General features: G+C 56.3%; 97 protein-coding genes, 1 tRNA gene and 1 pseudogene (1 of these 99 running past the window's edge). 59 read left to right on the plus strand and 40 right to left on the minus strand.

Annotated elements, in window-relative coordinates; translation table 11 throughout:
• Positions 1–284 (plus strand): annotated as a pseudogene (locus BLP93_RS17410) (transposase); the annotation flags it as partial.
• A gap of 111 nt (positions 285–395) precedes the next feature.
• Here the strand turns inward: BLP93_RS17410 and BLP93_RS10745 are convergent.
• The gene (locus BLP93_RS10745) at positions 396–3503 is read right to left on the minus strand and encodes a PAS domain S-box protein (RefSeq protein WP_161946292.1); all 3108 of its coding nucleotides are present in this window, start codon (positions 3501–3503) and stop codon (positions 396–398) included.
• A gap of 434 nt (positions 3504–3937) precedes the next feature.
• On the opposite strand from BLP93_RS10745, the gene BLP93_RS16915 reads away from it, so the two are divergent.
• Entirely contained in the window at positions 3938–4090 is a 153-nt protein-coding gene (locus BLP93_RS16915; protein WP_153304285.1) for a hypothetical protein, read from the plus strand.
• A 56-nt stretch (positions 4091–4146) separates the two neighbouring features.
• Here BLP93_RS16915 and BLP93_RS16920 read toward each other — a convergent pair whose 3' ends face one another.
• Positions 4147–4323, minus strand: a complete 177-nt coding sequence (locus BLP93_RS16920) for a hypothetical protein (RefSeq protein WP_153304286.1) — start codon at positions 4321–4323, stop codon at positions 4147–4149.
• Between the two features lie 376 nt (positions 4324–4699).
• On the opposite strand from BLP93_RS16920, the gene BLP93_RS10755 reads away from it, so the two are divergent.
• Complete coding sequence (locus BLP93_RS10755; protein WP_092121267.1) at positions 4700–5818, plus strand: Sfum_1244 family protein; 1119 nt, start codon at positions 4700–4702, stop codon at positions 5816–5818.
• Positions 5819–5836: 18 nt separating this feature from the next.
• On the opposite strand, the gene BLP93_RS10760 is transcribed toward BLP93_RS10755, so the two are convergent.
• From BLP93_RS10760 to BLP93_RS16685, 3 genes are all read right to left on the minus strand, one after another.
• Entirely contained in the window at positions 5837–6712 is an 876-nt protein-coding gene (locus tag BLP93_RS10760) for a deoxyribonuclease IV (RefSeq protein ID WP_092121270.1), read from the minus strand.
• A 221-nt stretch (positions 6713–6933) separates the two neighbouring features.
• The gene (locus BLP93_RS10765) at positions 6934–7713 is read right to left on the minus strand and encodes a YqjF family protein (RefSeq protein ID WP_092121273.1); all 780 of its coding nucleotides are present in this window, start codon (positions 7711–7713) and stop codon (positions 6934–6936) included.
• Between the two features lie 212 nt (positions 7714–7925).
• Positions 7926–8108, minus strand: a complete 183-nt coding sequence (locus BLP93_RS16685; RefSeq protein ID WP_139162982.1) for a hypothetical protein — start codon at positions 8106–8108, stop codon at positions 7926–7928.
• Between BLP93_RS16685 and BLP93_RS10775 the strand changes: the two genes are divergently transcribed.
• Positions 8107–8982: an iron-sulfur cluster-binding protein gene (locus BLP93_RS10775; RefSeq protein WP_092121279.1), complete on the plus strand. Its 876-nt coding sequence runs from the start codon at positions 8107–8109 to the stop codon at positions 8980–8982. The genes BLP93_RS16685 and BLP93_RS10775 overlap by 2 nt on opposite strands.
• Positions 8979–9890, plus strand: a complete 912-nt coding sequence (locus BLP93_RS10780; RefSeq protein ID WP_092121282.1) for a dihydroorotate dehydrogenase — start codon at positions 8979–8981, stop codon at positions 9888–9890. Before BLP93_RS10775 ends, BLP93_RS10780 begins: the two co-directional genes overlap by 4 nt.
• 298 nt (positions 9891–10188) lie before the next feature.
• Here the strand turns inward: BLP93_RS10780 and BLP93_RS10785 are convergent, their stop codons facing one another.
• On the minus strand, positions 10189–12756 hold the full coding sequence (locus BLP93_RS10785) for a PEP/pyruvate-binding domain-containing protein (RefSeq protein ID WP_161946293.1): 2568 nt from the start codon (positions 12754–12756) through the stop codon (positions 10189–10191).
• A gap of 368 nt (positions 12757–13124) precedes the next feature.
• Here BLP93_RS10785 and BLP93_RS10790 point away from each other — a divergent pair, with 368 nt between their 5' ends.
• The 15 genes from BLP93_RS10790 (at position 13125) to flgM (ending at position 32726) form a co-directional block, all read left to right on the plus strand.
• On the plus strand, positions 13125–14102 hold the full coding sequence (locus BLP93_RS10790; RefSeq protein ID WP_092121288.1) for an aspartate carbamoyltransferase catalytic subunit: 978 nt from the start codon (positions 13125–13127) through the stop codon (positions 14100–14102).
• A gap of 1 nt (position 14103) precedes the next feature.
• Positions 14104–15384, plus strand: coding sequence for a dihydroorotase (locus BLP93_RS10795; RefSeq protein ID WP_092121290.1), 1281 nt, complete (start codon positions 14104–14106; stop codon positions 15382–15384).
• Positions 15385–15398: 14 nt separating this feature from the next.
• On the plus strand, positions 15399–16730 hold the full coding sequence (locus tag BLP93_RS10800) for an HD domain-containing protein (protein WP_092121293.1): 1332 nt from the start codon (positions 15399–15401) through the stop codon (positions 16728–16730).
• A 33-nt stretch (positions 16731–16763) separates the two neighbouring features.
• Positions 16764–17813, plus strand: a complete 1050-nt coding sequence (gene rlmN, locus BLP93_RS10805; RefSeq protein WP_092121573.1) for a dual-specificity RNA methyltransferase RlmN — start codon at positions 16764–16766, stop codon at positions 17811–17813.
• A 99-nt stretch (positions 17814–17912) separates the two neighbouring features.
• Positions 17913–18284, plus strand: coding sequence for a phosphoribosyl-AMP cyclohydrolase (gene hisI, locus BLP93_RS10810; RefSeq protein WP_244148724.1), 372 nt, complete (start codon positions 17913–17915; stop codon positions 18282–18284).
• On the plus strand, positions 18285–19169 hold the full coding sequence (gene hisG / locus BLP93_RS10815) for an ATP phosphoribosyltransferase (protein WP_092121297.1): 885 nt from the start codon (positions 18285–18287) through the stop codon (positions 19167–19169).
• Between the two features lie 212 nt (positions 19170–19381).
• Positions 19382–20572, plus strand: coding sequence for an SPOR domain-containing protein (locus tag BLP93_RS10820; protein ID WP_092121299.1), 1191 nt, complete (start codon positions 19382–19384; stop codon positions 20570–20572).
• Positions 20573–20700: 128 nt separating this feature from the next.
• A complete protein-coding gene (locus tag BLP93_RS10825; protein ID WP_244148725.1) occupies positions 20701–21909 on the plus strand; it encodes a B12-binding domain-containing radical SAM protein in 1209 nt (402 codons plus the stop codon).
• A 256-nt stretch (positions 21910–22165) separates the two neighbouring features.
• Positions 22166–25495: a maltose alpha-D-glucosyltransferase gene (gene treS, locus BLP93_RS10830; RefSeq protein ID WP_092121304.1), complete on the plus strand. Its 3330-nt coding sequence runs from the start codon at positions 22166–22168 to the stop codon at positions 25493–25495.
• Complete coding sequence (gene glgB / locus BLP93_RS10835; protein ID WP_092121307.1) at positions 25492–27498, plus strand: 1,4-alpha-glucan branching protein GlgB; 2007 nt, start codon at positions 25492–25494, stop codon at positions 27496–27498. Before treS ends, glgB begins: the two co-directional genes overlap by 4 nt.
• Positions 27499–27609: 111 nt before the next feature.
• The gene (gene malQ / locus BLP93_RS10840) at positions 27610–29127 is read left to right on the plus strand and encodes a 4-alpha-glucanotransferase (protein WP_092121310.1); all 1518 of its coding nucleotides are present in this window, start codon (positions 27610–27612) and stop codon (positions 29125–29127) included.
• Positions 29124–30548, plus strand: coding sequence for a nuclear transport factor 2 family protein (locus BLP93_RS10845; RefSeq protein ID WP_092121312.1), 1425 nt, complete (start codon positions 29124–29126; stop codon positions 30546–30548). Before malQ ends, BLP93_RS10845 begins: the two co-directional genes overlap by 4 nt.
• Positions 30549–30593: 45 nt before the next feature.
• Positions 30594–31856: a L,D-transpeptidase family protein gene (locus tag BLP93_RS10850; protein WP_092121315.1), complete on the plus strand. Its 1263-nt coding sequence runs from the start codon at positions 30594–30596 to the stop codon at positions 31854–31856.
• Between the two features lie 133 nt (positions 31857–31989).
• Positions 31990–32406, plus strand: a complete 417-nt coding sequence (locus BLP93_RS10855) for a DVU0524 family FlgM-associated protein (RefSeq protein ID WP_092121317.1) — start codon at positions 31990–31992, stop codon at positions 32404–32406.
• Positions 32407–32420: 14 nt separating this feature from the next.
• Entirely contained in the window at positions 32421–32726 is a 306-nt protein-coding gene (gene flgM, locus BLP93_RS10860; protein WP_092121319.1) for a flagellar biosynthesis anti-sigma factor FlgM, read from the plus strand.
• A gap of 38 nt (positions 32727–32764) precedes the next feature.
• On the opposite strand, the gene fliW is transcribed toward flgM, so the two are convergent.
• The 11 genes from fliW to flgF form a co-directional block, all read right to left on the minus strand.
• Entirely contained in the window at positions 32765–33250 is a 486-nt protein-coding gene (gene fliW, locus BLP93_RS10865; RefSeq protein ID WP_092121321.1) for a flagellar assembly protein FliW, read from the minus strand.
• A complete protein-coding gene (csrA, locus tag BLP93_RS10870; RefSeq protein WP_092121324.1) occupies positions 33226–33465 on the minus strand; it encodes a carbon storage regulator CsrA in 240 nt (79 codons plus the stop codon). The genes fliW and csrA overlap by 25 nt, the downstream gene beginning before the upstream one ends.
• 25 nt (positions 33466–33490) lie before the next feature.
• The gene (gene flgL / locus BLP93_RS10875; RefSeq protein WP_092121332.1) at positions 33491–34993 is read right to left on the minus strand and encodes a flagellar hook-associated protein FlgL; all 1503 of its coding nucleotides are present in this window, start codon (positions 34991–34993) and stop codon (positions 33491–33493) included.
• A 62-nt stretch (positions 34994–35055) separates the two neighbouring features.
• Positions 35056–37140, minus strand: coding sequence for a flagellar hook-associated protein FlgK (gene flgK / locus BLP93_RS10880; protein WP_092121336.1), 2085 nt, complete (start codon positions 37138–37140; stop codon positions 35056–35058).
• Positions 37141–37152: 12 nt separating this feature from the next.
• On the minus strand, positions 37153–37632 hold the full coding sequence (locus BLP93_RS10885) for a flagellar protein FlgN (protein ID WP_092121339.1): 480 nt from the start codon (positions 37630–37632) through the stop codon (positions 37153–37155).
• Between the two features lie 123 nt (positions 37633–37755).
• Complete coding sequence (locus BLP93_RS10890) at positions 37756–38868, minus strand: peptidoglycan DD-metalloendopeptidase family protein (protein ID WP_092121342.1); 1113 nt, start codon at positions 38866–38868, stop codon at positions 37756–37758.
• Entirely contained in the window at positions 38868–39992 is a 1125-nt protein-coding gene (locus tag BLP93_RS10895; protein ID WP_092121345.1) for a flagellar basal body P-ring protein FlgI, read from the minus strand. The genes BLP93_RS10890 and BLP93_RS10895 overlap by 1 nt, the downstream gene beginning before the upstream one ends.
• Before the next feature lie 90 nt (positions 39993–40082).
• Positions 40083–40823, minus strand: a complete 741-nt coding sequence (locus BLP93_RS10900) for a flagellar basal body L-ring protein FlgH (protein ID WP_279615059.1) — start codon at positions 40821–40823, stop codon at positions 40083–40085.
• 58 nt (positions 40824–40881) lie between these two features.
• Positions 40882–41889 (minus strand): flagellar basal body P-ring formation chaperone FlgA, encoded by a 1008-nt coding sequence (flgA, locus tag BLP93_RS10905; protein WP_161946294.1) that lies wholly within the window; start codon positions 41887–41889, stop codon positions 40882–40884.
• 30 nt (positions 41890–41919) lie between these two features.
• The gene (gene flgG, locus BLP93_RS10910; RefSeq protein ID WP_092121351.1) at positions 41920–42702 is read right to left on the minus strand and encodes a flagellar basal-body rod protein FlgG; all 783 of its coding nucleotides are present in this window, start codon (positions 42700–42702) and stop codon (positions 41920–41922) included.
• Positions 42703–42733: 31 nt separating this feature from the next.
• Positions 42734–43510, minus strand: a complete 777-nt coding sequence (flgF, locus tag BLP93_RS10915; protein ID WP_161946295.1) for a flagellar basal-body rod protein FlgF — start codon at positions 43508–43510, stop codon at positions 42734–42736.
• A gap of 108 nt (positions 43511–43618) precedes the next feature.
• Between flgF and BLP93_RS10920 the strand changes: the two genes are divergently transcribed.
• The 16 genes from BLP93_RS10920 (at position 43619) to BLP93_RS10995 (ending at position 60460) form a co-directional block, all read left to right on the plus strand.
• A tRNA-Gly gene (locus BLP93_RS10920) sits at positions 43619–43694 on the plus strand.
• Between the two features lie 100 nt (positions 43695–43794).
• A complete protein-coding gene (locus BLP93_RS10925) occupies positions 43795–44280 on the plus strand; it encodes a ribosome maturation factor RimP (protein WP_092121357.1) in 486 nt (161 codons plus the stop codon).
• Between the two features lie 149 nt (positions 44281–44429).
• Positions 44430–45869 carry a transcription termination factor NusA gene (nusA, locus tag BLP93_RS10930; RefSeq protein ID WP_092121361.1) on the plus strand — a complete coding sequence of 480 codons (1440 nt, stop codon included), beginning with the start codon at positions 44430–44432 and terminating at the stop codon, positions 45867–45869.
• 50 nt (positions 45870–45919) lie between these two features.
• Positions 45920–46123: a YlxR family protein gene (locus BLP93_RS10935; RefSeq protein WP_244148726.1), complete on the plus strand. Its 204-nt coding sequence runs from the start codon at positions 45920–45922 to the stop codon at positions 46121–46123.
• Positions 46113–49004: a translation initiation factor IF-2 gene (infB, locus tag BLP93_RS10940; RefSeq protein ID WP_092121364.1), complete on the plus strand. Its 2892-nt coding sequence runs from the start codon at positions 46113–46115 to the stop codon at positions 49002–49004. Before BLP93_RS10935 ends, infB begins: the two co-directional genes overlap by 11 nt.
• Before the next feature lie 112 nt (positions 49005–49116).
• Positions 49117–49455, plus strand: coding sequence for a DUF503 domain-containing protein (locus BLP93_RS10945; protein ID WP_092121365.1), 339 nt, complete (start codon positions 49117–49119; stop codon positions 49453–49455).
• Entirely contained in the window at positions 49449–49793 is a 345-nt protein-coding gene (gene rbfA, locus BLP93_RS10950) for a 30S ribosome-binding factor RbfA (protein WP_092121366.1), read from the plus strand. Before BLP93_RS10945 ends, rbfA begins: the two co-directional genes overlap by 7 nt.
• On the plus strand, positions 49771–50784 hold the full coding sequence (locus BLP93_RS10955; protein ID WP_092121369.1) for a DHH family phosphoesterase: 1014 nt from the start codon (positions 49771–49773) through the stop codon (positions 50782–50784). Before rbfA ends, BLP93_RS10955 begins: the two co-directional genes overlap by 23 nt.
• A 2-nt stretch (positions 50785–50786) precedes the next feature.
• On the plus strand, positions 50787–51710 hold the full coding sequence (gene truB, locus BLP93_RS10960; RefSeq protein ID WP_092121371.1) for a tRNA pseudouridine(55) synthase TruB: 924 nt from the start codon (positions 50787–50789) through the stop codon (positions 51708–51710).
• Between the two features lie 76 nt (positions 51711–51786).
• Complete coding sequence (rpsO, locus tag BLP93_RS10965) at positions 51787–52050, plus strand: 30S ribosomal protein S15 (protein WP_425248225.1); 264 nt, start codon at positions 51787–51789, stop codon at positions 52048–52050.
• Positions 52051–52160: 110 nt separating this feature from the next.
• Positions 52161–54368, plus strand: coding sequence for a polyribonucleotide nucleotidyltransferase (gene pnp, locus BLP93_RS10970; RefSeq protein WP_092121372.1), 2208 nt, complete (start codon positions 52161–52163; stop codon positions 54366–54368).
• A 189-nt stretch (positions 54369–54557) separates the two neighbouring features.
• A complete protein-coding gene (locus BLP93_RS10975; RefSeq protein ID WP_092121374.1) occupies positions 54558–55340 on the plus strand; it encodes an ATP-grasp domain-containing protein in 783 nt (260 codons plus the stop codon).
• A 102-nt stretch (positions 55341–55442) separates the two neighbouring features.
• The gene (locus BLP93_RS10980) at positions 55443–57083 is read left to right on the plus strand and encodes a glycosyltransferase family protein (protein WP_092121377.1); all 1641 of its coding nucleotides are present in this window, start codon (positions 55443–55445) and stop codon (positions 57081–57083) included.
• 29 nt (positions 57084–57112) lie between these two features.
• Entirely contained in the window at positions 57113–58711 is a 1599-nt protein-coding gene (locus tag BLP93_RS10985; protein ID WP_092121379.1) for a DNA repair protein RecN, read from the plus strand.
• 132 nt (positions 58712–58843) lie between these two features.
• Positions 58844–59806 carry a transaldolase gene (tal, locus tag BLP93_RS10990; protein ID WP_092121382.1) on the plus strand — a complete coding sequence of 321 codons (963 nt, stop codon included), beginning with the start codon at positions 58844–58846 and terminating at the stop codon, positions 59804–59806.
• Positions 59807–59977: 171 nt separating this feature from the next.
• Positions 59978–60460 carry a CAP domain-containing protein gene (locus BLP93_RS10995; RefSeq protein ID WP_092121388.1) on the plus strand — a complete coding sequence of 161 codons (483 nt, stop codon included), beginning with the start codon at positions 59978–59980 and terminating at the stop codon, positions 60458–60460.
• 120 nt (positions 60461–60580) lie between these two features.
• On the opposite strand, the gene BLP93_RS11000 is transcribed toward BLP93_RS10995, so the two are convergent.
• Positions 60581–60925 (minus strand): type II toxin-antitoxin system PemK/MazF family toxin, encoded by a 345-nt coding sequence (locus tag BLP93_RS11000; RefSeq protein WP_208596625.1) that lies wholly within the window; start codon positions 60923–60925, stop codon positions 60581–60583.
• Positions 60922–61182 carry a hypothetical protein gene (locus BLP93_RS11005; protein ID WP_092121390.1) on the minus strand — a complete coding sequence of 87 codons (261 nt, stop codon included), beginning with the start codon at positions 61180–61182 and terminating at the stop codon, positions 60922–60924. Before BLP93_RS11005 ends, BLP93_RS11000 begins: the two co-directional genes overlap by 4 nt.
• A gap of 195 nt (positions 61183–61377) precedes the next feature.
• Here BLP93_RS11005 and hcp point away from each other — a divergent pair, with 195 nt between their 5' ends.
• Positions 61378–63006, plus strand: a complete 1629-nt coding sequence (hcp, locus tag BLP93_RS11010; RefSeq protein ID WP_092121581.1) for a hydroxylamine reductase — start codon at positions 61378–61380, stop codon at positions 63004–63006.
• A 549-nt stretch (positions 63007–63555) separates the two neighbouring features.
• On the plus strand, positions 63556–65046 hold the full coding sequence (locus BLP93_RS11015) for a hybrid sensor histidine kinase/response regulator (RefSeq protein ID WP_161946296.1): 1491 nt from the start codon (positions 63556–63558) through the stop codon (positions 65044–65046).
• A gap of 46 nt (positions 65047–65092) precedes the next feature.
• On the opposite strand, the gene phoU is transcribed toward BLP93_RS11015, so the two are convergent.
• The 3 genes from phoU to BLP93_RS11030 are packed head-to-tail and all read right to left on the minus strand — an operon-like array spanning position 65093 to position 68306.
• Entirely contained in the window at positions 65093–65770 is a 678-nt protein-coding gene (phoU, locus tag BLP93_RS11020; protein ID WP_092121395.1) for a phosphate signaling complex protein PhoU, read from the minus strand.
• Positions 65771–65804: 34 nt separating this feature from the next.
• Positions 65805–67583: a sensor histidine kinase gene (locus BLP93_RS11025; protein WP_092121398.1), complete on the minus strand. Its 1779-nt coding sequence runs from the start codon at positions 67581–67583 to the stop codon at positions 65805–65807.
• A 30-nt stretch (positions 67584–67613) separates the two neighbouring features.
• Entirely contained in the window at positions 67614–68306 is a 693-nt protein-coding gene (locus BLP93_RS11030) for a response regulator transcription factor (protein ID WP_092121408.1), read from the minus strand.
• A gap of 405 nt (positions 68307–68711) precedes the next feature.
• Here BLP93_RS11030 and BLP93_RS11035 point away from each other — a divergent pair, with 405 nt between their 5' ends.
• The 4 genes from BLP93_RS11035 to pstB all read left to right on the plus strand — a co-directional run bounded on the left by BLP93_RS11035 (position 68712) and on the right by pstB (position 74915).
• Complete coding sequence (locus tag BLP93_RS11035; RefSeq protein ID WP_092121412.1) at positions 68712–69674, plus strand: PstS family phosphate ABC transporter substrate-binding protein; 963 nt, start codon at positions 68712–68714, stop codon at positions 69672–69674.
• A 142-nt stretch (positions 69675–69816) separates the two neighbouring features.
• A complete protein-coding gene (locus BLP93_RS11040; RefSeq protein WP_208596626.1) occupies positions 69817–72123 on the plus strand; it encodes an ABC transporter permease subunit in 2307 nt (768 codons plus the stop codon).
• 194 nt (positions 72124–72317) lie between these two features.
• The gene (gene pstA, locus BLP93_RS11045) at positions 72318–73988 is read left to right on the plus strand and encodes a phosphate ABC transporter permease PstA (protein ID WP_092121414.1); all 1671 of its coding nucleotides are present in this window, start codon (positions 72318–72320) and stop codon (positions 73986–73988) included.
• A 156-nt stretch (positions 73989–74144) separates the two neighbouring features.
• Complete coding sequence (gene pstB, locus BLP93_RS11050; RefSeq protein WP_208596632.1) at positions 74145–74915, plus strand: phosphate ABC transporter ATP-binding protein PstB; 771 nt, start codon at positions 74145–74147, stop codon at positions 74913–74915.
• Positions 74916–75058: 143 nt separating this feature from the next.
• Here pstB and BLP93_RS11055 read toward each other — a convergent pair whose 3' ends face one another.
• The 7 genes from BLP93_RS11055 to BLP93_RS11085 all read right to left on the minus strand — a co-directional run bounded on the left by BLP93_RS11055 (position 75059) and on the right by BLP93_RS11085 (position 86611).
• Complete coding sequence (locus BLP93_RS11055; protein WP_092121420.1) at positions 75059–76033, minus strand: alpha-L-glutamate ligase-like protein; 975 nt, start codon at positions 76031–76033, stop codon at positions 75059–75061.
• The gene (locus tag BLP93_RS11060; RefSeq protein ID WP_092121423.1) at positions 76030–77559 is read right to left on the minus strand and encodes an inactive transglutaminase family protein; all 1530 of its coding nucleotides are present in this window, start codon (positions 77557–77559) and stop codon (positions 76030–76032) included. The genes BLP93_RS11055 and BLP93_RS11060 overlap by 4 nt, the downstream gene beginning before the upstream one ends.
• A complete protein-coding gene (locus BLP93_RS11065) occupies positions 77556–78113 on the minus strand; it encodes an ATP-dependent zinc protease family protein (protein WP_092121426.1) in 558 nt (185 codons plus the stop codon). The genes BLP93_RS11060 and BLP93_RS11065 overlap by 4 nt, the downstream gene beginning before the upstream one ends.
• A 442-nt stretch (positions 78114–78555) precedes the next feature.
• Complete coding sequence (locus tag BLP93_RS11070) at positions 78556–80901, minus strand: SLC13 family permease (protein WP_092121430.1); 2346 nt, start codon at positions 80899–80901, stop codon at positions 78556–78558.
• A 104-nt stretch (positions 80902–81005) separates the two neighbouring features.
• The gene (locus BLP93_RS11075) at positions 81006–84014 is read right to left on the minus strand and encodes an efflux RND transporter permease subunit (protein ID WP_092121431.1); all 3009 of its coding nucleotides are present in this window, start codon (positions 84012–84014) and stop codon (positions 81006–81008) included.
• Positions 84011–85096: an efflux RND transporter periplasmic adaptor subunit gene (locus tag BLP93_RS11080; protein ID WP_092121432.1), complete on the minus strand. Its 1086-nt coding sequence runs from the start codon at positions 85094–85096 to the stop codon at positions 84011–84013. Before BLP93_RS11080 ends, BLP93_RS11075 begins: the two co-directional genes overlap by 4 nt.
• Positions 85097–85156: 60 nt before the next feature.
• Positions 85157–86611 carry a diguanylate cyclase domain-containing protein gene (locus BLP93_RS11085; RefSeq protein ID WP_208596628.1) on the minus strand — a complete coding sequence of 485 codons (1455 nt, stop codon included), beginning with the start codon at positions 86609–86611 and terminating at the stop codon, positions 85157–85159.
• 157 nt (positions 86612–86768) lie between these two features.
• On the opposite strand from BLP93_RS11085, the gene BLP93_RS11090 reads away from it, so the two are divergent.
• Positions 86769–87131: a hypothetical protein gene (locus tag BLP93_RS11090; protein ID WP_092121436.1), complete on the plus strand. Its 363-nt coding sequence runs from the start codon at positions 86769–86771 to the stop codon at positions 87129–87131.
• A 41-nt stretch (positions 87132–87172) separates the two neighbouring features.
• Here BLP93_RS11090 and BLP93_RS11095 read toward each other — a convergent pair whose 3' ends face one another.
• From BLP93_RS11095 to BLP93_RS11105, 3 genes are read right to left on the minus strand one after another with little or no spacing between them, the layout of a single operon-like run.
• Positions 87173–87376 carry a hypothetical protein gene (locus BLP93_RS11095; protein ID WP_425248227.1) on the minus strand — a complete coding sequence of 68 codons (204 nt, stop codon included), beginning with the start codon at positions 87374–87376 and terminating at the stop codon, positions 87173–87175.
• Positions 87373–87678: a type II toxin-antitoxin system RelE/ParE family toxin gene (locus BLP93_RS11100; protein WP_092121440.1), complete on the minus strand. Its 306-nt coding sequence runs from the start codon at positions 87676–87678 to the stop codon at positions 87373–87375. The genes BLP93_RS11095 and BLP93_RS11100 overlap by 4 nt, the downstream gene beginning before the upstream one ends.
• On the minus strand, positions 87675–87953 hold the full coding sequence (locus BLP93_RS11105) for a type II toxin-antitoxin system Phd/YefM family antitoxin (RefSeq protein ID WP_092121444.1): 279 nt from the start codon (positions 87951–87953) through the stop codon (positions 87675–87677). Before BLP93_RS11105 ends, BLP93_RS11100 begins: the two co-directional genes overlap by 4 nt.
• Positions 87954–88704: 751 nt before the next feature.
• On the opposite strand from BLP93_RS11105, the gene BLP93_RS11115 reads away from it, so the two are divergent.
• A complete protein-coding gene (locus BLP93_RS11115; protein WP_092121451.1) occupies positions 88705–90222 on the plus strand; it encodes an ATP-binding protein in 1518 nt (505 codons plus the stop codon).
• Positions 90223–90482: 260 nt separating this feature from the next.
• Here the strand turns inward: BLP93_RS11115 and BLP93_RS11120 are convergent, their stop codons facing one another.
• A complete protein-coding gene (locus BLP93_RS11120) occupies positions 90483–91391 on the minus strand; it encodes a cation diffusion facilitator family transporter (protein ID WP_161946297.1) in 909 nt (302 codons plus the stop codon).
• Between the two features lie 185 nt (positions 91392–91576).
• On the opposite strand from BLP93_RS11120, the gene BLP93_RS11125 reads away from it, so the two are divergent.
• From BLP93_RS11125 to BLP93_RS11140, 4 genes are all read left to right on the plus strand, one after another.
• The gene (locus BLP93_RS11125; RefSeq protein ID WP_092121457.1) at positions 91577–91828 is read left to right on the plus strand and encodes a hypothetical protein; all 252 of its coding nucleotides are present in this window, start codon (positions 91577–91579) and stop codon (positions 91826–91828) included.
• On the plus strand, positions 91815–92936 hold the full coding sequence (locus BLP93_RS11130; RefSeq protein WP_161946298.1) for an HprK-related kinase B: 1122 nt from the start codon (positions 91815–91817) through the stop codon (positions 92934–92936). Before BLP93_RS11125 ends, BLP93_RS11130 begins: the two co-directional genes overlap by 14 nt.
• Before the next feature lie 42 nt (positions 92937–92978).
• Positions 92979–93389, plus strand: coding sequence for a hypothetical protein (locus BLP93_RS16690; RefSeq protein ID WP_139162984.1), 411 nt, complete (start codon positions 92979–92981; stop codon positions 93387–93389).
• Positions 93390–93571: 182 nt separating this feature from the next.
• Positions 93572–93982: a hypothetical protein gene (locus BLP93_RS11140; RefSeq protein WP_092121462.1), complete on the plus strand. Its 411-nt coding sequence runs from the start codon at positions 93572–93574 to the stop codon at positions 93980–93982.
• A gap of 34 nt (positions 93983–94016) precedes the next feature.
• Here the strand turns inward: BLP93_RS11140 and BLP93_RS11145 are convergent, their stop codons facing one another.
• Both BLP93_RS11145 and BLP93_RS11150 read right to left on the minus strand, forming a co-directional pair.
• Positions 94017–94577 (minus strand): 3D domain-containing protein, encoded by a 561-nt coding sequence (locus BLP93_RS11145; RefSeq protein WP_092121463.1) that lies wholly within the window; start codon positions 94575–94577, stop codon positions 94017–94019.
• A gap of 19 nt (positions 94578–94596) precedes the next feature.
• The gene (locus tag BLP93_RS11150; RefSeq protein ID WP_092121466.1) at positions 94597–94878 is read right to left on the minus strand and encodes a hypothetical protein; all 282 of its coding nucleotides are present in this window, start codon (positions 94876–94878) and stop codon (positions 94597–94599) included.
• Positions 94879–95265: 387 nt separating this feature from the next.
• Between BLP93_RS11150 and BLP93_RS11155 the strand changes: the two genes are divergently transcribed.
• The 3 genes from BLP93_RS11155 (at position 95266) to BLP93_RS11165 (ending at position 101039) form a co-directional block, all read left to right on the plus strand.
• Positions 95266–96507, plus strand: a complete 1242-nt coding sequence (locus BLP93_RS11155; RefSeq protein WP_092121469.1) for a DEAD/DEAH box helicase — start codon at positions 95266–95268, stop codon at positions 96505–96507.
• Positions 96508–96734: 227 nt separating this feature from the next.
• Entirely contained in the window at positions 96735–99884 is a 3150-nt protein-coding gene (locus BLP93_RS11160) for a PAS domain-containing hybrid sensor histidine kinase/response regulator (RefSeq protein ID WP_092121471.1), read from the plus strand.
• 12 nt (positions 99885–99896) lie between these two features.
• Positions 99897–101039: a site-2 protease family protein gene (locus tag BLP93_RS11165; RefSeq protein WP_092121473.1), complete on the plus strand. Its 1143-nt coding sequence runs from the start codon at positions 99897–99899 to the stop codon at positions 101037–101039.
• Between the two features lie 232 nt (positions 101040–101271).
• Here the strand turns inward: BLP93_RS11165 and BLP93_RS11170 are convergent, their stop codons facing one another.
• From BLP93_RS11170 to ligD, 4 genes are all read right to left on the minus strand, one after another.
• Positions 101272–101526 carry a DUF7218 family protein gene (locus BLP93_RS11170; RefSeq protein ID WP_092121475.1) on the minus strand — a complete coding sequence of 85 codons (255 nt, stop codon included), beginning with the start codon at positions 101524–101526 and terminating at the stop codon, positions 101272–101274.
• A gap of 59 nt (positions 101527–101585) precedes the next feature.
• On the minus strand, positions 101586–102440 hold the full coding sequence (locus BLP93_RS11175; protein ID WP_161946299.1) for an SDR family oxidoreductase: 855 nt from the start codon (positions 102438–102440) through the stop codon (positions 101586–101588).
• 135 nt (positions 102441–102575) lie between these two features.
• Complete coding sequence (locus tag BLP93_RS11180; protein ID WP_092121481.1) at positions 102576–103757, minus strand: zinc-dependent alcohol dehydrogenase; 1182 nt, start codon at positions 103755–103757, stop codon at positions 102576–102578.
• A gap of 73 nt (positions 103758–103830) precedes the next feature.
• Positions 103831–106389, minus strand: a complete 2559-nt coding sequence (gene ligD / locus BLP93_RS11185) for a DNA ligase D (RefSeq protein ID WP_092121484.1) — start codon at positions 106387–106389, stop codon at positions 103831–103833.
• A 660-nt stretch (positions 106390–107049) separates the two neighbouring features.
• On the opposite strand from ligD, the gene ku (BLP93_RS11190) reads away from it, so the two are divergent.
• Positions 107050–107841 (plus strand): non-homologous end joining protein Ku, encoded by a 792-nt coding sequence (ku, locus tag BLP93_RS11190; RefSeq protein WP_092121487.1) that lies wholly within the window; start codon positions 107050–107052, stop codon positions 107839–107841.
• On the plus strand, positions 107834–108811 hold the full coding sequence (ku, locus tag BLP93_RS11195) for a non-homologous end joining protein Ku (protein WP_092121489.1): 978 nt from the start codon (positions 107834–107836) through the stop codon (positions 108809–108811). The genes ku (BLP93_RS11190) and ku (BLP93_RS11195) overlap by 8 nt, the downstream gene beginning before the upstream one ends.
• A gap of 249 nt (positions 108812–109060) precedes the next feature.
• Here ku (BLP93_RS11195) and BLP93_RS11200 read toward each other — a convergent pair whose 3' ends face one another.
• On the minus strand, positions 109061–111208 hold the full coding sequence (locus BLP93_RS11200) for a catalase (protein ID WP_092121492.1): 2148 nt from the start codon (positions 111206–111208) through the stop codon (positions 109061–109063).
• Positions 111209–111582: 374 nt separating this feature from the next.
• Here BLP93_RS11200 and BLP93_RS11205 point away from each other — a divergent pair, with 374 nt between their 5' ends.
• The 6 genes in view from BLP93_RS11205 to BLP93_RS11230 are tightly spaced (at most 6 nt apart) and all read left to right on the plus strand, a layout consistent with a single transcriptional unit that may run on beyond the window.
• A complete protein-coding gene (locus BLP93_RS11205; RefSeq protein ID WP_208596629.1) occupies positions 111583–112263 on the plus strand; it encodes a transglutaminase-like cysteine peptidase in 681 nt (226 codons plus the stop codon).
• 6 nt (positions 112264–112269) lie between these two features.
• Complete coding sequence (locus tag BLP93_RS11210) at positions 112270–112545, plus strand: MrpF/PhaF family protein (protein ID WP_092121495.1); 276 nt, start codon at positions 112270–112272, stop codon at positions 112543–112545.
• Positions 112545–112844, plus strand: a complete 300-nt coding sequence (locus BLP93_RS11215; protein ID WP_092121496.1) for a cation:proton antiporter — start codon at positions 112545–112547, stop codon at positions 112842–112844. The genes BLP93_RS11210 and BLP93_RS11215 overlap by 1 nt, the downstream gene beginning before the upstream one ends.
• Positions 112841–113845 carry a hydrogenase subunit MbhD domain-containing protein gene (locus tag BLP93_RS11220; RefSeq protein ID WP_092121498.1) on the plus strand — a complete coding sequence of 335 codons (1005 nt, stop codon included), beginning with the start codon at positions 112841–112843 and terminating at the stop codon, positions 113843–113845. The genes BLP93_RS11215 and BLP93_RS11220 overlap by 4 nt, the downstream gene beginning before the upstream one ends.
• Entirely contained in the window at positions 113842–114183 is a 342-nt protein-coding gene (locus tag BLP93_RS11225) for a sodium:proton antiporter (RefSeq protein WP_208596630.1), read from the plus strand. The genes BLP93_RS11220 and BLP93_RS11225 overlap by 4 nt, the downstream gene beginning before the upstream one ends.
• Positions 114180–115343, plus strand: partial view of a complex I subunit 5 family protein gene (locus tag BLP93_RS11230; RefSeq protein ID WP_092121506.1) — the 5' portion only. 270 nt of this gene lie beyond the right edge of the window; the window shows 1164 of its 1434 coding nt (coding positions 1–1164); the start codon lies at positions 114180–114182; its stop codon lies beyond the right edge, outside the window. The genes BLP93_RS11225 and BLP93_RS11230 overlap by 4 nt, the downstream gene beginning before the upstream one ends.

Consider the following 115343-nt stretch of genomic DNA (forward strand, 5'->3'; position numbering starts at 1 on the left):
CGCAAACTTGTCCAAAGGTTGCAATATGTGACCGAGGTTACAGGGGCTACCAAAATGTAGGCGACACCAAAATCCTGCGGCCAGGGCGTCCGAAGAAAAGCGATAGCCCCTATCAACGGCGGATCGTCCGTGAGCGTTTTTGCCGTAGAGCAGGAATAGAGCCGATAATTGGTCACCTGAAACAGGATCATCGCTTGTCCCGAAACTACCTGAAAGGGGTTCTCGGCGACGCGATCAACCTGTTCATGGCTGCCGCGGCATTCAATTTCAGGAAGTGGATTCGGAAGTTCGAACACTTTTTTGCCCTTTTTACGCTTTGGCTGTTTTTTGGCACCACAACCCGTCAGCCTACTATGATGATCCTGTAACGAAAATATCGGATTTTTCAGGCTCGACTACTTGGCTATTATCAGAGAGGTTTTCTTTGAGAAATTAATCTCCAGCACCCTCTCCAAATCCTCCATGCTTACCGGTTTGCTCAGGTAGTCATCCATCCCGGCCTCCAGGAATTTTTCCTTGTCGCCAAGCATGGCATAAGCCGTCAGGGCAATGATGGGGATATCTTTATTTGGACCGAGATCAGTGGATGAGCGAATGGCCTTGGTGGCTTCGACGCCGTTCATTACCGGCATCTGGATGTCCATCAAAACAAGATCGAAATCCTGTTGGGCTAATAGATCCAAAGCCTGACGACCGTTCTCGGCAAGGGTTCCCCTGTGTCCGGCTTTCTGCAGTAGTTTCATGGCCGGAAAGGAGTTGGACGGATCATCCTCGACAAGGAGAATACGCAAGCTTGAGGTTGGAGGCGGAGGTAGTGCTTCGATTGCCCGGGACGAATCGACTCCAACGGGAAGCTTGAAGTACAGAGCGATGTGGATCGTGGTTCCCTGGCCCTCCAGGCTTTCAATGCAGATCCGCCCCTCCATGAGATCAACCAGCCGTTTGACAATGGCCAACCCTAGTCCGGCACCTTGGTATTTTCGTGTATATGAGCCGTCGACTTGAACAAACGCCTTAAAAAGGTTGTTTATTCTGTCATCGGGAATGCCGATGCCCGTGTCACTCACGGAAAAAAGAACCCTGAAGGCCCCGTCTTTCCATGAACGGATCGGAGTCATCCTTACGTTGACCTTTCCGCTGTCGCTGTATTTCAAGGAATTACCGACAATGTTGAACAGCACTTGCCGCAATCGCGCTTCATCTCCGATTAACTGTTCCGGAATAGCCGGGTCTATTGAACATTCCAGAGTCATCCCTTTGTTTCTTGCCGTCACGGTGAACAGATCGAGAATTGAGTCTTGCAGTTCGGTCATACTAAACTCGGACTCGAGGAGTTCCATCTTTCCGACCTCAACCTTAGACAGGTCCAGGATGTCGGACAGCAACATGGTCAGGCGCTCTGCGGATGTGGTGGTCAACTGGACATATTGGCGTTGCTCCTCGTCCAGGGCAGTGGTATCCAAAAGCTGCATCATGCCCATGATACCGTTGAGAGGAGTTCGGATTTCATGGGACATGTTGGCAAGGAATTCAGATTTGGACTTGTTTGCCGCCTCGGCCTGCTCTTTGGCTACCAGCAGGGCCTCTTCAGCACGCTTTCGATCAGTGATGTCAATGCCAATTTCAAGGACGAGCTTCTCCCCGTCGCTGTCAATAAAAGGATAGTCATAAATGGCGAAAATTTTGTCCTCAGGTGCTTGTGACCATTCCCAAACTTGGGGGGTGTCCGTTTCAAAGACCTTGAAGGTTTTGCATTCTTCGCACGGGTCATTTCGACCCCTCAGCACTTCATGACAGGGCTTTCCTTCGATCTCGCCAAAGTGGTCAATAAAATACTTGTTGGCATATCTTACGGAATAATCGGACGATTGAAGATAGATAAAGCCTGGAAATGACTCCAGGAGCATGATAAGTCTTTTTTTTTCAATTTTCAACGATTCATCGGCCCGTTTGCGCTGTGTAACGTCTCTAGAGCTGAACAGGATTTCTTTATGATTGCCTTGTTCATCAAAAATGAACTTCCCGATTGTCTCAAGCCAAAGATATTCACCGTCATTTTGACAATATCTGTACTCGACTTTCACGCCGTCTTCACTTTTGGTCACAAATTCTACGAAGGCCGTTGCTACTCTTTGATAGTCGTTAGGATGGACGTATTCCATGAAATTCTTGCCGACAAGAGAATCAAGATCATACCCCAGGATGCTGTGGGAAGGGCCGGTGAATTTGTAATTTCCTTCCATGTCTGTCACGGATATAAGATCTGAAGAAGTATTAATAATGTTCTGCAACAGTTGAGTTTTATTTCGCAGGGCATCCTCTGCCAGTTTTTTTCCGGTGATGTCTATATGACAACCGACCATGCGGACGGGCAATCCGTCCGCGGTCCACTCGATGACCCGCCCTGCACAGATGACCCAGGCAGTGGAACCGTCCTTATGTTTATAGCGGACTTCGTTGTAAAAAGGTTCCCGGCCCCTGCTTTTGACGTGTCTATCAAAAACCTCAAGTACACTAGGAAGGTCTTCGGGAAAGATGATTTTCTGCCAAGCTTCCGGTGAACTCTCTAGTTCATGATCTTCATAACCGAACATGCGCTTGAAGGCTGGACTCAAGTATTCGGTGTTCTTTAGAAGATTCCAGTCCCAGTAACCGGAGAGAGTTGATTCCAGAATGTCCTTCAGGATTATCTCTTGCTCCCGAAGCGCCTCCTCGGCCCGTTTCCTTTCGGTGATGTCCTCAATCTGCGAGATGAAGTGCAATGGTGCCCCTTGGTCATCCCAGACCAATGAAACCGCCAGAAGCCCCCAGACGATGCTGCCGTTCTTGTGGAAGTACCGCTTCTCCATCTGGTAGGTTTCGATTTTGCCGGCGAGCATCCGCTGCACGAACTCCATATCCGTTTCCAGGTCCTCCGGGTGGGTGATGTCCTGGAAGGTCTTAAGCATTAGCTCGTCGTCGGTGTAGCCGAAGAGAGCACTGATGCGGGGGTTGACCTTGATCCACTGCCCTTCAGGCGACACGAGGGCTATGCCGATGGCGGAGTGCTCGAAGGCGTTGCGGAACTGTATCTCGCTCAGACGAAGCGCCATCTCACTCTGCTTACGTTCGGTGATGTCAGTCACAAAGCCTTGATAGTGCGAAACTTTCCCGTCTTCTGCATGGACCGTTCGAATGCTTCCTGATGCCCAGAAACCGGAGCCGTCCTTGCGTACCTGTTCGCATTCGTAATCTTTGACCATTCCATCAGTCGCTAAAAGGCCGATGACAGCAGGACCGTCCCTGGGATCAGCGAACAATTCAGTGCCAATGTCCTGGATCGAGGCCATCAGGTCCCGCGGAGCGGCATATCCGTACATGTCCGCCAAGGCTTGGTTGGCATAGAGAAAACGTCCCTCTGGGGTTGTCTTGAAGATGCCGATTGGTGCGTGGTCCAGGATGTCGTGGGCGTTGGGAAAGCCTGCTTGAGCGGGAGGTGCTTCAGGGGCTTGCTTTTGGGCCATCTGGCCTCCTATGCAGTGGGAAGAAGAGTTGGCTGCGAGTTTAGTGGACCATATACGTCTACAGGTGTGCGAACTGTGTTCACCTTGTGGTAATTTTTTTGTTTTTCCCATTTCACGTAACAAGGTCAAGCACAAGATTCAATCTGAGCCCTTAACCGGAGAAGCCCTATAGGTTTAGGGATTCTCCGGCCTTTATAACCACTACGCCGCCTTTCGATAATTCTCCAATGCAGCAAATTAGTCGGTCAACTGCTTCAGCATCTTCGCATCGCGATTGCAGCGATTCAGCGTGATGTACTGCTCGCTGATCTCTCCGGGCGTCAAATCCTTTGAACTGTGGCCATACTTCTTGATGAGGTGCAATCGTATTTCTCCACCTGATCCCCAAGCTCAAGCGTCCGCAAGACACCAAACAGATCGACGACTGTGGTGCCGTGGTCGGAACATGTCCCAACCTTCGGATGGGCGGGAATCTGAACGGCGGCTTTCCTCGTCTGCAGATCGACTGGCTGATCACCACCGTTGTTCGCTGGCTCGGCGTTCAGCCAGGAGATAAGCTTCTGCCCGGTCTCTTTTTTCCGGAGTGAAGTACGATCCGTCGAACAGCCCGGACCAGTCCTTGGTCGCCGTGGCTATGTGACCTCTACTGAAAGCTCCAGAACTGCTGTAATTTTATACTCCAGGCCATCTCTTTGAATCGGAGCTGGCCGATCTTGACCGGCTTGGTCTTGCCGGTGCAATCGTCCTTCACTTCCCAGGCAGTTTTTTTGAAGCAGATGGTCGCAGAGATGTGCAACGGCGCTGCCAGCATTGCATCCACAAGCGCTTTCTGTTTGGTCGAGGCCTCTCGCCATGCCGCAAATTGTTCTTCACGGCCAGCATCGCTTGGTCAACTAATTCCAGGATGCCGCCTTCCCAGGCCCAAGCATGTGCGTTAGGCTGTCGATGATCAGAACCCTGTAGCCGGCCTCAGCTGTCCCATGGATAGATTGGATATAACGGCCAGGATCGAAGGGTGAGGTCAGCTCGGTTACATCGTAGGCACTCAGATCGGCGTAAAGACTGCCGGCACCTCTAATGAGGTTGCCATACCTCATGTCGAATCATACCCTTTGATCATTACGAACGTCCCATGGTCAACAGGTCATGTGCCATTACATGGAACACCGACTGGGTTTTCGGTTGGAGGAATATACGTGAATCCTGATCTCCAGTTTTTGCAGTCGCAAGTGCAAAGCAATTGTCATATTTCGGATGCCAATTTCAGCGGATCTTTTTCCCTGTGCGGGCTGCTTCTGCGCATGCGCGATCTGTATAAGTGGGAATCCGGACTGGCTCCCTGGGAAGAGCCTGAGCATGGGTTGATCCTGGAGTGGGTGGAGCAGCGGGAAGAATTGTGGGCGGAATTGGAGGGGCAGGAGTGCAAGGCGCTCAAATTCGACAATGCTTGCATCGGTCCTTTCGAGGTCGAAGAGGTGAACAGCCGATGCGCCGCCCTGGGCTGCCTCTACGGCGCCGGCTACGTTCTGGGGATGAAGCCCAGTTTTTTTCTGGCCCTGCCGGTGGAAGAGACCGTGATCAACGGACTCAAGATATACACCGTGGAACATGAATTGTGCCGGGATATCTTTGTGACTCCGGTGATGCGTCAAGGCGACCGGATAATTGCTCGGCGTCAGGCCATGGAGTCACTGATCTGGGACGTGGTCCAGGAGCAGCGTCCCTCGGTGCGGCCGGCTCTGGATTTCGCATTGGCCGGTTATGGCCTGGATTCTCGGGAACTTTTGCAGCGCCCCAATGATTTCCAGAGCGCTTATCAGCATATGGTGCGGGAGGAACTCCGGATATGGGTGCATCATGAGATCGGCGAGGCCGCGGAGGACGCCTTTCCCGGTGATGTCTGGCATCAGATGGTGGCCAACACCTGTCAGACCCTGGCCGAGGTTTTCATCCGAGCGGTCAAGGATCTCCTGGCCGATACCCATCCCCACGGGCTTCTGGCCTTCATGGCCGCCAGGGACAGCAAACCTTCCCTTGGCTTGTATTTGGCCATGATGCGTCCTCTTTCCAAGTTGCTGTTTATGGAAATCTTTCGCATCTTTCCGGAATTCACCCGGACCGGGGAGTGGAGCGAAGTGGAGCGGGTTCGAACGGTTGCCTATGCCAGGGGCAGGGAGCTGGCGCAAAAACTCGTCGATGTCCATCGTGACTCTGATCCCTTTCATCACGAGCGGACCGTGGAGCGGATCATCGAAGAGATCATCCGCCCATTGGGCATTCTCGGCGAGGTGGATGCCGAAGAGATGAGACGCTGAACTACGCTCCTGCACTCTTCACAAATTCTCCTCCGGAACGGCCTTCAACAACCCTCGCAGTACATTCAAATTTTCGATATCTTCAGCTAGGTCCGAACCCTTGGGCGTTTCCAAAACCATGGGCAGATGCGCCAGCGGCGGATCGTTGAGGATGGTTGAAAATCCCGCAAATCCGATCTCACCCAGTCCGATATGTTCATGACGGTCCCGGCGGCTGCCCAGGGGGGTCTTGCTGTCATTGAGGTGCAGCAGCTGCAGCCGCGAAAGGCCTACGGTCCTGTCCAGGCGTGAAGTGACCTCGGCCCAGGAATCCTGATGGCGAGGATCATGACCGGCGGCGAAACCATGACACGTATCCCAGCAGATCCCCAGACGCAGGGCATGTTCGGATGCGGAAATCATTTCCGCCAGATCTTCGGGATCCGCACCGAGCGCGGTCCCGGTTCCGGAGGTATTCTCCAGAAGAAGACCGACATCTCCTGCCTGGTCTCCGGCTTCTTCAAAAGCCATGTCCAGGCATGCTGCCGCACGAATGCATCCGTCGTTCCTTCCCGCGCCTTTATGTGACCCGGGATGGAGGACGACCCAAGGAATGTTCAGCCTGGCGCAACGGATGAACTCCCGCGCCAGGGCGGAGGCTGATTTGCGCCATAATGTCTCGTCAGGAGACGCCAGATTGATCAGGTAGGACGCATGGGCGAAGATATGTTCGCGGCCCCACCTCTTCCAGCCCGCGGCAAAGGCTTCGGCTTCGGCGTCCGTGATGGAAGTGCCGGCCCATTGCCGCTGGTTGCGGGTGAACAGCTGCAATGCCTCACCTCCGACAGCAGCGATTCGATCGAAGACGAGATGCAGACCGCCTGAAGTGGGCATATGCGCACCAAGAAAGGGCATTGGTTTTTTCTCCGTGATTTGTGCCGATGCGCATCCTCGATACGATCATGGGGACCGTACGACAGCAGGGGACGCATCCACAAGGCAAGTTTCTCGAATATAACAGCGTCGCGCCTTTGCGGCCCGACAATAGTCAACGGAAGTGTTCTTGGTCTGGAGGAACAGGGAGAGATTAACTATCCCTTGTGTGCAAAGATATTGGCGGCGCGGCATCCGCCGTATCAAGCCTGCTGCGATGCATGCGCGTCAAGCTGAGATTGTTCGCTGAAATCCATGGATTGGATCAGCATTTCGCGTTCTCGTGAATAGTGCAGCAATGATCCATCCAGAGGGAGCTTCAAGCCGATCTGATTGCCCATGGTGTTGATCCGGAACGTTGCCTCGGCTTCCTGAAGCGGCCAGGGTTCATGATGGATGTCGCCGAAACCGAGTTTTCCCTGGGGGCTGACCGTTGAGAGACGGTACCGCTCCGTGAGCCAGTGAGTCAGCGAGTCGGGTTCGCTTCGGAACACGTCGCCGACAGGGGCATATTCAAAGCGCAGCTTCGCTTCTGGGGCTCCCCGGTGTGTGCGGGTGCAATCGAAATGCAGAACCTGGTCCTTTTGCCGGTGCTCGAAATGGGCCTTGTAATAAGGCAGGCCGTACCACGTTCTTGCCGCCAGAAGGGACAGCCGGCTGTCGATATCCAGGCTGAAGAACCAGACTCCTGGTTTTCCTGAATGTCGGACATAGGTGCGTACATTCACGCCGGAATAGCTCAGGCCGAGAAAAGACGGGATAAAACGTGGGCGCATGCCGGTGACGCGCATGGCCACAACCCCCAGCCAGGCTTGGCCGTCATAGGTATCCAGTTGCAGCTCCGTCGGAATGAGAGGACGAAGTTTCTCGGGGACGAACGGCCAGTGCGCGAACAGGACGTCATGGCAGTGCATGGCTCCGATGATGGGCCTGAACGGTGCTGATCCGTGGTCATGCTTGCCATGTATTCGGCTTTCATTCATGCATTGATCTCCCAAGAATCATGTTGGATATGCTGCACCGAGATTTCGGTGGCGACTGGTATGGGCTGTGGCCCTTGGCTTTGGCTATGCTATACAATCAGAAAAAGTACGGCATAGTTGTTTCGGGTCAAGGCTATCAGGAGTTGATCATGAAATTGTCACTTTTAATTGCATTCATGGGCCGGGACAACCTTTATCAACTGCGGCCCTGATCATGTAGGCGCGTGTCCCAATGAAATGATGAGCCGCACGGCTCTGGTCAGTTCCGAACCTTTTTCGTATGGTTCGTTCAGACGCGCACTTAATTCCGGACGTGGTTCTGCAGCTTTTTGAATCACGCTTGAAACTTGATGAATACAATCCATAATCCACAATTCATAACCCAATTTTGCCATGTCTGATTTCATCCTTGCTGAACAAGCCGACACAGCGATTCCGCCAACGTCTGGCTGCATCGAAACCACTGTGGTTGATCTGACCCGGACCGACTCCGCACATGATCTGGAAAATTCCCTCTGGCTGCTGGATCTGCAATTGCCCGCTTCTTTTTGTGAAGGGAAAGGGTGGCAGCCCGGGCAGTTCGTGATGATCCGGCCTGTTTCCTGGTCTTTTGAGCCGCTCTGGGCCAGACCGTTTTCCATATGCATGGCCGGAAACGGCATATTGCGCATTTTTTTTCAGGTGGTCGGGAGGGGCACGCGGGCCATGACCAAGCTTGAACCCGGTGAACAAGTCGTTGTCTGGGGACCGCTTGGCAATGCATTTTCAGTGGAACCGGATACCCCCACCCTGCTCCTGGCAGGTGGCATCGGCCTGGCGCCGTTTATCGGATATGCCTGGTCTCATCCCCAACCGGATCTGCTTTTCCTGCTGCTCGGGCACCGCCCGTCGGTATCGGGATATCCCTTGCACCTGCTGCCGGAAAGCATTGCCCGGGAGACCGCCCGACAAAAATGCGAGGAGGATATCGCATGTTTTGTGCGGGACCTGGAGAGCCGAATTGCGGAATATGCCCGCATTAACGGCTTGATTCTCGCCTGTGGTCCGCATCCATTTCTGCGCGCGGTGCAGACCATGGCCATGCAATACCGGGCTCGGGCTCAATTGTCCCTGGAGAACCGCATGGCCTGCGGTATTGGGGCCTGTCTGGGCTGCGTGACCAATATTGCCGGGCAGGAGTTGCCCGTGAAGGTTTGTACCCAAGGGCCGATTTTCCGGGCAGAAGACGTGAAACTTGAACAGGCCGTCATTGATCGGGTGAAAGCATGAATCTCAACGTCAAATTCGCCGGAATGGAACTGAAGAATCCGATTCTGACCGCATCCGGAACCTTCGGTTACGGGCTGGAGTTTGCGCCGTATGGCGACCTGACGGCTTTGGGCGGAATCGTGGTCAAGGGGTTATCCTGGGAGCCGCGAACGGGCAACCCCATGCCGCGGGTCGCGGAAACGCCGTGCGGGATGCTCAATGCCATCGGCCTGCAGAATATCGGAGTGCATCGGTTCGTGGAGGACAAGTTGCCTTTGCTGCCCTGGTCCGAGGTGCCGGTCATCGCGAATCTGTATGCCTGCGATGCCGAGGATTTTGCCCGCCTGGCCGAATACCTGGCCGATCAGGAGGGCGTCGCGGCACTGGAAGTGAACATTTCCTGTCCCAATGTTCAGGCCGGTGGCGTGCTGTTCGGCCAGGACCCGCGCCAGGCCGCCCTGGTCACCGCAGCCGTCAAGGCCAAGGCCGGGGCCAAGCCGGTGATCGTCAAACTGTCCCCCAACGTCACGGATATTACGGCCATCGCCAAGGCTGCAGCCGACGCCGGGGCCGACGCCCTGGCTCTGATAAACACCCTCTCCGGCATGGCCGTGGATATCCGCACCCGCAAGCCGCGCCTGGCCAACGTCATCGGCGGCCTGTCCGGGCCGGCCATCAAGCCGGTGGGGCTGCGCTGCGTGTATCAGGTCAGCCGGGCCGTGGATCTGCCGATCATCGGGCTGGGCGGGATCTCCTCGGCGGAGGACGTGTTGGAATACATTATGGTCGGTGCCTGGGCCGTGCAGATCGGCACGGCTAATTTCCTGCGCCCGGACATGGCCTTCCGCATCGCCGCGCAACTGCCGGGATTGCTGGAAGAACTCGGAGTGAAGTCATGGGAGGAATTTCGGGGGAAGTTGTCGATCTGACTAAATCAGCAATCACGCAGCGCTTTAGTGGGCATTGATTGTTAGGAATAAAAATTACCGTAACTACTCCCAGCGGTCCGGCTTGTCTCGATTTTTCGACCTCGCAACTCCTTCGTCGGCTTCGTAGCTTCGAACCATTGCGTGAATAAACAGCATTTGGCGCTCAAACGCCCGGCAGTGGTTCGATGACGAATCCTGAATCAGTCAGACAGGTGATGCCGAAAAATCGAGACAAGCCAAAGGGACCATTTCATGCCATTCAATCAAAATGTGCTGAGTAGATACAGAGCACCGGCCGTTACTGCTCAAAAGTATAATTGCCCTTGAAAAACTGCTCGACGTACCAGGGGATCTGGGCTTCGTCAGTGAGGACCATGTCCAGCAGGCGGACCGAACCCAGCAGCCGACCGATGAACTCGAGCTTTTCCATCATCCGCGGACAGTCGTATTTTTTGATCTCGCCGCGGACCATGTCTCCCTTGTGCTCGACCCGCAGTCCCAATCGCTTGAGGATTGTGGAGATCATCAGCGCCCGACGGGTTCGGCGGGAGATGTCCGCGGCCCCGCCCTTGAACAGGAACACGATATAATTGTCGTTCACTTGCTCTCCGCAGTAGGCATCGATGGTCACGAAATGGTAGCCAAGGCGGGCACTGTAGTTCAGGTAGTCATCGGAAATGATGGCGTAGTTCGGACCGCCCCTGGAACTCTTGTTAGCCGGATCATGGTTGATCTCTACGTGACTGATCGCGGCGGAACCGTTTGATTCCACCTCCACGCGTCTTCCCCAACGCACTCCGGGATGCGTCATGCCTCTAAGCATGGCGACAAACGGTTTGGAAGCAATTCCTTCCTGATCCGTGACGCCCTGTTCCGGCTGGCGGTTGAAACCGCCTCCCAGATCCAGGATGTAGGTGTTCAGCGGCAATGTCGTATGCAGCTTGACTGCCAGGCATGTATCTTCCTGAATGTCCTCGCAGATGCAAAACATCTCGGACATTGCTTTTTCATGGGCGAACCGGACGACGTCATGCAGGGTAAGACAGCCTTCCGGGGTGAAGTCGGCCTGCTTGGGGTCGATCAGATTCAGCGGGACGACGTTCTGTAACGTCTCCTTGACAAGTCGAAAAAGTGGACTGCCCTTCATCAGGTTGATCTGCGGCTTGGTCCGGATCAAGGCCATGACCCTTCCCGAATAGACAGCCCTGCGGGAAGCGTCCAAAGTGATCTCTTCGCCGTGGGGAATTACGCTGGTGGCGTTTTCCGTGCCCACCAGAGTCGGTATGCCGAATTCCCTCGCCACGGAGGCCATATGTCCAGTCACGCTGCCGACATCGGTGATGATACCGTGGACCTTGCTCATCAGGGAAACGTACATCGGAGATGTCTGCGTGGTGACGAGAATGGCTCCTTGCGGCACGGCCGAGAGGTTGTGCTCGGTCTTCAGAACGAAGGCCGGACCGCTTGCCGTTCCGGTGGAAGCGGTGGAACCGCCCTGCAAGACCAACTCATGGCCTGCATAGCCTTCTTCCCCGGAATCGGGAGAAGGATGTTCTTCCTCGGACATGAGCAGATTCAGGGGGCGGGCCTGGAGAATGAAGATCTTCCCTGCCTGATCCATGGCCCATTCGATGTCCAAGGGAAGCTTGTAGTGGTTTTCCAGATGGATGCCGTATTCCGCGAGCTTTGCGACATCATCCTCGCCCAGGCAGGGCTGGTCCTGGAGGTGGGGATCGACAGGAACCTCATGGAGTCCTCCGGCAGGGTTCATCACAATGCGTTTGGTCTTGTGCACGGTGACGGTTTCGATGTTCCCGGATGACGTCACCTGCCACATATCCGTGGGCATGGAACCGTCCACAACGCTCACTCCAAGGCCCCATGCCGCACTGATGATCAGCTTGCGCTCGCCGGGCTTGTTGGGATCCTGGGTATACATGACTCCGCTGGCACGGGCGTCGACCATATTCAGGCAGAGCACGCACATCTGCATGTCCTGGTCTCGATACCCCACGCTGCGACGGTAGAAAACAGCCCTGGGGGTGTACATGCTGGCCACGACTTCCTTGTATGCGTCGAGGATGGTATCGGCGGTCACGTTCAACACGGTGGAATGCTGCCCGGCAAAGGAAGATTCCGAGTCTTCCCCCGTGGCGCTGCTGCGAACAGCCATACGGGTTTCCGGTCCCAGCTCGGAGGCCATTTCCCTGGCTTCGTAGTAGATGCGCGATTCCAGATCCTCGGGCAGAGAAGCATTCAGGATCATCTTCTGGATTTCGCGGCAGGCGGCTTCCAGATGATCGGTGTCCTGGATGTCCACTCCCTTGAGTTCGCCGCGGATGGCGTCGTAGAGATTTGATGAACGCAGGAAATGATGACAGGCATAGGCCGTGACGACGAACCCCTGGGGGGTCGGCAGCCCGGCCCGGTTGGAAACTTCGCCCAAATTGGCGGCCTTGCCTCCGACCCGGGCCTGATTCTCATGGCTTAAGCCGACCAGAGGCAGTACAAGACAGGATCGCTCCAGCTTGCGCTGCCGGGACAACCCTCGCAATACCTGGATGCCGATTTTTTCCGAGGAGCTGAAAAGGCCGGGGTATTTGCCCTGGGAGAGGGCATTGAGGTCTTCGGCCAGTTCATATACCACGCCCACCAGTTCCTCGCACTGGCAGAGCACCTCGTCAAAGGTAAACGGCTGAGGAACGAAAAGCAGATTTTCCAGGTTGTTGATCAACTGCAGCGCCTTGTTGTTGTGGCTGAGGAGCTGCTTGAAGAAGTGATACTTGCTGTGAAAAAGCGTCTCTTCCGGTGCGGTGTTCGTGGGGATGTTGCTTTTTTCAAAGAGCTGGTCGAGAAAATGATACATGTGCTGTAACCTGGCTGGGTTGGAGAGGAGGAGCGGCATAAGAACGAGAGAGTCAACGCCTGTGAACCTGACTCTGTCAACATAGGGTCAAGATTGAGCCTTCTTAAATACGCCTGAAAAAAGGGAATGACAACATCTTGGCCGGCATGAAAAAGGCAATCGGGCAATTGTTCCCCGACAAGCGGGGGCAGGAGCCCGTCTCTGCTGCGGATTTGCTGAATGGATACGGCTGAATAAAAATTACTGGAATATGGCAGCGTTTTCGGCTAAGACTGACTCGCACCTTGACGAATGCTCCGGCGCTCCATGTCGTCTTTTTTAAGATTTAAACTTCCGAACCATCAACAGTTTCATCATACGGTATCTCTATGCTTTGGCCCCACAAGGATCTGCTCTGCATATCACAATTGACCAAGGCGGAAATTCTGCATGTTTTCGAGATGGCGCGCCGGTTTGCCGAGGTCAATTCTCGACCGATAAAAAAAGTGCCGACGCTGAAAGGCAAGAGCGTGATCCTTTTTTTTGTCGAACCCAGTACGCGAACCAAGACATCCTTCGACATCGCCGGAAAACGACTTTCCGCGGATACCTATTCCCTGGCGGCGTCCTCCAGCAGTTTGAAAAAGGGGGAGAACCTCAAGGACTCCGCTCTGACGCTGGAGGCCATGCACCCGGATGCGCTGGTGCTGCGCCACCATCAAAGCGGAGCTTCCGAATTTCTGGCCAAGCGCCTTTCCTGTTCGGTGATCAACGCAGGGGACGGCTGGCATGCGCATCCCACCCAGGCCCTTCTGGACGGATTTGCTTTAAGCGGGGTCTGGGGGGACGACATGGCCGGTAAAACCGTGCTCATTGTTGGCGACATCGCGCACAGTCGGGTGGCCCGCTCCGACGTGCTGCTGCTCAACGCTCTGGGCGCCCATGTCCGGATTTGCGCTCCGCGAACCCTGTTGCCGGCTGCCGTGCGGGAGTGGCCCGTGGAAATTTTTTCGGATCTGTCCACGGCCTGCCGAGGCGTGGACGCCGTGATCTGCCTACGCCTGCAGTTGGAGCGGCAAAAGGCCGGCCTGTTGCCGGATCTGCGCGAATATGCCCGAACCTTCGGCCTGGGGGCGCGGCACCTGAAACAGGCCAATCCCGGAGTTCTGGTCATGCATCCCGGTCCCATGAATCGAGGTCTTGAAATCGAAGCCGCCCTTGCGGATGCCGAGAACAGCCTGATTCTTGATCAGGTCTCAGCCGGCGTTGCCACGCGCATGGCCCTGCTGTTCCTTTTTCTGACCCGCAAGGATCAATCTTCGAGGGACGAGCAACAACCCCAAAACCATCGGTTTCAGGAGGCCTAGCATGCCCGGTCCGGATCTTGTCGTACGCAATGTTCTTTTTCGGGATGAACTGGTCAGCCTCTGGGTTGGTGAGGGCAAGGTGCAGCGGTTGGCCTTGCCCGACGAGCCGTCCTCCGACGGTGCGGAGCTGGACGGGGGCGGGGGGCTGCTGCTGCCGGGGCTGATCGATGCGCATGTCCATCTGCGTGAACCGGGCTTCGAGTACAAGGAAGACATCGCCTCCGGTCTGGAGGCCGCGGTCCGGGGAGGATTCAGTGCCGTACTGGCCATGGCCAATACCAGCCCGGTCAACGACACGGCCGCGGTGACCGACTTCATGCGCAACAAGGCCATCCAGACGCACCCGCACGGACCTCGACTGCACCCTGTAGGCGCCTTGACCAAGTCGCTTGCGGGGCAGGAATTGGCTCCTCTGGCCGAACTGGCTGAAGCGGGCTGCGCGGCGTTTTCCAATGACGGCATGCCCGTGGCCAATCCGGACATTTTTCGACGGGCCGTCGAATATGCTTCCGATCTGGGCTTGGTGGTAATCGATCATTGCGAGGACCCGGCGCTGGCCGAGGGCGCCTCCATGAACGAAGGCCGGGTCAGCGGCTTGCTCGGACTCAAGGGCCAGCCCGTGGTCGCGGAAAGCCTGCAGGTGGCCAGGGATATCCTGCTGGCGGAATACCTGGATCTTCCGATTCACCTGGCGCACATCAGCTGCCGCCAGTCCGTGGAGCTGATCGCCTGGGCCAAGAGCCGGGGCGTCCGGGTGACCGCGGAGACCTGCCCGCATTATCTGCTCTGGACCGAGGAAATGATGCAGGGGTACAACACCCTGGCCAAGGTCAACCCGCCGTTGCGCACCAGCGACGACGTCCAGGCCATGCGTCAGGCCGTGCGGGAAGGAGTGATCGACATCCTGGTCACGGATCATGCCCCCCATGCCGACCATGAAAAGGAAACCCCTCTGGACGAGGCGCCCAACGGCATCAGCGGCCTGGATACTGCGCTGTCCCTGTGTTGGACCCTGGTCCGCGAAAGAGTGCTTTCGGTTCAGGACTTGTGCCGGCTCTGGTCCCAGCGTCCCGCGGAAATTTTCTCGTTGCCCGTGAACCGCTTTTCTTCCGGAGACCCCGCGGATTTTATTCTGTTCAATCCGGATCAGGAATGGACCGTGAGCCCCCAGACCCTGTTTTCCCGGGGCAAGAACACTCCTTGCCTGGGCCAGGTTTTGCCTGGACGGGTCCGCGCGCACTGCATCTCCGGAAAAATTCTCTTTCAAGACGCTTTCGAATAATAACAGGAGTATTCATGTCCCAACCGCTGAAAGATGCCGTGAGCATCTGCAAGGCCATCATGCGCAACGGGTTTGACGCTTACGTGATCAATGCCCGGTTGCAGGAAAAAATCCTGGCAGGAAACGGTGAACGTGAAGTCGATATCTGCTCCGAAGCTGATTTCGAGGATCTGAGCAAGATATTCCCTCTTTTCGAACCGGCTACCACGGCGGAGTATACCGGTACGCTGAAGGAAGGCGACATCCTGATTCGGGTTTATCCCGCGGATTCCGAGGACGGCTCGCATCCCGAGGAGGGAGTGGCCAAGTTCACTCCAGGCATGATCAAGGCCCTGGAAAAGACCGAAGGCGGCCTGCCGCTGCAGTTGGCCTGCCCGTACATGCCGAAAGCCAAGGAACTGTATGACGGCTTCGCGGATGTCGGCGGCGGCGAGATCCGTTTTCAGGGCATTCCGGATGAAACCCTGAAGCAGAACTATCTGCGCGGCGTGCGGGCGTTGCGGTTCGCGGCCAATTTTCAGCTGCCCGTGGAGCCCAATTCCTGGATGGCCATTGTGCGGGCGGCCCGGCGTGTCCTGGACTACGTTTCGGTTTCGGACATCATGGACGAGTGGCGCAAGGTGGAAGCGGAAAACATGTGGCATTTCGTGAAGCTGCTCCATGAAAGCACCATCCTGGACGGTCTCATCCCTGAAATCGCCGCCTTAAGCCGGGTCAAACAGATCAAGAATCCGGATGAAGGCGAGGAAATCGTCCTGGACCACACCCTGGAGTTGATGCGCCGTTATCCCGAGGAATTGCCCTATGACTGGTACGGGACCCTGGCCTGTCTGTTCCATGATGTGGGCAAGCTGTTTACCGCGGAATATGTGGGCAACCAGTGGACTTTTTACCAGCATCACCGGGTGGGCGCCAAGGTGACCCGGAAGATTCTCGGACGGTTGCGGTTTTCTCCCGAGGAAATCGACAAGGTCTGCCATCTGGTGCGCCAGCACATGCGCTTCCATTTCATGCTCACGGACCGGGGTATTCGCCGGTTCACCGCGCTGCACGACTATCCGCGTCTGATTGAAATCGCCAGAGCGGACATCAAGGCCCGTAATGGCGCATACAAGGAATTCAACCATAACATGAAGATGCTGGAGCGGGCGGCAATACCGGAAGAAGCCCTGGAGCCCCTGCTCAATGGTCATGAAATCATGGACTTCGCCGAGATCAATCCCGGTCCGGCAGTCGGCCTGATCCGCGAAGCCCTGCTTCAGGCCCAGATCGCCGGGGACGTGACGTCGGTGCCGGAAGCCGTGGAATTTGTCCGCAACTACCGGTTGAAGGAAAAACTGCAATGATGGCGATTGCTGCCAGCCAGGTCCCAAGTTCTTTTGAAGCCTGATCTTCTCGAATATACCCTCCCTGAACTGGAAGAGTTCATTGCGGAGCTGGGAGAAGCTCCCTTCCGGGCGCAGCAGATCTGGCAGTGGCTGTGGCAGAAGCGGGTGCGCGATTTCGCCTTGATGTCCAACGTTTCCAAAGAATTGCGTTCGCGTCTGGCCGAAGCCGCGGTTATTGTTTGGCCGGAGGTTGATCAGGTTCAACGCAGTCGGGACGGCACGACGAAGTTCCTGTTGGCTTTGCGGGACGGTCAGCGCATTGAAAGCGTCCTCATTCCGGAAAAGACCCATTACACGCTTTGCCTCTCCTCCCAGGTGGGATGCAGTCTGGGCTGTACGTTCTGCGCCACGGGACGGATGGGCTTGCTCCGCAACTTGACCATGGGCGAGATTCTGGGCCAAGTTCTCGTGGCCCAGGAACATGTGGCCGGCCTGGACACGCATCTGTCGCTGCGTAATCTCGTGTTCATGGGCATGGGCGAGCCCTTGCTGAACCGTGTAAATTTGCGCCGCGCCCTGGAGTCGTTGCATCATCCGCTTGGTCTGGATTTCTCCAAGCGCCGGATCACCGTGTCCACTGTCGGCCTTCCGGGCGGTCTCAGCGAACTCGGCTCCTGGGGGCTGGCCTCCCTGGCGGTGTCCCTGCACGCCCCGTCCCAGGAGCTGCGGTCCCAAATCATGCCCAAGGCCGCCCGTTTTCTTCTGGATGACCTGATTTCCGAGCTATCCGACTATCCCCTGCAGCCACGGCAGAAGATCACCATTGAGTACGTGCTGCTGGGGGGAGTGAACGACAGTCTGAACCACGCCCGCGATCTGGTCCGTCTGCTGAACAAGGTCAAGGCAAAGATCAATCTGATCGCCTTTCATCCCGGACCGGGCTTGCCCTACAAGGCGCCGGATCTGAACCGGGTGCTTGATTTCGAGAATTTTCTCAAAGCCAAGGGGCTGCCGGCAACCTTGCGTAAAAGCAAAGGGCAAGATATTTCTGCCGCCTGTGGACAGCTGCGGGCAGAATGCGCGAGCATCGATGCCGATTAGTGATGCGGCCGCCCGTACACGAGTGATCTCCCAGGCGACATGCTTTTCAACCATGCGGCGCATCGAAGATGCGTCAATTTTTCCAAATGGAGCCATCGAGTGAAACCTGATTTTGAGAAGTGCGGCGGGTTGGTACCCGTCGTGGTCCAGGACGTCGCAAGCCTGGAAGTGTTGATGCTGGCCTATATGAACGAGGAGGCCTGGGAGCAGACCCTGGCGACGGGGGAGGCCCATTTCTACAGCCGATCCCGGAAAAAATTATGGCACAAGGGTGGTACGTCCGGCCATGTGCAGAAGGTTCGCTCGATCCGTCTGGACTGTGATGCGGACACGGTTTTGCTGCTTGTGGAACAGATCGGCGGAGCAGCCTGCCACGAAGGTTACCGGACATGTTTTTTCCGGTCCATAGATGAGGGCGAGTGGAAAATCTGCGCGCCGATTATTTTCGATCCCAAGGAGGTTTATAAATAGATGCCGACACCAGACAACCAGCTCAAGCTGGGCATTCCCAAGGGGTCGCTGCAGGATGCCACCATCAATCTTTTTGCCCGTTCAGGGTGGAAAATTCATCTGCATTCCCGCAATTACTTCCCGGAGATCAATGATCCGGCCATCAATTGCAGCATCTGCCGGGCCCAGGAAATGGCCCGCTATGTGGAAGCCGGCACGCTGGACGCCGGATTGACCGGCAAGGACTGGGTCATGGAATACGAATCCGACGTGCATGTGGTTTCGGACCTGGTTTATTCGAAAGTCAGCTCTCGTCCGGCGCGCTGGATCCTGGCCGTGGCCGGCGACTCGCCTTACCGCCGTCCGGAAGACTTGGCCGGAAAAAAAATTTCCACGGAATTGGTGAACTTCACCAAGCGTTATTTTCAGAACGCGGGCATTCCGGTGGAGGTTGAATTTTCCTGGGGAGCCACCGAGGCCAAGGTCGTCGAAGGCTTGGCCGACGCCATTGTCGAAGTTACCGAGACCGGCTCGACCATCAAGGCCCATGGCCTGCGCATCATCGCCGAGATGATGCAGACCAACACCCAGCTGATCGCGAACAAGACGGCCTGGGCCAACCCAGTCAAGAGAGCCAAGATCGAACAGATCGACATGCTGCTCAAGGGAGCGCTCAGGGCCGAAAAACTGGTCGGGCTGAAAATGAACGTTCCCCAGAGCAAGGTGGAGCATATCATGGCCGTTCTGCCCAGCCTGACATCCCCGACCGTGGCCCATCTCTTGAACAGCGACTGGCTTTCCGTGGAAATCGTGGTCGAGGAGAGCGTGGTCCGAGACTTGATTCCGGACCTGGTCGGCATGGGCGCCGAAGGCATTATCGAATACTCTCTGAACAAGGTCATCTGAGGTCGGCTATACAAAAGTTTGCACGTCATCTTGCGGAGCACCGGCTTGGCCGGTGCTTTCGCCTCAAGGCTCCTTCCGGGGGATGCCTCGGCGAGGCTCGGCGAGGCTTATATCTTCGTGACGAGCGTCTGGCGAAAAATTGCGCCGCCCAGGCAACTTCTTCTCCTGGAGTTACGCGAACTACGTCGCGATACTCCTTTTTTGCCGTCATCATGGTGTTCTTTTTTTGCCTGCAACTGCTCGGTTGCGCTGGGAGCGGTCCGGGAGGAGGCAAGGACATTGAACGCCTCAGCCCACGAGAAGTACAAATCCGACTGGACCTGGCCGAAGCCTATCTGCGAGGGAATGAGCCGAGACTGAGTCTGCAGGAATTGTCGCGAATTCAAGGCACTGCCGCTGCCTTGCCGCGCTTTCACTTCGTCTTGGGCTTCACTCATTTCTCTCTCGGCCACTGGGGTGATGCGGCCGCGGCATTTCAGAAGGCCGTCGCTCTTGATCCCGCCTACGCCGAAGCATGGAACAACCTGGGCCTGGCATATCTCGCTGACGACAACTACAAATCCGCCGAAGCGGCATTCACCAGCGCCCTGGGCGTACCCACCTACCGTACTCCTGAAATTGCCGCTTTGAACTTGGCCATGTTGCATATGGAGCAAGGCGATTCTGCCAAGGCTAGGCAGTACATCGATCTGGCCTTGGAACTGAACTGGCGGCTCGGACAGGCATACCTTCTGGCAGCAGAACTTGCAGCAGGGCAGGGAGATCTCGACAAAGCGATTGAACTTCTGGAACGCGGCGTGGCAGCGGATCTGAACAATACCCGCATGATGCTCACCCTGGCCGAATATCTCCTCCTTGTCGGCAAGAGCAGGGATGCTCGGCTCTGGCTGGAGCGGGTTCAGGCTGCCGCTCCCCCGAATAGTCCGGAAGCGGACATTGCCCTAGAGTATCTCAACTCGCTGGATCGGGGAGGAGGAGAGGCCGGTAACGATGCCACCTCAATATCGGCAATTGTCGTGCGTCCCACCCGCGATTCAGAAGTTCCTTCTTTACCGCAATTAGTGGAGCCGCCCGCCCCGGAGCCTGTAAGCGGCGATGCGGATGTTGAGGCACAAGAAATTCAAGATGTTGATCAATCCGCCATCTTTATTGTCCAGATTGGGGCATTCAAGGATCAGGGCAATGCCGACGTTTTGCGGAAGCGTTATGCCGACAAAGGCTATCCGTCCGACATGGCGGAAATTCTGCATCGGGGCTCTACGTGGTTTATTGTTTTCATAGATTCGTCAGTGGAGAAGGAACGTGTTCAGCGCCGTGCCGAACAATTTCAGAAACAGGAAAAAATCCCGGCCGTAGTGACCAGGATCGGCATGGGTCGCTATCTGGAGCTTGACGCCCCCTGAACCTCTCTCTTCCTTCATTCGAAAACACTTCCAACCAACCGTACTTCCTGGGAATTAATTCCTGGATATACGACTTCGCCGCTTACAATCTCTGGTCACGTCCCACCGGTCTGCTGGCTTGCCTGGAAATGCTTCGCTCTTCCGGCGCCAAAGTTGCTTTGCTGGACTGCATGGAGCCTGGAGGATCTGATGTATCCTGGCCCAGAACCAGCCGGTATGGAACGGGCCGCTACCCGAAAGTTCAATTCCCAAAACCCGCCGTACTCCGGAACATTCCCCGCAACTGGGGTCGGTATGGTCTGCCTGTGGAAACCGTTCAGTCGCTGCTTGCGCGATCAAGGCGACCAGATGGAATCCTCATTACCACGGCGATGACCTATTGGTATCCCGGCGTCACGGCCATGGTCCATTTGCTGCGCCGGATCTGGCCAAAGGTTCCCATTGTCCTGGGCGGCGTCTATGCGACTCTGTGCCCGGAACATGCTAAGAGTGAGGAAGTTGATCTTGTTCTTCAGGGGCCGTTTGAAGAACCCCGAAGCTGGGGGCGGTTCTGGCGGCTCTGGGGGATGAGTGCTCCGCCAATTCCCCCCGACGCCGGACTGCACCTGGCCCTGGATTTGTATGACCGGCCGGATTTTTCCGTACTGCTCGGTTCCCGGGGATGCCCGTTTCGCTGTTCCTATTGCGCATCCGGGCAGCTCTTTTCCGGTTTCCGGCGCAGGTCGCCGGAAAGCCTGTTCTCGGCCCTGGAGCAGGATTTTCAAAGAGGAGTCCGGGATTTTGCCTTTCAGGACGATGCCCTGCTTGTGGATGCCCAATCCTGGCTGGTTCCCTGGCTGGAGATGACGGCAAGGCTCAAAAGCCCAGTGCGCCTGCACACCCCCAATGCCGTGCACATCCGGTATCTGAACCAATCACTTTGCACCATGATGCGCAAAGCAAGATTTGTCACCATCCGGCTGGGACTGGAAACATCATCCTTTGCCCATCGTAATGATCAGAAACTCGATGCCGAACACTGGGAGCGGGGAGTTCGTGCCCTGTTCTCCGCTGGGTTTCAATCTGAGCGGATCGGGGTCTACATTTTGTCCGGTCTGCCGGGGCAGGAGTTTGATGATGTGGTAGCAAGCGTCCGTTTTGTCCGCTCCTTTGGCCTGCAACCCCATTTGGCCCACTATTCGCCCATTCCCGGAACGCAATTATTCCAACAGGCCTGCGCGGCTTCCGACCATCCTCTGGCCTCTGAACCTCTCTTTCATAATCCTTCCCTGTGGCCCTGCGTTCCGGGCGGATTTTCGCCGGAACGACAACGAAATCTGCAGCGGCTTCTGGAGTAGCCTCCGCAGGCCCTTTATGAGTAACAATACAAAATAATATATTTTTTTTATCAAGAGCCGTGTCTGGAAATAACTTTTTTTTTTCGTTATGCTTTTTATTACATATGTCATAACCGAAACAGACAGGGCCAAGTTCCGCTTTTTTGATCGGATTTTTCCGTAAAAACTGGTCGCGGGACTGGAACCGGTACGTTTGATCTTTTGAAAACGATCCTCATGCCTCAATACTTCGCGGCATAAACATCAGGAGCTTTACATGTCCATCAAACAAGCCAGACTGATCGACGATCCTCTTTGGTACAAGGATGCCATAATTTACGAAGTACATATCAAGGCTTTCTTCGACAGCAACTCCGACGGGATCGGCGACTTGCCCGGACTGACCCAGAAACTCGACTACTTGGCGGATCTGGGTATAACGGCGATCTGGCTGTTGCCCTTTTATCCTTCGCCGCTTCGTGACGACGGGTATGACATCGCGGACTATTTCAGCGTTCACCCCCAATACGGAACCATCAAGGATTTCAAGTTTTTTCTGCGTGAGGCCCACAAGCGAGGGCTGCGGGTGATCACCGAGCTGGTCCTCAATCATACTTCCGACCAGCATCCCTGGTTCCAGCGGGCCAGAAATTCTCCGCCCGGATCGTCCTGGCGCAATTTTTACGTCTGGAGCGACACTCAGGAAAAGTATCAGGACGCCCGGATTATCTTCAAGGATTTCGAGACGTCCAACTGGACCTGGGATCCAGTGGCCAAGGCCTACTACTGGCATCGATTCTATTCCCATCAGCCCGACCTGAACTTTGACAATCCCCAGGTGGGCAAGGCCCTGTTTCGCGTGATCGACTACTGGTTGAAGATGGGGGTTGACGGGATGCGCCTGGACGCCGTGCCGTATCTCTACGAACGAGAGGGCACCAACTGCGAAAATTTGCCCGAAACGCACAAGTACCTTCAGGATCTGCGGGCGCATATCGACGCCAAGTACCCCAACAGAATGTTGCTGGCGGAAGCCAACCAGTGGCCCGAGGACGCCTGCGCCTATTTCGGAAGCGGCAATTCCTGTCAGATGGCCTTTCATTTTCCATTGATGCCTCGGTTGTTCATGGCGCTGCACATGGAAGAATCCCATCCGATCATCGATATTTTCGAACAGACGCCGGCCATTCCGGACAACTGCCAGTGGGCTTTTTTTCTGCGCAACCATGACGAGTTGACCCTGGAAATGGTCACGGACGAAGAGCGGGACTACATGTACCGAATGTACGCCCGCGACCCCCGGGCGCGCATCAACCTGGGTATTCGCCGTCGCCTGGCCCCGCTACTGGACAACGACCGCAAGAAGATCAATCTGCTCAACGCGATTCTCTTCGCCATGCCCGGCTCCGTGGTGCTCTACTATGGCGACGAGTTGGGCATGGGCGACAACTACTACCTGGGCGACCGGGACGGGGTGCGCACGCCCATGCAGTGGAGTTCGGACCGCAATGCCGGTTTCTCCCGGGCCAATCCTCAAAAGCTCTATCTGCCGGTGATCATCGATCCGGAATACCATTTTGAAGCCATCAACGTGGAAACCCAATCCCAGAATCAGGCCTCGCTGCTCTGGTGGAACAAGCGGTTCATCTCCATGTACAAGCGTTTCCAAGCTCTCGGACGGGGAGACATCACGTTTTTGCGTCCGGACAACGCCAAGGTCCTGGCGTTTATACGCCGCTATGAGGACGAGCATCTGCTGATCGTTGCCAATCTTTCCAGGCATTGCCAACCCTTGGAATTGGAGCTGCAAGGATATGCGGGCTGGATTCCGGAAGAAGTGTTCAGCCGCAATCGTTTCCCCGCGGTCCAAGAGGGACTGTATTCTCTGACCCTGGGGTCCTATGGTTACTATTTTTTTCAGATGATCCAGGTCGCGGATACGGAGCAGGTTCGCGGAATCCAGGAATTGCCGTTGCTGACCATCCGCGCCGCCGAACAGGACATCTGGACCGGCGAGGTGGGCGAGCGGCTGGAGAAGCGCATTCTGCCCAGATTCCTGCCCACCCGGCGCTGGTTCCGGAGCAAGGCCAGGAAAATCCAGCAGGTCACCATCAAAGATGTGCTGGATTTTAATCATTCCGATCAGGCTTCCCTGATCTTGATTCTCAGCGTGGACTATGTGGAGGGCGCCAAGGAACGGTACGTCCTGCCCCTGACCATGGCCTGGGGGGAAGATGCCAAGGCGGTTGCCGCCGAAGAACCCCAGCATGTGCTCAGCCGCCTGTCCAGAACCTCCCGCAACGGTGAGGAGCAGGGCATCCTCTTCGAGGCCGTCTATGCCCCGGACTTTGCGAAACGTCTGATCAAATTCCTGAGCAAGCGCCAGCACATCAAGGGACGCCGGGGTGAACTGCATGCCTGGCCCGGCCGGGATCTGCGACAACGTGAAATCATGAGGCTGGAGCCGCATCTGTTGCGTACCGAACAGAGCAACTCCTCCCTGAACTACGGCAACGAACTGATTCTCAAAATTTACCGCCAGCTGGAGCGCGGCCAACAGCCGGAATTGGAATTGTGCAGGTTTCTCACCGAACGGACCACATTCCGCAATTTCCCTCTTTACGCAGGTTCCTTGACCTACAATCAGCGTGGAGTCGAGGATGCCGTCCTGGGGGTTTTGCAGCAGTTCGTGCCCAGTCACGGAGACGCCTGGAAATACAGCCATGATGCGTTGCAACGATACGTGGAATCCGTTTTGTCGTTGGGGCCGGAAGCCATCATCCCCCAATGCCCCTGCGGCTACTGGGAAGCAGCCCATGGCTCTACCCAGGAAGCGGTGATCGACCTGATCGGGCCGTATCTGGAAATGATCGCCCTGCTGGGTCGGCGTACGGCGGAACTGCACATTGCCCTCGCCTCAAGACATGACGATCCGGCTTTTGCACCGGAGCCGTTCTCCTATCTCTACCAGCGGTCGATATTTCAGGGCCTGCAGAACCAGCTGAAGACCGTCATGAGCCTGCTGCGCAAGAATCTGAAAAGGATACCAGAGGAGCAGGCCTCGCTGGCCAGGGAGGTTCTGGAGACGGAAAAAGCCATTCTGGAGCGATTTCGAACCATCTACAGCCACAAGATCCTGGCGTCCAAGATCCGGATTCACGGCGACTATCACTTGGCCCAAGCCCTGTACACCGGCAAGGATTTCGTAATCATCGACTTCGAGGGGGAACCCGCCCGCGCCTTGAGCGAACGCCGTCTGAAACGCTCCGCGTTGCGGGATGTGGCTGGAATGCTGCGGTCCTTCGATTATCTCGCGCAAATGGTCCTGCGCAACCAGGTTCTCGCCCGTGAAACCGACAAGGCCGTCCTTACTGCCTGGATCGACGCTTGGTCCTCGGCTGTTTCGGGAATGTTCCTGAAGTCCTATCTCGACCTGTCCCATGGGCACGTCTTTCTTCCGGACAAGGCTGATGAGGTCAAGAACCTGCTGGACATCTTCGTTCTGGACAAGGCCGTGTACGAACTGGGATACGAATTGAACAATCGCCTGGATTGGGTGGATCTCCCGCTCAAGGGGTTGAAAAATATTATGGAGGTGCAACCATGAAGCGCGTCATACCAGGAGTGAGCCTGTTCTCCGAAGAAGATATCTACCTGTTCAGGGAAGGCCGCCATTTCCGACTCTACGACAAGCTCGGTTCGCATCCGATGGAAGTGGATGGAGAGCAGGGCACCCTGTTCGCGGTCTGGGCGCCCAATGCCGAACAGGTCAGCGTGATCGGCGATTTCAACGGCTGGGACAACAGCGCCCATGTTCTCCATCCGCGCTGGGACGGTTCGGGTATCTGGGAAGGATTCATCCCCGGGGCGCATCCATGGCAGCTGTACAAGTACCACATCCGTTCCCGGCACCACATGTACAGTTCGGACCGGGCCGATCCCTTTGCCCGGCACACGGAGATTCCGCCGAATACCTCCTCAGTGGTCTGGGACCTGGAATACCAGTGGAATGACGGCCAATGGATGCATGAGCGGGCTTTGCGCAACTCCCTGCGCGCACCTCAATCCGTGTACGAGGTCCACCTCGGTTCTTGGCAGCGCATTCCCGGTGAGTCCAATCGGTTTTTGACCTACCGGGAGATGGCTTCCCGGCTGCCCGCCTATGTTCGGGAAATGGGCTTCACCCATGTCGAGCTCCTGCCGGTCATGGAGCATCCGTTTTACGGTTCCTGGGGGTATCAGACCCTTGGATATTTCGCTCCAACGTCGCGTTTCGGTCCGCCGCAGGATTTCATGTACCTCGTTGATCAACTGCACCAGAACGGCATCGGGGTGATTTTGGACTGGGTGCCATCCCACTTTCCTGGCGACGGGCATGGGTTGGCCTATTTCGACGGCACCCATCTCTACGAGCATTCAGATCCGCGTCAAGGGTATCATCCTGATTGGAACAGTTACATCTTCAATTACGGCCGCAACGAAGTTCGTTGCTTCCTGATCAGCTCGGCCTTGTTCTGGTTGGACAAGTATCATGTGGACGGGCTGCGCGTGGACGCCGTGGCTTCCATGCTCTACCTGGACTATTCCCGCAAGGAAGGCGAATGGATTCCCAACCGGTACGGCGGGCGAGAGAACATGGAAGCCATCGAATTTATTCGCGCAGTGAATGAGGCAGTGTATGTGAACTTTCCGGACACGCAGACAGCGGCGGAGGAGTCCACCGCTTGGCCCATGGTTTCGCGACCCACTGATGTGGGAGGTTTGGGCTTCGGCATGAAATGGAACATGGGCTGGATGCACGATACCTTGTCCTACATGGCCAATGATCCTATCCATCGCCAATATCACCACAATCAGCTTACGTTCAGCATATGGTATTCTTTTGCCGAGAACTTCATCCTGCCCATGTCCCACGACGAAGTTGTGTACGGCAAGGGTTCGCTGCTGAATAAAATGCCGGGCGATTACTGGCAAAAATGCGCGAATTTGCGGCTGCTTTTCGGTTACATGTACGGCCACCCAGGCAAGAAGCTGCTGTTCATGGGCGGCGAATTCGGACAGTGGTCGGAATGGGCTCACGAACAAAGCCTGCAGTGGCATCTGCTTCACCAACCCGAGCACCATGGTGTGCAGCGTTGGGTTCAGGATCTGAATAAGCTTTACCGAGGCGAACCGGCGTTGTATGAGATGGACTTCGAACAGGACGGCTTTTCCTGGGTGGATTGCAATGACGCGGATCAAAGCGTGATCAGCTTTCTGCGTCGCGGCTCCTGCACCCAGGATCTGATCCTGGTGGCGGCCAATTTCACGCCCGTACCGCGTGAGAATTACCGGGTCGGGGTTCCGCGTGGGGGAATCTGGCGGGAAATCTTGAACAGCGACGCCCGGGAGTACGGGGGCAGCGGCATGGGAAACATGGGCGGTGTCGAGGCTGCGCCGCTTCCCAGTCACAACTTTTTTTCCTCCCTGGCCCTGACCCTGCCGCCGTTGGGCGTGGTTTTTTTGAAGAGCGACAGCACAGGCAACACCGACCTGGTCTGCCGCAATGAACTGTTTGCCGACATACCCGAGACGCCCACGGTGGATTTCTTCCTGAAAAAGCTGGATTGAGGTGTTTCGCGATCGAAGAACCCATTTTCGGATTCAACCACCTCTCCCTGATTTTTTTCACGCGAGTTATTGCGCCTCGGTGATACCATCGAGCATTGAAAAGAGAACTTTATGAAGACTCAAGACCGCTTCAGCGGCATACTCCTGCACGTCACATCTCTTCCTTCCCGCTTCGGCGTCGGCGATCTGGGACCCGAGGCGAAGCGATTCGTTGATTTTCTGGCTGAATCCGGGCAACGGTACTGGCAGATGTTGCCCTTGAATCCAACGTCTCCGATTCACGGCAACTCACCATACAGCAGTGATTCGGCTTTTGCCGGCAATCCCTTGTTGATTAGCCCGGAAGCCATGCTGGAAGCGGGTTTGCTCCAGGAAGAGGACTTTTACGGCCTGCCGCGCATACCGGTGGAACGGGTCAAGTACGGACAGGCCGCTGAAATTCGGGAAGAACTGCTGCGCAAGGCGTTTGCCCGGCTGGAAAGCCGGCCTCTCGTCAGGAGCAAGTTTGAAGAATTCAGGAAGGAACAGGCCGACTGGCTTGAGGATTACGCCTTGTTCCGGGCACTGAAAAACCACTTTGACCAATTACCTTGGACTTCCTGGCCCCAGGCTCTGCAGCGACGTGAGAGTTCCGCCCTGGCGAAATTCCGCGATGAGCTGCGCTCTGATATCGATCTGGCCTGTTTCCGGCAGTTCGTCTTCTTCAGCCAGTGGCAATCCTTGCGGGAGTACTGCCGCCGCAGGGGAGTCCAGTTGATCGGCGACATCCCGATCTATGTGAACGAGGACAGCGTGGATGTCTGGGCCAATCCCAGGCTGTTCAAGCTGGATGCTTCCCTTCGCCCCCGGGTCCAAGCCGGGGTGCCGCCGGACTACTTCAGCGAGACCGGACAGCTCTGGGGGAATCCGGTTTACGACTGGGAGCAGATGCAAAAAGACGATTTCAGCTGGTGGGTGTGGCGCATCCGGCACAACACCATGCTCTTCGACATGGTCCGCCTGGACCATTTTCGCGGCTTTGTGGCCTGCTGGGAAGTGCCTGCCGGCCACAAGACAGCCATGCACGGAAAATGGGTGGATCTGCCGGCCAAGTCCTTTTTTCGGGTCCTTTCCGAAGCTTTTGATCCCCTGCCCTTGATCGCCGAGGATCTCGGCACCATTGATGATGCGGTGCGCGACATCATGCGCGAGTTTTCCCTTCCCGGAATGAAGATCCTGCTCTTCGCCTTTGGTCCGGACCTGCCCACCAACCCGTATGTCCCGCATAATCATATCCAGAAATGTCTTGTCTATACCGGTACCCACGACAACAACACCGTCCGCGGCTGGTTTGAGGAAGAGGCCGACGCCGAGACCCTAGCCCGTGTGAACGAGTATCTCGACGCACACTGCACGGCCGATAACATCGCTTCACGATTTGTGCGCCTGGCCATGCAATCCGTGGCGGAAACGGCCATTTTCCCGCTCCAGGACATCCTTGGATTAAGCGCCGCTTCCAAGATGAACGTTCCCGGCGTATCCAACGGAAACTGGTCCTGGCGAATGGCGCCGGATTCGTTGAATGCCGCTGTCCGCAAGCACCTTCTGTATCTGACGACACTCTACGGAAGAGGTCCGACTCATAAATGAAGCGCATTACTTTAGCTCCGGCCGTGCTGGTTATTTTGCTGTGGGCAGCGACGCCGGCCGTCAGTTTTTATGCTGATCTTGACATGGCCCAGGTTCGGATGGCGGAGGAGAGACCCGCCGAAGCCCTGCTGGCGATCCAGGAGCACCTCCGCAAACACCCCGGTGAACCCCAGGGTTTGTTCCTGAAAGCCTTGATTCTTGAACGGTCGGGGCGTTTCTCCGAGGCCATGGACGTGTATCGCTCCCTGATCGACATCCACCCGGAACTGCCTGAACCCTACAACAATCTGGCCGCGTTGCTCGCTGCCGGGGGACGTTTCGAAGAGGCCAAGCAGACCTTGCAACAGGCTTTGCAGACCCATCCCAGCTACGCCACGGCGCATCAAAACTTGAGCCGGATCTATTCGGCCATGGCCGGCAGTGCATATCGGCGGGCCTTGGGCAACAATGACGACACGATTCTCGTTCTCCTTGATCCTCTGGATGAACTTGGGGTTTCGGCAGATACGGCAGTAATGCTGGCCGCTGTGGATAGACAAGCCCAGGAACGGCTCATGACGGAGGCTCCATTATCATCACCTGCTGCCATGCCGGTTCCGAACCTGGACTCCTCCGCAGTACCGCCATCGGCACGCGCACCTGAACGTATCACAGGGCCATTGCCCGGAGTATCTTCATGGTTGTCGACTCCAGGTTTTGCGACGCAAGGCATGCCCCCGGGACTTGCGTCAGCCCTGATTTGTGCTCCTCAGGAGTCCCCAAGGGATAATGTCGGACTCGATGTTACGTGCCCGCAGGAGACCGTGCCGGAAATTCTTGCGGATCTTGCCAGCTCCGAGCCGCCATCCGTATCCGAACCATCTGCCGCGGCACCTGAAGCACCCGAAGCGGTCGGAGCACGTGGTACGAAGCCGGTTTTGCCCACGCCTGCCCCGGAAACGGTTTCCGGGGCTCCTGAGCCAGCCGCTGTTCCGGAATTGATTTCTGCTCCAGAGGCCTCCGCGACCAGTGAACCGGAATCCGCCCCTCCTTCCGTTCAGGCTGAAACGTCGACAGCCGACTCCTTCCATGTGGATGTGCAGGAGACGGTTACCCAGGTGGTTCAAGACTGGGCCAAGGCCTGGGCCAGCCAGAACGTTCAGGCCTACCTTTCCTTTTACAGCGATGAGTTCAAGCCCGAAAGAGGCCTCAGTTTGGCCCAGTGGCGGGAACAACGCCGCACCAGGGTTGCCGCGCCGCCATTCATTCATGTGACGCTCTCGAACATTATAGTTACCGTTCTGGACGAGAATTCAGTTCAGGTTCGCTTTACGCAGCGTTACCGTTCCAACGTGGTCAACGATCAGGTTCTCAAAGAGTTGCAAATGCGCAAAGAAAACGGCCAGTGGCGTATTGTCAGGGAGAGGTTGTTGCCTCGTTAGTCACTTTATGAAACCCAACACGCTTTTTGTCACAGTACGTTCTCAATGATCAATCATTTCCCCATCCTGTCCATGGTCCAGGCAAAATACCTGATATGGAGACTCGTTTCGGCTTTGGCGTTCCTTGTCGTGGTGGTGCTCACCCCGTTATCCATCAAGGCAAATCTGGACGATTATTCCGTTGGTGGATACAGCCTAAGCATTACCAGGGCGCCGGAGTCCGACCTGTTGATTGCTCTGGAAAACGTTCAAAGAGAACGCCTGGACCAGGCCCAGACCCTTCTGGAAAGCCTAGTTCAGGAAAATCCGGATTTTCGTCTGGCCCAGCTAGTTTACGCGGACGTGCTCGCGGCAAGAGCCGGAACCATTCAAGGACTTGGAGCGGGGCTGATTCCGGAGACCGAGTTGGCCGGTCTGGAAGATGAAGCTCGCCGTAGGTGGCTCTACCACCAGCGGCAACCCAACGGGAGACTGCTGCCCAGCAGTCTGGTCGCCCTTGGGGAGAACGAACCCTATGCTCTGGTCGTGGATCTGGAGTTGTCCAGAATGTATGTGGTTTCCAACAGGGGAGGAATCGGGCCGCGTGTCGTAGACGACTATTACATTTCCGGCGGCAAGGGCGGGCCGGAAAAACACCGGGAAGGGGACCAGCGCACTCCTTTGGGTGTCTACTTTACCCAAAATTTCATTCCCGGCCAGCGGCTGCCCAAGTATTACGGATGGGGCGCCTTCACCCTGGATTATCCCAACCCTTTGGATCGGCGCCTGGGCAAGACGGGGCACGGCATCTGGCTGCATGGAAATCCCACGGGCATGTTCAGCCGCCCTCCGTTGGCCAGCGACGGCTGCGTGACCATGCACAACAAGGATCTGGAGGCTCTGGCTCCCTTGCTCAAGAACGGCAATGTGCCCGTGGTGCTCTCCCGAAGCGTCAGTTGGACCGATCCGCTAAAGCTGCGTGAAGTGCAAAAAGAGATGCTAGATCTGCTGGAGACGTGGCGCAGGGATTGGGAAAGCCTGAATTCAGAAGCGTATCTGGCACATTATTCACCAAAATTCCGCAGCGGGAACCAGGACTACTCTGCTTGGAAGCGCCACAAAACACGGATTAACGCGGGAAAAAGCGAAGTCCGGGTGCGTATGGGAAACATCAACATATTCGAGTACCCGGAAAATCCGGAAATCATGGTCGCGACTTTCAACCAGGACTACTGGAGCGACAACTTCCAGTCATCATCGCGCAAGCACCAGTTCTGGCAGCAGGAAAGCGACGGTCGGTGGAGAATAATTTACGAAGGTTCTCATTAGCACGATTTTGAACCTGGACAATCTCCGAAAGGGGGTTCGTGCCGCGAAAATATTTTTTCATAGAATTTTAGGCAGTTGAACCCCTAAAGTTTTTCAGATCCCTGCCGATAAAGGTCATGAGGAGTAATCCGCTGTGACCATCAAGCCATTCCAAGTCCAGAACATGCTTCGCCATTACGGCCAACATCTCGATCAGGGCCGGAGAATGGCGCGCTATCGCATGCTGCTGCAGCGGGCTTCGCCTGAAGACGTCGTCAACCTGTCCCAGGACGGCCGCCGAAAGCAGCTGGTGGAGAAAATTGCCGCCGAGATCATGGACAGCCTGATGGTATCAGGAAGCAGCAACCCTGTGGTGCTGGAGATCAAAGAGGAGCTGGAACGAGAATTCGGTTTCGGTATGGAATTTCGATATCTTCCACTGGAGCCGGAACTGCAAATTTTGCGCAAGGAAGGCGAAGAACTGACGGAAGTTGTCGGTGAGGAAAAACAAACCATTCTGCAGCGTTTCTGGCGCATTACCCTGGCCAAAGTCAATGAAACCATGCTTTAGGCCTTGGAGGAAACATGGAAATCAAGAAACTTATTGATGCATTTCGACCCGTGGAAAGCCGCGAATCCGGACCCAAGGCCGAAAAAAAAGGGCCGGCTGCCGGGACTGCCTCGACACAAGGCGATCGCATCAGCCTTTCTGCTGGAGCCCAAACCTACCGCGGCGTCCAGGCTGTTGCCGAGGCAGACTCCGGAGTCCGTACCGATCGGGTCGAACAGATCAAGGAGCAGGTGGAATCCAACACCTATCAGATGAACAGCCGCAAGACCGCCGAAAAAATGCTGGAGCAGGAGTACGGGGCTTGGGGGAGACAGATTTGATCTTGTCGTTCTCGCCTGCTCCCTCAGATCCGGCCCTTTTAACCAATTTCTCGAGGTACTTGTTCATCTCCTGACTTTGCCTTCCCCGCGGCCAAATGCACTCTGGGCGGATGACGCATCTGATTCTGGGGAACCTGCATGCCTCGGCGTAAACGAGCGTTGATCACCAGAGGTCCGACCAGATTCAGGACGGCGTCCTCGGGCTTTCCCGCGGGAATGGTCACGGTCACCAGGACCACGGCTTCACGGATGTTCTTCAGGCGAAGCAGTTCCTGCTCCGGTGTGCCGACCTTGATCCGATAATCCGGCACGTATACGTAGGGATCCGCGACCATCAATCCCAGGGCCGGATCGGTGCAGCTTTGCAGCAGAAAAAAAGCTGAATCCTCGCGCACGCGTACCAGGGCGAATTCCCGCTGCATCTCGAATCCTACCAGCCCCTTCGGAAAATAAACCAGTCGATCCTGTTCCACTTGCAGCGGACCGACCCGGGAATGAATTATTCTTCCTGTTTTCTGGACCATATCTTCGTCGCCATCAAGAAATCCTGTTCATTGGCCTGCACGGCCATCAAGTTCTCTTCCTTGATCCGCAAGTAGACCTCCTCGCGATACACCGTGAGATCGTCCGGGATGTCAAACCCAAGTTTGACCTGATTGCCCTGGACCTTGAGCACGGTGACCTTGATGTTGTCTCCCAGGTACAGGCTTTCGCCGGCTTTGCGTGTCAGGATGAGCATGCTGTGTTTAACTGAGTGATGTTGATTACATGAAGTTGACGAGGCTCATTTTCATGATCGTCGTCGATGACTTGAGGACGGCCTCGTAAGTGATCTGCTGCATGGCCATCTTGGTCATCAATTCGGCAACATCCACATCCTCGATCTTGCTCTTCCGGTCCCTGGCGTTGAGTTGCAGCCCATGCAGGATGCTGTCGGTCAAATCCAGCCGATTCCGCCGCGCCCCGACGCCGGCGAGGTAAGTGGTAATATGCTTGTGAGCCTCATTTAATTCTTCCAGGGCATCGGCGGCGCCCTGCTGGGTATTTGTTTCCAGATAACCGATAAGCTTGCCGACAGTTTCGAAAAGATTGGAGCCGGTCTTGCCCAGATCTACGGGTTGACCGTTGTACAATCCGCCGAAGACATCCTTGCCAATATTGTTGATCTGAATGGTCTCGTTTTGGGAAATTTCGACATTCATCAGAGCGCGATTGGGGCGGATGACAAACTGGTCGTCCATGGAAGGAGGCCCATCTTCCAGGTTGAGAAAACCGCCGGGTACGGGCAGCGATGTCGGCGGGCCTTCCGGAGTCGTATTGTTCTGGTTCCATTTTCGTCCGCCATCCGTGCTGTAGGAAAATGTTATCTCGCCGCCGTCGACGTCATCAATTCGCACCATGACTTTGTTGCGAAAGACTCCGGCGGCCAAGGCTTCATCGGGATCGTAAGAGCCGAAGCTTTCAACACTGATTTGGTCTTCGTCGTCCCCTTTGTACACAGCTGTAGGGCGAACCCAGAGCCAAGTCCCATTCGTGTCGTTCGTGTCGTTCGGATCAGTTGCGGTTACATCCGCACCGGCGGCGAAAGTTATTTGCACTCCACCAAGGTTCATCACAACTGGAGAGTTCACAGGGTCGGATTCCGGCAGTATTCCCTCAGACCAGGACTTCCCGCCGTTGGTGGAGTAGCGAAAAGCGAGCTGATCTTCGCCTGTCGCGCCGGGGCTTAGAAATTGGACTAAAATTGTTGAATTTGATCCTCCGGAGATACTAATAACGTCCTGATGGTGGATGGTTCCATTGCCGTTGCTTTGAACGAACAATGCCTCTTGAAAAGCTGGGGAGTCCACTTTATGCCCGGCATATATGTATTTGCCTTCATATGACGCATTGGAAAGGGTGATCAACTGACTATAAAGCTGTCGTGCCTCAAAGGAGATTTGCGCCCTGTTGTCCGCAGTGTAGGTGCCGGTCGAGGCCTGTTCGGCAAGTTCCTTGAGTCGGGTAATGGCCACGCTGACCTGCATCAGGTTCTCATCCGCCAGACCGTTCCACCCCTGAGCCGTGTCGATGTTCTTTCGGTACTGCTCCATGGACTTCATGGTGTCCCTGTACGACAGGACACGTGACATGCCGATGGGATCATCAGATGGGCGGTTGATTTTCTTTTGGCTGGAGGCTTGCAAGTTCAACTCAACCAATCCGGTGATCGACTTGTTGAAATAGCCGAGCACGTTGGAATAGATATTGCGATGACTAACCCGCATGGGTGCCGCTCCTTTCCGGAAGATGGCTTTTCTTGTGAGTTGCAGGCATCACTTTATACGTCCTACTTCATGGACAGAATGGTCTGGAACATCTGGTCCGCAGCGGAAATGAGCTTGGCCGCTGCACTGTAAGAATGCTGAAACTTGATCAAACTGCTCATTTCTTCATCCAGGTTCACGCCGGAAACGGCTTCCTGACGGTTGTACAGATCGTCGGCTAGGGCTTTATGGTAGTTAAAGTTGAAATTGGCATTGGAGGATGCCGCCCCGACATTTCCGACCAGGGAATTATAATAATTTGATATTGTTTGAGATGTGCTGCCTTCAAAAGAGGTCTTGAAATCAACCTTGGTGTACTGCATGGCTGCCACGCCAAGTGCCGTGGCATTGTCGCCGGTGTTGACTTCGCCTGCCCCGTTGACATGGCCGGCATTGATGAAATTGAGGTTGTTGAACACTTGCTCATTGATGCTCAATCCACGTGCATCCGTTCCGTCAAAGAACGTGTTGATTCCAAGGGCCGCGAGAAGACCCGTGGAGTCAGAGCCGAAAGCAAAAGACCGGTTTGCATCAGCTGTAAGTTGCAGTCGATTGTCCACAATGGCGGCTGTTATTCCAGAAACTGAATTGAATGCGGCCCGGACATGTTCCAGAGTGTGAACTTCAGGATCAAAGTTTGGCGGCGAAGTCCCACCGGCAAAGCCCAGTTGAGATGGGATCGGGTTGCCTGCAGCGTCGTAGAGCCAGACGATCAGATTTCCTGTCTGCAGTTTTTGGCCATGGAACAAGCCGGAGGATAGGCTGCTCAAAGGCTCGTCATGCTTTGATGCCCCATGCGTCCCAAGAACCTCCGAAAATTTTTGCAACCCGGCGCCCTGGCTATGAATGCGATTTACTTCCCAGGCCACTGTCTCAGCCAAGGAATTCAATTTCTCCCTGAACTGTCCGATATAATCGTCACGAAAGTTGAAGTAACCCGCCAAAGTTCCGCCAACAAGCCGACGCTCGTTGTCCGCCCCGTTGAAGTGAATTTGCGGGGTGATGTTCATTTCGGAAGACGTGTTCTGATGCCAGTAAAGGCCGCTTTTCGGAACAATGGTAAATTTGTCGCCGACTGCCAGTTCTCCTGCGTCGAACCAGATTTCGAGGCCTTCAATTTTCTCTTTGTTTGCTGCGGGTTGTGCATTGAAAGTGATGACGGCTCCATCGGCATCCTTCAGCCAGGATTTACCTCCATCCAAGGAGACCTGATACTGCGCTGGAGTGGTGGTATTGCCTACCTCTCCGGGGGTAACAACTTTGATCAGGTATTCCCGCTCCGAACTGCCGGCAAAGTTGATGTTTTTTCCGACGAATGGGGAAGCTGCGGTCAAAGATGAATAACTCTTCGGCCCCTCAAACTTCAGCTCAAAGAATTCCCTCCCATCCACCAGCGTATGTCCGGCTGTGGTCATGATGAAAAACTGACCGTTGCCCTTGTCCTGTGTTTTGATGTCCAGGAGGCCGGCCAGTTCGCGGACCATGGTGTCGCGTTTGTCCATGAGGGCGTTGGCGTTGTTCTGGCCTGGGATATCGTGGACGGCGATCTGGCGATTGATCTCAGAGATATCCCGAAGCAGTTCGTTGGCTCGCATTACGTCCTGGCGGATGAAGTCGTCGACCTGGTTTTGGAAGTTGGTCAGGTCGCGGTCCACCTGATTGATGATCTGGGTCATGTTCCGAGACGTGTTCATGAGCTGGCTGCGGGAAGCCATGTCGTCCGGACGCAGGGAAAGGTTCTGCCAGTCCGCCCAGAACTTGGCCATGACATCGTTCAAGCCATCGCCAATGGATTCGTTAAAGAGCATTTCAACGTTGCGCAGGTTCGTGTTCAGCGAGTCCCAACGGTGCATTGTGGAAGATTTTTCCAGGTACTGACGCTCAATAAAGTAGTCGTAGTGTCGAATGACCTCCGCTGCCGAGACCCCGGTCCCAATTTGACCCGGCCGATAGTCGATGCTTGGATTTTCCTGCAGGCGGACAGTGCGGCGGCTGTACCCGGGAGTGTTCACATTGGCGATATTCTCGCCCGTGACGTGAATGGCGGATTGGAACGCCAAAAGCGCTCCACGTCCAGTATTCAAGAGGGAATTGACGCCGACGGTCATCGTGACTCTCCCTTACAATCTACCGTGAAGCAAGGTGCCGGTGCCTTCGGAATGATGCCATTTGCCGTGCCTGGAATACGTGTGTGCATCCTTGGGAATGATCTGGCTCGCCAGATAGTCCAGGAGAGCCTGATTCTGATCCATCAACCCCTGGGCTGTGACGGCATTCTGCGCAGCCTTGCGGCCGCAGATCTGTTCCTGATGGTCAATTTCCCGCAGCAGGTCCCGCCCCTCGTCGCGGCAGGACTCTTCCATCAGCAGAGGAAGATCACGGATTGCGGGCAATGACGGATCAAGATCCATGACGTGTCGCTTGAGTTCCTGGCGTTCCACCGCAATTTGGCGCAACAGTTCCTGGATGGAAAATTCCACCGTGGCCACGGATTGGGGATCCCCCTTGCCCAAATGTTGAAATTCTTCATCAAGCAAGTGAGACAGTAAAAAAATGGCTTGTTTCTGGCGATGCAGGTTCTGCAGCACATATCTGGACATGAGGGACCTCAGGTGGCTGAAGAGAAGAAGGTGGTTCGCGAAAAGTTTTGCGGGATCGCTTCCCCTTGCGGGGGGCCGGACAATTTTGCCGGGATTTTTATGCTATAACTTTTTATTCAAAAACTAGGCCGAATCGATTTTGCCAATGGATAGACCTGCCAGCAACCTGTCGCGGATCTGTTTGGGATCCCAGGCCATGTTCCCCTGGCGGATCTCGAAGTGCAGATGGGGCCCCGTGGAGCGGCCGCTGGAGCCTACGGTGGCAATGCTTTGCCCGGCCTGGACCATGTCCCCGACCTTAACCCTGTTTCGTTCGTTATGGGCATAGTACGAACGCCACCCACCGGCATGCTCCAGGACCACCATGTTGCCGTAGCCCCCGCGCTGGCCCACGAAGACCACCCGCCCATCCCAGGCTGCATCGATGGGAGAGCCTTTGGGGGCGACCAAGTCGGTTCCGGCATGCCAGGACTGTTCTCCGGTAAAAGGATCATTGCGCCAGCCGAAGCCGGAACTGACGCGGCCCTGGAGAGGCCAGTGCATGGGGGGCAGGGACGTCGTGGCACCGATGTCCTGAATTGGTGCGAGGCCGTGAACAAAACCGGGATGTTCCGGAACCACGCCGCCACGGTCTTCAATGGATTGAGCCAATGAACGGACCCGGCTCATGACATTGCTGTTCGAGGCTATGGGGTGGGAGTTTATCACCCGTGAATCAGGCGGGGCGTAGGGCCCCTGCGCCGTGACGGTGGTTTGAGCGTTTGATTGCAGGGAAACCTTCAGGATTTCATCCTGATCCGTATTCTTTACGGGATCTGGTGGATCGTTCTCCATCGGAGGGAGAATGGTCATGCCCATGGGCTTGCCGACGGGATCGCTGGCGCGAGTGGCCTGGACCTGGCTCTGGCGAAGTTGTTCGAAGATCATGTCTCCCAGGCCGATGCCGCCGCTGCGGGCCATGACCGTGGCCATTTCCATGTCGAAGTGCGACTGCCAGAATTCCTCTCCCTTGCCGTGCAATAACCCTTCCTTGGGCACGGTGGCCCGCATCTGCTTGAGCAGCTGATGCAGGAACAGAGCCTCGAAGTCCTGGCTGGCTTCCCGCAGCTTGCTTTCGCCCTTGGCGTCCGGAGATCCATCCAGACGCTGCTGCAGGCGGATCGCATCCAGACGCTGACGGACATCATCCTGCGCATTGCCGAGAAGCAGGGTTTTGTTATCCGGCAGGGGAAGCATCAGATCACCTCCACATCCGCATGCAGCGCTCCGGCGGCTTTGAGCGTTCGTAAAATGGAAATTATATCGCGCGGGGTGGCGCCGATGGCGTTCAAGCCGTTTACCAGATCCTGCAGGGTCGCGCCTTCCAGCAGGGTCAGGCGCCGGTCCTCTTCACGAATCCCGAGTTCGGTGCGTGGAACAACCGCGGTCTGTCCCATGGAAAAAGGTTGGGGCTGGACCACTTCGGGGCGTTCAGCGACGACAATGTGCAGATTGCCATGGGCCACGGCCACTCTGGACAACCGGACGTTCTGACCGACGACCACGGTGCCGGTTTTCTCATCTACAACGACCCGGGCACGGTTGTCCGGGGTGATGGGCAAGTTTTCCAAAGATGCGATGAAGGGAACCAGGTTCCCTTGATAGATGTCAGGAATGTCCACGACAATGGTGGAAATATCCGAGGCTCGGGCAAGGGCTGAACCGAAATTGGCATTGATCCTGTCCACGACCTGAACCGCCGTGGAAAAATCGCTGGTTTGCAGGTGCAGGGTTACGTTGTCCTGGTGGTTGAACTGGAAGGGGACTGAACGTTCCACTGTGGCCCCGTTGGGAATGATGCCGACCGTGGTGATGTTTTTCTGGGCTTGGGCTGCATCGCCGCCGGCGCTGAAACCGCCCAGCAGCAATGGACCCTGAGCCAGAGCGTATGTCTGTCCGTCCACGCCGCGCAAGGGCGTCATCAGCAGGACGCCGCCCAGGAGACTGGAGGCATCGCCCACGGAGGAGACGGACACGTCCAAGCTTGATCCCGCCCTGGAGGAAACCGGCATCTGGGTCGTCACCATGACGGCCGCCACGTTGCGCACGCGCAGTTTGGACTGATCCACGCGAACGCCCATTCGTTCCATCATGTTGGCCATGGATTGAATGGTGAACTCTGCCCCACGCCGGTCGCCCGTGCCGGAAAGCCCGACCACAAGGCCGTACCCGACCAACTGATTGGATCGTGTTCCGGAGAATGTGGCGATGTCCTTGATCCGCACGCTGGCCTGGGCGGGGTCGACGGCCGACGCGGCCAACACCACGCCCACGACCATGGTCAGAAAAACTGTTTGCGTGAAGGAATGTTTGCTTCGCATGGAGAGACTCCCGATGGGACCGTGAATGGAGATAAAATTAAACAAAAGCGATGTTGAGAATCTGTTCAACTTCCAAAATCTCGAACTATCCTAGAAAGGCCAGACATTGTCCAAGATTCGGGTCAGCCATCCCGGTCTCTGCTTGTCCGCCAGAATGCCCGTGCCATAGAACTCAATGGTGGCATCGGCCATCTGGGTCGAGAGGATGGTGTTGTCCGGATTGATGTCCGTGGAGCGGATCAGGCCATGGACCACGACGATTTGGGTCTCATTGTTCACTCTGGTTTCACGGGCGCCTTCCACCTGCAGCAGGCCGTTGGGCAGGACCTGAACCACCCGGGCGCCAACCGTGGCGCTGATCTTGGACTCGCGCCGGGTTTCTCCGTCGCCCTTGAAGGAGCTGGAAGAATTGGCGCTGATGAGCGGGGTTGCTCCGAACTGGTCGCGGTTGATGCCAAGAATCGGAAGGCCCAGATTGACCAGCCGCTGATCCAGGAGGTGCTCGATGCTCATGCCCGTGCTGGAATCCCGCGACGTATCCGTGGTGGCTCTGTTTTGGGCCTTGGTTTCCTCGACAACCTTGATCTGTACGATATCGCCGACTCTTCGGGCACGATTGTCCGCAAAGAGCAGCTCCGCGCTGGCTGGATTGAAAAGAGAGCCGGGGTTAAGTTCCGCGGGCTGAGGGAGGTCTACGGTCTGCGTCAGTATCGGGGCGGGCATGCTCTGGGTCCTGGCCGGTGCGCAGCCAAAGCTGGCCATGAGCATCGCCGACAGGGCCAGAAGGACAAGGGTTTTGCTCTTGCGTGAAACTTTGTGCATCTTCTTCATTTTACTTGCTCCCTTTTATTGCCGATGGCGGCCTGAATAACCGGCGGCCAGGTCAGATTCATCGCACCACCACGGTTTCAAAATCCCGAATCCGGGCCAGGACTTCATTGTTATTTTGCAAGTTCCGCACCGCGATGGTTTCGCCGATGGCTCCGTCTTGCAGCGCTTGGACCTGGATCTGGAGCCGAACCAGTTCTCCCTCATACAGCAAATTGACATGATCCCCTCGACGAATGGCCGGCAACGGTTCCAAGGCGGAAAGATAGATCACCTGGTCCATGCCCACCGGGGTGCGGATCTGCCAGGGGCCGCCGGTCCCATCCCAAACCTGGTCCCGCAGATACGCCAGGTTCTTGCGATGGAAGGTGATCTCGTCCAGGTCCAGCGGTGTTCCCCTGTTCATGGGACGGGTCGCGCAGGGAACGGTCTGCCAGACGTCCAGAAATACAGTGCCGGTAATTCTTCGGGAAATCCGCCCGTCCACGGAGCGGATCAGAAAGCGAAGGCTGTTCCGGCCAGGACGCAGCTCCGCGGCCGGCTCGATCTCCAGAGCATCCTGGGCGTGGGGCAGAAAGATGTGGCCTGGAAGACGGAAGTCGCGGAAAGATACTTCTTCACCAAGATTACTGGTCTTCGGGGTCAAAAAAGTGACGACGCGGGAGCGAATTTCCTCTTCCAGGAAAACCTGTCCTCCTCCCTGCAAGACGAACTGGGAAGGAAGCCGGGCCGAGGCCGCCGCATGGCCAATATGCTGCCGGAGAAGGCCTGCCAGTCGTTCTTGTGAAAAAGACATGGTTTTGCCGGGTTCAGGGGCCGGCCACATCGGCTGTTCGGAAAGTTTTGCCCACTGGGAGCGTCCATGATCCGTCAAGGGAACGGCAATGTCGCCGAAGCGCACAATGTCGCCCTCCACGGCAGCTACAGGATGCACCAGGTAATGCCAGTAGCCGCGCTGGGCGTCGGCAGGATTCACCGCAAAAAGGAAAAAGAGGATAAGTACAGACCAGGCAACGATAAAATGCAAATTGCAAAAGCAGGATCGCATTAACCGCACCGTCTTGTTCATGGCTGTCTTATCCATCGAAGATTCTGGAGGTTACCGCTTGATCTGGTTTGCCGTCTGCAGCATCTGGTCGGAAGTCATGATGGCCTTGGAGTTGACCTCATAAGCGCGTTGCCCGGTAATCAGCTTGACCATCTCTTCAACCATGTCAACATTTGAACCTTCAAGAAAACCCTGGGCGATGGAGCCCACATTTTCCTCGCCGGGGACGCCTTCCACGGGATCGCCGGAGGCTTCCGTCGGCAGATAGAGGTTCCGGCCGATACTGTTCAGTCCCGGCGAGTTGACGAAGGTGAATAAGGGAATGTCCGCGCCGGCCAACTCATCGCCAAATTTGTCCATGGCCACGATTCTACCGTTTTCCGTGACCACAATGTTTTGCGTTTCAAAAGGTACGTTGAATTCCGGCTGCAGGGGGTAACCATTTGCTGTGACTACTCGCCCATCATTGTCCAGCTTGAAGGCCCCGGCCCGGGTGTAGGCAAAATCCCCATTTGCCTCGACCTGAAAGAAGCCGTCTCCTTCTATGGCCAGATCCAGCGGGTTGCCGGTGTTCTGGAAAGCGCCAACGGAGAATTCCTTGTGCACGGTTACCGGGCGCACGCCCATTCCCACCTGCAGTCCGGTGGGGATTCGGTCGCCGTCGGCTGTTGCGGCGCCGGCGATTTTCAAAGTCTGGTACATCAGGTCCTCGAATTCGGCCCGGCTTTTTTTAAATCCTGTGGTGCTGATGTTGGCCAGGTTGTTGGACGTTACGTCGATATTCATCTGCATGGCCATCATGCCTGAGGCAGCGGTCCATAGTGAGCGCATCATTGGAATGTTCCTCCGTTGTGTTGTTCAGTCGTTACCTGGGACTAGCAACTTCGCGGATCAACTTCTGGTCCGCTTCCTGGGTGGTGTGCATCACTTTCTGATAGGCTTCGAAAGTACGATGGGCGTCGATCATGTTGACCATCTCCTTGACCACCTCGACATTGGCGGATTCCAGATACCCCTGCGCCACCGTCACGTTGCCCGCGGGCATTTCCGCGGCCTGAACTCCCGGCCGAATCCGAAACATGTTCTGCCCCAGTTTCTCCAGGACCTGCAGGTTTTCAAAGGTCACCAGATCCATGTTGCCAATGGGTTCGCCATTGGCCTGAATGTCACCTGCCGGACCGATGACCACGCGGGCGCCGGGCTCAATGTTGACCGGCCCTCCGTTGACAAGAACCGGAAAACCCTGCCCGGTGACCAATTGCCCGTTCGGTGTGAGTCGGAAATTGCCGTTGCGGGTGTAGAAGTCGCCTTCCAGGGGGCGGACCTTGAAAAACCCCTCGCCGCTGAGAGCGACATCCAGAGGATTGCCGGTCTCCCGGATCGTTCCCTGGGAGAAATCAATATGGCTCAGGGAGATGCGCGTCTGGGCCATCTCGTCGGGCACGGGCAGGAGCGACTTTTCATTGATGGCGGAAATCGGATCCAGCATATCGTGTCCCAGACGTGCGAAGACATCCTGGAAGGCCAGCGTTTCCCCTTTATAGCCCGTGGTGTTCACGTTCGCCAAATTATTGGCGGTATTTGCCAAGCGATGTTCTTGCGTCAGTGCGCCGAATAGGGCGTTATACATGCTGGTTTGCATTGCGGTTCCTCCCGAATTCCGGGTAAAGCAAATTCCAAGCCAATTTTTCCAGAAAGCCGGCTTGACAAACCCCCACGCTTTGAGCATACGAAGCGTTGCGAATTGCGGGCGGGTGTAGCTCAGCTGGTAGAGTACAAGCTTCCCAAGCTTGGTGTCGCGGGTTCGACTCCCGTCGCCCGCTCCATTTCTTGCAGCATCCTGATCGGTTGCGGCCCGGCCGCTAAACAATATTGAACGAACGGGGTGGGCCATCGGGTCCACCTTTTTTTTGGGTTTTTGATTACATGCAGATCTCTTCCGATTCCCGGCAACAGCCGAACCAAATCGTAAATCACCTTGAATCCCTGATTTTGCCCGTAGTTCACGGCCTTGGCCTGGAGCTGTGGGGCACTGAGTATCTTGCCTCCGGGCGCAAGGGCCTGATTCGCATCTTCATCGAATGCGAGGGCGGGGTGACCATCGACCAATGCGCCCAGGTCAGTCGGCAACTGGGGCCTGCCCTGGAAATGGACGAGACCCTTCCGGGCACATTCACCCTGGAGGTTTCTTCGCCGGGGCTGGAGCGCAAATTTTTTCAGCCGGACCAGATGAAGGAGTATATTGGGCGTACGGTGCACGCCCTGCTCCACGAGCCCTTGGATGGATGCAAATCTTTTCGCGGGGAGCTCCTCTCGGTGGAAGATGCGGTAATCACGTTGGAGCACAGTGCGGATCGGATTGCATTGGCATGGGATCAAATCAAAAAAATCAACCTGGTTCATATCTTCTAAGCAAAGTCCATCCGTAGCAGATCGTACGCGGGGACCCTGCCCGGAAACGAACCGTCCGGCCTCGTCGACGAAACGACGGCAACGGGTGAGATTCAATCACGGGCTCAGATGATTTTGACCATAAGAGCAAGTATATCCTGGAGGACGACATGAGTGCCGAACTGCGCAAGGCAATCGAGCAGATAAGCAAGGACAGAGGGATCGACAAGGATCTCCTGATAGACACCCTGGAACGTGCCGTGCGCTCCTCCGTGACGAAGAAGCTGGGTGAGGACGTGGACATTGAAGTGACCTTCAATGAGGACAAGGGCGGTTTTGATGTCTATCAGTTCAAGCGGGTGGTTCAGGAAATCAAGGACCCGATCAGCGAAATTCTTCTGGAAGACGCCAAAAATCACGACCCGAACGTCCAGGTCGACGATGAACTCGGATTTGAGCTGAAAGTGGAGGATCTCGGCCGCATTGCCGCTCAATCCGCCAAACAGGTCATCATTCAGCGGATGCGCGAGGCGGAGCAGGAAATCATTTACGAAGAGTACAAGGATCGCAAGCGCGAAATCGTCAGCGGCACCATTCAGCGCCGCGATCGTTCCGGCTGGATCATCAACCTCGGACGTACCGAGGCCTTGCTGCCCAAGGAAGAGCAGATTTCCAAGGAGCGCTTTCGGCGCGGGGATCAGATCCAGGCCCTGCTCTACGATGTCCGCAAGGAAGGACGTGGGCCGCAGATCATTGTCTCCCGTTCCCATCCTGATTATCTGACGGTGCTGTTCAATCGCGAAGTACCGGAAGTCGCGGATGGTTTCGTTCGGATCATGGGCGTGGCCAGGGATCCGGGCAGCCGTGCAAAAGTGGCGGTCATGTCCACGGACCGCGACGTGGATCCCGTTGGCGCCTGTGTCGGCGTTCGCGGTTCACGGATCCAGAATATCGTCCAGGAACTGCGCGGCGAGAGGATCGACATCATCGTCTGGAGTCCTGAAATCACCACCTATGCCGTAAATGCCCTATCGCCGGCCAGAATTTCGCGCATTACGGTGGACGAAGAAGACGGCGTGCTGGAAGTCGTTGTTCCGGATGATCAGCTGACGCTGGCCATCGGACGCAAAGGCCAGAACGTCAAGCTGGCGGCTAAGCTTCTGGGCTGGAAGATCGATATTTTTACCGAAAGCAGATACGGAGCCATGTACAAGGACCGCCAAAGCCTGGAGCAGTTGGCCAACGTGGCGGAAATACCTTTTGAAGCTTTTCTCGCGGCCGGTTTTGACGGCGCCACGGCTGTGGCCGAGGCCGAGGACGAGCAGCTTTTGGCCATCCAGGGACTGGATGCGGAGAAGGTCGCCGACATTCGTTCGGCCATCAACTTCCTTGGGCTGGATGGGCGCATGGAAGAAGGTGACGGCGCAGTGAGCGACGCCGAAGGCGAATCCAATGCGGAGGTCTCGGAGGTTGATGCAGTTCTGGATGAATCGGAGATGGACGAAGAAGGAGATCTTGCCGCACGACAAATGGAGCAACGTGATTCCTCCGAGATCGAAGATGCTGAAGAACCTGTATCGGGTGATCCCGGGTCTGCTCCACTGAAATAATGGGTCGTCAGGATCGCCCGGAGCCAAGCATTGCGCATGTTGCCATACGCATGTGCGTTGTCTGCCGCAACAGGTTTCCAAAGACCGAACTGCTCCGTTTTATTTTCGATTCGGAGCGGGGCCAGGTTGCGGATCCTCGGCAGCGGTTGCCTGGGCGGGGTTGTTACGTATGCAAAACAGAATCATGTTTGGATAAATTGACGTCGACGAGGATACGTCGGAAGCGGTGCAAGGGAGAAATGCATGGCCAATAAGATACGAATTATGGATTTGTCTTCTGAGCTTGGGATCGGCAACAAGGAACTGTTGCAGATCTTACGGGAGCTGGATATTCCGGTAAAAAGCCATGTCAGCAGCATCACCGACGAGGAGGCTGCTCAGGTTCGCGAGAAAATGCAGCGCAAAGACGCCTCCGTCGATGTTCAGCAGCGCGAGATCCAGCCGGGCGTGATCCTGCGCCGGCGCAAGAAGGTCGCGAAAGCGGAGGAAGTCGAACAAAAGGATGTCGTCGTGGATGCTTCTGTTGCCGATCAGCCGGACGAAACCTCTACGCCGCCTGTACAGGAAAAAGCGAAAGCCAAACAAGAACGCAGAGTGACCTCGGCTCGAATCGTCAGCCAGCCGCAATCGGCACCGAAGTCTGCCGCGGGTGGCGAGGATGCTCACGTTGCACCATCTTCCGATGAGCAACCCTTGGGCGCCGCGGCGGAACTGGTCGAAGATCAGCCCGAGGTGCAATTCGAGGATCAGCCTGGGGAACAGCCTAAGAGTGAATCCGGAGAAAGTTCTGAGGATCAGTCCGAGGTTCAACCCGAGGATCAATCCGCGGAGCGCCTCCCGAAGACGACCTCAGCCGATGAACCGGACGCGACTCAGGCCGAGGTCGGCGATTCGACGGGAGCAGAATCGGAGAAGGCTGCTGTTTCCGAGACGGCTCCCGTCACGGAAGAGAAGCCGAAAAAGCGCAAGCCAAAGCGGAAGGAGCCGCTAATGCAAACCGGTCCTCAGGTGCGGATCATCTCCAAGCCCGAAGCCAAGCCGGATTTTTCCTACAAACCAGAAAGCAAGCCGTATACTCCCACTCCGGTGCAGACCCCCGGGAGCGAAACCCCGGCCAGGGCCGCCGTGCCCAAGGCCGCGCCATCCACCGAAAGCACGCAGGAGCGGAAAAAGAAGAAAAAGGGTAAGCGGACTGTTGAAATCGTCCAGACTTCGCCCTTTGCGGAACAGGATCGATCCGATCCCAACTGGAAAAAGAAAAAAACATCCCCGGTCCAGGATCGTACCGGCGGCAAGTTCCGAACCAAGCGGTCCCGATCAAAGTCCAGGGACGCCCATGACGACCAAATGCTTCAGACGGGTACCCAGCCGATTAAGGCAGCCAAGCGCAAGATCCGCATGGAAGAGGCGATCCGGGTTTCTGATATGGCCAAACAGATGGGCCTCAAAGCGCAGGAAATCATTAAGATCCTTTTCAGCATGGGCATGATGACCACCATCAACCAATCCATTGATCAGGACACGGCCACGCTGGTTGCCACGGAATTCGGGTATGAGGTGGAACAGGTCGGTTTTCTGGAAGAAGGCTTCACCCAGACGCTGGAAGAAGACAAGCTCGAAGATCTTGCTCCCCGTCCTCCCGTCGTTACCATCATGGGTCACGTGGATCATGGAAAGACCTCGCTGCTGGACGCCATTCGAGAGACCAACGTTACCAAAGGCGAAGCCGGCGGCATCACCCAGCACATCGGCGCGTACCATGTGGAAACCAGTCGCGGGATCATCACCTTCCTGGATACGCCCGGCCATGAAGCGTTCACGGCGATGCGCGCCCGCGGCGCCCAGGTCACGGACCTGGTTATTCTGGTGGTCGCCGCTGACGACGGAGTCATGGAACAGACCAAGGAAGCCGTGAACCATGCCAAAGCGGCGAACGTGCCCATTGTCGTGGCCGTCAACAAGATCGATAAAGAGGACGCCAATCCTGATCGTGTTATTCGAGAGTTGAGCGAGATGGGACTACTGGCCGAAGCCTGGGGCGGCGACACCATTTTTGCCAACGTCTCCGCCAAGCAGCGCATCGGGCTGGACGAGCTTCTGGAAATGGTCCTGTTGCAGGCCGAGGTGCTGGACCTCAAGGCCAATCCGGGAAAACGCGCCCGCGGCCACATTGTCGAGGCCAGACTGGACAAGGGACGTGGTCCGGTGGCCACGGTGCTGATCCAGGAAGGCTCGCTGCATGAAGGCGACGTCTTTGTCTGCGGGTTGTACCAAGGGAAGGTTCGGGCCATGCTGGACGACAAGGGCCAGAAGATCAAGGAAGCCGGTCCCTCCTACCCTGTGGAAGTGCAAGGTTTTGACGGTCTGGCCGAGTCCGGCGACGAGTTCGTGGTCGTGGCTGATGAAAAGATCGCCCGCCGCATAGCTTCCGCCAGGCAGACAAAAGAACGGGAAAAGACCCTGGCCAAGGCGAGCAAGGTCACCCTGGACAGCTTCCTGGCATCCAAGGCTGCCGGCGAAACCAAGGTGCTCAACCTGGTCATCAAGACTGATGTGCAAGGATCAGCGGAAGCGGTTTCGGAATCCCTGTTGAAGCTGTCCACGGATGAAGTCCGGGTGCAGATCGTCCATTCCGGAGCCGGCGCCATCACCGAATCCGACGTCATGCTGGCCGCGGCATCTTCGGCCATCGTCATTGGATTCAACGTCCGGCCCATGGCCAAGGTGAAGGAAATTGCAGAATCCGAAAGTGTTGAAATCCGTTTCTACGACATTATCTACAATCTGGTGAACGACATACGCGATGCCATGACCGGAATGCTTTCGCCCATCATCCGCGAGTCTTACCTGGGTCAGGCCGAAGTTCGCCAGACCTTCAGCGTGCCCAAGATCGGCATGGTGGCCGGTTGCGCGGTCATGGACGGCAAGCTGCTGCGAAATGCCAAGATCCGCCTGCTGCGTGAAGGCGTCGTCATCTACACCGGAAAGCTCAGCTCCCTGAGACGCTTCAAGGAAGACGTCAAGGAAGTGTCGAAGGGCTTCGAGTGCGGGGTTGGTCTTGCCAATTTCAACGACATCAAGGTCGGCGACGTAATTGAAGCCTTCGAGGAAGTATCCGAAAAGGCAACATTGTAATTCAAAGGCTTCACGGTTCAGCGTTGTGCTGAACCGTGAACCTCCTGCAAACGAAATCGTTCCTCTGGAATATCCGCCCGCTGTATCCTCAACCAAAGAATAGTGTCGCTTCATGATCATCGGCCTGCTCCAACTGGAATTTCGCCTGCACGGGAACGACTCTCTCAAGGGCAAGCGCAAGGTGGCGCAAAGCTTGAAGCAGAAACTGCGCAACAAGTTCAATGTCGCCGTGTCCGAAGTGGAGGCGCTGGACGAGCATGAACGCCTGGTGTTGGCCGTGGTTGCGGTTGCCAATGAGGCAGGGCGCGTTGAAAGCCGCTTGCACAAGGCCATGTCGCTGGCTGAGGCTGCCGCGCCGGCGGAATTCGTTCGTGGAAATACGGAAATTTTTCGATCATCGCAGGATCCCATGGAAACCCGTGCGGACCTGCTGGAGGGCGGCTCATGGTAAAGCGCGGAACTCCGTCCCGGCGATCCATTCGGCTCGCGGACATGATCCAGCGGGAACTGGCCCAGATGCTTCAGGAAGAAGTTCAGGACCCCCGTCTGGAGTTGGTCACGATCAGCGGAGTGAAGCTCAATTCCGATCTGACGGTGGCCAAGGTTTTGTATACCTGTACGGACGATCCGGTCCGGCTGGAAGAAATCGCCGATGCCCTGGCCAGAGCCAAGGGATATATGCGGGCCCTCCTGGTCAAGCGACTGGACCTGCGCACCACTCCGGAATTGCGATTCGAACGGGACACCTTTCTCGAGGACATGGTTTATGACGGTCACCACGAAAGCTAGATCTGAAGAAAACTGGGCAAGTGTTCTGAAGCTCTTCCGGGAGCAGGATCATTTCCTGGTTGCGGCGCACAACAACCCGGACGGCGATGCGCTGGGATCCACGGTGGCTCTGGGATGGATACTGGAGAAACTGGGCAAGACCTATGCCCTGTACAATGAATCCGCCGTGCCCGAGCGTTTTTCGTGGCTGCGTTTCCCCAGTCCTTTGCGAAATGCGCTGCCCGCATGGGATCCGAAATGGTATATCCTGTTGGACTGCGGCGATGTCCGGCGGGTTGGGTCGGAACTGGCCGGACGCCTGCCCATGGACAGGACCGTCAACATTGACCACCATATCAGCAACGGCGGCTTCGGGAGCATCAACCTGGTGGAGGCGGACCGTTCTTCCGTGGGCGAAATGATCGGCTATCTCGGGCTGGATCTGGATATTCCTCTCAGCGGACCGCTTGGCGAGGCGATCTACCTGGCCTTGGTCACCGATACCGGCTCCTTCAGTTTTGAAAATACCGGCCCTCGGGTGCTTGAATTGGCCGCGAGAATAATTCGTCACGGCTTGAACCCCGGGACTTTCAACGCCCGGTTGCAGAATCAATGGCGGATGAACAGATTGAAATTGATGGGCGACGTGCTGCGCAGGGCCAAAGTGTACAATGACGGCCGCATCGGCATGATCTCCATTTCCGAGGCACTGCGCCGGGAACACCAAGCTACCATCGAGGACTGTGACGACTTTGTGGACTACATCCGCCGCGTCAAAGGAGTACGCATCGCCGCCAGCCTGCGGGAGGACGAACCTCGCAAGGTCAAGTTCAGCCTGCGTTCTTCCGGTGATGTCGACGTGGAGGAAATTGCCTCGTCGGTGGGAGGCGGGGGCCACAAGAACGCATCCGGAGGCGAGTTGCGCAACACGCTGGAGGAAGCCGAAGCCATCTTGGTTCGGCTGATCGACCGGTATCTGGCTCTCGAGGACAAGAACCCCTCTTCGGTCTGACCATGACTGCTGCCCGGCGACCAGCCCAAGCCCATGGCGTCCTTGTCCTGAACAAGCCCACCGGGCCGACTTCCACGTACTGCCTGGAACAGATCAAACGCACCCTGGGGCAGAAGAAGATCGGCCACGCCGGGACGCTCGATCCCCTGGCCCAGGGCGTCCTGCTGGTTCTGTTGGGACAGGGCACCAAGATCGCCGCCTATCTTACGGAGGGGCGAAAGCAGTATCAGGGCGTGTTGCGCTTGGGTGTGGAAACAGATACTTATGATGTTCTGGGAAAGACGTTGCGGACTGCCGACTGCGGCGGGCTGACCTCCGCGCAAGTCCAGGCGGTCGTGCATGAGTGGTTGGAGCACGTCGAGCAGGAGGTGCCGCCGTATTCCGCGGCCAAGCACCAGGGGCGGCCCCTGTATGCCTTGAGTCGGGCCGGGCTGGATGTCCCGGTGAAACGAAAATCAATTCAAATTTTCCAGGTGGAGGTCATGGATGTCGACCTTCCTCTGGTGCGCTTCCGGGTGGAGTGTTCCGCCGGCACCTATATACGTTCCCTGGTCCACAGCCTGGGGATACGCCTGCAGTGCGGGGCCGTGCTGGAAGAATTGATCCGGGAGCGCAGCCATCCCTTCGGCCTTGAGCAGGCCCACGGCTTGCAAACCGTGCTGGAAACGCCGGAGGCATTCGAGCAGAACGTGATCGCGGTGCAGGATGCGCTGCCGCATTTTGCCAGGCATGTTCTCACTGCCGACCTAGCACGGAAGGTTCGCCACGGCGCCAAGGTGCCGTGGAATCTGCCGGGGCAGTCGGTCGCTCCGGAACCGGGTGCACGCGCCCTGTTCCTGGATGACCAGGAACTCCCTCTGGCTTTGGTCGAGCTCAAAGAAGTGGATGGTCAACGACAATGGACAGTGCTTCGCGGTCTTTTTTAATCCGCCGAGCCCGGATCAAACCGGATCCCATTCATTTCCCGAAGTGGAGCAACCCAAGGAGGAGAGCGCTGTGGTCATGAGTTTAGAAGACAAGACCCGAGTTATCGAGGAATACCGGCTGAAGGACGGTGATACGGGTTCGCCCGAAGTGCAGGTGGCCTTGCTTACCTACCGTATCAACGATCTGACCGGACATTTCAAGACTCACAAGAAAGACTTCCACTCCCGTACCGGCTTGCTGAAGCTGGTCGGAAAACGCAGAGGCTTGCTGAACTACCTGAAGAACAAAGATGTTCAGCGGTACCGCAGCCTTATCGAGCGACTTAATCTGCGCAAGTAGTCACCGCGCGCCGAACAGGGGGGCCGATCGTATCCGACTTTGGTTGCACGCCTCAGTCTATCGCTCGGGCCCCCTCCACTCATTATACCGCAAGGATGCGACGATATATCATGAATGACTTCAAGAACTGCACACGCCTGACGACAAATCTGGACGGCAAGGAATTTATATTAGAAACCGGCAGGATGGCCAATCAAGCTGACGGAGCCGTTTGGGTTCAATGCGGCGATACCGTGGTTCTGGTCACGGCCGTGGCCCAGGCGCTGGACAGGGAGGTTTCCTTTCTGCCCCTGACGGTGAATTATCAGGAAATGTCCTATGCCGCGGGGCAGATCCCCGGGAACTACTTCCGCCGGGAAATCGGCCGTCCCAGCGACAGGGAAACTCTGGTCTCCCGTGTTATCGATCGGCCCATCCGGCCCATGTTCCCCAAGAAATTTCCCATGGAAATCCAGGTCATCGCAACGGTCCTTTCCTCGGATCCGGACAACGATCCGGATGTCCTGGCGCTCACCGGCGCCTCGGCCGCCCTGCATGTCTCCAGGATTCCCTTCGCAGGTCCCATTGCCGGAATCAGAGTCGGCTGCATCAATGGGGAGTTCGTGCTCAATCCCAGCTACAAGGATCTTGCCGAAAGCACTTTGAATTTGGTCATGGCCGCATCACGCGATGCCGTGGTCATGGTGGAGGCCGGGGCGACCTTTGTTCCGGAATCCCTGATTGCCAAAGCTCTGGAATGGGGCCAGCAGCAGATCATTCCACTGCTGGATCTCCAGGATCAGCTGCGGGAGAGCGTCGGCAAGCCCAAGCTTGTTCCCAAACAGAACGTCATTGATCCGGAATTGTCTTCGCTGGTTCGCGGTCTGGCTTTGGATAAACTGGAAGCTGCCCTGCGGATTCCGGAGAAGGCCGCGCGCAAAGAAGCCCAAAAGGGCGTTCACCAGGAAGTTCTGCAAGGTCTGGTGGAGCGGTGCGTGGACATCCAGCTGATGGGCTCCCAGATCAACGAGATCCTGGAGGCCCTCGAAAAAGAGGTGATGCGGGCACGCATTCATCGCGAAAACGTTCGCCTGGACGGCCGGAACCTGACCACGGTGCGGCCCATTGACATTCAGGTCGGCCTGCTGCCCCGAACTCATGGCTCGGCCCTGTTCACACGCGGAGAAACAAAGGCCTTGGCCGTGGCCACCATGGGCAGCATTCGCGACGAGCAGCGGTTGGATACTTTGGGCGGTGAAAGCACCAAGCGCTTTATGCTGCATTACAACTTTCCCCCCTACTGCGTGGGCGAAGCCCGGATGCTGCGCGGGCCGAGTCGCCGGGAAATCGGCCACGGTCAATTGGCGGAACGTGCATTGACGCCAGTCCTGCCCCAGCCCGAGGACTATCCCTTCACTCTGCGCATTGTTTCCGAGGTCATGGAAAGCAACGGCTCTTCTTCCATGGCCACGGTCTGCGGCGCCTCCCTTGCCCTGATGGATGCCGGCGTGCCCATCACGGAAGCCGTGGCCGGCATTGCCATGGGGTTGATCAAGGAAGGCGACGATTATCTTGTCCTGACGGACATTCTCGGGGCCGAAGACCATCTGGGCGACATGGATTTCAAGGTCGCCGGTACCGTTGCAGGCATAACCGCCATCCAGATGGACATCAAAATCGGCGGCATTCCCACGAATGTGCTCAGCAGGGCCCTGGATCAGGCCAGGGACGCTCGGCTGCATATTCTGGAGCAAATGAACGCCGTCATGGACAAGCCGCGTGAAGAGCTGTCCCCGTATGCGCCGCAGCTCAGCGTCGTGCATATCAATCCGGAAAAAATCCGTGAAGTGATCGGGCCCGGCGGCAAGACCGTGAAAGCTATTACCGCGGCCACAGGCGCTTCCGTGGACATCGACGATTCCGGCAAGATCTCCATCTTTGCTCCCACCAAGGAAGCATTGAACATGGCCGTGGATATGGTCACCTTTTACAATCAGGTCCCGGAAATCGGCAAAGATTATACCGGTCGGGTCAAGAAGATCATCGAATTCGGCGCTGTGGTGGAAATACTGCCCGGCGTGGAAGGACTGGTGCATGTCTCGCAGTTGGACACCGCCCGGGTGGAGCAGGTCGCCGACGTGGTCCAGCTCGGCCAGGAACTGAAGGTCAAGGTGATCGAGGTCGAACCCTCGGGCCGGGTGCGTTTGTCACGCAAGGCCGTGATCATGGAAGAGCGTGGCGAGGAATTTGATATGGCGTCCGCGGTCAGACCTTCTGGTCCTCGCAGGGATAGCGGCAGGGACCGCGATCGCGGTCGCAATGACCGACAACGGCGATAAGAGTTTGCAATCCGTGATTTCTGCCCATCCTGAAACAGGCATGGAAACGATACACAACAATACAGGCGCTTCGGCGCCTTTTTTTTTTCCGGACAACTGTTCAGAAAATTCTGATCGAAAGACAGGTACTGAGCCGGTTTGCCTTGATTTTTAATTGCCCGGAGGCAGCAACGCCATTACGGATATTCTATGAGTCTTTCTCCCAAAATAGCCATCGGTCGTCAACTCAGGCATTGTCCGTCCGTCCATTGCCTGAGAACACACGGCAATCTCTCCGACTATACGGAACAAGAATTAGAACTGATCCGGCAGGCGCCAAAGATTTATTTCCCGACCATTTTGATGGCAGAAGCCTTGAGCGCCATTGGCAAGCCCATTTTTCCCAGCATTCAGACAATCCGCTATGCCGGAGACAAGATCCGACAGACCCAGCTTTTCCAACTGCTCGGCCTGCCTATGCCGCGGACACGCATCTATTACGGCCCGCGACAAAAAAATAGCATTTTGGATGATTTTTCCTTCCCCTTGGTGGCCAAGGTGCCGCGCAACTCATCCAAGGGCCGGGGGGTCAGCCTGATCCGAAATCAGGACGAGCTTGACCGGTATACGTGCTTGCCCCATCCCGCCTACATCCAGGAATATCTGCCCATCCGGCGGGACATCCGCATTGTTATACTCGGCGGCAAGCCCGTGCATGCCTATTGGCGAGAGTCGTGCGAAGGAGAGTTCCGGACCAATATTTCTCAGGGTGGCAAGGTTGTTCTGGAGCCCGTGCCGGATAAGGCGCTGGAGCTGGCCGTTCAAACTGCCGTGAAATGCCGATTCGACCTGGTGGCGCTCGATATCTGTGTATATTCCGATCAAGTTTATCTGCTGGAGGCGAACATGACTTTTGGCATGGACGGCTTCAAGGCGGCGGGGTTGGATTTTCGCGCGATGCTTCGGGATATGGTGGAAAACGGCGATCTTTGATCAATACGCGGAAAGGATGCTTGGTAAGAATTCATTACAGAATCTACCAGAATGAGAAGAACCGGCCGAAGGCTGATGCAACGTGATACTTGAGGATGCGGCATGCGGATTTGCATGATCAACTGCGCTCTCCAGGACGAATTTTCGCGTCTTGGGCATGAAATTCTGGCCCTGCATCCTGAGCCGGGTTTATACGATTTTCCGTCCTTGCTGGAAAAACACGCCTTTGAGCCGGATGTCGTAGTTCAGCAGGAGACGCTGGGGCCGCGCGTTCTTCTGCAAGGCTTGGGAAAGCTCTCGTGCCTGAAGATCTACTGGTCCATTGACACGCACTTGAATTCCTTTTGGCAGGAAGAATACTCCCGGCTGTTTGACCTCACCTGTTCCACACAGAAACAATGGGCCAGGTATTTACAGGATCAGGGAGCTTGCCGCACGGCATGGCTGCCCTGGTTTGGTCGGCGTCTGCCTTGGTACCCCTGGAGCAGCAGGAAGCATAATGTCGGTTTCGTGGGTCGGGTCACCAGGCATCGGCCCTCCCGGGAGCGTTTCGTTGCTTTTCTCGGGCAGTGTTACAATTTGCGCTTGACGCAAGATGTCTCCTTTCAGCAGATGCTGGAAATCTATCAGGAGACAAGACTGGCGCCCAACGAGTCCATTTTCGGGGAAATCAATTTTCGGCTTTTCGAGGCGGCGTCCTGTGGCTGTCTGGTGTTGAATCCAGCACCCATTCCCGGCTTGGAGGAACTTTTCACTCCGGAACGTGAAATCGGCGTCTTCAGGCATGCCCTGGAACTCGGGAGCATGATCAGTAGTTCTCTAAACAACTTGCCTGCGGCCGAAAAAATGGCCAAGGCGGCCTGGGTCAGGGTGCAGGAGGAGCATCTTCCGGCGCACCGCGCGAAATCCCTACTGGCCTTGATTGAGGAGAACCTTTCGCAGTTTTCGAAAAAAAGCTGCGATTCAAGTGATCTGGACTGGGCGATGACCCTGTATCGGCTCTGGCAGGCACGTCGAGCTCCGGTTTCCGGCCAGACGCTGCTGCATCTGCTTCTGGCCCTGCCCGAATCGCCTCGCAAGCGCTGCGCCCTCCTGGGGTTCTGGATGGGAATGGACAGGCGGGACATGGTGGCCCATGACTTGGCGGCGATTTTCCAGGCCAATCTGCATGCCGAAGATCATAATGTAAATCGCACCGCCTCACTGGCCGCGCTGCATCTGGAGGATCTGCCCATGGCAAAGGCGTTCTGGTTGCGGCTCCGGGCTCGGTCCCCGCGCTTGCCCAGGCCGCCAGGCACGCAGCGTGAACTGTATCTGGCATGGGCCAGAGATCTGCAACGCCAGGGACGCCTGGCCCGTCCGGGCCTGTCCTACGATCACCAGCGGCACGTGCCGGAGTCAGCACTGGAGTGTTTGATTCTCGCCCATCTTTTAGATTCCCGAGACATGGACATTTGTCGTGCCATGGATGCATTGCTGGACAAACAGCCCGGTTTCGAGCCGCTTCGCCTTTCACTACTTTCCCACATTACGCTCCATCGACCTCAGGACTGGCTTGCCGGATTGAAACTGGGACTGGTCAACCTCCAGGGGTTCAGGCTAGAGGAAGGGTTAGAGGAGTTGTTTCTGGCAGGATCACGGGCGGCGCAGCAGAACCAGGATCGTAAATTTTTCAATGCGCTCTCCGCGGCTGATCCGGACCGGTCCATCAGGACCACCTTGCATCCGCGTCCCGATTTTTGACGCGTGAAGTTTCAACCCCAGACATAACCATGCTTGAACTTCTACGAATCCGTAAACTTGCCCTAATTGACGACCTGGAACTGGAATTTGGATCCGGTCTGAATGTGATCACCGGTGAAACCGGGGCCGGAAAATCATTCATTCTCCGGGCTCTGGACTTTCTTCTGGGTGAGAAACTGGCCGTGAACCTGGTGCGCCCCGGCCACGACAAGGCCCAGGTAGAGGCCATCTTTGTCCTCAACGAGAACGGGTCCCCGGCAGAGACGCTCATCCGGCGCGAACTTTCCGCGGATACCGGTCGTTCCCGAGTCTGGGTCAACGACGACCTGGCATCCCAGGAAAGCCTGAAGCGCCTGCGCGCCAAGCTGGTTCTGCATGCCAGCCAGCATTCCCAGCAGCAGTTGCGATTGCCCTCATTTCATGCCCGACTGTTGGACCGGTTTCTCAGCCAACCGGATCTGGTGCGTGAAAAAGAGCGCCGACTTGCGGCCCTCAACGCCTTGGTTGAGCAAAAAAAACAGCTGGAAGACCGGCTGCGGGGACTGCGGGAACGGCGGGACCTGCTGGAGTTTCAACGCGCGGAAATAGCCAAGGTCCAACCGGTCCAAGGCGAAGAAGAGGAGCTGGAAAACCGCAAGCAGACACTGCGCGACCAGGCGCTCGCCCAAAAAGACGCGGCTTTGGCTATTGAACTGCTTTGCGCCTCGGATGTCGGCCTTCATGAAACGTTGGGCAAATTGCACAAGGCGGTTCTTTCACTGACCGGACCGCATCCGGAGTTGGCGGGAGATACCGCTGTGCTGTTAAATTTTTCAGAGCAGGCTCATGATCTCGAAAGAAGGCTGCGTGGCCTGTCCCGAATCCAGAGCGCACAGGGTGAATTGGAATCCATCGAGGCCAGGCTTTGGGAACTTTCTCAGCTCAAACGCAAGCTTAAAAGGCCTTTGGTTGAAATTATCCAGCTCAAGGATGAAGTCGAGGCCAACCTTTCATTTCTGGATTCCTCCGGCCTGGATCTGAAGCAGTTGGAGCGCCGGTACGAGGCAGCCAAGTCCGAATTGACGGAAACCCTGAATGCGCTGGACACGGATCGCCGGCAGGCCGCACTGGAACTGGGCGCCAAATTGTCCCGGGAACTGCGTGAACTGGGCTTTTCGGAGCACTTGAAAATCGAATTCACATTCCATCCCCAGGATATCGCCCACGGGTTGACTGAAAACCGGCCGCGTCTGCTCTGGGCCCCGAATCCGGGCCAGCCCTTTCAGCCTCTGGAAGACATTGCCTCCGGCGGCGAGTTGTCCCGAGTGCTCCTGGCCATTACGGGATTGATCGCCGATGCGGCCAATCCCACGTTGATATTCGACGAAGTGGATGCCGGGATAGGGGGCATGACCCTGAACAAAGTCGGAGAACGCCTGCGGAACCTGTCCGTCCTGCAACAGGTTGTGGTGATTACCCATTGGCCTCAACTCGCAGCCCAGGCCGACAGACATTTTCAGGTCCACAAGGAGGTTGTTGACGGCGAAACGTATACCCGGTGCACCCCTTTGGACGGCGCGGCGCGGGATGACGAGCTGAAGCGGATGACTGGCGGCGGGTGGAGTGTTGAGGAAGACATTGGCAAATGACGTCATGTTCTTATCTTATTCGTAAATATTCGACGGAGGACCGGCGTGCCTTGATTTACGCACTCACGATTTTTTGCAGCCCTTGTACCAGCGAAACAGCCAAGAAATAACCCTTGAACGAAAGGAGTCCCTATGCCCAACCTTCTGGATCAGCTCAAGGAATATTCCACGGTCGTCGCGGATACCGGCGATTTTTCGAGTATCAAGGAATATCACCCCCAGGATGCCACCACCAACCCCAGTTTGATCGTCAAGGCCGTGGCCATGGACGAGTACCGGGATCTCGTGGACAAGGCCATTGATGATGCCCAGGCCGGTGCTCCCTCCACCGAGGCGTTTCTGGAACTGGCCATGGACAAGCTGTTCGTCGCGTTCGGGACGGAGATCCTGAAGATCGTTCCGGGGCGTGTTTCCACTGAAGTGGACGCCCGCCTCAGCTTCAACGTCCAGGGTTCGGTGGACAAGGCCAGGACGCTCATCTCGCTGTACGAGCACGCGGGCGTGGACCGGGAGCGGGTGTTGATCAAGCTGTCCAGCACATGGGAAGGAGTTGCCGCGGCCAGAATACTGGCCAAGGAAGGCATCCGCTGCAACATGACCCTGCTGTTCTCCTTTGCCCAGGCCGTGGCCTGCGCCGAGGCCGGAGTGCAGCTCATCTCACCCTTTGTCGGACGGATCATGGACTGGTACAAGGCTCATGAAGGCCGGGCCGGATATCCTCCCCATGAAGACCCGGGCGTGCATTCCGTGACCCGGATCTACAATTACTACAAGAATCACGGCTATCCCACCGAGGTCATGGGCGCGAGCTTCCGTAATGCCGGAGAAATTATCGAGCTGGCCGGCTGCGATCTGCTGACCATCAGCCCGAATCTGCTCCAGGAGCTTCGGGAAGGCGAGGGGACGGTGGAGCGCAAGCTCAGCCCGGAATCGGCCCGGGAGCACGGGGAGGACAAGATCTCCCTGGATGAAAAGACCTTTCGCTGGATGCTCAATGAAGACCAGATGGCCACGGAAAAGCTGGCCGACGGCATCCGCCTCTTTGCCGCGGATGCGGTCAAGTTGGAAAAGTTGATTCTGAAGAAGAGAAAATAGACGAAACGTTCAAAGGCATCCCGAAGGCGGTACTGTCGCGACAGTGCCGCCTTCTTGTTTTTTGGGCCGGGTGTCGTATGTTTTATGGAGGTCCGGCAACGGGGCGGGATCTGGTCAGATGCATTGCCGCAATAACGTTTTGCAGCCTGACCAATTCAAGAAGGAGCATGTATGAGGTATCTGAATGTTGTTGTGATTGTCCTCGCAAGCCTTGTCTGGCTGAGCCCGTCCATGGCCGCGGAAGCGCTTGATCCGGAGAAGATCCTGGAGCATATCAATGAACATCGCTCATCCCTGGACCTGGAACCATTGAACGCACACCAGGGCCTGAACGCAGCCGCGAAACTGCGTGTGGAGGATATGCTGGAAAACGATTATTTTGCCCATATCAATCCCGAGACCGGAGAAGGACCGATGGAAGCGATCATGCAGGTTGACTATGACCCTCAAGCCTTTGCCGAAAATATCGCCATGGGGACTTTTCAAAATGAAAAGGAACTGGTGCAAGGCTGGCTTGACAGCCCGGAACACCGGGAAAATATCGAGCGGTCGGACATGGTGGACAGTGGCTTGGCCATTGCCCGGGATGATAATACCGATCTGGGGATGGACGTTTATATCGTGGTTCAGCTCTTCGGTTCACCCATGAATTGATGCGGATGCAGCTCCAATATTTTCTCGGCGCTGACCTGCGCTGGACATACTCTAGCGAAAGCATACAGAAGCTGCATCAAGATCAACTCCACACAAAGCCGGTATCAGGAAGTACTCAGCTTACAAAAAGCGTAGCAGGATTTTTATTTTCGTTTCCACTGCGTTCATGGACAGGTTGCTTACCCTCCCGATTTTGGCCAATAACCGCTGTTTCGAGACCGACCTTATATCCTCGCACTTGACGTAACTAACCTCTTTAAGGCCCCCTTCGGGAGGTATAATCTTTTCATGAAGTGGGATTTTTTTGTTCTTGCTTGTCAGGGGCAGAATAACCACCAGCTCAGCCGGACCTGTATTGAAAATGTCATCAGAAATGACCAAGCCCGGTCGTTGACCAGACTGTTCGTGCCCATTCGTGGGGTTCAGGTCCACCAGCCAGATTTCGCCGCGTAGTGTTTGAATCATTTGGTTTCCATGTCGTCCTGGAGGTCATCAGCAAGAGTTTTGCCCCAAATTTCTCGTTCTTGCTGTTCGTCCGCCCATCCCTCAGGATTGCCGCGTAATTCGGCAAAGGCTTCGTTAGTCCGCTGAAGCAGCTGCTCCGCACGGTATTTTCGCAGTAATCTCTCAAGCACCGCCTGCATCGGTTCAGCCTCATCCTTGGCTATCTGCTTAAGCAAAACATGAGAATTTGTGGAAATGCGGATTGTTGTGGTCTGCATGCCGGCACCTCTTTTAGTAGACTAATTAGTCTGCAAATCTGGATACGTCAATACAGGCCGCTGGTGAAAATTTGTTCAAAAAAAAATTGCCTCTTTTGACATAGATCAATGTGCTCTCCAGCCGATCCCGTAGAAAGGAGTCGTGTTCGACAAGAACTTGATCCATCAACCATATTAAGGAGGCAGATCATGACCATGTTTTGTTACCAGTGCGAGCAGACGGCCAAGGGCGAAGGGTGTGCGAAGATCGGCGTGTGCGGAAAGCAGCCGGACGTGTCAGCGCTGCAGGATCTGCTGGTTTATGCGCTGCAAGGATTGGGGCTGGTGGCGCACGAGGGCCGCAAAGTCGGGGTGAAAAGCGCCGCGGCGGATGCCTTTGCCTGTGAGGCCCTGTTTTCCACCTTGACCAACGTGGATTTTGATCCGGAACGGTTCAAGCCGTTGATCGAGCAGGCCGTGGCTTTTCGCGAGGAACTGCGAGACAAGGTCATTGCTGCCGGCGGAAAAACGGAATTTGATGCGCCGGAAGCGGCCTTCGAGCCTGCTCCTTCCCTGGACGGCATGGTTCGGCAGGGCGAAGAGCACGGACTGCAGAACGACAAGGAAAGCGACCCGGACAAGAAATCCTTGAAGCATACGCTCCTGTTCGGTCTGAAGGGCATTGCCGCCTATGCCGATCATGCCCGGATTCTGGGACAGACCGATGACAGCGTTTATGCCTTCATTCATGAAGCCTTGGCCGCTTTGACACGGACTGATCTTGAACTCCAGGACTGGCTGGGCCTGGCGCTGCGTTGCGGCGAAGTCAATCTGAAGACCATGGAAAACCTGGATGCGGCCAATACCGGGGCCTACGGCGACCCCACGCCCACGTCCGTTCCTCTGGGCGCGAAAAAGGGCAAGGCCATCCTGGTTTCCGGCCATGACCTGAAGGACTTGGAGGACCTGCTCAAGCAGACCGAAGGCAAGGGGATCAACATCTACACCCACGGCGAAATGCTTCCGGCCCATGGATATCCCAAGCTGAAAGCCTACCCGCATTTCTATGGTCACTACGGCACGGCATGGCAGAACCAGCATAAGGAATTCGCCGCGTTCCCCGGTCCGATCCTGATGACCACCAATTGCATCCAGCGGCCCCAGGAGAGTTACAAGGCCAATATTTTCACCACTGGGCTGGTCGGGTTTCCCGGCGTGGAACACGTCAAGAACGGTGAGTTCGGTTTGGTGGTGGCCAAGGCCCTGGAGATGCCGGGCTTCACCCAGGACGTGTCCGGCAAGTCGGTGATGACCGGCTTTGCGCGCAATGCGGTGCTGTCCGTCGCGGACAAGGTCATCGACCTGGTCAAGACCAAGAAGATTCGCCACTTTTTCCTGGTGGCCGGCTGCGATGGAGCCAAGCCGGGCCGCAACTACTACACCGAGTTCGTGGAAAAGGTGCCTTCCGATTGCGTGGTGCTGACCCTGGCCTGCGGCAAGTTCCGCTTTTTCGACAAGGATCTCGGCACCATCGAGGGGCTGCCCCGGCTTCTGGACATGGGCCAATGCAACGACGCCTACTCGGCCATCCAGGTAGCCGTTGCCCTGTCCAAGGCCTTCGGCGTCAGCGTGAACGAACTGCCCCTGTCTCTGGTGCTGTCCTGGTACGAGCAGAAGGCTGTAGCCATCCTGCTGACTTTGCTGCATTTGGGCATCCAGGACATCCGCCTCGGACCCTCACTGCCCGCCTTCACTTCGCCCAACGTGCTCAAGGTGCTGGTGGACACATTCAACATCAAGCCCATCACCACTCCGGATGAGGATCTGAAGGCAATTCTTGGGTAACTTTTGATTGCGAAATCCTGATGTCTTTTCTATCGTGGGACATCATTCTTCGAGGGGGCCGTAAGGCCCCCTCGGTGTTTGAGTATTCGAAGCAGCCCCAATTTGCGACTGAGCTGCCAATATGAAGATGCCCATCTCCTTGCAACAGGGCAATTTTGTTCTCACGTAACTATCTGAAATTTTAGAGACTGGTTTCCCCTGTTTGGGACGGATCGATTGTTTGACTGAACCAGGAATCGTTCATCAAGCCGTTGCCCAGCGCTAAGAGCACAATTTCCTGTTTATATAGCGCAACGGCTTGATGTTACGAGGCCGGTAAAGGAGTTTCGAGCCGTTCCAAACAGGGGAAACCAGCCGTCTTTGCAAGAAAAAAATTGGTGAGAACAAAAATGCCCTGCTCCTTGCAAGGATCGCTATTGAGGTTTGGCCGGATTCTTGAAAGAATCTCCGGGCAATTCGGCGGAGGGTAAACAGGTAGCAGAGTATATGTGCGGGAATGACGACTCGAGTAGACACACCAACTTCAACAAGCAAAAGCAAATGAACGGAATGAAGATTAAAAAACGGGTACTCATTGTGGAGGATGACGCCTTACTGGCCATGGGAGTGGAGGACATGGTCACCAGATTCGGATACCACGCCCTGTCGCCAGTGGCTACGGGAGCAGAGGCCGTCGCCACGGCCCAAGCGATGCGTCCCGATCTTGTGCTCATGGACATCAATCTGGCGGATCAGATGACCGGGATCAATGCGGCCGAACGTATCCAGACTTTTGCCGATATTCCCATTATCTATCTTTCCGGCCATTCCGGTGATCCGATGCTTGAGCAGGCCAAACTGACCAGGCCGTATGGGTACCTGGTCAAGCCGGTTACGGAAGTGGAATTGAAGGCATGTTTGGAAATGGCTCTATATCGCCATTCCATGGACAAGAAGCTTCATCAGAGCGAAGAACGTTACAGAAGCATTGTCGAAAACATCAATGATGCACTGATCATTCATGATTTTGAAAACAAAATTCTCGACACCAACGAGAATGCCTGCCTGATGCTTGGATACGGCCGGAAGGAACTGGTAGGTTCCAATCTGGAATTGTTTCTTCGGCCGGATAACGTTTCGCATTACCATGAGCAGATGGCCGCGCTCCGAGATAGTTCCGGTATTGTATTCGAAACGGAGTGCGCGCACAGGGACGGCACGGTGTTGGCCCTTGAGGTCAGCGCAAAAATCGTATCCGACGAATTAGGAGGTTTTGTTCAGTGCTTCGGCAGGGATATCAGCGAGCGCAGGAAACATCAGGAGGAAATCAAACAAAAGAATCGAGAACTGCAGGAAATCATCGCTGCGAAAGACAAGTTTTTCTCCATCATTTCCCATGACCTGAAGAGTCCCTTGTCCGGGTTCATGATTCTGACCAGGATGTTGTCCGAGGAGTTTTCCACTCTGCCCTTGAAAGATCTCCGGGAGATGGCCCGGCAATTGGCGCATTCAACGGAAAATATTGTCAGCTTGCTGGAGAATTTGTTGGAATGGTCGCTGCACCAGCAGGGGGTCATGGCCTATGAGCCCGTCTCCTTGCCTTTGACCGATCTTGTCCAGCGGAACATTGATCTGTTTCAGACTCTTGCCAGGGATAAAAAAATAACCTTGGCAAGCAATGTGCCTACAAGGCTGAAGATCCAAGCGGATAAACTCATGCTCGACACCATAATCCGGAATCTGCTTTCCAACGCCATCAAGTTCAGCATGAGCGGCGGGAAGGGTAATATTTCCGCTGTTTGTAAAAACGGCCAAGTTACCTTGGCCGTGCAGGACAACGGAATGGGCATTTGCTCCGAGGCGGTGAAGGAATTGTTCGTGATGAATCAGAAATCATCCAGGCTGGGCACCGACGGAGAACTCGGTACCGGTCTGGGGCTATTGCTGTGCAAGGAATTCGCTCAACAACATGGAGGTAAAATCTGGGTTGAAAGCGCCCTTGGAATCGGAAGTACCTTTTTTGTCTCGCTGCCCGTTGATCCTTGCCCAGTTGCGGAGTAGCCGTCCTCTCACACAAATTCAGAATCTACCACCCCCGTCGAAACCATTATACGGTCTGATCGAACTGACACGAATCCTTCAAAGTCTTCCCCTTGACGATGAACATGGTTGTTTCAGCGATATTGGTGGCCATGTCCGCGACCCTTTCCAGTCGTCTGGCGATGTTGATGCTTTGCAGACCGCATTCAATAGACTGAACGTCCCGGCTGTCCCTGGTCATATACTGAATCGTGTCCTTGATCACGGCGGAATTCAGTTCATCCACTTCGAAGTCCATGCGGCAGACCGTCACAGCCTTGTCCATGTCGGACGAGGAAAAGGCAATGATCGACTCCTGGAGCATGTCATAGCTTTTTTGGCCCATGAGCAGGATCTTATCGTAGACGTCCAGTGGCGGGTTGAGGCTTAGAAATATTATCGCATCCGCGATATTGGCCGCCTCATCGCCAATCCGCTCCAGATCCACGCTCATGCGCATGCATCCGAGAATAAGCCTCAGATCCCTGGCCACGGGCTGTTCCAGGGCCAGCAAACGCATGCACATTTCGTAGACCTGAACTTCGAGCTCGTTGATCTTCTTGTCGTTGTCCACCACTTCCTGGGCCAGATCCGCGTCCATCCTGGAAAAGGCCGTGACTGTCTTGCTCACTGCCTGTTCCGTCTGGACCACCATCTGCATGACCTTCATGTTCAACCTGTCCAACTCTTTCGCCAAATGGGACATTGATATGCTCCTGATTGATGTTCAGAAAAATATGTTACAAGGATTTGCGTAAAGAAAACCAGAAAATGCTTCCGCTGTCGGCGCCAGGTACGGGACTCTGGACCCAGATTTCCCCCCCAAGGTTGCGAATGATGTTTTTGCAGATGGCCAGTCCCAATCCCGTCCCTTTGACCTTGTTCTTGAATTTCTTGACCCGGTAGAACCGTTCAAAGACCCGTTGCTGCTCCTCACGGGGAATCCCGGGGCCGTTATCCTGCACTCCGACCAGCACCCGGTCGTCTTCCTTGCGGCAGATAACCTTTATTTCGCCGTGCACGGGCACATACTTGATGCTGTTCTCGAACAGATTCTGCAATACCTGGCGCAAAGCTTCCGCTTCGCCGATCACGTGGGCGCAGTCCGGATGCAGCTCCATGGAAAAACGGATATGCTTGTGGTCCGCATAATGGCCGCAGTTTCTCCAGGAATTCTCAATGACAGGCTGCAGGGCCACGTTCCCGAGTACTATTTTCTCTGGTTCGGATTCGATTTTTGAAAGCTGCAAAATATCATCCAGCAGCCGGATCATGTTATTGGTGTTCCTGGTAATGATTTCCAGGAACTCGGCTCCTCGCTTCTCCAGAAGCTCTCTGTTTTCCAGCAATGTTTCGGTGTACCCCTTGATGGACGTCAAGGGAGTCCGCAACTCATGGGATGCGTTGGCCACGAAATCCTTGCGGATGCTTTCCAGTCGCCGAATGTGGGTTATGTCGTGAAATACCAGTATCGCTCCGATTCTTTTGCGATCTTCGGGCGAGACGATGTTCACGGCATAGTCTTTCTCCCTGAACTTTATCTCCAGGCTCTTGTTGCGTACCGAGTCGCTGGCGATAACCTCGTCGCAGCACTCCTGTAGCTCGTTGTTTAAAAACACCTCCAGCGGGCGCTTTCCCAGAAAATTTTCATGATGGTTGAAGTGGGCGACAAAGGCTCTGTTGAAGCTCATGATCCGTCCATTGTTGTCCAGCGCCACCAGGTCGTCCTTGATGCCGTCCAGGATGGTGCGCAGTTCCGTCTTTTGCGCGGAAACCAGATCTATGTTGCTTTCAATGTTCTGGGCCATATCGTTGATGGCGACCACCAAGGGGTCGAATTCCTTGCCCGGGGAGACAGTTATCCTTGTCGCATAATTTCCTCCCCCAATGGCCTGCGCTAGGCTGATCATGGGCTGCAGCTTCAAGGTCAGTCGTCGAACCAGCAAAAACACCAACAGACCCGCCAGGATCAGTGAAAGCAGCATCATCTGCCACAATACAGTGCTGACCCTCATGAAAAAAGATTCCATGGTGGCATAGGGGGTGGCCATTCTGAGAACCACGGCTCCGAACTGCGTCAGGTCGGTTTTTCTGGCATAGTAGATTAAATGGCGGTCCACTGTCCGGCTGTGGCGGATGCTGTAACCATGGCCGTCCTGCACGGCCTGCAGGAACTCCGGCCTGAAACCATGATTCTCAACCAGCCGGATCTCATCGAGAGGAACCATCGAATCCACCAGAACCCGGCCGCCGGAATCAATCACGGTGATCCTGTCGACGCTTGTTCGGGCGATTTCCCGTATCACCGCATCCAGTTCCTCCAGGTGCTGGAAATCATTCCTGGCCAGGGCCCATGCCAGGATGGACATCCGTTCGCCGACGCTCTGGACCATCTCCTTCTTCATTTCCTCTTCCACGGTTTCCAGAAAATAATAGGAGGGAATGGCCAAGGCGATGATCAAGGCAGCCCAGAAGGAAAATATCAGCTTGATCTTGAGGGATAATCTGTTTTTCTTCACGGTTTCACGGTCTCATCTTAATCCGCAGTATCAGTCCTGCAACTCGAAGGTATAGCCCAATCCCCTGGACGTATGAATGAGATGGGCATACCGGCCGAGCTTGATCCTGAGCCTGCGAATATGCGTGTCCACGGTCCTGTTGTACCCTTCAAACTTGTAGCCCCAAACGTTGTTCAAGAGACTTTCCCTGGAAAGGACCTTGCCCTGGTTCTGGATGAACTCAGCCAGCAGCTTCAACTCAGTGGCCGTGAGGTTCATGTTCTTTCCGTCCAGTCTGAACTGCATGGCGGCGAAATCGAACTCCATCCCCTCATGCTTCCAGATCTTTCCTTCCCCGTTCTCCACCGGTTTGTCCCGCCGAATGAGGGCCTTGATCCGCAACAGCAGTTCCCGAATGCTAAAGGGTTTGACCACATAGTCGTCCGCTCCGAGTTCGAAGCCGACAATGCGGTCCACTTCCTCGCCCTTGGCCGTGAGCATGAGGACCTTGATCTGCTTGAGCTTCGGGTCGCTCTTGAGCCTGCGGCACATTTCCAGGCCGTCCATGTGCGGCAGCATCAGATCAAGAAGGATCACCTCGGGAAGCTCCTCCCTGGCAACCTTCAGCCCGTCAAAACCATTGTCCGTCACAAATACCTTATATCCGGAGGACTCAAGATTGAGCAGCAAAAGATTCTGGATGTCTTCTTCGTCTTCGATGACCAGCACCTTGTTTGTGAGCATCCCAACCGCTTCCCTTTAAATTTCAATGATAAGGTTCGTGACAAAAATCAAAAGTGGTTCATCCGTGCTCTGTCTTCCGCCTTCAGTTCCCATTCCTGCCAGGGGGGGCGTGGCCGGTAATTACCCTGGAATTTTGTACCTTGGCGCTGTTACAGTCATGTTACATGGACATGAAATTCCAGTGACAGAGTCGAGCGGTATTTGCAACAGCTGCTAATAATTTGAATTTACAGGTTAAAACGGCAAATGTTCCCGCGGAGATGGCGGTGTCGCAATGCAAAAGAAATGTCATGTTCCTGTCATATTCCTGTAACATTGTCCTCCTATCTTGCCGTCATGGAAAAGGCGCAAGGCATCGCCATTCCGGCGAGGCGGTTTAGAACCAATATCAGGAGGAGTTTTGGAATGCGCAAGTATCTGGCAATTTTTGCACTATTAGGCATGCTCTCCGCGAGCAACGTTTCCGCTCAGACCGGAGTTGATCCGGCTCTTCCGGAGTACACGCCCGTCAGCGGCATTTCCGGCAACCTGTCCAGCATGGGCTCGGACACTCTGAACAATCTGATGACCCTCTGGGCTGAAGCGTTCCAGGGATACTACCCCAACGTGAACATCCAGATCCAGGGCGCCGGGTCGTCCACCGCCCCACCGGCCTTGATCGAAGCCACGGCCAATTTCGGCCCCATGAGCCGGGAAATGCGGGCCACGGAAATCGAGCAGTTCGAACAACGCTTCGGGTATCAGCCCGTCAAGGTGACCACGGCCGTGGACACCATCGCCGTGTACCTGAACAAGGACAACCCCTTGGACTGCCTGTCCATCCCCGAGATTGACGCCATATTCTCCGCCACCCGTCGTTGCGGTCATGGCGAAGACATCACCCGCTGGGGGCAGGTCGGCCTGACCGGAGCCTGGGCCAACCGCGACTTCACCATATACAGTCGTAACGCCGTGTCCGGCACGTATGGCTTCTTCAAAGACGTGGCCTTGTGCGGCGGCGACTACAAGCCGACCATCAACGAGCAGCCCGGCTCCGCTTCCGTGGTTCAGGGCGTGACAGAATCCATCAACGGTATCGGCTACTCAGGCATCGGCTACATCACCTCCGGCGTGAAGGCCGCGTCCATCAACATGGGCGGAACTTGCTACGAACCCAATGCGGAAAACGCTGCCTCCGGCAATTATCCGCTGGCTCGCGGTTTGTTTTTGTATGTGAACAAGAATCCCACTGAGCCGTTGGCCCCGGTTGAGCGTGAATTCCTGCGCCTGGTGCTCTCCAAGCAGGGCCAGGAAGTGGTTGTTCGCGACGGGTACATCCCGCTGCCCGAGACCATTGCTGCTCAGGTCCGTGCCCAAATCGGACTGTAAGGTCGGCCTGTAGAATTGGCGAAAAAAACTGTCTGACGCCGCTCCATGCTTCGGCATGGAGCGGCTTTTTCACCTTCAGAAACGGGTCGTTCCAGGGAACGCCGCCAGCAATCATATCCTCCCGTACAGGAAGCGACGCATCATGAAAAACGGTTCATCATCTTCTCCGGAATCGACGCATACCCTGGACAAATTGTTCGGGGCCATGCCCGACGCCGCGGCCCGCGCCTCACTGCGCAAATTCCGCGCGACCAAGGACGTTTCCGCCAAATATTTTATCAGTGCCAGTGGGATGGGCGTTGTTTTCGCCCTGGCCCTGATCTTCATTTTCTTGTTCATCGAACTGGTCCCTATTTTCGCTCCGGCCAAGATCGAGAAGAATACCGCGTATATCGTCCCCGGGGGGCCGGAGGAGCGCACGTTGTTGCTGGATATGGATCGGTACCAGGAGGTCGGTGTCCGGTATCGAGGCAACGGCGAGGTGCTATTTTTCGAACTGGCCACCGGCATGCCCATGGAGAAGGTCTTTCTTCCGGTGCCGGAAGGCGTGGAGATCCGCTCCTTCGGCAAAGGAGAACCACGTTCCAATCTCGTGGTTTTTGGGCTTTCGGACGGCACGGCCATCCTGGTCCGCCATGAGTTCGAGCTGGACTGGACCGGCAATGTCCGGACCATTGTACCTACATTGACTTTTCCCTTTGGCCGCGATCCCGTCCCGGTTGATCCCATGAATCGTCCACTGCGGCACATAGCCGTGCAGCGGGCTGCCGCCGGGACGGCCGTGGCAACGGTGACGGATGACGACCGGGTGCTCCTGGTTCAGCTCGCCACCCGGACGTCCTTCCTGACCGGAGAGACCGTGGTCACCACCACCGAGCACGATCTCGGACCGGCGCCGGGCGAGGTTGTGGACGTGCTGATCTCCTCGAACATGATCAATTTGTTTCTGGCCGATGCGAACGGCAAGCTGCATTATTACGATCTGCGTCAACCGTCTCAGGCTGGACCGGCACACAGTCTGGAGGTGGTTCCGGACGCATCCGTGTCCATCACCGCCGTGGATTTTCTATTGGGTACGGTTTCTCTCGTTGTCGGCAGGTCCGACGGTTCGATAAGTCAATATTTTTTGGTTCGTGATCATAAAAACCGTTATTTTATCACGCATGTCCGGGATTTCGAGAGCCATTCGGCCCCGATCACAATTCTGGCAACGGAATACACCCGCAAAGGATTCGCCGCCGCCGACTCCGCCGGCGTGGTGGGGCTGCACTACCCCACATCCGAGCGAACCCTGCTCTTGAAGCCGATCACGGATTCTCCGGTTCATGTCCTGGCCTTCTCTCCAACCAACTCGGCCCTGCTGGCTCTTGACGATACGCAAACCGTGCACCTTCTTGATGTGGACAACCCGCACCCAGAGTACTCTTTCAGTGCCTTGTGGCAAAAAGTCTGGTACGAAGGCAGGGCCGCACCGGACTATGTCTGGCAGTCCTCTTCGGCCTCGGACGAGTTTGAGTCCAAGTTCAGCCAGATGCCCCTGACCCTGGGCACGCTCAAGGCCTCATTCTACGCCATGCTCATCGCCATGCCCCTGTCCGTGCTCGGGGCGATCTACGCGGCCTATTTCATGAGCCCCAAGCTGCGGTCCATCGTCAAGCCGTCCATCGAGGTCATGGAGGCCCTGCCCACCGTCATTCTCGGTTTTCTGGCCGGGTTGTGGCTGGCGCCGTTCGTGGAAAGCAACCTGCCCGCCGTCTTTTCCATTGTGGTATTCATGCCCCTGATGATGCTTCTGGCAGCCTTTCTCTGGAGCAGCTTGCCCCATCGCATCCGCCTGCTGGTTCCGGACGGCTGGGAAGCGGCCATGCTTGTACCCATCATTCTGGTTTTCGGGTGGGTCTGTGTCACGCTCAGCCCGCATATTGAAATCTGGTTCTTCGACGGCAGTGCCAGACAATGGCTGACGGACGTGGGCATCACCTACGACCAGCGCAACGCCTTGGTGGTTGGGCTGGCCATGGGCTTCGCGGTCATTCCGACCATTTTCTCCATCGCCGAGGACGCCATCTTCAATGTGCCCAAGCACCTGACTCAGGGCTCCCTGGCCTTGGGCGCAACACCCTGGCAGACCGTGACCCGGGTTGTCCTGCTCACCGCCAGTCCAGGGATTTTTTCGGCGATCATGATCGGCTTCGGTCGGGCCGTGGGCGAAACCATGATCGTACTCATGGCCACGGGAAACAGCCCGGTCATGAACTTCAACATCTTCGAGGGCATGCGCACCCTGTCCGCGAACATCGCCGTGGAACTGCCGGAAACCGCCGTGGGCAGTACGCATTATCGGATTCTGTTCCTGGCGGCCCTGGTGCTTTTCGTGCTCACGTTCATTGTGAACACGGTCGCGGAAATTGTCCGGCAACGGCTGCGCAAGAAGTATAGTTCGTTGTAGATATCCAAGTGCCGGCTGCCAATCGATTGCAGCATCAACCGAAATCGCAACCGAAATCGTAATCGATTCGGTATCGCAAAAAGTTTTCGCCACGTCTGGAGTCAAGTTTGTTCGGAGTCGATTTCGATTACGATCACGATTTCGACTTCGATTTCGATTCATTCGAGATATAATGTGAAACGTAGGATAACGGCATGAATACACGTCAATGGTTCAAAAGCGGTTCCCCATGGATTTGGCTGACCGGGGGGATGATCAGTCTGAGCATGATCATGGTCTTCGGTCTGCTGGCCTTGATCGCCGTACGCGGGTTGGGCCACTTCTGGCCGGCCCCGGTGGTGGAGTTCGAATATCATCCCGACCCGGAGAACACGGTTCGCGTGCTGGGCAACCCGATGCGTTCCCAGAATGTTACCGGACTGGTCCTGCGGGAGTCCGGGCACCTGATTCCGGAAGACGTGGACCTGACCCAGCGTTTTTTGATCAAGCAAGGCAACCGTGATCTGACCGGTCGGGACTTTTTTTGGTACCCGGAGCCTCTCATTTCCGAGTGGACCACTCCCCGGGAGGCCATGGTCGTCGAGCGCCGGGAGTGGGGTGATTTCATCGGGTTCCTCAGCCAGGTCAAGCAGGACGGAGTGGTGATCGCCGAAGGCTACGCCGGAAAGGATAAGCTGTTGCCTCTCGTTGCTCGCGCCAACGAACTGGCCGGGGAAATCAACCACATCGAACGTTACGAGATCGGCGGGTTGAACATGCGGCTCGAGCGGATTCGATTGGCTGAACGCGGCTTGGAGCGGAACGTGGATCTGGAACCCGCGGAAGTCCAGCGACGACTGGCCGAATTGCAGGCGGAGCGGGATGAATTGGATCGCCAGTACGAGGGTATCAATGCCCGTCGGCTGGATCTGCTGGCACAGATGCGCCGGGACATCCTGGTGGCTGAGTCCATGGACGGTCGCCGGGTTGAGATCCCTCTGGCCCACGTGGTTCATGTGCACTGGCCCAACGACATGACCCTGGTTCAGAAAATGGGCCATTATGTGACCATGGTCTGGGGATTTCTGAGCGGCTTTCCTCGGGAAGCGAACACCGAGGGCGGGATTTTTCCGGCCATTTTCGGTACCGTGCTGATGGTCATCCTGATGTCCATCGTGGTCACGCCCATGGGCGTGCTGGCGGCGATCTATCTGCGGGAGTACGCCAAGCAGGGGCCTATAGTCCGTCTGGTGCGAATTTCGGTGAACAATCTGGCCGGGGTGCCGTCCATTGTCTTCGGCGTGTTCGGACTGGCCTTTTTCGTCTACTTCGTGGGCGGCAACCTGGACCGGATGTTCTACCAGGACTCCCTGCCCGCACCGACCTTCGGCACGCCGGGGCTGGTCTGGGCCTCCCTGACCCTGGCCCTGTTGACCCTGCCCGTGGTCATCGTTTCCACGGAAGAAGGGCTGGCCCGGATACCCAGCACCATCCGCCACGGCTCCCTGGCTCTGGGCGCGACCAAGGCCGAAACCCTCTGGCGGACCGTGATTCCCCTGTCCACCCCGGCCATGATGACCGGACTGATTCTGGCCGTAGCCAGGGCCGCCGGTGAAGTCGCGCCGTTGATGCTGGTGGGCGTGGTCAAGCTGGCTCCGAACCTGCCCGTGGACGGATATTTTCCCTACCTGCACCTGGAGCGCAAGTTCATGCACCTGGGCTTCCATATCTACGACGTGGGTTTTCAGAGCCCCAACGTGGAGGCCTCCCGGCCCCTGGTCTACGCCACGGCGCTGGTGTTGGTGCTGATCATCATCACCCTGAATCTGACGGCCATCACCATTCGTAACTATCTACGGGAAAAGTACCGTAGCGAGAGCGATTGATTTAGCGATCATGTATCCGGATACGTTCGCTGTCAGCTGCGGCATTGATGAATCGTCGGAACCTTCAACACTGGAAAGAAAATGAGCTCGACAAACAATACGACAAAGTCTCACGGCATTATGAACGGTTTTTTCGCGGATTCCAGCCAGAAGAAAATGGATTTCAGCAAGGAAAGCATCGCTCTGGAAGTGGAAAACCTGCAACTGTATTACGGCAAGGTTCATGCGCTGCAGGACATCGACATCAAGATCCCAAGTCGTCGCGTCACGGCCTTCATCGGCCCCAGCGGTTGCGGCAAGTCCACCTTGCTGCGCTGCTTCAACCGGATGAACGATCTGATCGACATCTGTCGGATCGAGGGCAGCATTGCTCTGGACGGGCGCAATATTTACGATCGGAACGTGGATGTAACCGAATTGCGGCGGCGGGTGGGCATGGTCTTCCAGAAGCCCAACCCGTTTCCCAAGTCCATTTTTGAAAACGTGGCCTATGGATTGCGGCTTCAGGGAGTGAAGGAAAAGAAAAAGCTGGCTCAGGTCGTGGAACATGCCCTGCGCGGAGCGGCATTGTGGGACGAGGTCAAGGACCGGCTTCATGAGAACGCTTTCGGCCTGTCCGGAGGACAGCAGCAGCGCTTGGTGGTCGCCCGGGCCGTGGCAATTGAGCCGGAGGTGATTCTCCTGGACGAACCTTGCTCGGCCCTGGATCCCATTTCCACGGCCAAGATCGAGGAGTTGATCTTCAACCTCAAGGAAAAATACACCATCGTCATCGTCACCCACAACATGCAGCAGGCCGCGCGGGTCTCCGACTACACCGCCTACATGTATCTGGGGAAACTGATCGAATACATGGACACGGTCTCCCTGTTCACCCAGCCCAAGGAAAAAGCCACAGAAGACTACATCACCGGCCGCTTCGGCTGATCCCAAGATGTATCGATCATCGAAAGTAGCCAAATAACCAACAACCTTTGAATCACAGGATGGTCATGAGCGCTCACGTTGATTCTTTCATGCCGCAAAAAGATTTGATGATCCTACGGATGCGCGGGAGCCTGGCGAGTGAATCATGACAGGGATTGCCCATGTCGCTCAGCATCCATCAGCGCCTGTACGTAAGCCGTCCGCTCCGCGGGGCTCAAGGGCTTCTTCGGCTGCCCGGCCTCGATCAGGTCGATGCGAGCGTTGAGACCGGCGCCATTTGCAATCTGTATCGCGAGACCGGGACGGGCGTTCAACTCGAGGATCAACGGGCCGCGGTCGTGATCGAGTACCACGTCGACCCCCAGGTAGCCGAGCCCCGTGAGTTCATAACAGCCGGCCGCCAGTTCCAGCAGTCGGTCCCATCCGGGGATCGCGATACCTGAAATTTCGGCGCCCGTGTCCGGATGGTGTTCGATGATGTCGTTGTGCCAAACGCCGTGTCCGGTGAGCCCTGTCGTGATGTCGATTCCGGCGCCCACCGCGCCCTGGTGAAGGTTGGCCTTGCCGTCGGAGGTCCGCGTGGGCAGGCGTACCATCGCCATTACCGGGTAACCCCGGTACACCACCGTTCGGATGTCGGGCACTCCCTGGAAACTGACGTTGGTGAACAGGGGGTCGAACTTGACGCGGTATTCGATCATCGCCTTGTCGGGTTGTCCACCGAGACTGTACATGCCGCTCAGGATGTTGGACACATGGTGTCCCAAACCCTCTTCGTCCTCAAGCAATCCGCTGACCTTGCGAAAGCGCTTTCCCATCCGGCCGGTGATTACCAGGATGCCTTTTCCTCCGCTGCCGTGGGCCGGCTTGATCACAAAATCCTCGCGGTCAGCAATGATCTGAGGCAGGCGGCGGACGTCGTGGTTGGTCTCGACAACTCCATAGAGCGCGGGGACCGCTATTCCCGCTTTCAGGGCGAGCTCTTTGGTCAGCAGCTTGTCGTCGACCAGCGGGTACTGTTTCCGCGGATTCAGTCGAGAGATCATCCGTGCGTTTCGCTCGTTCATTCCCACAATCCCGAGCTGCCGCAGTTCTCGCGGGGTGATGAACCAAGTCACGGACTGGCTTTGCCCGCAAGGGCGCGGAAGCGGATCAACTCGGAGAGACGGTAGCCCTTGTAGCGGCCAAGGAGCAGGGTCGCGGCCAGCACGATCAGAAGCAGCTCAGGGAACACGAAGATCAGGTGTTCAATGTACGGGTTGATCATCAGCAGATAGCTGATGATCGCGGTACCCATGCTGCCCCCCCCCTGACGGATCGCGTCAGCGGCGCCATTTTCCTCCCAGATGACGGACATCCGCTCGATGGTCATCGCCAGGATCACCATTGGGAACAGCGCGACGGCAAGTCCATGCTCAATACCGAGTTGGTGGCTGACGATGCTCAGTATCAGCATCAGAATCACCACAATGATCACCACCGCTGCGAGTCGCGGCACCAGCAGCAGTTTCAGGTGTTCGAGGTAGAAACGGATTGCGAGCCCCAGCGACACGATCAGCGTGAACAGGATCACGCCGCCGAGGAGCTCGGTTTCGCGAAATGACAGCGCGATCAACACCGGCATGAACGTTCCGAACGTCTGCACGCCGACCACGTTGCGCAGCAGTACGATGATCATCGCTCCGAGCGGAACCATCAGCAGCACGCGATACATATTCTGGGTCTGGACAGGAAGCCCGAGCAGGGAAAAGTCCGCGATGCGCGAATCCACCAGCTTTGCGCGCAACTGTGCGGCGTCCACCGCGCTTTGGAAGTTGCGGGTGACGGCAAAGCTGACTTGTGCGTTACGGGCGCGGCTCAGTTCCACAGGTTCCTGGTCGCCGTACCACCACACGAGGAAGTTGGCGGGATACCCTACGCTGCCGTCCGTGGGGCTGATCGGTACCCACTCCCGCGTGTTGTGAACCTCGAGCCAGGTCCGCGGCTGCAGGTCCCGGGACCGATCGGCCAAGTGCAGGCCGTGCGCCATCCGTGCCGGGATGCGGGCGCCGGCGAGCAACTGGATTGCCGCCCGGACGCGCTCCCGATCATCGCTGTTGGCAGAAACGAAAAGAGAGATCTTCTCATCCGGTGCTTGAACCATGTCGCGCATGAGTACGGTGGCGAAACTGGTGATGTCTGCCGAATGCTCACGGATCCGCTGGACGATCGCGTTCGCCGCCGAGGCGTACGGTTCCTCAAGTCGAGGGAGGTCGGCGGGCCCCGGGAACTCGGCTTGTGGGCGCAGGGAACGTTTCAGCTCAGAGACCGTGGTTCGATAATAGACGACTTGGCGCCCGCTCGGACTGCGGGTCGTCCAAATCGCTTCGCGGTTATCTCCTTGTAAACCAGTGGTGAGGCCGTAGCCGCGGGACACGAAGTGCTCGTCGAGCAGCCCGAAGCCGGGTGGTTGATGCGGAATGAGCAGGCGAGCCGTGACGGCGCCGCCGGTGGGCTCGAACGCGAACCTGGCTTCCACCAGCCAGTTGTCGGTGATCTGGGCTGGCAGCACCGGGAAGCCGTAATTCCTTGCCTTGTGCTGGAATATCCCCAAGCTGGCAGCCGCGAGAGCCAGAATCAACAGCGGCAGATGTAGTCGTTTCATGCCTGGGGATCGAAGTCGTCGGCATCGGATTCTTCGGGAACATCGGACGCCGGCAAACAGTTAGGGCGGTGCAGAAATGTCTCGGCGGAATCCACCAGGATGATGCCTCTCATGTGATTCCTCCCGACAAGTGCCTGATAAAGCAGTTGAGTGCGGTCGATCAGGCTCATTTCCTCTTCCCGGTAATGCGGCCCGATGCAGAGGCCGATCGATACAACGGGTCGGCGCTGAAAGTCACCGTCGTGACGCACGATGCGTATGTGGCGGATGAGGGGCCGTTCGATGCGCACGAAGTTCTCCGGATCTTCGGGATCGATGATATCGAACGCGATCCACCGCTTGCCGTCACGCCGGAAATACTGCTTGTTGAGCGCATTCAGAGACGAGATGGTGGCGCCGGTGTCCATTCTCGCCTTCAGCGAGATGCCTTCCGGCAGGACCTCGATCCGCTCGATCCATCCGTGAATTGTGCGGACGTCCGTGTCGTCTGCCTGCGCTACGCCGGTCAACAACAGGCAAAGCAGCAGGGCCACGGGAAGGATTGGGAAACGCATGAGCTCCTTAAGGGCGCCAGCCGCACGAGGCTGACAAGGTTTGACCATTAATTTTTATTTAAGCTGATTCGTCGATTCGGCTCAGCCGCTTTCATCTGGGCGGCGTATATCCGGTCAGGCTCAGGCCCGCAAGAGGCCGTTCGGCCCGAGCCAAGAGTCGAGGTGGATGGTTTCCGAGGATAAGAACCTGCCCCCAACTTGAAACGCAATGCCCTGGCCGCGGGCACGAAGCTGGGAATGATTCGTGCGGTACGTTGCCAGGGCATAGAGCTAGTCAGGAATCATGCAGAAGGCTTTGCGCTCTGGAACGCATGACTTCCTCGGGCAGGATGCCGTTGACTGCAAATGGCACATATTGACGGCAGTCCGTTGGCCGAGGAACGGGATCCTGAATAGGAATAGCGATCTGCTCTCCATAGTGCCGGAACGCTTGTTCTCAAAGTCATGCCGGGAAGAGAATGGGCAGCAGCCAGACGCAGACGATCAGGGAAATGAGGGTCAAGGGTACGCCCAGTTTCATGTAGTCCACGAAACGATAGCCGCCGGGGCCCATGACCAGCAGATGGGCCGGATGGGACAGCGGACTGGCAAAGCTGGACGAAGCGGACATGGCCACGGTCATCATCAACAGATGCGGCGAAATGCTCAAACTTTCGGCAGCGGTCAAGGCCACCGGCGCCATTAAAACCACCAAGGCAGCGGTGGGGATGACCTGCGTCCCGAGGACCGTGATCGTAAAAAGCGCCGCAACCACCCACCGCGGCCCATAATCCCCGATCACGGCAATTAACGCCTCGGCCCCCAATTGGGCGGCTCCGGTGTTCTCCACGGCAACGCCCAAAGGCAGCATGCAGGCAATCAGAAACACCACCTTCCATTCAATGGCCCGGTACGCTTCTTCCATGCTCAGGCATCTCATCAGGACCATCAGGGTAGAACCGGTGAGTGCGGCGATGGCGATGGGCAAAAAACCGAAAATGGCGCTGAGAATCACGGCCAGCATGATGCCCGCGGCAATCGGCGCTCGTTCCAGGCGCGGCGCCTGGGCCGCAGCCTGATCAAGCACCAGAAAGTCCGGGTTGCGGGCCACGGCCTCCAGGCTGCTCCGTGGTCCATATACCAGCAGCGCATCTCCGAATTGCAGGGGTATCTCTTGCAATCCGTCGCGGTAGGCGCGGCCTTTACGCCAGATCGCCAGCACGCTGACTCCGTATTGATCGCGAAACATCAAATCGGCCAAAGTCCGACCTGCCAGAGTGGTCCTGGGGGAAAGGAGAACCTCGGTCACGGTAACCTGCTGGGAATCCAGGTCGGCAAGCAGACCCGGATCTTGTTTTTCAATGGTCAGGTCCTGCAGCCCCGCAAGCACCTCAAGGTCTTGCTGGGAACCTTGCAGCACAAGCAGATCCCCAACCAGTATTTTTTCATGGGGCAACGGCATGCAGATCATGCTCTCACGCCGGACAATGCTGACCACGGTCAATCCAAAAGCATTGCCCAGCCGGCTTTCCACCAGATCTCGATCCGCCAGAACAGAACCCTCCGGAACGCGCACGGCCGACAAATGGAGTTTACCGTTGAGCAATCCCCGCGACTCCCCCGGGTCCGTCCGCAACTCCCCGACAACTCCCTGGCGAACAAGGTCGTCCAGGGATGTCTGCTCTCCTTGCAAAACAAGACGATCGCCAGCGGCAAATCGATGCCGGTGGGGATCCCCGACCTCCACTCCATCGGCGCTATACAACGCCAATACCTGAACCCGGTGCTCCCGTCGCAGTCCGCTCTGTCCCAAGGTCAACCCCAACAAGGAAGATTTTTCAGCGACCCGGCCCTGGACAATGACCATCCGCTCGCAGACCAATGCATCGAGGCGGTTCAACGGCTCTACCAGAAGGTGTTGACTGCCGTGAAAACGTTGCAGCTGCTCAGGTTGCCCGTGAACGACGATGATGTCCCCGGCTTCCAAGACATCGGTGGGTCTGGGAGCGAGCATCAGCGCTCCTTTTTTACGCTGCAAGGCCACAACTGTCAGAAACAATGCGGAACCAAGCCGGCTTTCAGCCAGAGTGCGGCCATCCAAAGGGGACCCTTGAGGAATACGGATGGTGAAGATGTGCGTGTCCATCTCATAGGAGCTTCCAAGAGACGTGCCGAGGGCGCCCTTGTTCTCCGCGCCGGGAGCGTGATTCGGCAGCATCCGGCGACCGATCAGCACGACAAAGATGATGCCCGCGACGACGATGGCCGCGGTTATCGGCGTAAAGTCCAGCAGCGCGAAAGGGGCGAAGCCCGCGTTGCGCAGCGCGTCCGTGGCCAGAATATTGGGAGGGGTTGAAATGCCGGTGAACGGTCCGCCCAACAGGCAGCCCAGGGCCAGGGGCATCAGCAGTCGAGACGGCGGTCGGCCGCTACGCCGGGCCAGTTCCATTGTCGCGGGCAAAAGGATGGCGGCCACGGTCACGGTGTTGATCAAGGCGGACAAAATGCTTGCGGAAACCATCAATGCGACGATGAGCGCGGCTTCGCTGCCTTTGGCAAAACGTTGCAGCGGCAATCCGAGCTGATGCGCAATCCCCGTACGCGTCAGACCGGCGGAAAGGATGAACATGGCCCATACGGTAACCACGGCCGGACTACTGAATCCGGCCAAGGCCTCCTGAGGTGAAACCAGACCGCTTAACGCCAGAGCGGACAAGACCATGAGCCCCACCAGGTCCACGCGCAGCCTGCCGCTGATGAACAACCCCAAAGCCGCGATGATGATCACGGCGAGTATGAACAATTGCATCGTCACAAATTATTCCTGAGCAGAAATCTGGTTCATGGAGACCGACAAGCTTAAGTCTCTCTCCGTAGCTTTACTGTTTCAAATCTCGCCTAGTGCCGTTGCGATCAAGCCTCTCTTGATGCGAAGACCAGGCGGTAGGCTGCCGGGAAGATGATCAGGGTCAGGACCGTGGAGGCCAACAGGCCGGAAATCATGGCCGAGGCCAGGGGCGGCCAGAAGGTCGAGGAACTGACCGCCAGGGGCAGCAGCCCGGCCACGGTGGTGCCCGTGGCCAGCAAGATCGGCCGGATCCGCCGAGCCACGGCCTCCCGGACCGCAGTCCGCACGTCCGCGCCCTCACGACGTTCCCGTTCGATCATCTCCAGGAGCACAATGGCGTTGTTCACCACCACTCCGGCCAGGGCGAACGCGCCTAACATGGACATGAAGCCAAAAGGTTGATTGTTCAGCAACAATCCTGGCACGATGCCCACAGCCGCCAGGGGTACGGTCATCAGAACCAGGGCTACGCGTCTGAAGGAGTTGAACTCCGCCAGCAGTACGCCAAACAGCAGTAAAAATCCGATGGGCAACACGGTCATTAGGGCCATGTTCGCCTCTCCGGCGCTCTCCGCTTCTCCACCAAAGGCAATTTCCACGCCTGGGGGCAGTTCCAGTTCGCTCAGCCCGGGTTGCAATGCCTTCATAACTTGGCTGTAGGTTACGCCGGCGGCGAGCTGGGAGGAGACGGTCACCACTCTTTTGCCGTTGCGGTGGTTGATCGCCGCGGCGACCCAGTCCAGCTCCTGCCTGGCAAGGCTCCCCATGGGCGTCAGGTGTCCCTGGGCCGTACGCAGGTCAATGGCCGCCAAAGCCTCGATATCCAGGTGTTCGCCTTGGGTGGTCCGAATGAAGATCGGTATTGGATCGTCGTCCAAGTACAGCTCGCCGATTTCCAGGCCTCGGGTTCGCCCCAGAAGCGTTCGGGACACGTCTTCGCGGCTCAGGCCATGGCGTCCGGAGGCTGCATCGTCGATATGCAGCCGGATGGTTGGGGACCCTGGACTCATATCGTGGCGAACGTCCCTGGTTCCGGCAATGCCGGTCAGGAGTTCGGCCACGCCCATGGCAGCGTGATGCAAATCCTGGAAGTCGTCGCCGAACAGTCGAATTTCTACTGGAGCCTGGACTGGAGGTCCCTGTTCAAGTTTTCGGTTGACGACCTCCACTCCGGGCAACAGCCGTGCGGCCACGGAAGCGACGTGATCCAAGAGGGAGTCAACGTCCTGGATATGTCTGGTCTCAACGATAAGCTGGGCAAAATGGGGGCTGAAGGGCGTGAGAATAATGTTGTAGTAGAACAAGGGCGCCCCGCTGCCCATGAAGCTGGTCGCGCGAGTCACGGATTCCTTCTCCAACAGGGAGTTCTCCATGATCCTGGAAGCCTGCTCCGTGGCCAGAAGATGAGAGCCTTCCGGCAGCTTCAGATCCACGACAAACTGGTTGCGATCCGCGGAGGGAAAAAATTGCTGCTCCACCCTGGTGCCGAGCATCAGCACAATGCCCATGAGCAGCAGGGCCATGAAAACGACCGATTTGGAATAACGCAGGGCGAAATCGGCCAGACCGTAGCCCATGCGGACCAGATTGGATTCCCGGCGGGGCGGGGAAGGTTTGAGGAACTTCCGGCACAGCACTGGAGTGATCAGCATGGCGTAGCCGAAACTGACCGTCAGGCAGAGCATGATGACAACAGGGATGGTCCGGGTAAAATCAGCCGTAACCCCCTGGGAAATGAACATGGGGACGAACGCGGCCAGGGTTGTTGCCGTGGCTCCAAGGAGCGGGGTGGCCAGTTCCCGAACCGCCTCCAGCGCGGCGTCCGTGCCCGATGCGCCCTGGTCCATGCGGTACTGGACGTTCTCGGCCATGACGATGGCGTTATCCACCAACATGCCCAGGGCCATGATAAAGGCGGCGATGGAAATCTGGTGTAGCACCCCTCCGCCCCAGGCGAAAAGGGTCAGGGAGGAGAGGATCGCCAGAGGGATGACGGCGGTAACCACCAGGCCCATGCGCGGCCCCATGATCAAGATCAGCATGCCGGACACGATCATCATGGCGCTGAGCAGGGCGCGATTCAGGTCCGATATCCGTTGCGCGGTATGATCTGGCTGAAAAGAAACTTCATGAATCTGCAGTGGCGCGACGTCCTCACGAGCCGCTTGCAGCGCGGAGCGGACTTCCCTTCCAAAGGCGACCAGATTACTGTTTTTCTTGGGCGTGATGGCCACGCCCACGGCCATTTTCCCGTTGAAACGCATCCGTGACGTGCCCGGTTCAAGAACTCCGTGACGCACCGTAGCCAAGTCCTGAAGCAGGATGGAGGCCCCGGAAGGCAGAATAACGGGAGTCGAGGCAATTTCCGAGACGGATTTAAACTCGGAGAGCGGACGCAGGCGCACGGTCATGCCGGCCAGCTCAATGGAGCCTCCAGGGATGATTCGATTGCGGGCGGCCAGTTGCGCGGCCAGTTGATCAGGGCTGATCCCGATCCGTCTGGCAGCAGCGTCGTCCATCTGGATGACCACCTGCTCTCCGGGGTCCGCCACCAGATTGACCTTGGAGACCGCAGGAAGCCGCGACAGGTGGTCCTTGGTACGCAGGGCCGCGTTGCGCAGTTCCAACAAATCGGCGGATCCGGTAACGGCCAGGACGACCGCGTCCGGTTCTTGAATTTCCCTGTTCAAAAGCGGGGGTTCAGCGCCGGATGGAAATTTGCCTCTGGCCCTTTCCAGAGCCCTGCGCACCTCATCCCAGGTCTGATCGAAATCTCGGATGCGGCCACCCAATTCCACTTCGAGCACTATCATCTCGTCAAAGGCCGTGGCATCGATGATCCTGACCTCATCCACCTCGATCAGTGCGTCTTCAATGGGCTTGAGTATTAAGCGCTCCATGGTCAAGGCATCCGCGCCCGGAAACGAGACCGTCACCTGCCCCCAATAGTCCGGCAGGAGAGGGTCTTCCTGGCGGACCATGGTCATCCAGAGCAGAGCCCCGGTCAGGGACAGCACCAGAGCCATGGTCAGGAACAATCGTCCCCGGTCCAGCAGGGCTTGCGCGATGTTCACGGCGCCACATCCACGGACTGGCCGTCCGTGAGGATGGTCTGGCCGTGAACGACCACCAGGTCTGCTCCGACAATGTCGCCGGTCACGATGACCTTGTCCGCGCTGAAGCCCTCAAGGCCAACGAACACTTGGCGCGCCCGTCCGTCGGTCAGAATGAACAGGCTGGGCCGAGCACCACCTGGATTGATCACTGCGGACAACGGGACAGCAAAGGCGGGCCGGGATTTTACGTCCAGGACCAGTTCCGCGGTCATGCCCGGGACAAGCCCTGATTCCGATTCCAGTTCCACCACTACGGGAAAAAGTCGGCCTGACCCTCCCGCAGCCCGGGCCAAATGGGCGATTCTGCCGTTGACCCGGACATTCCCGGCAAAGGGCAGGGTCGCATGGACACTCTGCCCGGGTTCCAGGCCAATGATAATGTTTTCCGGTACCTCCACCTCCAGCTTCACCCGGTGATCATCCTGCAACTCCAGGACTGGTCGACCCGGATCGGCCCATTCGCCCGGCTCGAGGTAAACCGCGGTCACGACCCCGGAAAAAGGCGCAAGCAACCAGGATTCGTCCCGGCGTCGCAGCGCTTCGGCCAGCTGAGCCGTGGCCCCGGCCAAAGCTGCCTGGAGTTGATCCATCAACGCCGTGGCTTGCTCGGCCTGTCTGGCTTCGACCACGTTGTCCGAACTCAGGCGCGAAAAGCGCAGGTGGTCTCGTTCGGCCTGACCCAACTGCACCGTCAGCTCGGCAGCTGCAGCCTTGGCCTGGTCAACGGCATTGTCGAATTCCCGCAATCCGAGATTTGCCAGGGCCTGATCGGCCTGGACCCGATCGCCCACTTGCACCGGTCGGGAGGTGATTTTTCCAGGGACGGTGAAGGACAATATGGCTTGCCTGTACGGCTGGGTGATGGCCGTGAAGCGTGACTCACGGGTCACGCTTGCAACAACCACGGGGTCGACATGAACTTTTGCAGCATATTTGGGTTCCGCGGCCATCGAGATGGGTTCCGGCCTGAACGTCAGGACCACCGCACCGGCCATCAGTGCCAAGCCAAGGAGAACAGAACAGATCATACGAAAACGCATTGACTTCTCTCCGAAATGTTTAAATACGAGTGATTACTCAAGATGTTGAGGCCCATAGCATCATACTTGTTCTTCTGCCCCATAAAACCGAATCGTATTTCGACCTGCTGCTTTTGCTTGATACATGGCCTTGTCGGCGCATTTCAGAATGTCCTCGGCGCTGTCTTCATGACCCAGAAACACAAACACGCCAATACTCGACGAACAATGGCATTCAATGATGCTCTCTGTCTCATCCGCGCGTGTGGCGTTCAATTTGTAGACATCGGATAGCCTAACGCGGATCTTTTCTGCAACGACCCTGGCATGGGCGATGGATTTCGTATGATCCGCAACCAGGTCGCCAAACATCACCACGAATTCATCACCACCAAAGCGTGACACGGAGTCCATCTCGCGCACACAGCCTTTTAATCGATTTGCAGCTTCAATCAGCAAGAGGTCACCCACAAAATGCCCGTGTTTATCATTTAGCGGCTTGAAGTTATCCAGGTCGACAAACATCAAGGCGCCATGGTGTCCAGTGCGCTTGCTGGCTACCAGCGCTTGGTTTAAGCGCTCAATGAGCAAGCGGCGGTTGGGGAGTTGGGTCAGCGGGTCATAGAACGCCAGTTGCCGAATCTGGTCCTGCATCTGTTTACGCTTGGTGATTTCCCGAGTGATGCCGTGAAACCCGGTTAATTTTCCGTGCTCGTCCCGCACAGCCTTTGAAAAGACCTCTCCCCAAATCACGCTGCCGTCCTTGCAGCGGTGGGGGGCCTCGAAGGTAACAAAGCCAAGGGGATTGCCTTCCCGCTCAGCTTGCTGCCGCTTGCGTATGGCTTCGGTGACGATGGCGATGCCTTCTTCATTGAATAATTCAAAAACATGACGACCGACTACCTCTTCTGCCTTGTATCCGCGAAGGCGCTCGTCAGATGGGCTGATGTAGGTGATGCGAAATTCGCTGTCAGCCCGCCAGAGCACATCCATGGTGTCTTCCGTGAGGAGCCGATAGAACGCCTCTCTTTCATTCAGCGTCCGGGTACGCTCCTCAACCATGGTTTCGAGTACCTGGTTGTGCTCCTGCAAATTATTGAGTGGATAGACCTCACCATCCTGCACCAGGTGATAGGGAACCGAAATGCCGCTGTGGACTATTTTCCAAGCCTCGTCTTCAAGACGAAAGATCAGAACCAGTCGCGCAACCTCTCGCGAAAGAACACGCTCGGGAACCGGTAGGTGGATGTTGAAAAAAGCGTTTACAACGACGACATTCTCACTCAAGTCCTGCATCGCGATATCGCGCATTTCGATGCGTATGCGCCCTGGAACCTCGGAAAAATCCTGCAGGATGATTTTGCCCCACTCGTTGCGATCCGTGACCAGAACACTTCCGCCGACGGTGTAACCGCTGAAGCTTTCACTGAAGAACGTTGTCAGTCGATCATCGCGTGAGGCGTAGAGCTCAATGTACTCGTCAAACAGCTCGCGAATTTTATGATGGCGTTCCGGATGAAGCATGATGGATTTCATGGGAATACTCATTTATAACAAAAATAATATTAAGACGTACATGTACCACACGAACTGACCGATGGCAGCACCAATAAAGGCATTCTAAGGCAATTATAAGGCCTGTAGATGTCCTTTACTCTATTAATTCAATGGACTGCTTAGGTCCGCCCTAACTATGGAAACGATCGGTCTCGACAAAGATGAAGCGACCATACTGGCGGCACCGACTTCGGATCGTTCCGCGCTCATGGAGCGCCTGCGGCACGGCCTGCTCAGGCAGGGCGAGGATATGCCGTATTCCGTACAAGAAGCTTTGTTCTCGGTCACCAGCCTCTTCGAGCGCACCATCTGGTTGCTGAGCCGATACCTCGCCCTGATCGCGCCACCAACGCTCCCGACGTCGCTCGGGATCAGGATCATCAATCGTAGCGCAACCGAGGCATCTCAGGCGCCACAACCCAGCCGGACAAGCAGTTTTTGGGAAATAAGCTTATTATGCACGTCCCGTACTGTACTGTTCCTGCTCGTTCAGGTGTAACCAGCAGTCCATCAACATTGCGCCCTGATGACTGATAACAATCAACTGATAACAGCCGCAAGCCGCTTCATCGAATACACCCCATCCACCCCGCCAACCGGCGTGAACCTCCTTTCATCCTTGGAATCCAGCAGGTGCTTTACCTCGTCGAACACCTCGGACACGAACTCTTTGGAGCCGATGATGCCGGAATCAGTAAAATACCGGCAACGGTGGCGGGAGACGTCGGTGCGGGAGAGGTTCAATCCGTATGGGTTTCATCTGATGGCTCATTGGGGATCTGTGCGCAGTGCCACACTGCCACAATCCAGACGGCATTATCTTTGACCCGGTAGAAAAACCGATAGGGTGTAACGATGACCTCGCGAAAGTGGATGTCTGGAAACTCAGGAAGGGTCCGCCCAGATTCGGGATGGTCGCGGAGGCGGCTGAGGACCTTCTCAGCCTTTTGCCGAAAAGAAATCGCCGCGGACGGTTTGTCGCGACGGATATAGGCTAATACTTTCAGAAACTGATCGCGGGCTGATGGGGTAAAAAGGATCTTCATTGTTGTTCTGCCAGCAAGGCATCGGCTTCGGCCATTACTTCTTCTAAGCTGAAGCCGGCCCCTGCCTCGATTTCCTTCTCGCCGCGAGCAAGCAAGCGCAGAATTTGGAGTTCATGCTGCGTATTCTCATACTCTTTCATGCTGACCATTACGGCTGCAGCTCTTCCGCGCTGTGTGATGAACAGGGGTTCGCGGGAAGTGGATATACGCCTGATGACACCGCTGACGTCCTGGCGGAGATCGGAGATAGGGATAATTTTCGGTGTTTTTTGCATTGGGTGTACCTCCTTTTGTACGTCTAAGAGTATCAGCTGGAGGCAGGTGACGCAACGAGGTTTTTTTCGGCTAACGCTGCTAGTCAGCCGCGCGGCTTTTTGCGTCGGCTGAATTAGCCTTGTTGGAATGCACGGACAGCCTAGAACGGATGTCCCACGATGATGGCCATTCCATGCGCCGACGCGATTGCTTGTTATTCACCTGTATCGGACTCGACCGCGCACACCGCTTCGGGCGCGCACCGAACAAGCGACTGTCGCACCTTTAATGACCCAGAGGGACACATCGAGAGGCTTTTTCGGGAAAGAGCGGGTGAATGGGGTAGAAAGCAGAACACCGTGACGGATCTTATTCAAGATCAAACGCCATGCGAAGAGAGCACCAAACCCAACATCAGAGCTTCAGGTTGGTGAAGCCGCGGCCGCGCAACTCCTCCATCAGCAATATGGAAGCGGTCATCACGGTCTTGGACGTTTGTGGAACCAGAGGACAAAAAGATGCTGGTTTAGCGGCGATTATGTCGAACCCGGCATGAGGGGCCGTATGGTGCAAATCGTCATATGGACGGCATCCCACCTATACTATATTCAACCTCGGTCGCAGGCCTTTCACAGCGGCCTTGCTGACGTCATCAAAGCCTCGGCGGGGACGACGTTTGCTTATCTCATGGAAGATTTGAGGTCGGGTGGTTTGGTACTTCGTATTTTCGTGCATCATGAGCGTTGAATTAGTAAAACAATAGAGGATGCCATGCAGCAGCACACCGATGTCGTTTCAATTGACTTCCCTTCCAAGGCGGCCTTGATCCCTGTAATCGGGACCACGATCCGGGAATATGCAACGCTGGCTGGGTTCTCGGTAATGGATGCCGAACGTCTTTGCCTCGCCTTCGAAGAAGCCGCTTCTTATGCCATCTCATTGGGTTTCGGGCGAGAGGATGACTTGTTGCGGCTCGGATTGTTCCGCACCACGATCGGCCTTGAGATGGTTGTCCGCTCCAAAGGTCTGCCCCTGGAGGATGAGGCGCTCCCGACCTTCGATCCGCAACGGTTCGCGGTCGCCGGGGACGACACCGGGCTGCACTCTTTTCTTGCCCGGCAAATGGTTGACGAGGTGACGTTTTCTTTACTGGAGGGTGGAGAGCGGGAGATCCGCCTCGTCAAGCATGGGGCCGTTCAGGAAAGTGAACAGGACAAGGGAGAGGAAAAGAGGGCACTGTCGCGGAAGCCTTCCACCAGTCCGCCCACGCGTCGGACATTGACCAGCCACGCCGTTCGCCTGGGCAAGCCCGAGGATAGCGAAGGCATCGCGCGGTTGGCATTGCGGGCGCATGGCGCGGTTTTTTTTAATGAAGCGATCTACTATCCAGCCCGGGTTCGCGAGATGCTCGAGCAGGGGGAGATGGTCTCCGTGGTGGCTGAAGCGGCAAGTGGAGAACTTATGGCGCATTGCGCCATGGTGGCCGACACGCCGGGAGCGCGCGTGAGGGAACTGACCTATGCCTTCCTGGATACGCGGTTCAAGAGCCCCGGCGTGAGCGAGGCCGCGTACGCCTTTCTCAGCGAGAGCGCCCGAACGCTGGGTCTTCGCGCGATGTGCGCCCTGGCGGTCACGAATCACATCCATTCCCAGCGCAACCTCCTTCAGCAAGGATTTAAAGAAAGTGCACTGCTTTTGGCGGCCAGCCCGGCCTCCCGGAGTTGGCGGGAAAAGGACGGGCATGATCCGGGGCGCATCGCCAGTGTCGTGTTCGTCAACTATCTGCACGGAGACGACGAGGCACTTCTCCACGTTCCGGACAGGCACCGCCCCATGGTCAGGCAAATATTCCAGCATCTGGGGAGAACATCTCGCTTTGCCGATGTTTTGAAGCGCGGTCTGCCTGAAGGCCCCGCGCAGATTTATTCGGAATCCGACTTCAAGGAAGAGTGGACGTGGATCAGCGTCGTTGAATACGGACACGACATCCTGAAACACGTGGGCGACCAGTTGGCATTGTCTTGCGGGCAGGGAATCCCGGTCGCGCACCTCGAGCTTCCCTTGGCGGACCCAGCCACCGGCGCGGTGGCCGATCTTGTTGAAAAAATGGGGTTCTTCTTTGCCGGAGTCGGCTTGAACGAAGATGGCGGAGAGGTTCTCCTGCTTCAGTACCTGCATGGCGTGGACCCAGACTACGACTCCATCCACCTTGCCTCGCCCTGGGGCCGAGAACTTTTGGAGTATGTGCGCGCCGTGGACCCCCGCACGTATTCTGAACCGCGTCCGTGATCGGACTTGGACAAGAAGGGCAAATCTACATCGAAATCCAAATCGCGATCGAAATCGAAATCGAAATCGAAATTTGAATTGGAATTAATAAAATGCTGTTATCATCCCGTAATTACGTCATCTTCTTGGACATGGCGTTCGATTTCGATCTCGATTTCGATTTCGATACCGATTCAGATGGCGGGTGGGGGCGAGAACAAATCTGCCTTGTTCGGACACGAAGAGGAACGCCAGGGGGGGATATCAGGGGACGAAACGCATCAGCACACTGATTTTGTTGAAAGTGATACGCTCACGAAACTGTTTTCTATTTTTCCTTCCAATGACTCCCGCATGGACTGGATGACCTGCTGGACTTCGCCAACGCGTTGGTCGGGGTCAAATTCCAGAAAGATTTCAATGAGAACCCGCCCTCCCGTTCTCCGCGAGCGGACACCGTGAAAATGGACATATTCATGATAAAATCTCGCCAGTTCACGGGTGATGATGATCTGGTATTTTTCTTCGAGAGTCCTGTCCAGGAGGTCGAAGAGTGAATTTTTGATCAGCCCGTAGAAGGAATAGATGATGACGCCGCCTAATGCGAGGGATATGACGGGATCGATATAGAGCGACCATGCGTATTCCCGCAGAAGAATCATGGCCAGCAGGCTGACCAGTATCCCGCCGGCGATGACCGTGTCGGACATGGGCACCCGCCATTGAATGTCCGTAACCGGAGAAGGGATCCTTTTGTGGATCCGATAGTTGCGAATCCAAAGATAGCCGCTTAAAACCATGGATACCAACATGACCACGGCTCCCATGGCCAGGTGGCCGGGATCAAGAGGAACGGGCGAAACAAGCCGCCCTATGGACGTGTAAAGTATGTACCCGACGGAAAGCACAACAAACCAGGCGCCGATCACGCCAATGAGATTTTCGATTTTGCCCGCTCCGTAGTCAAAGTTGGCGCCCATCCCTTTTCTCATTTTGTGAAGAATGAACAAGAGCATGGCATTGGCGAAAAAAACATTGAAATCGCCGAGAAGATCCGCATAAAGCGTCATGGAATTCGCAAAAACGGCAACGACGAGGGTCGGCCCGAGAATTGCCAGGTCCATGATGACTGAAATGAGAGCTGTTCGTTCCTTCGTGGCGTCGGCGTCGGTGTTGGCTGGCGTGTTCATGTGGGGATGGATACTCCGTAATGTCATTCGGGTAAACCGCCGGCGAAGCGAGGCCGCAAAATCAAGGCAAGGGGGCCTTAGCTGAGTAGTTGCGATGGTGTTTTATTCCGAGTTGCTTCGCCTTAAATAAAAAAGCGCACTCTAAATGGGATAAACGTTTTGACGTTGCACAGACAGGAGAAAGGATGATGACGATGACAATGTCCGTGCCGGGTGGTGACGTGTGGAGCAAGCCCTTGAAGAAGTTGACCAACGCTGAATCGTTGCTTTCAATCATCACCCTCAAGCTGGGACAGTACATGAAACATATTGCAGTGAACGGCAACCCCGGTTCCATCCACGGGAAAGCCTGGCGTTTTTTTTGGGAATACTGTGGTCTGGATGCCTCGGTTCATTTCGCGAAGCATGTGCTCGGGCGCGATCATGTCTCGCCATAGTCCGGAACAGGTTCATTCGCTCTTATCAGAGATTTTGGACAGCGCTCGGATTCAGGCCACATTAAGACTTCGCTTCAGCGGTTGCCGGATCGTGGTGCATGCTGACGATCCGCAAATCATTGCCAAACTTCGCCGTTATTATTCCGAATTTCAGGATTCCGTTCATACGGAGAACATGCAGGACCGGGACCCGGATATCCTGATCACCGCGCTGGAAGGTCCTCCGCTGGAGTTCGACGCGCCCTGGACCGTGAAGCAGCCTGATCCGGGCAAGTCCAGGATCAAGGAAGAATACCTGGACCAGGGCGAAGTACGGATCGTGCTCAAGCGGCTGACCGGGATGCTCTTTCTGTTCGATCAGCGGCGACATGCGGCGTTCGGTCCCTGTCTGGCCAACGAAAATCAGGTGATCAACTTCATCAACAGCCGCTTCATCCAGTGGATGCTGGACCGGAACAGCCTGCTCTGCCACGCCGCCGGGGTGGCAAAGCACGGCAAGGGGCTGGCCTTGGCCGGGTTTTCCGGGATGGGCAAGTCCACCCTTGCCTTGCACATGATGAGCCGGGGCCTGGATTTTGTGAGCAACGACCGCCTGTTGATCCACCGGAAAGACGACAAAATCATGATGCACGGCGTAGCCAAACTCCCTCGGGTCAACCCCGGGACCATTCTGGGCAATCCCTCCCTGTCCGGGATGCTCGATGAAGCCCAGAAGGACGCCTATGCCGGGATGGCGCCGGAGGAGCTGTGGGCCTTGGAGCAGAAGCACGACGTCTATCTGGATGAATGCTTCGGACCCGGAAAAAATTTGAGTTCGTCGAACCTGAACGGCCTGGTGATCCTGAACTGGAGTCCCAAGTACCCGCGGATTTCCCTGGAACTGGTGGATCTGGCTCAGCGTCCGGATCTGTTGGATACGGTGGTCAAATCACCAGGAGTCTTCTTCCTGCCCCGCCCGGGCTGCACGTACCGGTTCAAGCCCGAGGCCTACCTGCGGATGTTCGAGGACTGCGCCGTCTTCGAGGCCAGAGGCGGAGTGGATTTTGATCATGTTGCCAAGGCTTGCATTCACTACCTGGACCAGCAGGAACGGACCTGCTCGGCATAGTGTGGACCGATAAATTTACGTTACACAGAGAGAGAATGGAAGATGACGTTGCCGCGCTGGTGGGGTGGCGTTTCCAAGCGCTTGCTCATGAATACTCGGCTTCATCCATGGCCCGAATTGTTCCGGCAGGGTGTGCTGAATAATTGCCGTGATCAGGACGGTTCCGGTATTTTTTTGGCTGCCAATTATGGACTGCCACCAAATTTGGCTATTGGCAACGTGCTGCAAACTCTTGTGGCGCTTTCTTCCTTTGGTTTAAAGAATGTAATGTCATTACTTGTGTTTATGTTTTGGAATGGCTGTTGCAAAAAAAAAGAATTGCGCGCGTGTATTATTGACATCCCCTGCATACCGTTGCGCTGGCTGAATTTTTCAGGTAATGCCGCACCATCCATTATACCATTTGGCATGAAGGTTAAAGATTCTTCGACCTGTTGTATCGCCATGTTATGAAGCATCATTACCGGCAGTCAGAAAATACTCAGCACACGACAAAGTCCCAACGGTCCTCTCTTACAGCGCGAATCTGATGAACAGATACCTCAAAGTGAATTTCGCAATGACCATTGACGTTGATCCGGCCTTGTTGAACAACATAGCTTCCAGCAATGCCTTGGGCAAAAGGAGAGGATAGTATGAGCGACCTGTTGATGAGAAACATCGCCCTCGTCTCCATGGTTTTTTTCATCGGTCTCTTGTCCTATAATTCCGTACGGAGCGGGGAGCCGAAATTCGTCTGGAATGAGCGGGAATCAATTTCCTTGTGTCAGGAGAAGATTTGCCTGAATGCCGATGACACCAAATTATGCCGGGCTGACCTTGTTCTCATAAATCAGTGCATGGACAGGATGCGTCAGGGGTACGGAAAGTTTGAAAAGACAAACGCCCGTTTCATGGCCAATCAGGAAAACCTCGCGTTGCGTCGAGCTGCCTCTGTTTGTTCCCCTGAGCATTATTGGAACAGCCAGAAAGCCAAGACCTACGATTGGGAAATGGTCGGAAACTGCTTTGACAACATTCGCAGGTGGCACGAAAAGGGCGTCTAGCAGGTATAAAGGCTGGAGTTGGAGTGGGAGTTCATCAAGGCTCGGAGTGGGATGTGAAATGCATGCACTCCTGGTTGATGCCTTTTTCATTTTGAGCCAGGGGCTCGATGAGTGTGACGAAAACATTCTCCCGGACCCCGATCTTCAGGGCTTCGTCGACTTCCGGAACCAGAATGTCTATAGCTTTTGTATACCTGGAGTTCATCAAGTCGCTGACCATCCTGATGCCGAATCCTTCAATATAGACTCTTTTGCCCAGCCATCCCCGCAGATCTCGGGATACGGCTACGGTCCACCCGGGTTTGGGCCGCTGCATGATCGCCGTGTTCTCGATGTCGTCGTTGCATTCTTCCTTACGGGCCGTGTAGGCGGATAGCCGGAGGTAGTGGGTGTTTGCCTTGTGATAGGCATCCAGAATTGCCTTCAAGATGAGAATCTCCTCTTGGGCTTTCTGCAGTTCCAACTTCTGCTCATATATGCAAATAATCTCCGACTCTGCTCCAGCAGTCATTTCCGTAGAGCTTCCGGCCATCGCGGCCATAGCGTAAAACTGCACGAGCATGAAAATTATCGCCGGCAAGGGGTGGCGTGTCATGTCAAACTCCTCCTGCTAATCATAAAATCGGTTCATCACGCATGCCTGGATCATTTTTTCTTGCCAATTTTTCCAGTTTTTCAAGAAAGAGTTCCCATCTGTTCCTTCGGTTTTTCCACTGGACACAGCCCAGAGGCGTAACCGCTTGAATCAGAAGTTTGATTCTCGTGGCAAAGCTTGGCAGAAAAAATGTTGATATTGCTACAATATTTTTTTTATCGATGTTGAAACCGTGAGCTGGAAATTGCCGACAAACCGTGAAAGGCTTTGTTTGGCGAATACAAAATGCCTTTTCTTGCAACCATCATGCCTTCCTTTCTTTGTCCGGCGAGGAATTGGATTGTTGTTTAATTTTAATAGGTTGTTTTGGATTAAGTAATTTTTTTCCAGCGATATGTACAGGATGATTGGACTTAGTCCTGTCACAAGCTTCAACCCATGGCTATTCTCGATCCAGAGAACTCGAGAATGGGCTTTTACGTATCCTTTACATTTGTAGGGAAATGGCTATTTATCGCCTTGCTCCCGCGTGATATGGAATTGAGTCCCTTCTTTCGACGCCTCATTTCGGCTTGCCGCCGCCAGCCCGACAGATCCCTCGAACACCAGAGCCTTTACCTTTTGCCGAAACATCGGCCCGCAGTCTCGTGATCACGCCATTCTGCGAATATACTTTTCAGGAGCTTTAATGAATTTTGATTCTTTCGCGCTGGACAAGCGCATCATGGCGGGCGTGTCTCGAGCCGGTTACCTTGTGCCGACACCCATTCAGGAACAGGCGATTCCGTCGCTGCTCGAAGGCCGCGACGTTCTGGGACTGGCGCAGACCGGCACCGGCAAGACGGCAGCCTTTGCGCTCCCGATTCTGCAGAAACTGCTGAATTTGGATGCGCCCAAGCGTGGTCCCTTGCGCGTTCTGGTGCTGGCGCCGACCCGGGAGTTGGCCCTGCAGATTCATGAGAATTTTGTGGAACTGGGCGGCGAAACCGGATTGCGCAGCGCAGCGGTTTTCGGCGGCGTGGGGCAGACTCCCCAGGTCAAGAACCTGCGCCAGGCTACCATCATGGTGGCCTGTCCGGGACGGTTGCTGGACCTGATGAATCAGGGACTGGCGGATCTGTCCCAAGTAGATACCCTGGTATTGGACGAGGCGGATCGGATGCTGGACATGGGGTTTGCTCCGGATATCCGGCGCATCGTTTCCCGTCTGCCCAGACAGCGTCAGACCATGCTGTTTTCCGCGACCATGCCGGAGGAGATCCGCAAATTGACGCGGGAGTATCTGCAAAATCCCGTGGAGGTGAAGGCCGAAACAATCGGGCAGGAACCGGCCATCTCCCAGGCATTCTATCCTGTTCCGGCGCATCTCAAGGCCCAGTTGCTGGAAGAGTTGCTGCGCACTACGGAACATGAAACCATGCTCATTTTCACCAGAACGAAGCACCGGGCCAAATCTCTCGCCAAAAAACTGGAGAACAAGGGTTGGGCCGCCACCTTTTTGCAGGGGAACATGTCCCAGAATCGGCGGCAGGAGGCCATGGCCGGACTGCGTTCGGGCAAGTACAAGATCATGGTGGCCACGGACATTGCGTCCCGGGGCATTGATTGTCTCCGGATCAGCCATGTGATCAACTTCGACATTCCGGACACGACGGAAAGCTACACCCATCGCATCGGACGCACGGGCAGAGCCCAGCAGACCGGGGAAGCTCTGTCCCTGATCTGCCGTGATGATGATGAGCAGGTCCGCGCCATTGAGCGCAGATTCGGCGGCCGCATTGAACGCAGGACGTTGGAAGGGTTCGACTACAATGCCCCCGGCCAAGCCGAGCCGGAACGTGAACGCGTGCAGCATCGACCCCGGACAAATCGTCCAACCCGCGGCCGGGCCGGCGCGTCCCGAGGGCGAGCTGAAAACAGGGCCGGATAGTCCCGCCGCGCCATCGCCCTCACCTGCCACATGTTAGCCGGATGAACCCAAAGCCTCGATGAACGTCGGGGCTTTTTTTGTAGCTCCTCGATTGCGGGCGCGGAGACTGGTATACAATTATCCAGAGCCCATCGACACTTCCATCCGTTGCTTCAGTTGTTATAATTGTTAAAATATCGCGTCATGTGACATCCTTTGCAAGTCTTTCACATCTTGAGCTTGGGATAATGATGAAACAGAGACATAAATTTTGGAGGTGGATTGCAGGGATCATCCTGCTCTTGATCTTCATGCAGTCGGCGGTATCCGCCGATGAGCAAAGCGGGATTGGGTTGCCGTCCTTTGGCTATGAAATGTTTGTCAAACACGGTTCGATCATGCTGCTCATCGACGAGCACACCGGGGCGATCATCGATGCCAACGAGGCGGCATCGGACTTTTACGGGTACTCTCGAGAGCGGCTGAGAACAATGTCGATCCAGCAGATCAACATGTTCTCACCAGAAGAGATCCGCATGGAGATGGAAGCTGCCGTCCGTCAGGAGCGAAACTATTTCGTTTTCGAACATCGGCTGGCGGATGGACAAACCCGTACGGTTGAAGTGACTTCCTGGCCGATCGAGTTTGGAGAAGAAACAGTTCTCTTCTCCATCGTGCAGGATGTCACCGCGGAAACGATTCTTGCGCAAGCCGTGGAGCGGCAAACACGCATCTTTATGTGGGTGCTGGCTCTGGCCTTTGGCGTTCTTTTAATGATAATCTGCTGGCTCATACATGTTTCACGGCGTCGGAAACAGGTGGCGAAGGCCCTGGATGCTCAGGTCGGCTATTTGAACACCGTCATCAACTCCCTGGACTACCCTTTCTACGTCGTCAACGCACGCACCTACACCGTAGAGCTCGCCAATCAGGCCGCCATGGCCGCGGGCATGCTCCTTGAAGGCAAGACCTGCCATTCATTGGCCCATAATTCTGATGTTCCTTGTCAGGGCATGGAGCGTCCTTGCCCGGTGCTGATCGTCAAGCAAACCGGAAAACCAACGGCCGTGGAACATCTCCACTACGATCAACAGGGCAATGCCCGTGTCGTGGACGTGCATGCCCACCCGGTGTTCAATGATTTGGGAGAGGTCGTCCAGGTGATCCAATACGACATGGACGTCACGGATCGGAAAAGTGCCGAGCTTGCCTTGCAGGAAAGCCAGGAGCGGCTGTACCTGGCGACCAGCGGCACGGGCATCGGGATCTGGGATTATTCGGTCAAAGACGGACACCTCGAATGGGATGATCAGATGCTTGTACTGTACGGAGAGCAACGAAGTGCTTTCTCCGGTTCTCTTGAGGATTGGCGAAGGCATGTTCATCCCGATGACGTGGAACGCACGATGGAGCTTCTCGATTCCGCGTTGAGCCACGACACGACCTTTACCACGGAATTCCGGATCATCCGCGGAGAAACCGCACCGAAAAATGAGCAGGATGAGAATGTCCGCTACCTTGTCGGTTCCGGCCTGGTTCGCAGGGACGCTCAGGGGAATGCGATTCGGGCCGTAGGCATCAACTACGACATAACCGAGCATCGGCAAGCGCAAGCGGAATTGGAGCGCAGCAATCGACAACTCGAAGAATCCATTGAACAAACCAAGCACATGGCCGTGGCCGCCCAGGCGGCCAACGTGGCCAAAAGCCAATTCCTGGCGAACATGAGTCATGAGATCAGAACCCCCATGAACGGCGTGATCGGCATGACCGGGCTGCTGCTGGATACGGAACTGACGGAAGAGCAGCGTACTTTCGCGGAAGGAATCAGAACCAGCGGAGAAAGCCTGCTGTTGCTGATCAACGACATCCTGGATCTTTCAAAGGTTGAGGCTGACAAGCTGAGTCTGGAGGAACTGGATTTTGACCTGCGCAAGATCATGAACGAGACAGCTGAACTTCTGGCGCGCAGGGCCGCCGAGAAAGGATTGGAGATGAATTGCCGGATCTCCGAAGAAATTCCGGAACATCTTCGGGGGGATCCCACCCGGTTGCGTCAGATACTGCTGAATCTCTGGGGCAATGCCATCAAGTTCACCTCCGTCGGCGAGGTGGAGACTACGGTCGTTCTGGAGCGAAAGCTGAAAGAACGTTATTTGCTCCGTTTTGCGGTCAAAGACACCGGCATCGGGATTCCCGGGGAAATGCTTCCCGCGATATTCGATCCCTTTCATCAGGTGGATGCCTCCACTACCCGCAACTATGGCGGCACCGGCCTGGGGTTGCCAATCTCCAAGCGGCTGGTGGAAATGATGGGCGGAACCATGGAGGCGGAGAGCACTCTCGGTCAGGGGAGCACGTTCAGTTTTACCATTATTTTGGGTGAAGCGGCTTCCACGCGAATGGCTCACGAGGAATTCGGCAGCAAGAGCAGGGAACCGAAGATCGCTTCGCTTCGGCCATTATTGGAAATGGGTTCCGGCCAGATGAAAACGCGAATCCTGCTGGCCGAGGACAACCAGGTCAATCAGCTTGTTGCCCTGAAGATCCTGGAACGCCTGGGTTACCGGACGGATGTCGCGGTCAACGGCCGGGAGGCTCTCGATGCACTGGCAAAACAGCCTTATGATCTGGTGCTCATGGATCTCCAGATGCCGGTTATGGATGGAATCGAGGCCGTGAAGCGCATCCGGAAGATTGAAAAAGAGAAGCATGGGCGGGGAAACAACGCGGTGGATTCGCCGCGGGATCGTCAGGTCCTTCATCCGAACAACATCGGCATTCCGGTCATTGCCCTGACCGCGCATGCGATGCAGGGTGATCGGGAAATCTGCATCCAGGCCGGGATGAACGATTACCTGACCAAACCTCTTCATCCGACAACATTGGCGCACATGCTGAACAAATGGTTGGCGCGTCCTGAAATTTTGAAAGACGTAGAACAACCGGGTGTTTCAACTGATATTGTTGAACCGAATCCTGCCGATCCCGATGCTCGGAGGGACCGTCCCGCATTGGGTGCCGTTGTCTTTAACCGAAGGGACCTGCTGTATCGAATCGACCATGATCTCGAGTTGGCACGCAAAATGACCAAAATCTTTCTTGCTGACGTTCCCGGACAGTTGAGCAACCTGCACAAGGCCATTCAAGGAAGCGATGCCGCATCAGTCAGGAAAATCGCCCATAAACTGAAGGGAAGTGCGCAGAGCATGGGATGCACCGGATTGGGCCAAATCGCGGACAAGCTGGAACATGTCGCGGATAATGGCAATATCTCACAGGCGGCGGGATTGTTGCCGGAAATGGAAGCCTGTTTCACCCAGGTCAGGGAAGTGTTGCAAACAGAGTTTACCCGAGGAAAGCCCGTTTCTGATCAGTTTTCTGAACAGAAATCATAAGGAAGGTGTCTCATGTTTGGAAAAAGTATCAAGCTGTTCAAGGTATTCGGCTTTCAGTTCAAGGTTGATCCCAGCTGGATCATCATTGCCGCCCTGGTAACATGGTCTCTGGCCGTGGGATTTTTTCCGCACGTCATCGAGGGCCTGCAGCCGCTGGATTATTGGAAGCTGGCCATAGTCGGAGCCTTGGGGCTGTTTTTTTCGATTCTGTTCCACGAGTTCTGGCATTCCATGGTCGCGCGACGGTTCGGGGTGGAGGTCAGCGGGATCACGCTTTTTATTTTCGGCGGCGTGGCTGAGATGCCTCAAGAACCGAAGACGCCGAAAAGTGAATTCTGGATCGCCATTGCCGGTCCCGCGGCCAGCCTGTTTCTGGCGCTGGTGTTCTACCTGATCTACGATTTCGGCTTCCGGTTCGGCATGGACGAGGCCGTGAGCAGCGTGTTCATGTACGTGGCGCTGATCAATCTGATTCTGGCGATTTTCAACCTCATCCCGGCATTTCCCATGGACGGGGGGCGGATCCTGCGCTCCGCGCTCTGGAGCATCAAGAAGGATCAACGCTGGGCCACCAAAATTTCCACCAATTTCGGCATGGTCTTCGGGCTCGTGCTGATCGGCCTCGGACTGCTGAACATCCTTACCGGGAACATCGTCGGCGGGCTCTGGTACTCCCTGATCGGCATGTTCATCCGCTATGCGGCCCGGAATTCCTATCAGCAGCTGGCCGTGAAGCACGCTTTGGCCGGCGAGCAGGTCCGGACCCTGATGAAACCTCCGGTGACCATTCCCAGCTCCATATCCTTGCAGGAAATGGTGGAAGACTACGTTTATCGTTATCATCACAAGTTTTTTCCGGTACAGGACGGGAAGGATCGCGTTGAAGGATGCATCACCACGAAACAGGTCGGGGAATTGGGAAAAGAGGAATGGCCGCGGACACAGGTCCGGGAGATCATGATTCCCTGTTCCGTGAGCAACAGCGTGGGACCGGACGAGGACGTGGCCGACGTGCTGCGGACCATGAACGCCACTGGCCTGAGCCGGATGATGGTCATGGAAAACGAACGGTTGCTGGGAATCATCTCCCTGAAGGACATCCTGGGCTATTTGACCGCCCGGATGGAACTGCAAGGTGATCGTGGCTTGGAATGATGGCTCGTTCGAGATTCACATGCTGGATAGTAAAATGAATTGAACCGCCCGTTTCGCTCAAGGCGCCAGGAAAAAATATCTGGAAAGCAGGGAAAATGCTGTTTTCAAATGGTTTGCCTTCCATCGTGCTGCATGAACGTACGGGCGATCCATAGGTCAGAACTCATGGATAACGGTTAAACAGAATGTGCTGAACAGTTACCGGATGACCCGAATTATTGCTGGTTGCCTTTCAACGACTGCGCAGGGTTTCGATCAACTCCGCCTTGGTCAGGCCGGAAATGCGCGGGATGCCCAGTTCCTTGGCCCTTTGGTATAATTCCTTCTTCGTTCTGTCCTCGTAGCGGGAGGCCGCGCCGCCGCGTTTGCCTGCTTCAGAGCGCGGAGTGTTCGCGATTCGGGCTGCCTTCTCTTTGCCCATACCCTGGGCCCGCAGTTTTTCGTATTGTGCATCGTCCTTGATTTGTGGACCATGGTCTTTTGCCATTTTAAACTCCTCTCCATCCTCTTGGACTGGGGCGAATATGTTTTTAGATTTTTCACGTTTCACCCGTTGACAACAGCACCGCCGTTGGGGTGAAGCGTCTGGCCGCTGATGTAGGATGAATCCTCGCATGCCAGGAACAGAAAGCAAGTCGCGACTTCGTATGGTTCTCCCGGGCGCTGCATTGGAACGCTTTGGCCGTGTTTCGAAGTTTTTTCCTCGGTGAAGCTGGCCGGGATCAACGGAGTCCAGATAGGACCAGGAGCCACGGCATTGACCCGGATGCCTTTCCCGATCAGGCTCGAGGAGAGGGAGCGGGTAAACGCCAGGATTGCGCCCTTGGTGCAGGCGTAATCGATAAGTTTCGGATGCCCCTGGTAGGCGACGATGGACGTGTCGTTAACGATGGTCGCCCCTTCCTTGAGGTGGGGCAGGGCCGCCTTGGTCAGGTAGAACATCGAGAAAATATTCGTTCGGAATGTTTTCTCCATCTGCTCGTCGCTGATGTCGAGCAGACTGTCGCACAGGTGCTGCTCCGCGGCGTTGTTGATCAGGATGTCCAGCTTGCCGAGCTCGTTGACCGTCTTTTCTACAGCGTTTCTGCAAAAATCCGGATCGCCGACATCTCCGGCCAGAAGAATGCATTTTTGGCCAATTTTTTCAATTTTTTCAAAGGTCTCTCGCGCGTCCTGGTGTTCGTCCAGGTAGGCCACGGCAACGTCGCAACCCTCCTTGGCAAACAGAATGGCGGTTGCACGCCCGATGCCGCTGTCGCCTCCGGTGATCAGCGCAACCTTTCCCTTGAGTTTGTCGCTGGGTCGATAGTCCGGGTTTTCATCCCGCGGCAAGGGATCCATCTCATGCCGCACTCCGGGTTGCTTCTCCTGTTTCTGTTTGGGCATGCCTTCACTGTTCATCGTTATCCTCCTTGAGAAAATGTGTTCGTGCCCTCCCATTCCCGACGCGAGCCAAGGTCTGAAATCCTGAATACCCATTGGGGTCTGGAAACCCGGGCTGCTTTCGCGGGCACTGGAATCATGAAAGGTCGTTGTTCAGGGTTTCAAAAGCACCTTGACCACCCCGTCCCATTTCTTCTGGAACATCTCGTACCCCCTGGGACCCTCGTCCAACGGCAGGGTGTGGGTGGCGAGATGATTCACTCCGAGCGGGTCTTTCCCATCCGTTACGTAGGGCATGATGTCGTCAATCCAGCGTTTGACGTTGGCCTGGCCCATGCGCAACTGGATCTGCTTGTCGAACAGTTTCAGCATGGGCAACGGATCCGCTGCCCCGCCATACACGCCGACCACGGAAACGGTCCCGCCGCGGCGCACCGTGTCGATGCTCGCGGACAGTGCGCTCAACCTGTCGACGCCGGTCTTTTTCATCATTGCTTCAGACAAGGCGCTGGGCAGCAGGGAGGTGATCTGGTGGGCCAGTTTTCCCACCGGAGCCCCATGCGCCTCCATGCCCACGGCGTCGATCACGGAATCCGGTCCGCGTCCGGAAGTCATCTCCCTGAGGGATTCGGCGATATCCTTGTGATCGTTGAGATTAACGACCTCCACAAAATGCCGGCGCGCCATTTTCAATCTCTGCGGAATCAGGTCCACGCCGATCACCCGTGCTCCTCGCAACCTGGCAATCCGGGCGCACATTTGGCCGATGGGCCCCAGGCCGAAAACGACTGCTGTGCCGTTCTTCGGAATGTTGGCGTATTCGACCGCCTGCCAGGCGGTCGGCAAGACGTCCGCCAGGTAAATGAACGTTTCATCTGGAGGACCTTCAGGGACCTTGATCGGGCCGTAGTGGGCCTGGGGAACACGCAGGTATTCGGCCTGGCCGCCGGCCACCTGGCCATAGAGCTTGGAATATCCGAATATCGAGCCCCCTGTGCCATGGGAGCGAACCTGGGTCGTTTCGCATTGCGATTGCAGTCCGTCGCTGCACATGAAACAGCTGCCGCAGCTGATGTTGAAGGGAATGACCACCCGGTCGCCGGGTTTGATGTGCGAGACCCCTTTGCCGACCTCTTCCACAATGCCCATGGGTTCGTGGCCCATGATGTCGCCCGGGGTCATGAACGCCCCAAGAACTTCGTAGAGATGCAGATCCGACCCGCAAATCGCCGTGGTTGTGACCCGAATGACGGCATCCGTCTCCTCAAGAATTTTCGGATCAGGTACGTTTTCCACCCGTATGTCGCGCTTGCCGTGCCAAACCAACGCTTTCATTTTTCCTCCCACTGATTGGCTTATATTTTTGAATTTAGTTGCTGGTGAATTTGTATGGAGAAGAGCAGTCGGCCTACGGCTCCACCTTTTTCTCCATGGATTTGGTTATGGATTGAGACGTGTTGAAGTAGTCCTCCCAGGGATCGGTTCTGAGCCTGGCGAGTCGCTGCTCAATGTTGTCGATCCGATATTTGTCCGGCGCGGTTTGCGGAGTCAGCTCTTCCCAGCGCAACGGCGTGGATATCGGAGCTCCGGTCTTGGCTCGGGTCGAATACGGAGCAATGCTGGTCGCTCCCCTTCCATTGCGCAGATAGTCGATGAAGATCTTCCCTTCCCGTTTCTTTTTGCTGACCGTGGCTACGAAACGATCCGGATACATCTTGGTCATGCGTAGAGCCGCATTGCGGGCAAATGCCTTGACCTCGTCCCACCCCGTCCGTCTGACCAGGGGAACGACCACGTGAAAGCCTTTTCCCCCGGACGTCTTCAAAAAGCTCTTCAAGCCGATGGAGTCGAGAAAATCTCGCAGCAGCACAGTTCCTTCGACCACCTGCGCCAATTCGACATCCGGGGCCGGATCGAGATCCATGATTATCAGGTCGGGCTTTTCGATCTGGTCTTCACGGGCGTTCCAAGGGTGAAACTCCAGCACCCCCAACTGGACCAGGCTGACAAGTCCATGAATGTCGTCGATCACGATGTACTTTTCCACGGATTTTTTTTCCTGAATCGGAATTTCCCGAACATATTTCGGGAGGGATTCGGAAAAGTGCTTCTGATAGAAGCATTCCCGGCCTCTGCCCCGGGGGCAGCGCAGCAGGGACAAAGGGCGCCGGATCAGATACGGCAGGATGTGCTCGGAGATGCGCTGATAGTACCCGGCCAGGTCGGCCTTGGTGATTCCCAACTCGGGATAGTAGACGCGCTCGGCGTTGGTCAGACGGATCTGCTTTGGAGACGTTTTTGGGGGAGACGGACTTGTGGATGATTGTCCTTGCTCGAGTTGTTCCGGCTCGGAATTTTCGTCCAGTACGTCATGTCTGGGTCTTTGCGTTTCCCTGCGGATTTCCAGCGGCGATTTGTCCTCGCGCAGACCTTTGTAAGCGGGATGGCGCAGCAACTCTTCCCGGGTCCATCCGGTGAAGGACACCTCCGCGACCAGTTTCGGGTCAATCCAGTGAACATTGCGGGCTTCCGCGCCTTTTGGCGGATTGATGAACGGAGTATGTTTCCGCTCCAGGCCGGACATGCTTTTTTTCAGCGAAATCAGTTCCCGCTGGTTGAACCCCGTGCCGACCTTTCCGCAGTAACGAAAATTCTCCTCCTCGTCATAGACGCCTAGAAGCAGGGCGCCAAAAGCGACCCTGGAGCCCGCTGGTTCCGTGTACCCGCCGATGACGAATTCCTGGCGCTGCTGACACTTGATCTTGAGCCATCTCCGGGAACGCTTCTGCTGGTAGGGGCTCAGGCTGTCCTTGGAGATGATCCCTTCCAGAGCAATCCGGCAGGCATGCTCGTAAACCAGCGGTCCCGATCCCGCGACATGGTCGCTGAACCGGACAACCGAACCGGAAGGCATTTTGTCGAACAGTTTTCTCAACCGGTTTTTGCGCTCTTGGAGCGTGTTTTTCGAGAGGTCGTGACCTTCACAATAGAGAAGGTCAAAGACGTAATAGAGCAGCGTGCCGGTTTTTTTTTCTCCCTCGAACGAGTTCTGCAAGGCCTGGAAGCTTGTGGTTCCGTCGGCCATCTGGATCACGACTTCTCCGTCAATGACGGCATCCGACACGGGAAATTCGGATAATGCATGGACCAGAGACAGCAGTCTGGAAGTCCAATCCTTGCCGTTGCGGCTGACCAGACGGATCGATCCCGGCTTTAGAAAGGCAATGATGCGATACCCGTCATACTTGATCTCATGAAACCACCGGTCGCCTTCGGGCGGGACATCGACCAGGGTCGGCAACTGAGGATGGACAGTGTCCGGCATGGCATCCGTGCGGGTGTTCTCCTGAGCGGTTGGGGTGACGGAGGGCGGATCGATCTGCGCATGCTTCGGACCGGGCTCGGCATCGGCGGCGATCTGTTCCATGGACCTGCCGGTGGAAACGCTGCGGTCCATTTCGAGCAGTCCGTCTGGTGCAGCGTCGGCGTAAGCGTCTTTGGATTTGACAAAAAGCCAGTTCTTGTCGTTTTCCGCTTTCTGGCCGCCCATCTTGAACAAAAGCCATTTTCCGCGCAGCTTCTCGCCCTGGATTTCCAGATGCATCCGGCCTTTCCGGTAGTCCTCTTCCGGGTCTCCATCCGGGATCCATACCCCCTCGTCCCAGAGCATCACGGTGCCGCCCCCGTACTCATGTTTCGGTATGGTTCCCTCGAAGGCGCCGTACTCCAAAGGATGATCTTCCACATGCACCGCCAACCGCTTTTGGCCGGGATCAAGGCTAGGTCCCTTGGGCAGAGCCCAGCTTTTGAGAACTCCCCCGAGTTCAAGCCGCAGATCGTAATGCATCCGGCTGGCGGCATGCTTTTGAATCAGGAAACGTCGTCCCGAAGGGGAACTTTCCTCTCTTCCCTCCGGTTCCGGAGTAACCTGGAAGTTTCTTTTGTTTTGATATTCCTTGAGTTTCATGCAGTTCGTTCCAAATCGTGAATTATTGACCTGCTCAAAGCAGGATTCGAGATATTTCTTCAACCCGGATCTGAGGCCCCGGCAATTCTTGTGAAGACAACATCACGTGAGAAACATTGTTTGGAAAGGGCTTTCAAATTTATATGGAGAATAGTCTGTATTTGATTCCATATGTTCTGGTATTTCCAATGGCAGGAGATTTTATTCAATGATCCGGACGGAATGATGTGAATATTGCAGCTGTCCGGCGGTGAAAGAGTCGTTTGCCGCCTTCAACTTCTTCATGTCGCTCATGCCGGGCATGGCGCCTCATGAAATACCTTCTTCCGGAGCAACCTGTACGCAATTTATCCCATTGCAAACGCGTGATCCGGGATAATACTGTGCTGTAATGCGGCATCTGGAAGAAAAAAGGACGGGATGAGTGGATGGCGACAAGGCTTTTATGATTCAAAAACGGCGAACACTGTATGCCTGGTGCTGGAAGGAGACGGAAACCTGCGCTTTCTGTTTCCAGGAGTACAGTTGTGAGTTGCAGTGCCGGTGCATGGAATGCGATGAGCCCGTTTGCCCCATGTGCGTGATGACAGGATCGAGCAAAACGCAGGTTTGTCCCTCTTGTCGTGGTGATTGCAAGGAAGAACCGGAGGCGGATCAGCCATGACCGGGACCGCACGATCCATCTGGAAAGGAGTGATCCGCTTCGGCGGGATTTCCGTGCCGGTGAAGCTGTTTTCCGCTGTGCAGGACAACAGGGTTCATTTTCGGCTGCTGCACGAGCCGGATCTCACCCCGGTGGAACAGCGCATGGTCGATCCACGAACAGGAAAGACGGTTCCCACGGAAGAAATCCGTCGCGGCCTGGAGGTGGAGACCGGGGAAATCGTCATGGTCACGCCGGAAGAACTGGAAGAGCTGGTTCCCGATGCGTCCAGGGACATTGAGGTCACCCGGTACGTCCCGCGTGGCAGGATCAACTCCCAGTGGTATGACCGGCCTTATTATCTCGGCCCGGACGGCGGAGGCGAAGACTATCACGCTCTGGCCGCGGCGTTGGCCGGAGAACATCGGGAGGGAATTGTCCACTGGACGATGCGCAAGAAGCGATATGTCGGCTCTCTTCATGGAGAAGACGGCCGACTGAAGCTGGTCACCCTGCGCTTTGCCGATGAGGTGGTCGATGCCGAGGCAATCCCCAGACCCGAAGGGCGTGCCTTTGAACCTCTGGAGTTGCGGATGGCCGAGCAACTGATCAATGCCCTGGCCGGAGATTTCAATCCGGCCGAATACCATGATGAATACCGGCAACGGGTCCTGGAATTGATCCAGGTGAAGGCAGCGGGAAACGTGTTCAAGTTTGAAAAACCGAAACAACGTCGCCCCAAAATAGCATCGCTCGCCGATACTCTGGAGCAGAGCCTGAGTCAGGTGGAGAAACGAAAAAGTGCCTGAGCCCAACGACAGTGAGATCCGCCGTCGGTCCATCTGGTACGGAACCGTCGCCTTCGGGCTGGTCAGCATCCCGGTCGCTCTGCTCCCGGCCCGGCGGTCGCAGCGTGTTCGGTTGCGCATGCTGGCGCCGGACGGAGTCCCGCTGGCCCGGCAATATTATTGCCCGAAGGAGGAGCGGCTGATCGAACAGGAAGAAATCGTCCGCGGTTATGAAGTGGAGGAAGGCAGGTTCGTTACGGTTACGGACGATGAACTGGAATCCCTGCAGCCGCAAAAAAGCCGGGAGATCGATCTCCGCCGATTTGTGCCGGTGGAGCAGATCGATCCGCAGTATCTGGAGCGGCCATACTTCCTGACGCCCATGGGCGATTCCCGAAAGGCGTACCGGCTGCTGACCGAGACCATGGAAAAAACCGGCAGGGCCGGGATTGCCACCTTTGTAATGCGCTCCCGGGAGTATCTGGTGGCCATCCTGGCCAAAAACGGCATCCTGATGGCGGAAACGCTGCGTTTTGCCGATGAGATCAGGCCGGCGCACGTTGCCGGCAGCGTGGACGTGCACAAGGAGATTCCCGAAAACCGGATCGAAACCATGATCTCCGAAATTCGGAGCGCTTCCGCCGACGACCTGGATCAGGACGAACTGAAGGACGAATATGCCGAGCAGCTTGTCGCCCTTGCCGAAGGAAAGCGTGCGGCAGGCCGGGATCTTGTTGCGCCCATGGAGAGGGAAACGGATCCCGATAATGACGGAGGTGATGACGGAAAGGTCATCGACCTGATGCAGTTTTTGAAGCGCAGCGTTGAGATGGAGCGAGAAAAGGAGCCGGTCCGAAAAACGCGGGACGTGGACTCACTTGAAGAGCTGAACAAGTCCGAACTGTACGCCAGAGCCAAGGAACTCGGGATTTCCGGAAGAAGCTCCATGAGCCGCGGGGAGCTTTTGGAAGCGGTCCGCGGCGTTGATTGATCCTCCCGGACGATCGAACGAATGCGAGAGTCGTCACGTCCGGGAGGTGGGTTTACGTAACTGCTCAACAACTTGTGGCAAGCATGGCCTGGATGCCCGCCTTCGCGGGCATGACTTGTTTGCAATGCCGTCTCCAGGTCAGTCATTCCCGCGAAGGCGGGAATCCAGTTGCAAGGTAGCTCGCAGGCTGTGTCCGACCTTTTTGAGCAGTTGCGGGTTCACCATAGGAACGTTGATTGTGCACGATGATCAGGCCGGTACCTTGTCCTTTTCCGGCCTGTCCCAATGGCGATGGGCGGCAATGGCTTTGATGAATTCCTCGTTGAAGCTGGACAGGCTCGATGCGTTGCGCACGGTAACCACGCCCTTTTCATTCATCAGTTCTTCGGGCGGTGAATCCGAGAGAGAGCCCTTCTTGAAGATGTCCGACTCCATGAGCAGGTCCAGGCCCTCGCCGGTTGCGCCGATGGGCTTGCAGTGCCTGTAGGCTTCATTAATGAAACCGATTGCATCGCCCTGCATTTTCAGGGTTTCGATGCTCTTTGCGCCTCCTGGGACGAAAATCGCGTCGAACATCACCGAGGCTGAAGTTTCGTAGTTTTTCACCGCCACCACCTCGTTGCCGTCGGAACTTTTGATCATCCCCATGTTTTTGGAGATGATCTTGCAGCGGGCGCCTTTACCTTCCAGAGCTTCCATGACCTGGGACAGCTGCTTATGGTTGTAACCCTCGGCCACCAATACGGCTATTTTGCGGCTCTTGATGGTGTCTTTCACGGTGCCGGCCATGCTTACGGCCGGGGAGCTTTTGGTCACGCCGGTGCCGCCTTTCGTGGCCGGCGCGGCGACGCCGATGCCTTCTGCCGCCAGGGTCGCCAGATCGCCGTCCACTTTGTTCAACAAGTCGATCATCCGTTCCCGGACTTCCTTGGATTCAACCTTGCCCAGTTCGAAATGGAAGGCCTTGATGAGGTGCTTTTTTTCCGCATCCGACTGGCTGTTCCAGAACATGGTGGCCTGACTGAAAAAATCCCGAAAGCTTTCGCTGCGGTTGCGGATTTTCCGGCCCTCGACCTTTTCCATGTGATGAACATATCCGCCCTCTTCTCGCGTGGCGGGCTTGGGGTGACCGCCCCCCAGGGAGTTGGGGAAATAGTTGACGCGGCCTTTGTTGATGGTCATGCGGTGATAGGCCTCACGCTGGTTGTTATGTACCGGAGCGAGGGGCTGGTTGATGGGGATCTCGGTGAAGTTCGGCCCGCCCAGGCGAATGATCTGGGTGTCGAGATAGGAAAACAGGCGGCCCTGGAGCAATGGATCATTGGAGAAATCAATTCCCGGAACCACGTTGCCCGGATGAAAGGCCACCTGCTCGGTTTCGGCAAAGAAGTTGTCCGGGTTGCGGTTGAGGACCATCTTGCCGATAATTTTCACCGGAACGTCTTCCTCGGGCCAGATCTTGGTCGGATCAAGGACGTCGAAGTCAAACTTGAATTCATCCTCTTCAGGTATCAACTGCACGCCGAATTCGTATTCCGGGTAATCACCCATTTCAATGGCTTCCCAGAGGTCGCGGCGCAGGAAGTCGGCATCCTTTCCGCCGAGTTTCTGGGCCTCGTCCCAGACCAGCGAGTGTACGCCAAGCAACGATTTCCAGTGGAATTTTACGAAATGGGCTTTGCCTTCCTTGTTGATGAAGCGGTAGGTGTTGACGCCGAATCCGTCCATCATGCGGTAGCTTCTGGCGATTCCCCGGTCGGAAAGCAGCCAGAGGATCATATGCGCTGATTCGGGCATCAGGGAGATGAAATCCCAGAAATTGTCGTGCGCCGCCGAAGCCTGGGGCATCTCATGGTGCGGCTCGGGCTTGATGGAATGGACCAGGTCCGGGAACTTGATGGCATCCTGGATAAAAAAGATCGGAATGTTGTTGCCCACCAGATCGTAATTGCCTTCCTCGGTGTAGAACTTGGTGGCGAAGCCGCGCACGTCCCGCACCGTGTCCGCCGAACCCTTGCTGCCCACGACCTGGGAAAACCTGACGAAAACCGGCGTCTTCACCGCCGGATCCTGGAGAAACCTGGCCATGGTCACGTCGGCCTGGGACTCGTAGACCTGGAAGTAGCCGTGCGCTCCGGAACCGCGGGCATGAACCACCCGTTCCGGAATGGGTTCATGGTCGAAATGGGTCATTTTCTCCCGAAAATGAAAATCCTCCATCAACGTCGGGCCGCGGTCTCCGGCCTTCAGCGAGTCGTCGGTATGGCTGACCCGCACCCCCTGGTCCGTGGTCAGATACTGCCCGTCCGAATCCTCCCGGTACTTTTCCAGCTGTTCGTTTTTGCTGTTCTCATCGATCTTGACCTGATCAGGCTGTTTTTTTTGATGCTCGTTCATGTCTGCCTCCTCGAGTACATTTTGAAGATGGATCTGAAACCGGATCAACCCGGTGATGATTGGCTCAGTTTTACATATGCGGTTGTCATTTCTATGGGTTAACCTGCGAAGAGGAGGCGGTATAAAGATGTATTTGCCAGTAGAATAGGAATGATTGAACAATAATAAAATGAGTTAAATAACCACCGTAACCAGCGAAGTGAATATTTTCGATACGGTTCGCCTACTTGATCATCAAGGTTGAAATACAAGAAATTCCGGTTTCTTCTTAGGTAGATACTGTATGCCGGCGACAGCTTAACTTGTTTATGATTGTTAGGCAGGTATAGTCTGGAAATATAAATCCTCAAACGCTTGCACAGGTGGAGCATCCCTTGAAATCCGATTTGATGATCCGGCATTATTACCGTGCTTGGTTGTTGACGGCCCTGATCGTTACAATGGTTTTCGCCAGCGTTTCCGCCGGCGAGGATTTCAGGATCAACCGGGATTATTTGGAACAAGCCGAAATCAAATACGGCGAGGGAGCGGTGCTCCGCCTGCTGGAATGGGAGGAAATGATCCGTACGACGGACAGAAATAAGACGGACTTGAAGAAACTTGAAAAGGTCAACCAGTTCTTCAACACGCGAATCATGTATGCCACCGACATAGAAATCTGGGGCGTAGAGGATTATTGGGCTACACCATTTGAGTTTCTGAGCAGAAACGCTGGCGATTGCGAGGACTTTGCCATTGCAAAATATTTTACCCTGAAGGCCATCGGCGTGAAGGAGGAAAGACTGAACATTCTCTACGTCAAAGCCCTTCAGTATGGGATCGCACACATGGTGTTGGCGTATTACGAAACACCCGAAGCTGAACCGCTGATTCTCGACAACTACATGGACAGTATTCTTTTGGCGTCGAAAAGAAGGGATATCTTGCCAGTGTTCGGTTTCAACGCAAGCGGGCTCTGGTCATCCCGGCAGAGAGCGCAGGGCAACCTTTCCGGGCGTAGCGACCGGCTGAGACCGTGGCAGGATCTGCAGGCCAAAATGCATAAGGACTGGTAATCTGTTATGACCGCGTATTACCTCTGGCTGGCGCTGGTTCTGCTGGTGACCATGCTGGCGGGGCTGGTCCGGGTGATTATCGGGCCGAAGCCCGCGGACAGGATTCTGGGAGCACAGCTCTTCGGAACAACCGGAGTGGCCGTGCTGCTCCTGATGGGTGCGGCCAGCGACAGCGACTCGCTGCGCAATGTGGCCCTGGCCTTTGTCCTTCTTGCGCTACTGGCCTTGATCGCCTTCGTCGAACGCATTCCTCCGGAAGCGGACACGGAGGAGAAGTCGTGATGGACACGGTGTTTAATGTCATCGCAATCATGCTTTCATTTGCCGGAGCGGCGTTTTTTATTGCGGGAACGATTGGATTGCTCCGTTTCCCGGACACCTATATGCGCCTGCATGCGATAACCAAGGCGGACAACCTCGGTCTTGGCTTGATCGTCCTCGCCCTGGCCATCCGAAGCGAATCCATATTCATTGCCGCAAAGCTGATGCTGATCTGGCTGCTGGCCATGCTCGTGGGCAGCAATGCCTGTTACATGATCGGTCGCTGGGCTCTGCGCCATGAAAAGGAGCAGGAAGAGTGACCCTTGCGGCATTGGCCATAGATCTGACTTTAGCCGGATCTTTGCTGCTGATGGCGGTGATCCTGCTGACCCGGGACAATTTTTTGCAGTCCTCCGTACTCTTCATTGCCTTCGGGCTCTTCACCGCACTGACATGGGTCCGGCTGGGAGCGCCGGACATCGCCCTGGCCGAAGCGGCCATCGGCGCCGGGGTGACGGGAGTTTTGCTGATGGACGCCATTCGGCACATGGAGTGGGAAAAAAACACGTTCAGCAGAAAGTGGCTGCGTTCCCGCCGGAGCGGGGAAGCCCCGAGCCTCTGGATGAAGGTCGGTTTTTCCGGAGTCACGATGTTCATCGGCGTGCTGTTGGTCGGTGCTGTGGGGCAGATGGGCGATCAGCGCCCAGGGCTGGCCGGTGAGGCGGCACAGCGGATGCAGGATTTGGAAAATCCGGTTACGGCCGTGCTGCTGGTTTTTCGCGGTCTGGATACGTGGCTGGAACTGGGAATTCTTCTGCTGGCCGTGCTGGGAATGCTCACGGTCCGGGAGCGGCATGGCCTGCAGGCCATCTTGCTGGCGCCGCCCCGTGATCCGATTCTGGAGGGGGGTGTCCAGCTTCTGGCACCGTTGGCCATACTGACCGCGGCCTACTTCCTGTGGCTGGGAACATTCTCCGCCGGGGGAGCCTTTCAGTCCGGCGTGGTGCTGGGAGCCACGGGCATGCTGCTCTGGCTCAGCGGCCACTCGTCGATCAATGCCTTTCCGCAATGGTTGTGGAAGCTGCTGATGCTGCTTGGATTTTCCGTATTCTGCCTAGCGGCCGCGATCACGCTGTTTGTTTCGGATTGGATGCTGCAGTTCCCCGCATACTTCAGGCACTACTTCATCGTGATTATTGAGGCGGCCGCAGCCGTTTCCATCGGCGCATGCCTTGCCGGGTTGTTCGTCGGCCAGCATCCGGGGTGGGACGCGTTCAACCGGGATTCGAAGGGCGGGGAACAACCGGAGCAATCCCGGTGAGCGTCGTGGCGCAGCATGAGATCTATGCCGTAGCGGCCATGCTGCTTTTTGTTTTCGGCCTGGCGGCCCTGCTGGCCGCGGCACACCTGTTGCGGCAGATCATTGCCGTGAACGTCATGTCCTCCGGGGTTTTTCTGCTGCTGATCAGCATTTCCCGTCGGGATGCACAGGAGTTTGCCGATCCCGTACCGCAGGCCATGGTGCTGACGGGGATCGTCGTTGCCGTGAGTATCAGTGCGTTTGCCATGGTCCTGGCCCGGCGCATCTACCGCGAAACCGGGGCCAGCGAACTTTCCAAGGCGGAGCAAGAGACGCAACCCGGAGAGGAGAGGCAATGAATACGGCAATGGTCGCCGTATTTATGATTCCATTCTCCGGTGCCGCCCTGGCCTTTGTGGCGGGACGCCGGGCGCAGGTCTTGGGTCTGATCACCGCTCTGGCTACGACCATTGCGGTGGTCGTGCTGACGATCCATGTCCTCGAGGACGGAGCGCAAATATATCTGTTGGGAGGCTGGTCCACGCCGTTGGGGATCAACCTGAACTGCGACGGGTTGGCTTTGCTGATGCTGTCGCTGACCGCCGCGGTCAGCCTGCCGACCAGCATCTATGCGGCATTGTATTTCGCCAATACGCCCAACTCGCCGCATGAAGCGGCATTTTTCTGGCCGCTGTGGTTGTTTCTCTGGGGGGGATTGAACTGTCTTTTCTTGTCCGGAGACATCTTCAACGTCTATCTTCTCCTGGAACTGACCCTTCTTGCCTCGGTGGCCCTGGCGGCGCTCAAGAGTACTCATGAAGCCCTTATTGCTTCCTACAGGTATCTCATCGCGGCCACGGCCGCGGCACTGTTTTATCTGCTGGGCGTGACCCTGCTCTATTCCGAACATAGCACCCTCGACTTCATTGGTCTGGCCGCCGCGGAGCCGGATGGGTATCTGGGCATGCTCGCACTGGCCCTGCTGATCGGCGGGTTGTCCTTGAAAAGCGCCTTGTTTCCGCTCCATTTCTGGCTGCCGCCGGCGCACTCCACAGCTCCGACCCCGGTCAGCGCGGTGTTGTCGGCCCTGGTGGTCAAGGCCGGATTCTACGTTATTCTGCGTATCTGGTTCGAGATCTACCAGCTAAGCATTCCGGACATGGGCAGCCAGCTCATGGCGCTGCTCGGTTCCGTGGCCGTGGTCTGGGGGTCATGGCAGGCGTTGCGCCAGAAGCGCCTGAAAATGCTCATTGCCTATTCCACCGTCGCCCAGATGGGATACCTCTTTCTGGTCTTTCCCATGGCCGCGGGAGCTGGCGAGGAGTCCATATCCGTCGCGGTATATCAGGTGATTTCCCACGGGCTGTCCAAGGCCGCCATGTTTCTCGCGGCCGGTGTACTGATGCAATCCATGGATTCCGATCTGCTGCGGGACCATCGCGGCGCGGCGCGGTCCGTGCCTTTTGCCGTGGCGGCGTTGGTCATCTCCGGCGCTGGCCTGGCCGGAATTGCCCCTGGG

Source organism: Desulfonatronum thiosulfatophilum, assembly GCF_900104215.1.
GTDB lineage: Bacteria > Desulfobacterota > Desulfovibrionia > Desulfovibrionales > Desulfonatronaceae > Desulfonatronum > Desulfonatronum thiosulfatophilum.

Excerpts from the sequence above, each read along its gene's own strand:
- BLP93_RS10745 (WP_161946292.1), bottom strand. The coding sequence starts at position 3,503 with ATGGCCCAAAAGCAAGCCCCTGAAGCACCTCCCGCTCAAGCAGGCTTT.
- BLP93_RS10760 (WP_092121270.1), bottom strand. The coding sequence starts at position 6,712 with ATGCCCTTTCTTGGTGCGCATATGCCCACTTCAGGCGGTCTGCATCTC.
- BLP93_RS10765 (WP_092121273.1), bottom strand. The coding sequence starts at position 7,713 with ATGAATGAAAGCCGAATACATGGCAAGCATGACCACGGATCAGCACCG.
- BLP93_RS10775 (WP_092121279.1), top strand. The coding sequence starts at position 8,107 with ATGTCTGATTTCATCCTTGCTGAACAAGCCGACACAGCGATTCCGCCA.
- BLP93_RS16685 (WP_139162982.1), bottom strand. The coding sequence starts at position 8,108 with ATGGCAAAATTGGGTTATGAATTGTGGATTATGGATTGTATTCATCAA.
- BLP93_RS10780 (WP_092121282.1), top strand. The coding sequence starts at position 8,979 with ATGAATCTCAACGTCAAATTCGCCGGAATGGAACTGAAGAATCCGATT.
- BLP93_RS10785 (WP_161946293.1), bottom strand. The coding sequence starts at position 12,756 with ATGTATCATTTTCTCGACCAGCTCTTTGAAAAAAGCAACATCCCCACG.
- BLP93_RS10790 (WP_092121288.1), top strand. The coding sequence starts at position 13,125 with ATGCTTTGGCCCCACAAGGATCTGCTCTGCATATCACAATTGACCAAG.
- BLP93_RS10795 (WP_092121290.1), top strand. The coding sequence starts at position 14,104 with ATGCCCGGTCCGGATCTTGTCGTACGCAATGTTCTTTTTCGGGATGAA.
- BLP93_RS10800 (WP_092121293.1), top strand. The coding sequence starts at position 15,399 with ATGTCCCAACCGCTGAAAGATGCCGTGAGCATCTGCAAGGCCATCATG.
- hisG (WP_092121297.1), top strand. The coding sequence starts at position 18,285 with ATGCCGACACCAGACAACCAGCTCAAGCTGGGCATTCCCAAGGGGTCG.
- BLP93_RS10820 (WP_092121299.1), top strand. The coding sequence starts at position 19,382 with ATGGTGTTCTTTTTTTGCCTGCAACTGCTCGGTTGCGCTGGGAGCGGT.
- BLP93_RS10825 (WP_244148725.1), top strand. The coding sequence starts at position 20,701 with ATGCTTCGCTCTTCCGGCGCCAAAGTTGCTTTGCTGGACTGCATGGAG.
- treS (WP_092121304.1), top strand. The coding sequence starts at position 22,166 with ATGTCCATCAAACAAGCCAGACTGATCGACGATCCTCTTTGGTACAAG.
- glgB (WP_092121307.1), top strand. The coding sequence starts at position 25,492 with ATGAAGCGCGTCATACCAGGAGTGAGCCTGTTCTCCGAAGAAGATATC.
- malQ (WP_092121310.1), top strand. The coding sequence starts at position 27,610 with ATGAAGACTCAAGACCGCTTCAGCGGCATACTCCTGCACGTCACATCT.
- BLP93_RS10845 (WP_092121312.1), top strand. The coding sequence starts at position 29,124 with ATGAAGCGCATTACTTTAGCTCCGGCCGTGCTGGTTATTTTGCTGTGG.
- BLP93_RS10850 (WP_092121315.1), top strand. The coding sequence starts at position 30,594 with ATGATCAATCATTTCCCCATCCTGTCCATGGTCCAGGCAAAATACCTG.
- flgM (WP_092121319.1), top strand. The coding sequence starts at position 32,421 with ATGGAAATCAAGAAACTTATTGATGCATTTCGACCCGTGGAAAGCCGC.
- fliW (WP_092121321.1), bottom strand. The coding sequence starts at position 33,250 with ATGGTCCAGAAAACAGGAAGAATAATTCATTCCCGGGTCGGTCCGCTG.
- csrA (WP_092121324.1), bottom strand. The coding sequence starts at position 33,465 with ATGCTCATCCTGACACGCAAAGCCGGCGAAAGCCTGTACCTGGGAGAC.
- flgL (WP_092121332.1), bottom strand. The coding sequence starts at position 34,993 with ATGCGGGTTAGTCATCGCAATATCTATTCCAACGTGCTCGGCTATTTC.
- flgK (WP_092121336.1), bottom strand. The coding sequence starts at position 37,140 with ATGACCGTCGGCGTCAATTCCCTCTTGAATACTGGACGTGGAGCGCTT.
- BLP93_RS10885 (WP_092121339.1), bottom strand. The coding sequence starts at position 37,632 with ATGTCCAGATATGTGCTGCAGAACCTGCATCGCCAGAAACAAGCCATT.
- BLP93_RS10890 (WP_092121342.1), bottom strand. The coding sequence starts at position 38,868 with ATGCTTCCCCTGCCGGATAACAAAACCCTGCTTCTCGGCAATGCGCAG.
- BLP93_RS10895 (WP_092121345.1), bottom strand. The coding sequence starts at position 39,992 with ATGCGAAGCAAACATTCCTTCACGCAAACAGTTTTTCTGACCATGGTC.
- BLP93_RS10900 (WP_279615059.1), bottom strand. The coding sequence starts at position 40,823 with ATGAAGAAGATGCACAAAGTTTCACGCAAGAGCAAAACCCTTGTCCTT.
- flgA (WP_161946294.1), bottom strand. The coding sequence starts at position 41,889 with ATGAACAAGACGGTGCGGTTAATGCGATCCTGCTTTTGCAATTTGCAT.
- flgG (WP_092121351.1), bottom strand. The coding sequence starts at position 42,702 with ATGATGCGCTCACTATGGACCGCTGCCTCAGGCATGATGGCCATGCAG.
- flgF (WP_161946295.1), bottom strand. The coding sequence starts at position 43,510 with ATGCAAACCAGCATGTATAACGCCCTATTCGGCGCACTGACGCAAGAA.
- BLP93_RS10925 (WP_092121357.1), top strand. The coding sequence starts at position 43,795 with ATGCAGATCTCTTCCGATTCCCGGCAACAGCCGAACCAAATCGTAAAT.
- nusA (WP_092121361.1), top strand. The coding sequence starts at position 44,430 with ATGAGTGCCGAACTGCGCAAGGCAATCGAGCAGATAAGCAAGGACAGA.
- BLP93_RS10935 (WP_244148726.1), top strand. The coding sequence starts at position 45,920 with ATGTGCGTTGTCTGCCGCAACAGGTTTCCAAAGACCGAACTGCTCCGT.
- infB (WP_092121364.1), top strand. The coding sequence starts at position 46,113 with ATGGCCAATAAGATACGAATTATGGATTTGTCTTCTGAGCTTGGGATC.
- BLP93_RS10945 (WP_092121365.1), top strand. The coding sequence starts at position 49,117 with ATGATCATCGGCCTGCTCCAACTGGAATTTCGCCTGCACGGGAACGAC.
- rbfA (WP_092121366.1), top strand. The coding sequence starts at position 49,449 with ATGGTAAAGCGCGGAACTCCGTCCCGGCGATCCATTCGGCTCGCGGAC.
- BLP93_RS10955 (WP_092121369.1), top strand. The coding sequence starts at position 49,771 with ATGACGGTCACCACGAAAGCTAGATCTGAAGAAAACTGGGCAAGTGTT.
- truB (WP_092121371.1), top strand. The coding sequence starts at position 50,787 with ATGACTGCTGCCCGGCGACCAGCCCAAGCCCATGGCGTCCTTGTCCTG.
- rpsO (WP_425248225.1), top strand. The coding sequence starts at position 51,787 with ATGAGTTTAGAAGACAAGACCCGAGTTATCGAGGAATACCGGCTGAAG.
- pnp (WP_092121372.1), top strand. The coding sequence starts at position 52,161 with ATGAATGACTTCAAGAACTGCACACGCCTGACGACAAATCTGGACGGC.
- BLP93_RS10975 (WP_092121374.1), top strand. The coding sequence starts at position 54,558 with ATGAGTCTTTCTCCCAAAATAGCCATCGGTCGTCAACTCAGGCATTGT.
- BLP93_RS10980 (WP_092121377.1), top strand. The coding sequence starts at position 55,443 with ATGCGGATTTGCATGATCAACTGCGCTCTCCAGGACGAATTTTCGCGT.
- BLP93_RS10985 (WP_092121379.1), top strand. The coding sequence starts at position 57,113 with ATGCTTGAACTTCTACGAATCCGTAAACTTGCCCTAATTGACGACCTG.
- tal (WP_092121382.1), top strand. The coding sequence starts at position 58,844 with ATGCCCAACCTTCTGGATCAGCTCAAGGAATATTCCACGGTCGTCGCG.
- BLP93_RS10995 (WP_092121388.1), top strand. The coding sequence starts at position 59,978 with ATGAGGTATCTGAATGTTGTTGTGATTGTCCTCGCAAGCCTTGTCTGG.
- BLP93_RS11000 (WP_208596625.1), bottom strand. The coding sequence starts at position 60,925 with ATGATTCAAACACTACGCGGCGAAATCTGGCTGGTGGACCTGAACCCC.
- BLP93_RS11005 (WP_092121390.1), bottom strand. The coding sequence starts at position 61,182 with ATGCAGACCACAACAATCCGCATTTCCACAAATTCTCATGTTTTGCTT.
- hcp (WP_092121581.1), top strand. The coding sequence starts at position 61,378 with ATGTTTTGTTACCAGTGCGAGCAGACGGCCAAGGGCGAAGGGTGTGCG.
- BLP93_RS11015 (WP_161946296.1), top strand. The coding sequence starts at position 63,556 with ATGAAGATTAAAAAACGGGTACTCATTGTGGAGGATGACGCCTTACTG.
- phoU (WP_092121395.1), bottom strand. The coding sequence starts at position 65,770 with ATGTCCCATTTGGCGAAAGAGTTGGACAGGTTGAACATGAAGGTCATG.
- BLP93_RS11030 (WP_092121408.1), bottom strand. The coding sequence starts at position 68,306 with ATGCTCACAAACAAGGTGCTGGTCATCGAAGACGAAGAAGACATCCAG.
- BLP93_RS11035 (WP_092121412.1), top strand. The coding sequence starts at position 68,712 with ATGCGCAAGTATCTGGCAATTTTTGCACTATTAGGCATGCTCTCCGCG.
- BLP93_RS11040 (WP_208596626.1), top strand. The coding sequence starts at position 69,817 with ATGAAAAACGGTTCATCATCTTCTCCGGAATCGACGCATACCCTGGAC.
- pstA (WP_092121414.1), top strand. The coding sequence starts at position 72,318 with ATGAATACACGTCAATGGTTCAAAAGCGGTTCCCCATGGATTTGGCTG.
- pstB (WP_208596632.1), top strand. The coding sequence starts at position 74,145 with ATGGATTTCAGCAAGGAAAGCATCGCTCTGGAAGTGGAAAACCTGCAA.
- BLP93_RS11060 (WP_092121423.1), bottom strand. The coding sequence starts at position 77,559 with ATGAAACGACTACATCTGCCGCTGTTGATTCTGGCTCTCGCGGCTGCC.
- BLP93_RS11065 (WP_092121426.1), bottom strand. The coding sequence starts at position 78,113 with ATGCGTTTCCCAATCCTTCCCGTGGCCCTGCTGCTTTGCCTGTTGTTG.
- BLP93_RS11070 (WP_092121430.1), bottom strand. The coding sequence starts at position 80,901 with ATGCAATTGTTCATACTCGCCGTGATCATCATCGCGGCTTTGGGGTTG.
- BLP93_RS11080 (WP_092121432.1), bottom strand. The coding sequence starts at position 85,096 with ATGCGTTTTCGTATGATCTGTTCTGTTCTCCTTGGCTTGGCACTGATG.
- BLP93_RS11085 (WP_208596628.1), bottom strand. The coding sequence starts at position 86,611 with ATGAAATCCATCATGCTTCATCCGGAACGCCATCATAAAATTCGCGAG.
- BLP93_RS11090 (WP_092121436.1), top strand. The coding sequence starts at position 86,769 with ATGGAAACGATCGGTCTCGACAAAGATGAAGCGACCATACTGGCGGCA.
- BLP93_RS11100 (WP_092121440.1), bottom strand. The coding sequence starts at position 87,678 with ATGAAGATCCTTTTTACCCCATCAGCCCGCGATCAGTTTCTGAAAGTA.
- BLP93_RS11105 (WP_092121444.1), bottom strand. The coding sequence starts at position 87,953 with ATGCAAAAAACACCGAAAATTATCCCTATCTCCGATCTCCGCCAGGAC.
- BLP93_RS11115 (WP_092121451.1), top strand. The coding sequence starts at position 88,705 with ATGCAGCAGCACACCGATGTCGTTTCAATTGACTTCCCTTCCAAGGCG.
- BLP93_RS11120 (WP_161946297.1), bottom strand. The coding sequence starts at position 91,391 with ATGAACACGCCAGCCAACACCGACGCCGACGCCACGAAGGAACGAACA.
- BLP93_RS11125 (WP_092121457.1), top strand. The coding sequence starts at position 91,577 with ATGATGACGATGACAATGTCCGTGCCGGGTGGTGACGTGTGGAGCAAG.
- BLP93_RS11130 (WP_161946298.1), top strand. The coding sequence starts at position 91,815 with ATGTCTCGCCATAGTCCGGAACAGGTTCATTCGCTCTTATCAGAGATT.
- BLP93_RS16690 (WP_139162984.1), top strand. The coding sequence starts at position 92,979 with ATGACGTTGCCGCGCTGGTGGGGTGGCGTTTCCAAGCGCTTGCTCATG.
- BLP93_RS11140 (WP_092121462.1), top strand. The coding sequence starts at position 93,572 with ATGAGCGACCTGTTGATGAGAAACATCGCCCTCGTCTCCATGGTTTTT.
- BLP93_RS11145 (WP_092121463.1), bottom strand. The coding sequence starts at position 94,577 with ATGACACGCCACCCCTTGCCGGCGATAATTTTCATGCTCGTGCAGTTT.
- BLP93_RS11155 (WP_092121469.1), top strand. The coding sequence starts at position 95,266 with ATGAATTTTGATTCTTTCGCGCTGGACAAGCGCATCATGGCGGGCGTG.
- BLP93_RS11160 (WP_092121471.1), top strand. The coding sequence starts at position 96,735 with ATGATGAAACAGAGACATAAATTTTGGAGGTGGATTGCAGGGATCATC.
- BLP93_RS11165 (WP_092121473.1), top strand. The coding sequence starts at position 99,897 with ATGTTTGGAAAAAGTATCAAGCTGTTCAAGGTATTCGGCTTTCAGTTC.
- BLP93_RS11170 (WP_092121475.1), bottom strand. The coding sequence starts at position 101,526 with ATGGCAAAAGACCATGGTCCACAAATCAAGGACGATGCACAATACGAA.
- BLP93_RS11175 (WP_161946299.1), bottom strand. The coding sequence starts at position 102,440 with ATGAACAGTGAAGGCATGCCCAAACAGAAACAGGAGAAGCAACCCGGA.
- BLP93_RS11180 (WP_092121481.1), bottom strand. The coding sequence starts at position 103,757 with ATGAAAGCGTTGGTTTGGCACGGCAAGCGCGACATACGGGTGGAAAAC.
- ligD (WP_092121484.1), bottom strand. The coding sequence starts at position 106,389 with ATGAAACTCAAGGAATATCAAAACAAAAGAAACTTCCAGGTTACTCCG.
- ku (WP_092121487.1), top strand. The coding sequence starts at position 107,050 with ATGACCGGGACCGCACGATCCATCTGGAAAGGAGTGATCCGCTTCGGC.
- BLP93_RS11200 (WP_092121492.1), bottom strand. The coding sequence starts at position 111,208 with ATGAACGAGCATCAAAAAAAACAGCCTGATCAGGTCAAGATCGATGAG.
- BLP93_RS11210 (WP_092121495.1), top strand. The coding sequence starts at position 112,270 with ATGACCGCGTATTACCTCTGGCTGGCGCTGGTTCTGCTGGTGACCATG.
- BLP93_RS11215 (WP_092121496.1), top strand. The coding sequence starts at position 112,545 with ATGGACACGGTGTTTAATGTCATCGCAATCATGCTTTCATTTGCCGGA.